Here is a 115,043-nt window from a genome sequence, read left to right as displayed (position 1 = left end):
GCACCGAACTGGTCGGCGCCGACAAGGTGGTGACGCAGGCGCCCAAGGGCCTGAACGGCAGCGAGGACTTCGCCTGGATGCTCAACGAGGTGCCGGGCTGCTACCTGATCCTGGGCAATGGCGAGGGCGAGTTCGGCGGCTGCATGGTGCACAACCCGGGCTACGACTTCAACGATCAGGTGCTGCCGCTGGGCGCGGCCTGCTGGGTGCGTCTGGCGCAGACTTACCTGGTGGCCTGAGATGGCGGAAACGGGCCTCGGTCCGCATCGCCCGCTATCGTCGTCTCAGCGCCCTCTGCGGGCGCAGTCGCTCCGGCCGGCGGCGCGGCGTGCAGCCGGACCTCCGGCGGCACCGGTGCCGGCGAGGGCACGGCCCGAGCATTCGCCACGGCCCCGGCCGTAGCTGTAGCCGTCGGCGCAGCGCTGGCGGCCGGCATCGACGCGCGCCCCAGTTGCGTGCTGATCTCGGCCGCTTCGGCCAGCACACAGGCAAGCCGGCGCAATGGCCGGCTGACCTGCAGTTGCAGGAAGACCGCAAGGGCGCCGCCCGCCACAAAGCTCACGCCGTACAGCGAGAGCAGCGGCACCAGGCTCGCGCCCTTGCGCGGCAGTTCAAGCTGGCCGGCGACCAGCATCAGCGCGAACGGACTGACCGCGATCATCAGGGCGAGCATCTTCGCCATCCCCTCCCACATCCGCAAATGCAGATCCACGCGGCGGGCCCTGGCGCGCAGCGCCGGGGCCGGTATCCGCGCCAGCGTGCGCAGTAGCGCGCTCTCGGCTTCGTCGTGCCGGTCGATGCGCTCGGCCAGCGGCGCCAGCGGGTCGCGCACCCTGCGCGCCAGCGCGGGCAGGTGCGACAGCAGCAGCGCCGCCAGCCCGGCCACGCTGCCGGCCAGCAGGCTATAGACCAGGCGCGGCAGCCATGGCGCCGGCGCATGCCGGTACTGGTACCTGGCGAACAGCACCGCGCCGGTCACCAGCAGCGCTGCCAGCGAACAGGCCCAGAACAGCCCCAGCAGGCCCCGCTGCAGCCGCTTCAGCTTGATGGCGGCCGGATCCGAACCAGCGGTATCGGGTGCGGCGGGCGGCTTCCGCCTGAGCGCATCGAGCAGTTCGCGGGTGGGAGGGAGCCTGGTCAGCATGGCGTTTCGGTCGGCAATGGGTGGTTCCTGCGGCAGCCAGGCATTGGCGTGCCGACTGCATATTGTCGCCATTTGGCGCGCCGGAGGGGGCGCCGCGCGACCGGCAACCTACGATTTGCTGCAAATTCCCACGTATCGTTGCCGTCACACAACGTCGGTCGATGCTGCAGTGCGACAGCAGTGGCCATACCGCTCGCCATGGTCAATTCGATATCGCAGGTATCGAATCAACTGATCTCCCTTCCCTTTATCCCAACCCGCTTGCGGGCATAGCATGGCCTCCAACAGTGATTCGCAGCAATTAGCCATTCATCGCCTTTCACGAAACGTCGCATAACGATTGGAGACAGACATGCCGAAGATGAGAGCAGTCGACGCGGCCATCGCCGTACTGGAAAAAGAAGGTATCACCACCGCGTTCGGCGTGCCCGGCGCCGCCATCAACCCGTTCTACTCGGCCATGCGCCGCGCCGGCACCATCGACCATTTCCTGGCCCGCCACGTGGAAGGCGCCTCGCATATGGCCGAGGGCTACACCCGCGCCGAAGCCGGCAATATCGGCGTGTGCATCGGCACCTCGGGCCCGGCGGGCACCGACATGATCACCGGCCTGTACTCGGCCTGGGCTGACTCCATCCCCATTCTCTGCATCACCGGCCAGGCGCCGCGTGCCCGTCTGTACAAGGAAGACTTCCAGGCCGTCGACATCGAATCGATCGCCAAGCCGGTGACCAAGTGGGCCGTGACCGTGCGCGAGCCGGCGCTGGTGCCTCAGGTGTTCCAGCAGGCTTTCCACCTGATGCGCTCGGGCCGCCCGGGTCCTGTGCTGATCGACCTGCCGTTCGACGTGCAAGTGGCCGAGATCGAATTCGATCCGGAGACCTACCAGCCGTTGCAGCCTTACAAGCCGTCCGCGTCGCGTCCGCAGATCGAGAAGGCCATCGCCATGCTCAACGCTGCCGAGCGCCCGCTGATCGTGTGCGGTGGCGGCGTGATCAATGCCGATGCGGCCGACCTGCTGGTGGAATTCGCCGAGCTGGTCAACGTGCCGGTGGTCCCCACGCTGATGGGCTGGGGCGTGCTGGCCGACGACCACCCGCTGCAGGCGGGCATGGTGGGCCTGCAGACCTCGCACCGCTATGGCAATGCAACGATGCTGGCTTCGGACTTCGTGCTCGGCATCGGCAACCGCTGGGCCAACCGCCACACCGGCAGCGTCGACGTCTACACCAAGGGCCGCAAGTTCGTGCACGTGGACATCGAGCCCACCCAGATCGGCCGCGTGTTCGGCCCGGACCTGGGCATCGTGTCCGACGCCAGGCTCGCGCTGGAGCAGTTCGTGGAAGTCGCGCGCGAGATGAAGATGGCCGGCCGCCTGCCGTGCCGCAAGAGCTGGGTGGCGGACGTGCAGAAGCGCCGCCGCACCATGCAGCGCAAGAGCGATTTCGACAACGTGCCGGTCAAGCCGCAGCGCGTGTACCGCGAGATGAACCAGTACTTCCCGCGCGATGTGCGCTACGTGTCGACCATCGGCTTGTCGCAGATCGCCGCCGCGCAGTTCCTGTCGGTCAACCAGCCGCGCCACTGGGTCAACTGCGGCCAGGCCGGCCCGCTGGGCTGGACCATTCCCGCCGCGATCGGCGTGAAGGTGGCCTCGCCGGAATCGGACGTGGTGGCCATCTCGGGCGACTACGACTTCCAGTTCATGATCGAGGAACTGGCGGTGGCCGCGCAGTTCAAGGTGCCTTACATCCACCTGGTGGTGAACAACTCCTACCTCGGGCTGATCCGCCAGGCGCAGCGCAATTTCGAGATGGACTACTGCGTGCAGCTGGCCTTCGACAACGTCAACTCGCCCGAGCTCAACGGCTACGGCGTGGACCACGTGAAGGTGGTGGAGGGCCTGGGCTGCAAGGCGATCCGCGTGTTCAAGCCGGAAGACATCGCACCCGCCTTTGCCGAAGCGCGTGACCTGATGGCCGAGTTCTCGGTGCCGGTGGTGGTCGAGGTGATCCTGGAACGCGTGACCAATATCGCGATGGGCACCGAGATCGACAACATCAACGAGTTCGAGCCGATCGAGGACATCGAGGAAGCCATCCTCAAGGAAGAAGTGGAAACGGCGTAAGCAATCAGGCGATGCGGGCTGACAAGCGTGGGCTACCAGCCCGTGCGCTTCCCGCATCGCCGACTCGGTAACGCGCCCCCGATCACCGCATCCGCGCGAGCGGAATCACAAGACAAGTCGTCCGGAGACTTCTATGCCAAAACTTGCCGCCAACCTGACCATGCTGTTCAACGAAGTGGCCTTCCTGGACCGCTTCGAAGCCGCCGCCCGCGCGGGCTTCCGCGGCGTGGAGTTCCTCTTTCCCTATGCCTTCCACGCCGACCAGATCGCCGACCGGCTCAACCGCTTCCAGCTGGACCTGGTGCTGCACAACCTGCCGGCCGGCAAGTGGGAAGCGGGCGAGCGCGGCATCGCCTGCCACCCGGACCGCGTGAGCGAGTTCCAGGACGGCGTGGGCGAGGCGATCAAGTACGCCAAGGTGCTGGGCGTGCGCCAGCTCAACTGCCTGGTCGGCATCCAGCCGCAGAACGCCAGGCGTGAACAGGCGCAGGAAACGCTGGTGGAAAACCTGCGCTTCGCGTCGCAGGCGCTGGCCGCCGAGCAGATCGACCTGCTGGTCGAGCCGATCAACACCTTCGATATTCCCGGCTTCTTCCTGTCGCGCACGCAGCAGGCGCTGGACCTGATCACGCAGGTCAACGCACCCAATCTCTACGTGCAGTACGACATCTATCACATGCAGCGCATGGAAGGCGAAATCGCCGCCACGCTCAAGGCGCACCTGCCGAAGATCAAGCACGTGCAGCTGGCCGACAACCCGGGCCGCAACGAGCCGGGCACCGGCGAGCTGAACTACCGCTTCCTGTTCCAGTGGCTCGACCAGATCGGCTACGACGGCTGGGTCGGCTGCGAGTACAAGCCGCGCACGACCACGGTCGAAGGCCTCGGCTGGCGCGCGGCGCACGGCGTGCAGTAAGCCACGCGCGCGTCGCACCGACGCACCGACGCATCAACAAACCAATACTCATCATCCCATCAAGGAGACATCACATGGCAAACCAACGCAACGTCGGCTTTATCGGCCTGGGCATCATGGGCGCACCGATGGCGGGCCACCTGCGCGCGGCCGGCCACACGCTGTTCGTGCATGACGTCAATCCGGCGCCGCAGGCGCTGGTCGATGCCGGCGTCACGGTCTGCACCAGCGCGGAGGAAGTCGCCAAGCGCGCCGACATCATCGTGATCATGGTGCCGGACACGCCGCACGTGGAAGCCGTGCTGTTCGCCGAGAAGGGCGTGGCCGCCGCGCTCAAGGGCGCCGGCAAGGAAGCCGCGCACGGCAAGATCGTGGTCGACATGAGCTCGATCTCGCCGATCGCCACCAAGGACTTCGCCGCGCGCATCAACAAGCTCGGCGCAGCCTACCTGGACGCGCCGGTCTCGGGCGGAGAAGTGGGCGCCAGGGCCGCGTCGCTGACCATCATGGTGGGCGGTCCGCAGGAGTCCTTCGACGAGGTCAAGCCGCTGTTCGAGCTGATGGGCAAGAACGTGACGCTGGTCGGCGGCAATGGCGACGGCCAGACCACCAAGGTGGCCAACCAGATCATCGTGGCGCTGAACATCCAGGCCGTGTCCGAGGCGCTGCTGTTCGCCTCGAAGGCGGGCGCCGATCCGGCGCGTGTGCGCCAGGCGCTGATGGGCGGCTTCGCCGCTTCGCGCATCCTGGAAGTGCACGGCGAGCGCATGGTCAAGCGCACCTTCGACCCGGGCTTCCGCATCGAGCTGCACCAGAAGGACCTGAACCTGGCACTGCAGGGCGCCAAGGCGCTGGGCGTGGCGCTGCCTAATACCGCCACCGCGCAGGAGCTGTTCAACACTTGCGCCGCCAACGGCCTCGGCAAGCAGGATCACTCGGCGCTGTGCCGCGCCATCGAGATCATGTCGAACCACGAGATCGCCAAGAGCGCCAAGTAAGCAACGCGGCCTCCCGGAGGCCGGCAACACTCCCCGGCCGCAAGCGGCCGGGGAAGCAGTTTTCAGGATCCCGTCATGCTCGCCACCGATTCCAACGCCGCCCCGCTGGTGCCCCAGCGCCCTGCCGGGCTTTCCGATCCGCGCGCCCTGCTGCGCGACCTGTTCGACACCGCCGTGGCCGCTGTCAGCGCCAGCCATTGCCTGCCGCCGCAACTGCCGCCGCCGCCCAAGGGCCGCACCGTGGTGATCGGCGCCGGCAAGGCCGCCGCCGCCATGGCGCAGGCGGTCGAGGCGCACTGGCAAGGCGACATCTCCGGGCTGGTGGTGACGCGCTACGGCCATGGCGCGCCGTGCCGCCGCATCGAGGTGGTGGAGGCCGCGCATCCCGTACCCGACGAGGCCGGGCAGCGCGCCGCCGAGCGCATGGTGGAACTGGTCCAGGGCCTGAGCGCCGACGACCTGGTGCTGTGCCTGATTTCGGGCGGCGGCTCCGCGCTGCTGGCCGCACCCGCGCCGGGCATCTCGCTGGCCGACAAGCAGGCGGTCAACAAGGCGCTGCTGCGCAGCGGCGCCAACATCGGCGAGATGAACTGCGTGCGCAAGCACCTGTCGGCGCTCAAGGGCGGACGGCTCGCCCTGCACTGCGCGCCGGCGCGCGTGGAGACCCTGCTGATTTCCGATATTCCCGGCGACGACCCGACGCTGATCGCCAGCGGCCCGACCTTGCCGGACGCCACTACCTGCGCCGACGCGCTGGCGGTGATCGCCAAGTACGGCATCGAGGTGCCAGCCAATGTGCACGCGCACCTGGCGAGCGGCGCGGGCGAAACGCCCAAGCCCGGTGATGCGCGTTTCGATGGCCATCGCAGCGTCACGCTTGCCACCGCCCAGCAATCGCTGGAGGCCGCGGCGGCACGTGCGCGCGAACTGGGCTTTGAAGCCCACATCCTGTCCGACAGCATCGAGGGCGAGTCGCGCGATGTGGCGCTCGTGCATGCCGCCATCGCCCGGCAGATCGCGCGGCTCGGCCAGCCGTTCAGGAAGCCTTGCGTGCTCCTGTCCGGCGGCGAGACCACGGTGACCGTACGCGGCAGCGGCCGCGGCGGACGCAACGCGGAATTCCTGCTCGCGCTGGCCGTGGCGCTCGACGGCCTGCCCGGCGTGCATGCGCTCGCCTGCGACACCGACGGCATCGACGGCTCGGAGGACAACGCCGGCGCCCTGCTGGCGCCCGATACGCTGACCCGTGCCGCGGCACGCGGATTGTCCGCCCGCGCGCACCTGGGCAACAACGACGGCTACGGCTTCTTTGCCGGACTGGACGACCTGATCGTCACCGGCCCGACCCGTACCAATGTCAATGATTTCCGCGCGATCCTGATTGCGTAAGCGATGCGAATCGCGCAAGGCCAATGATTGAACACAGGCGCGTCCGTTGCGGCGCGCCGCCCGAGATTGGAAGAGGAGACAAAATGAGACGCCAGCGCAAAGCCAAGATCGTTGCCACGCTCGGACCGGCCAGCACCGACATCGCGGTGATCCGCCAGTTGTTCGAAGCGGGGGCGGACGTGTTCCGCCTCAACTTCAGCCACGGCTCGCACGAGGACCACAAGCGCCGCTACGACGCGGTACGCCAGGTCGAGGCCGAAACCGGCCGCCCCATCGCCGTGCTGGCCGACCTGCAAGGCCCCAAGCTGCGCATCGGCACCTTTGCCGCGGGCAAGGTCGCGGTCAAGGCCGGCGATGCCTTCGTGCTCGACAGCGATCCCAGCCCGGGCGACGCCAGCCGCGTCCACCTGCCGCATCCGGAGCTGTTCCGTGTGGCGGCCCCGGGGCAGTCGCTGCTGATCGACGACGGCAAGGTGCAGCTGAAGATCGAGGCGGTGGCCAGCGGCAGCATCGCCACGCGCGTGGTGAACCACGGCACGCTGTCCGATCGCAAGGGCGTCAACGTGCCCGATGCGGTGATCCCCATCCCGGCGCTGACCGAGAAGGATCGCAAGGACCTCGACTTCGCGCTGGCGCTCGGCGCCGACTGGATCGCGCTGTCCTTCGTGCAGCGCCCGGCCGATATCGTGGAGGCGCGCGAGATCATCGGCACCCGTGCCGGCGTGCTGTCCAAGATCGAGAAGCCCGCCGCGCTGCAGCAGCTGGAGGAGATCGTGCGCGTGTCCGACGCGGTGATGGTGGCGCGCGGCGACCTTGGCGTGGAGTTGCCGCCGGAGCGCGTGCCGGGTGTGCAGAAGCGCATCCTGCGCATCTGCCGGCAGCATGGCAAACCCATCGTCATCGCCACGCAGATGCTGGAGTCGATGATCGATTCGCCGGTGCCCACGCGTGCCGAGGCATCCGACGTGGCCAGCGCCATCTACGACGGCGCCGATGCGGTGATGCTGTCGGCCGAATCGGCCAACGGCCGCCATCCGGTGCCGGCGGTGGCGATCATGGACCGCATCATCGCCGAGGTAGAGCGCGATCCGCTCTACCGCAACCTGCTGGACGCGCAGCACGAAACGCCGCTGTCCACCCGCCAGGACGCGATCTGCGCCGCGCTGCGCGAGGTCACGCAGATCATCGGCGCGGCCGCCACCGTGACCTACACCTCGTCGGGCTCCACCGCGCTGCGCGCGGCGCGCGAGCGGCCGCATGCGCCCATCGTCAGCATCACGCCGAACCTGGAGATCGCGCGGCGCCTGGCGATTGCCTGGGGCGTGCATTCCACCGTCAGCCCCGATGTGCAGAGCGTGGACGAGATGGTGAATGCGGCCACCCGCGCCGCGCTGGCCGAGGGCTATGCCGCGCCGGGCGACCAGATCACCATTGCGGCGGGGATGCCGTTCGGCCAGGGTGGCACCACCAACCTGCTGCGCGTGGCCGAAATCGGCGGCGCGGAGCCGGGCAAGGCGCTTGCGGCTGGCGCCGCCAGCGCGGTGCCGGCGGTTACCGCCTGATACAAGGGGCGCATCCGCTGGTGGCACCGCCATTGCTATACTGATCGGCACGCCGTCGCCACCCTCTGGCGGCGGCCATCAATCAGCAATGCGGAGCCACCATGCGTCTCGATGACGAAGCCGAAAGCCAGAATGTAGAAGATCGCCGGGGAGACGGTTCCGGCGGTTTCGGGGGCTTTGGCGCGGGACCCAAGACGCTCGGCATCGGCACCATCCTGGTGGCGCTGGCGGCGTCGTATTTCTTCGGCATCGATCCCTCGGTGATCATGCAGGGCGCTTCGGTGCTGCAGGGTTCGCAGCAACACGCGCCGCAGCAGCAGCATGTGCCGAGCCATCCGCCGGCCAACGACCAGATGACGGTATTCGTGCGCAAGGTGCTGGGCAATACCGAGCGTACCTGGTCGCACATCTTCGAGACCGATCTCAACCGCCAGTACGCGCCGCCCAGGCTGGTGCTCTTCACCGGCTCCACGCCCACCGCCTGTGGCACCGGCGAGTCGGCCATGGGGCCCTTCTACTGCCCGGGCGACCAGAAGGTCTATATCGACCTGGCCTTCTACGACGAACTGCGCAAGCGCTTCGGCGCCGGCGGCGACTTTGCCCAGGCCTATGTGATTGCCCACGAAGTCGGCCATCACGTGCAGAACCTGCTCGGCGTCTCGGGCAAGGTCGACGCCGCGCGCCGCCGCATGGGCGAGGCCCAGGCCAACCAGCTCTCGGTGCGCGTGGAACTGCAAGCCGATTGCCTGGCCGGCGTGTGGGCCGCCACCGCCGAGCGCGCCAACCAGCAACTGCTGGAGCCCGGCGATATCGAGCAAGGCCTCAAGGCCGCCGCCGCCATCGGTGACGACCGCCTGCAGAAGCAGGCCCAGGGCTATGTGGTGCCGGAAGCCTTTACCCACGGCACCAGCGAGCAGCGCGTGCGCTGGCTGCGCCAGGGCCTGACCAGCGGCGATATCCGCAAGTGCGACACCTTCGCGGCCCGGCAGCTGTGAGCGCCTGAGGCCACAGGCCTCGCTTCCGCCTTTGCGCGCTCCCCATGCGTCCCGGGCGGCCCGACGGCCGCCCGCGGCCTGCCACCCCTCGTCGGGATGGTATGCGCGCGTGCACGAATCATCACGTAAACATTGTTCACAAAATGATCGGTGTTTATAATCGCGCACATGCCCGCCACCCGAATCCTGCAGCCCGCGCTGCCAGTCGCACCCGCCATCGCCAGCGCCGCCGCGCACGCGGGTGCGGCCCGGCGCGCCGTGGGGCGTGCCGGCGGGGCCGCGTTGCGCCGCGAGAGCGTGCGCCAGGCCTTCTTCGACGCAGCCCGCGCGCTGTTTGCCGAAGCCGGTTTCAGCGGTGTCACGCTACGGCGCGTCGGCGAGCTGTGCGGATATAGCGCGGCCGCCATCTACCGGCATTTCGAGGACAAGACCGCACTGCTGTTCGAGCTGTGCGCGCAGGACTGGGTACGGCTGGCGGCAGCGCTGGCCGAGGCCCGGGATAGCGCCGGCGCGCCGGCGCAGGCGCTGCCCGCCGTGCTCGATGCCTATGTGGCCTGGGCCCTGGCGAACCGTCACAGCTACCACCTGATGATGATGATGGGCCTGCCGGCCGATGCCGAACGCGCGATCGACCAGCGCTGGCGCGAGCGCTTCCCGCAAGACCCGGTGGGCGCCGTGCTGCAGGCCTGCGTGGCCGACTGGCAGGCCGCCGCGCTGATCGACGCCAGCCACGAGCCTGGCGACGTCACCGATGCGCTGTGGACCGCCGTGCACGGGCTGGCCGCGCTCGACATCACGTTCGAGCACCTGCCGCGCGAGCAATGGCAGCCCTTGGCGCATCGCCAGCGGGTGCTGCTGGCGGCGCTGCTGCGCGGCTTCGCGCCGCCGGCGCGTTAGGGTCGCCGGACCCCACAGCCCCCTTTCCCCCTCCTGTTGCTTCTGCTGTTCCGCCTGACGGCGCTTTCTGTCCAGCTAGCGCGCCGTCCCACGTTCCATCGCACCGGAGCCGCGGCCCGCTGCCGCGCCGGCGCCAGAAAACCAACTTGCCATGGCGTCCTTCTTCCTTCGCCGTCCCGCCTTTGCGTGGGTGATTGCCATCCTCACCATGGTGGCGGGCCTGATCGCGCTCACCCGCATTCCCATCGCCCAGTATCCGGCGGTGGCACCACCCACCGTGATCGTCTACACGGACTATCCCGGCGCCTCCGCACGCACCGTGGAGGATGCCGTCACCGCGGTGCTGGAGCAGCAGATGCACGGCATCCCCGGCCTGCTCTACCTCGATGCCAGCAGCGAGGGCGGCAGCGCCACCATCACGCTGGGCTTCCGCCAGGGCACGGATGCGCAGCTGGCCCAGGTCAACGTGCGCAACCGCGTCATGCAAGCCGAGCCGTTGCTGCCGGAGACGGTGCGCCGCGGCGGCATCTACGTCGACCAGGCCAGCAGCAGCCCCTTCATGTACGTCTCGCTGGTCTCGGACACCGGCCAGATGGATGAAACCGCGCTGGGCGATTTCGCCGCCGGCTCGGTGCTGCCGATGCTGCGGCGGCTGCCGGGCATCGGCAAGGCCGAGCCCTACGGCTCCGAATACGCGCTGCGCATCTGGTTCGACCCCGACAAGCTCCATGCCCACGGCTTGACGCCCGAGGATGTCGAGCAGGCCATCAAGGCGCGCAACGGCGACGTCACGCCGGGCCAGCTCGGCGGCGCGCCCGCGGTGCCGGGCCAGCCCTTCCAGGCGCTGGTGCGCCCGCCGCGGCCGCTGTCCGACCCCGACGCCTTTGGGCGCATCGTGGTACGCGCGGGCAAGGACGCCTCGGTGGTCTTGCTGCGCGACGTGGCGCGGGTGGAACTGGGCGCCAGCGATTACCGCTATGCCTCGCGGCTGGGCGGGCGCGAGGCCGCTTCGATCGGCCTCAAGCTGGCCGACGGCGCCAATGTGCTGGCCACCTCGCGCACGGTCCGCGCCGCGCTCGACGAGGCCGCGCGCAGCTTCCCCGCCGGCGTGCGCTACGAGATCTCCACCGACAACGCGCAGTTCGTGCAGCGCTCGATATGGCGCGTGCTGACCACGCTGGCCGAAGCCACGGTGCTGGTGTTCCTGATCCTGTACCTGTTCCTGGGCAACCTGCGGGCCACGCTGATCCCGGTGATCGTGGTGCCGGTCTCGCTGCTCGGCACGGTGGCCTGCCTGTACGCGCTGGGGCTGTCGCTCAATGTGATCACGCTGTTCGGCGTGGTGCTGGCGATCGGCATCCTGGTCGACGATGCCATCGTTGTCGTGGAAAACGTGGAGCGGATCATGCGCGAGGACGGCGTGGGCGCGCTGGAGGCGGCGCAGCGTTCGATGCGCGAAGTCTCGGGTGCCCTGCTGGCGGTGACGCTGGTGCTGTGCGCGGTGTTCGTGCCGATGGCCTTCATGGGCAGCGCGGTGGGCGTGATCTACCGGCACTTTGCCGTGACGCTGGCGATCTCGATTGCCTTCTCGCTGTTCTTCGCGCTGTCGCTGGCACCGGCCATGTGCGCCAGCCTGCTGCGTCATATGCCGCCGCCCGAACGCGGCCCGCTGGCCTGGTTCGAGCGGCGCTTCACTGCCTTTACCGGGCGCTACGCCGGCTGGGTGCAGGCGATGCAGCGCCGTCGCCTGCGCTGGCTCGGCATCTACCTGGCGCTGGCCGTCGCCGGCGGCGTGATGCTGTGGCAGATCCCGGCCGGCTTCCTGCCGGAGGAAGACACCGGCGAGCTGGTGATCGACGTGGAGCTGCCGGCCGGCGCCACCCAGGCGGAAACGCGCGCGATGGTGGCGGACCTGGAGCAATGGCTGCAGGCGGGCGGCTACCCGCTGCGCTCGGTGTTCGCCGTGCTGGGCTGGAGCAACTCGGGCAGCGGCGAGCAACGCGCCAGCCTGTACCTCACGCTCAAGGACTGGGAAGAACGTGGGCGCAAGGACCGCGCCGATGCCGTGCTGGCCAGGCTGTCGGCCGGGCTGGAGGACTGGCCTGGCCGCGGCCGGGCACAGCTGTACGCCTATAACGGTACCGCGCTGCCGGAACTCGGCAGCACCAGCGGGCTCGACATGCGGCTGGTGGCGCAACCGGGCACCGGACGCGATGCCCTGTTTGCCGCGCGCGACCGCCTGCTGGAGGCCGCCGCGCATGAACCTTCGCTGGGCGAGGTGCGCGCCACCACCGCGCAGCCGGCACCGGCGCTCGACCTGCGCATCGACTATGAGCGCGCCCGCAGCTTTGGCGTGGCGCCCGAAGCCATTCACCATGCACTGTCGACCACGCTGGGATCGCGCTATGTCGACGAAGTGGCGCGTGAAGGCCGTATCCGCCGCGTGATCCTGCAAGCCGATGCGCCTTACCGGATGGCGCCCGCACAGCTGGCGCGCGTGCATGTGCGCAACGAGCAGGGCGGCATGGTCTCGCTGGGCGCTTTCGCAGAGCTGGTCTGGGGCCGGGGCGAGGCCACGCTGGAGCGCTTCAACGGCCTCAGTTCGGTTCGCATCAACGCCGATGTGGCGCCGGGCCACAGCACCGGCACCGCGATGGCGCGGCTCTCTGCCATGGTGGGCGAACTGGGCACCGCCTATGACACGCGCTGGACCGGGCGCGCCTTCGAACAGCTGCAAAGCGGCACGCAGGCGCCGTGGCTGTTCGCGCTGTCGATGCTGTTCATCTTCCTGTGCCTGGTGGCGCTCTACGAGAACTGGACCTTGCCGCTGGCCGTGTTGCTGGTGGTGCCGGCGGGCCTGCTCGGGGCGCTGGCGGCCATCTGGCTGCGCGGCATGCCCAACGACGTCTACTTCAAGGTGGGCGTGGTGGTGATCATGGGACTGGCGGCCAAGAATGCGATCCTGGTGGTCGAGTACGCGGAGCAACTGCGCCGCGGCGGCATGGACCTGGCCGAAGCCGCCGGCCAGGCCGCGCGCCAGCGCCTGCGCCCGGTGGTCATGACCTCGCTGGCCTTCATCCTTGGCGTGGTGCCGCTGGCGATCAGCACCGGCCCCGGCGCGGCGGCGCAGCGCGCGGTCGGCACCGGCGTGCTGGGCGGCATGCTCGGCGCCACCGTGATCGGCGCATTGGCCATCCCCTTGCTCTATGCCTTGATCGGGCGCAGGCGTAGCCGGCGCGAGCGGACATGACGACCGAGGCGCAGACAGGGCGTGGCGTAACGGGAGTGCCGGGGGAAAAACGGAAAGGCGGGGGAGAAGCGGGGAAAAATCACCCGCCCGGCGGGAGAGAGAAGGAGGAGGAGGTCAGCCGGGCAGGTGGGAGATAAAGCGGTAGAAACAGTGATACGCGGCGAACACCCGAGTGGCCGCCGGGTAACATCAGGTCTGGATCAGACCCTGTAGCCGTACAGCGAACCGTCGCCCGAGCGCGAGTTGTCCAGCGAGCTGGCAGCGATTTCGCCACGTAAAGCGCGCGCGCCGTCGGTGAACGTATCGAACTTGCCTTGCTTGGCGCCATCGGTGAACGTATCGAACTTGCCTTGCTTGGCGCCGTCGGTGAACGTGTCGAACTTGCCTTGCTTGGCACCATCGGTGTACGGGTCGAACTTGCCGGCGCGCAGCGCGTCGGCATAGACGTCGAACTTGCCGACCTTGCTGTTGGCGGGGGCGGCCAGGGCTGCGGTCGATGAGGCGACGATCAGCATAGCTACCGCGCTGCCAATGATGCGTTTGGCGTTCATTTGGGACTCCTTCAACTGATTATTCGTCTTTTTTCTTTTGAACTGCGGTACAAGCTGCCCCGGCAAATCTATGTTGCGCTGCAGGCACGGACTGAAGATTAGTGCCTGGGCTTGCAAGGAGAAATACCACTGCGACGAATGGTGCGTTGCGAGTCGTGAAACGCTGGAAGTGAGGACGAATGGCGGGGATCGGGGGGCGACAGGCGGGATCCGTGTGGCCGAGGCCTTGCCTGAAATGCCGCCAGCCCAGCCTGGAGGCCACCTGGCCGGTGTGCGGGGACCGGCCGGCGCGGAGCTGGCCGGGGGGCGTAAGCGCCGGGGGCAAGCCGCGGCGACACCGCGGCCCGCCTCCGGGATGCGGGCAATCCGCCTTACAGCGTGTACTGGCCGTTGGCTTCGGGCTGGAAGGACAGTTCCACCACGGTGACGCTTTGCTCGCGTCCGTCGGGCAACCGGTAGCTGACGGTCTGGCCGGCGCGCGCGCCCAGCAGGGCGCGGCCGATCGGCGACAGCACCGACAACCTGCCCTCGTCGAAATCCGCGGTATCGGGGTAGACCAGCGTCCACCGGCGCGGCACGGCCTCGCCTTCCAGCGCGCACAGCAGGCTGGAATTCATGGTCACGACATCCTTCGGGATGGCCTCGGCCGGCACGATGGCGGCGCGCTCGAGGATGCTGTCGAGCATTTCGGCCAGGGGCGCGGCGCGCCCGGCGATGCGCTCGAGGCGGGTCACGTCGAGCTCGGTAAGGTAAAGGGTCGATTGCTGCTTGGACGAAGCCGTCATGGTAGATCCTCGCTAGGTGGCGATGCGGCGACCGGCAAAGGTTGGGGCGATCCCTTGGGGATCGGCCCCGGCGCTGCCAGGTCATCGAATTGGGTGGGCCGTCGGGAACGGCGGGAAAACCGCGAACAGGGTGTGACTCGGCCCGGTTCGGCGCTTGCCTGCGTCTGGGGGAGCGTCAGGCTGGGAACCGGGCGGGATCAAGCGGTGCGCTGATCCGGCGGCAGGCCGTGGCCTGTTTGGCTTGCGTGCGCTGTGCCAGTGCCGCGCGCACGCACGCGCCGGCCTGCCCGGTACGGGCAAGCTCGACAGCGATCGGCGACAGGCGGCAAAGCGTCATTTACGTGCGGCGGTAATGAATGGGAATTCGGGAAAGCGCGCCACGCGGCGGAATCGACGAGAGCGATGGCTTACTCAAGTGTTCTGCCGCAGGGCCTGGCCCGCCGTATCCGCACCAGTTTGGTGTGCGGCGGGTAAAGGAATCGTAGCATAGCCGGCACTTTTAATGCACTGGCATCGCCCCTTAGCCGTGGCCAGCGGCATGCGGATGGCACTCGCAGGCGGCGCCTGCCGCGGCTTGCTGCAGGTTCTGCAGGATGCCGCACTCGCTGGCGGGATGCGGCTGGTTGCAGGTGTGGCGCAAGGCCCGCAACTGCCCTTCCAGTGCCTCGAGCGCCACGCGCTGGGCGTGGATCTGCTCGATCTGGCGGTCCAGCAGCGCGTTGATATCGTCGCAGGCAAGGGTGGGATCGCGCTCGAAGTCGCGCAGCCGGCGCACGTCGGACAGGCTCATGCCCAGGGAGCGGCAGTGGCGCACGAAGTTGAGCTGCAGCAGGTGGCCATCGCCATAACGGCGATAGCCGTTTTCCTCGCGCTGGGGCGCGTCGAGCAGGCCCTCGCGCTCGTAATAGCGGATGGTTTCCACGTCGCAGCCACTTTGGCGGGCCAGTTCACCGATACGCATGACGACTCCAAATCACTTCAATATCAGGCAGGACCCTGAAGTAATTACAGGGTATCAGGCTAGTGTAGACCATGGCGGGGCTGCCACGCCGCCTCCGCCATCATTTATGGCCGCCGCCCGATGACCATCCGCTGGAGCCGGATGAGCCCCCGCTCCAGCCACGCGCGCTGCCATAGCCCGATGAGGAGCCCGAGGACGTGGAGTCGCCCAGGTTGAAGAAGGTCGTGCCGAATAGCACGATGATGCCGTAGACGAGATAAAGCAGGCGCACGCTGTCTCAATCCTTTCCGGCCCAGCGCTGGACCAGCCAGATCGGCGCCCACAACAGCAGGAAGCCGACCACGATGGTGATCCATCCCCGGTCGGTGATCAATGCCACCGGCACGTTGAGGATGGCGAGGAGGATGGCGTAGACCTTGGCGCTCTTGCGGCAAAAGGCGAGATCCGTGCCGCTGGCCGCCGCCTGCGGGGCGCGGGCCGCCTCGGCCAGGCCCGGGCTGCCCTTGAACCATTGCGCCACCTGCGCGCGCGCCACGGTGGTGGACAAGGTCCAGACGATCTCCGTGCCGGAGGTCTCGCGCGTGAGCCGGCGCGCGGGCTTGCCGAACTCGGTCAGCCGGGTGCGGTCTCCCACCCGGACCCGCCAGTTGAAGGTGCCCGCCGCGTACAGTACCTCGCTCCCGTAGTCGTAGCCCTGCTGGAAGGTCTGGCCCTGGTAGCTTGCGGTAGTGCCGGAAACCATGCGCGGCCAGGTATCGAGCACCTCGACCCGGTCCCAGCCGCTATCCTGCTCGACCAGCCACATCAGCCCGCGCTGTTCGTTGAACAGCAGGTACTCGACCCAGGTCGAGGCCTCTTCCTCGTCGTGGTCGGTGCACTGCATCAGGCCCAGCACCGTGTAGGGCTTGCCGTCGATGGTACCGGTGTCGCCCGGCGACAGGCTGGTCTTGAGCGCATCCAGCTCGCGCTGCTTCTCCAGCACCAGCGCGGTGGAGGTGGTGCAATCGATCTGGCTGTGGCAGCTGGGGCAGACCACGAAGCTGGCCACGCCGGCGCGGTAGGCGATCGGGCCGCCGCAGTCCGGGCAGGCCAGCGGCACGGCCTTGCCCCGGTAGCGATCGGCGGTGCCGGCGATCTGTTCGGCTTCGCGCAGCAGCTGGCACTTGAGCTGGCCGAGCGTGACCGCCTGGCCGGTATAGATGGCCGGCGGATCGCCGTCGGCGTAGTCGAGCGTGAGGAAGCGGCCTTCGTCGCGGAAATCCGCCACCTGCGCCGTCCAGCCCGCGCCGACCGCGAACGGCAGCTCGCCCTGGCCGCCGGTGCAGCGCGCGCTGCGCACATCGCTGGCCAGATAGCGGTGCTTGTCGAAGTACAGCGGGGTGCCGGGCGTGAGCTGGCCGAAGCGCGGCAGCGCTTCGCCGTCGAGCTGGGCGGCCGACTGCGCCGGCGTGACACGCCGGGTCAGCATGTACTGGCCGGAGGCATCGGCCAGCCAGCCGTCGCTGCCGTCGTCGAACAACACGTACCACTCGTTCCACAGGCCGGCGTCGTAGCGCAGCTGGATGCGGCCGACCAGGGTGAAGCCCTGGCCGCCCCATTGCCCGGCGGTGTGGATCTGCAGCGGCGTGTAGTCCTCCAGCACGGCGGACATCTTGCCGATGTCCTTGACCGTGTCGGCATCCTTGAGCAGTGTGCTGTGGCAGTACTCGCACACCACCATCACCGCGGCCGACGAGCGGAAGGCCGCCGGCGCGCCGCAGCTTGGGCAGTTGATCTCTTGCATGCGTGAGGGCGCGCTCAGCCGACCAGTTTCTTCAGGATCTCGGCCTTGGCGGTGTCGAAGTCGGCCTGCGAAATCAGGCTTTTGTCGAGCAGTTCCTTGAGCTTCTGCAGGCGCGCGGCGGGATCGTCGGCTGGCGCCGCTGCCGGAGCCGCCGCTGCGGCGGGCGTGGCGGGTTGCGCGCCCGCGGCGGCGGCACCCAGCCCGCCGGCCATCGCCTGCCCCATCACCGCGCCGGCCGCCAGGCTGGCGCCCAGGCCGGCCACGCCGCCCTCGTTCTGCGCGGCGAGCGGGATCGAGGTGGCGACCTGGTACTGCGTGTACTTCGCCATATCCCCCATCATGCCCATCGAGATACGGGTGTCGATGGCCTTCTGCAACTCTTCCGGCAGCGACACATTGGTCACCGCGAAATTGTCCAGCGCCACGCCGTAGCGCTCGAATTCCGGCGCCAGCCGGTCGCGGACGGCCTGCGACATCAGCGCCTGGTTGGCGGCCATGTCGAGGAAGGGCACCGAGGCGCCCCCCAGCGTGGCGGTCATGGTGGCGACCAGCAGGTTGCGCAGCTGCTCTTCCACCTCGTCGCGGGTGTACTCGGCGCGCGTGCCGCTGATCTCGGTATAGAACTTGCCGGCATCGGCGATCTTGTACGAGTACAGGCCAAAGGCGCGCAGCCGCACCATGCCGAAATCGGCGTCGCGGATGGTGATGGGCTGGGCGGTGCCCCACTTGCGGCCGATCTGCAGGCGCGTGCTGAAGAAGTAGACGTCCGACTTGAAGGGCGACTCGAACAGCTTGTCCCAGTTCTTCAGGTAGGTCAGCACCGGCAGCGTCTGCGTGGTGAGCTTGTACATGCCGGGCCCGAACACGTCGGCGATCTTGCCTTCGTTGACGAACACCGCCATCTGCGACTCGCGCACGGTCAGGCTGCCGCCGTACTGGATTTCCATATCCTCCATCGGGTGGCGCCAGGCCAGCACGCCGTCGCTGTCCTCCGTCCACTGGAGGATGTCGATAAACTGCTTCTTGATGAACGATCCGATGCTCATGGCTAACCTCTGGTTCTCAGCAATGTTCCGGCAGGTGGGGAAGGTCCGGCAAATCAGGTCAGGCAGGCGGCGTTGATGGCGCCGACCGTCACCGAGATGGCGCCCATCAGCCCGCCCATGCCGACATTGTTCGACTCGATCGCGGCGTCCATATCGGGCAGCGCGCGCGCCAGGCCCGCGTAAGCCAGCGCCTGCACCAGCATCGCGCCGACCGACCACACCAGGAACATCAGGAAGGTGTCGTTGTGCTGGATGCTGGAGGACAGCGTAAAGCAAAAACCGATCATCGCCCCGGACAGCGACAGCGCCGCCGCGAGGTTGCCCTGGCGGATCAGCGCGAACTCGCGGAAGGGCGTGATCCTGGTGTAGACTCCGACGAACACCGCCAGCAGGGCGAGGCCGGCCAGCAGGTGCAGCACGTAGGCGTAGATGGCTAGCATCGTGGTAATTCTCCGGCTGGTTCTACGACGGTGTTCCGGGCGGCGGCAACGATGGCGGCAGTGGTGACAGCGGCGACGGCAACGATGGTGGCTGCATGTTGTTGGCGATATCGGCATTGTTGGCAGTTGGCGCCCAAGTATATCCGTTGTCCATTTCGGGTCATCACAACTTTCTCAGCGCTTTTTCCTGTTTGCCAGGCGTGCGCGCGTCGCGCGGCGGCCCGCCTGAGCGTTACGCCTGCCCTGCCCCCGGCCTCCTACCCGACCCCTTTCCCCCCGATGCGCGACCGTACCCTTGTTCTCTCGGTGTTGATCGTGGCGTCCTGCGGGCTCGGCTACGAGCTGATCGCCGGCGCCCTGTCCAGCTACCTGCTGGGCGACTCCATCCTCCAGTTCTCCTCCATCATCGGCTGTTACCTGTTCGCCATGGGTGTGGGTTCGTGGCTGTCGCGCTATGTGAAGGATGAAGACGTGCTGGCGCGCTTTATCGATATCGAGATCCTGATCGGCCTGTTGGGCGGCATCTCGGCGGCGCTGCTGTTCGTGGTGTTCGCCTGGCTGTCGGCGCCCTTCCGTACCGCGCTCTATGCCATGGTGTTCGTGCTCGGCGTGCTGGTGGGCATGGAGATCCCGCTGGTGATGCGCGTGCTCAACGCGCGCCGCACCGCCTTCAGCGAACTGGTCAGCCGCGTCCTCACCTTCGACTACCTCGGCGCGCTGGCGGTCTCGCTGGTGTTCCCGCTGGTGCTGGCGCCGCGCCTGGGCCTGTCGCGCACGGGTTTCCTGTTCGGCATGCTCAATGCCGGCGTGGCGCTGGCCACCATCCATATCTTCCGCGCGGACCTGAAGCAGGTCATGGCGCGCATGCTGCGCGCCTCGCTGGTGCTGGTACTGCTGGCGGGCGGCTTCCTGGCCTCCGGCCGGCTCACCCACTGGGCCGAGCGCGGCATGTTCGGCGACGAAATCATCCATAGCGAAAGCACGCCCTACCAGCGCCTGGTGATCACGCGCTGGAAAGACGACCTGCGCCTCTATATCAACGGCAACCTGCAGTTTTCCTCGCGCGACGAGCATCGCTACCATGAGGCGCTGGTGCACCCGGTGCTGCAGGCGCTGCCGTGGGCGCGCCGCGTGCTGGTGATCGGCGGCGGGGACGGCCTGGCCGTGCGCGAGATACTCAAGCACAGGAATATCGAGCACGTCACGCTGGTCGACCTGGACCCCGCCATGACCACGCTGTTCTCGCGCAGCGCGCCGCTGGTGGCACTGAACCAGGGCTCGCTCAAGGATGCGCGCGTGCAGGTGGTCAACGCCGACGCCGCGCAATGGCTGGAGCAGCGCAACGACATGTTCGACGCCATCATCGTCGACCTGCCCGACCCGTCCAACTTCGGCCTGGGCAAGCTGTACTCGGTGCCGATGTACAAGCTGGTGTCGCACCACCTGGCCGAGAAGGGCTATGCGGTGGTGCAATCCACTTCGCCCTATTTCGCCCCGCGCTCGTTCTGGGATATCGACGCCACGCTGCGCGAGGCCGGGCTGCATACCTGGCCTTACCATGCCTATGTGCCGTCCTTTGGCGAGTGGGGTTTCATCCTGGCCGGCAAGCGCGCCGACTACGCGCCGCCGACGCGCTACGACGTGCCGCTCAGGTTTCTCGACGCCGACTCCACCGCGCTGATGTTCCGCTTCCCCGCCGACATGGCGCCGCGCGCGGCGCAGCCGAACCGGCTCAACGAGCAGACGCTGGTGCACGATTTCGAGCAGGACTGGCGTAATGTCATTCGCTGAAACCGAAGGGCACTGGCCACCGTGTCAGCAAGCGCAGCCGCGATGGACCGCCGCCGCTTCCTGATCGCCGGGGCGGGCGCCGCCGGCTTCAGCCTGCTTGCCGGTTGCGACCGGCTGGGCGGCGAGACCAGCCGCTTCCTGGCCGGCGTGGGCCTGCGCGAGCCGGCGCCGCTGGTGCTGCGCCCCGGCATGGCCGAGGGCCACGCGCTGCGCGACGCCGCGCGCTGGCCGGCGCCGCAGGACGAGATCGTGACCGAAGTCGCCATCCTCGGCGGCGGCGTGGCCGGGCTCAGCGCCGCATGGCAGCTGGCGCGCGGCGGGCTGCACGATTTCCTGCTGGTGGACGGGCCGGAGTTCGGCGGCAACGCGGCGGCGGGCAACTTTGGCGGCATCGGCACGGACGACCTGCGCTTCCCGCGCGGCGCACACTATCTGCCGCTGCCGTCTGCCGAATCGACGCATATCCGCGAAATGCTGGCTGACACGGGCGTGATCCTGCGCGATCCGTTCGCCGCGCGGCCGGACTTCGACGAGCGCGCGCTGGTGCATGCGCCGGACGAGCGCCTGTTCTTCGACGGCAAGTGGCGCGATGGCTTGCTGCCCAGCGATGCGGTGCCGGATGCGGAGGCAACCCAGCATGCGCGCTTCCTGGTCCGCGTCGGGCAACTCAAGAGCGCGCGTGGCAGCGACGGCCGCAAGGTCTTCGCCATTCCGCTGGCGCTGGCCTCGCAGGATCCGGCCTGGACCGCGCTGGACCGGCAGAGCATGCGGCAGTGGATGCTGGCCGAAGGCTATACCTCGCCGACCCTGCACGGCTATGTGGACTACTGCTGCCGCGACGACTACGGCGCCGGCCACGACCTGATCTCGGCCTGGGCCGGCCTGCACTACTTTGCCAGCCGTGCCGGCCATGCGGATAACGCCGCCGACGGCGCGGTGCTGACATGGCCGGACGGGTTGCACACGATGGTGACGCGCCTGTGCGCCCGCATCGACGCATACCGCGCGGCGCAAACCGGCGCCCGGCCCTGGCGCCGGCCCGGCATCGCCCTGCAGGTACGGGAACAGGGCCGGGAAGTATCGGTGCTGTGCGCCTGGTGGCCGCAGGGTGCACCCATATCGGCGCCGCGCACCTGCCGCATCCGCGCGCGCCGCGTGATCTGCGCGATGCCGTTGCATGTGGCGGCCCACGTGGCGCCGCTGGGCGAGTTCGGCTTCGACCCGGCGCGCCACCTGCCGCCCACCGCGCCGTGGATGGTGTCGAGCTTCCGGCTGCGCGGTTTCCCGCCGGAGGCGCCGGGCGTGCCGCTGGCCTGGGACAACGTGGTGCACGGCGGGCGCGGGCTGGGCTATGTGGTGAGCACCCACCAGCTGATCCGGCAGGCGAAGCCGGCGGCCACGGTCTTCACCGCCTATTGCCCGCTCGACGCCGCCGCCGCTGCGGGTGGCCCTCCCCGCTCGGTTGCCGACACACGCCGCTGGCTGGCCGAAGCCGCGCCCGCCGAACTGATGGACTACGCCACCACGGATCTCCACACGGCTTACGGGCGCGCGTTCTGGCGCCACGCGGATGCGGTCGAGATCACCGTGCGCGGCCACGCCATGGCCTCACCGCGAACCGGGTTTCTCGCCAACGCCGGCGCCACGGCGCTGCGCGCGGCCGACGGCCGCATCCTGTTCGCTCACGCCGACCTGTCCGGGCTGTCGGTGTTCGAGGAAGCCGCGTGGTGGGGCACGCGCGCGGCAAGGACGATTCTCGATTAGCGCGTCACCGGGTGGCGCTTGCGCGACACCATACCGCGCCAGCGCATCCTGTAGAATTCTTGCCAAGGATTCGTGTCGAATCCCGCAGACCCAGCGATCTCCAAAGCCCCCTTATCTACGTGCGCGCCATCCGCTTCCTGCTGTTGCTAGTGATGCTTGCCGTCCTGCCCTTCCAGAGTTGGGCAGACGCACGCGCGTGCGCGGCCGGCAATGCAACGCTGGCCAGCGGCGCAGCGCCGCAGGAGGCATGCAACCTGGTGATGCAAGCGTCGCGTGACGATGCTTCCGCCGCCGAAGCCGCCGACGAAAGCCACACCCACGCGGCCGTGCCTGGCGATGCCCCGGGCCCGGCCGACGCCGGCGACGCGCAAGACCCCTCCCAGTCTGGCGCCGACCTCGCGGAATCCCTGCTGCCGGCCTCGCCGCTGCGCTTTGCCGCCGGGCTCGCCCGCAGCGGCGCGCCGGCGCACCGGGCAGGCGTACTGCCCGACCCCGACCTCCCCCTGCAGCAGCGCCCGCCCAGCGCCTGAGCGCTGCGCGCGCCCGAAGGCGCGCCCTCTTTTCCTTGCCCATTGCCGCGGGTACTCCGGCGCGCGCTTGCCATGGCGCGCCGCGCGCCCGCGCAGCACGCGCGATTCGCACGATCTGCACGAACCGCGTGCCCGTTTTCCCCACTGTACCGATCGGCTGCCGATCGATTTTTCCTCACACAGAAAATGAAACGCGTCCTCCTGTTCCTGGCGACCAACCTCGCCGTCATGCTTGTCCTCAGCTTCACCGCCAGCCTGCTGGGGGTGAATCGCTTCCTGACTTCCAATGGCCTCAATCTCGGCATGCTGCTGGTCTTTGCCGCGCTGATGGGCTTCGGCGGTTCCTTCATCTCGCTGCTGATGTCCAAGACCATCGCCAAGTGGTCCACCGGCGCGCAGGTCATCACCCAGCCCGGCAACGGCACCGAGGTCTGGCTGGTGCAGACCGTGCAGAAGCTGGCCGACCGCGCCGGCCTGCCGATGCCCGAGGTTGCCATCTATGAAGGCGAGGCCAACGCCTTCGCCACCGGCGCCACCAGGAAGAGCTCGCTGGTGGCGGTGTCCACCGGCCTGCTGCAAACCATGTCGCACGACGAGGTGGAAGCCGTGCTGGCGCACGAGGTGGCCCACATCGCCAACGGCGACATGGTCACGCTCACGCTGATCCAGGGCGTGGTCAACACCTTCGTGATCTTCCTGGCGCGGGTGGTGGGCTATTTCGTGGACTCGATGCTGCGCAAGAACGATGAAGAATCGAGTGGCCCCGGCATCGGCTACATGATCACCGTGGTGGTATGCGAGATCGTGTTCGGCGTCCTGGCCAGCATCATCGTGGCGACCTTCTCGCGCCATCGCGAATACCGCGCGGATGCCGGCGCGGCCAGGCTGATGGGCACTCCCACCCCGATGGTGGCGGCGTTGCGCCGCCTGGGCGGCCTGGAGCCGGACGGCCTGCCGCAGAATATGCAGGCGATGGGCATCGCCGGCGGCAAGTCGTGGCTGTCGCTGTTCTCGAGCCATCCGCCGATCGAGCAGCGCATTGCGGCGCTGCAGGCCCGGGGCTGAGCAGGGGCTCAGGGCGGGCGCTTCGCGGGCTGCCGTGCCGGATCGGCCGATGCCTCTTCTCCCCTCGCCTCCGGCTTCGCCCTGAACGCCGCCCTGTACCGCTCCGGCGTGGTCTGCATATGGCGCTGGAACGCCTGCCGCATCACGTCGGCGTTGGCAAAGCCGGTGGCGTGCGCGATGCCCTCCAGGCGCCGCCCGTTCTCCTCCAGCATGCGCCGCACCGCCTCTACCCGCAGCCGCTCCAAGTAGCGCGCGGGCGTTTCGCCCACCTGCCGCGCGAATACCCGGGCGAAGTTGCGCGGGCTCATCGCCACCCGTTCCGCCAGCACCGGTACCGACAGGTCGCGTGCCAGGTGCTCCGCCATCCATCCCTGCAACTCGCGCAGTTCCGGGTTTTGCGCGCTCTGTGCCTGCAGCAGCGTGGAGAACTGTGCCTGGTTGCCGGGACGGCGCAGGAACAGCACCAGCTCGCGCGCCACCGCGAGCGAGGCGGCGTGGCCGAGATCGTCTTCCACCAGCGCCAGCGCCAGGTCCATGCCGGCGGTGACGCCGGCCGAGGTGTACAGCTGCCCGGCGCGAATCCAGATCGGGTCGGGATCGACCTGCACCTGTGGATGGCGCTCGGCCAGGCGCGCGGCGTGACGCCAGTGGGTGGTGGCCCGGTGGCTGTCGAGCAGGCCGGTGCGCGCCAGCACAAAGGCGCCGGTGCAGACCGCGCCGAGGCGGCGCACGCGCGGCGCCTGCTCGCGGATCCAGGCTACCAGGCGTGCATCGTCGGCCGCTGCCGCATGGCCCGAGCCGCCGACGATCAGCAAGGTGTCGATGGGCCCGGGCAGCATCTCGCCGAGGCGGTGATAGGGCGCGTCCGCCAGCATCCTGAGGCCGCTCTCGGTACACACCAGGCCATCGTCGCGCACGCTGGCGACGCGGATGTCGTAAGCCTTGCCGGCGTCTCCGCCAAGCCGGTTGGCGTTACCGAATACCGCGGAGGGGCCGGTCAGGTCAAGCTCCTGCGCGGGATCCGGCGCGACCAGCACCACGATGCGCGGCGGATCGGTTGGCAGGGGAAAGCTGGAAGGCATGGACAGTGACCCGGGGCGCAAGAGTGAGCGCGCAGGCCGCCGGTCCCGGCGGCTGCGCGTGACGTGTCGCCGATCATACTGGCACACACCTTCATCCCGCCAGTATCGCGGCGCGCGGCGCGCGGCGCGCGGCGCTGCCAGCCCAGCGTGACCAGCAGCGCCACCGCCAGCGCGGGCAGCACGGCCAGGTTGACCGCTTGCCAGCCATAGCGGTACAGCACCTGCCCGGCCGCGAGCGTGGCCAGCGCGGTGAGCGCCGCGGCGGAGAATTCGGCCAGCGCCTGAGTGCGCGCGCGCTCGGCGGGCCGGTAGCTTTCCGCCAGCAGCGTGGTGCCGCCGACGAACATGAAATTCCAGCCCACCCCCAGGCACAGCAAGGCGGCGTAGAAGGCCGGCAGCGCGGTCGACGCCAGCGCCACCAGCGAACCCGCCGCGGCGAGGCCGATGCCGCACATCAGCATCGGCCCGCGGCCAAAGCGCTGCAGCAGCCAGCCCGAGAAGAACGACGGCGCGTACATGCCGACCAAGTGCCACTCGATGATCTGCGCGCCCTGGGTGATGGTGTGGCTGCACGCCACCGCGGCAATCGGCGTGGCGGTCATCACGAACATCATCACCGCGTTGCCGATGCCGTTGTTGGCAAAGGCGGCCAGGAATACCGGCTGCCGCGCGATCTCGGCCAGCGGGCGCGCCGGCAGCGTGGCGGCGCGCCGGCCGGCTGCCGCGGCGGCCGCCTGCACAGGCCGCTCGCGATAGCCGAAGGCCAGCAGCAATACCGTGGCCAGCCCGAACACGGAGACCACCGCATAGGACCCGGCGAAGGGCTGCGCCACCATCAGGTCGCTGCTCCACGCGGCGATGGCGGGGCCGCACACGGCTGCCACCACGCCGCCCGTGAGTACCGTCGAGATAGCGCGCGGCTTGTCGGCGGGCGCGGCGGCATCGGCGGCGGCCAGGCGGTAGAAGCGGGCGAAGGCCTGGAACACGCCGACCAGCGCGGTACCCACGCAGAAGACGGCGAAGTCGTGGTGCGCGATCGCCCACACCGACACCAGCCCGCCGGCGCAACAGGCCAGCCCGCCGAGGCAGAAGGCGATACGGCGGCCAAGGCGCTCGATCAGGAAGGCGGCCGCGATGGCGGTGAGCGCCGAGGCCACGGTGATCAGCGCGAACGGCAGCGTGGCCAGCGCCTTGTCCGGCGCCAGCGTGTAGCCGACCAGGCCGGTCAGCGTCAGGTCGACCGACAGGGCCGAGGTGAAGAGGGCCTGGCAGATTGCCAGGACCCGGGCCTGGGACATCGCGGGTGGTGCCATCGGGCGCTCCGTCGGAGGGCGTTGGGATGACACCGAGCGTAAGGAAAACGGCAGCGGGCCGACAGACAATGATCCGCAGATTCCTGCCAGGCATAGCGGTGGGCGTGCAATTCGCCTCCGCCGCGCCGGCGGATCCTGCCGGCGCCAGCGCCTAGTTGAACACGTCCTGCCGGTAGCGCCCCTGCGCCACCATCCCGGCCAGCCAGTCGGATGCGGCGGCCTCGTCCATGCCGCCTTGCCGCGCCGCGATCTCGATCAGCGTGCGGCGCACGGCGGGCGCCATCTGCCGCCCGTCGCCGCACACGTAGAAGGTGGCGCCGGCCTGCAGCATCGTCCATACCGCGTCCCGGTCCCGCCATAGCAGATGCTGCACATAGCGCTCGTCCTGCGCGCCGGTGGTGGAGTACGCCGCATGCGCCTGCACCACCCCTTCGGCCTGCCAGCGCGCCACGTCGTCACGATAGAGCCAGTCGTGCTCGGGATGGCGGCAGCCGTAGTAGAGGTGGCTGGCCGCCACCGTTTCCCCTGCCGCCTTCTGCGCCGCGCGTTCTTCCAGGAACCCGCGGAACGGGGCGATGCCGGTGCCCGGCCCGACCAGGATCATCGGCCGCGCGGGATCGGCGTCGGGCGCGAATGCCGGATTTGGCGTGCGGATCGCCGCTGCCACCACGGCGCCGGGCGCGAGCCCCCGCAGCCAGGTGGACGCCACGCCACGGAACATGCCGCGCCCGGACAGCGCGGGGGACCATACCGTGCCGACCGTGATGGTCGCCACGTCCGGCGACACCGCCGGCGACGAAGCGATGGAGTAGAAGCGCGGGCGCATCGCCACGGTGCAGGCCAGCAGGCCCGCCAGCGTCAGTTCGATGGCGGGGTGACGCGCCAGCACATCCACCAGCCCCAGCCGCTGCGACGCCACCTGCGCGGCGTAGCCCTGTTCCGCGTGGTCCGAGCCTAGCCGCTCCAGCGCGGCGCGCGTGACCGGGCAACGGGTGTATTGCAGCAGTGTGCGCAGCGTCTGCCGCGACACCACGTCCTGCAGTTCGACAAAGTGCGTCAGCAGTTCGCGCAAGGGCAGCGCTTCGTCCAGCGGCAGGCCGCGCGCGGCGGATGCAGGCGCGGCGCAGAGCGTGACCATGGCATCGGGATCGAGATCGAGCCGCTCGCACAACTCGCTCACCGTGGCGGGATGGTTCTGCGGATAGACGGCAAGATGATCGCCGGTGGCATAACGCGCTCCCTCCGGCAGCCGCAGCCGGATATCCCGCGTGGCGGTGCGCGGCGCTTCCTGCGCGAAGTCCCACAGGCCGGCGGGGTCGTTCACCAGCTCGGTGTTGGCCAGCACCGTGAACGCCTGCGTCGACGGCGGCAGCGTGCCCGCGCGGATGGTGGCGATATCGCGCAGCCGCACTTCGATACCGGCGGTGCCGGCCAGGTCCGGTGCCGCGCCCTGCTCCGCGCGCAGCACCTGCAGCGATTGCCATAGCGCGGCGAGCCACAGTTCCGCGGCCTGGTCGAAGTCGCCATTGCCGTCGGCCTCGCCGCGTGGCAGCAACGGCGTGGCGCCGGCGGCGGCGAAGAAGGCGTCCAGCCGCTTGGGGAAGGCCTGGTAGGTGGCCCACTGCGAGTTGCCGCAGCCGAGCACGGCATAACGCAGGTTTCCGGCACGATAGCTGCCGTGCTCCCCGCTGTCGAGCATGGCTTCGAAGCGCCGCGCCGAGTCGGGCGCGCGTCCGTTGTAGGTGGCCGCGACAATCACCGCGAGGCCCTCGCCGGGTAGCGCGCCCAGCGCCTGGTCGAGGTCGCGCAGCGTGGCATCGAAGCCTGCCGCCAGCGCGCCGGCGTGGACCTGCTCGGCCAGTTCGCGCGCGGTGCCCAGGCTGGAGCCGCACAACACGGCCAGCGGCTGCCCGTTGCCGCTCACCCTGGGACGCTCGGCCTGCACGCCGGGCGCGCTCGCCGCCGCCGCCGCGGCGATGCGCTCATGCGGGCGGCGCCGGCGCGCGCGCAAGGTGAACGCATCGGGCTTGAGCGTCAGTGTCTCCTTGATGCGGAACTGGTAGTCGTGCGGATCGCTGAAGTCGAAGTTGCGCAACATCAGGGCCAGCGCCAGCTTGGCCTCGGTCAGCGCGAACTGCCGCCCGATGCAGGCGCGCTCGCCGTTGCCGAAGGGCTTGTAGGCATGCGGATGCAGCGTGGCTTCGTTCTCGGGCAGGAAGCGGTCGATATCGAAGCGCTCGGGATCGGTCCACACCTTGGGGTCGCGATGCAGCGCGGTGAGCACCACCGAGATGCGGCGATCCTTGCGGATCCGGTAGCGCCCGCCGAGCAGGGTGTCTTCATACGGCGCCACGGCGAAGCCCGGCGCGGTGGGCCACAGCCGCAGGGTTTCCTTGAGCACGCGGTCGATCACCTGCAGGCGCGCCAGGTCGGCGTAGACCGGCGGCGCGTCGCCGGGCAGCACCGTATCCACTTCCGCATAGGCCTGCGCCAGCACGCCCGGATTGCGCAACAGTTCATACAGGGCGAAGGTCAGCATGCCGCTGGTGGTCTCGTGCCCGGCGATCAGGAAGGTAATGACCTGGTTGCGGATGTTCACGTCGTCCAGGCGCTCGCCGGTCTCGGGATCGCGTGCTTCCAGCATCAGGTTGAGCAGGTCGCTTGCCGGGGCCTGGCCGTTGCCCGCGGTGGCGCGCCGCTGCCTGACCACCTCGTCCACCAGATCGCGCATGAACTGCGTATCGGCGGCGAACTTTCGGTGCGCCGCGTGCATGAACCTGTCCTGCAGTCCGAAGCGGGTGAGCTTGCCCATGGCTTCTTCCAGCGCGCCCACCATGGCATCGATGAACGGATGGAGACGCGCGCTGGAGAAAGAATCGAAGTCATAGCCGAAGCCCGACAGCGCGATGGTATCCAGCGTCAGCCGTGTCATGTCGTCGGCCACCGCGATGTCGGTGTCGGCGCCCTGCCGGTTCCATTTGTCGACCAGGCGGTTGGCCACGCGCAGCATCACGTCGAAGTAGCCCTTCATGGCGCGCTGGCTGAACGCGGGCATCAGGATACGGTGCGCGCGGCCCCAGTTGGCTTCCTCGTTGTCCGCGGTGAACAGGCCGTCGCCAACCACGTCGCGCAGGTAGGACAGCGGCGGCCCGATGATCTTGCGGAAGCGCGCGCCGTCCGCGAGTTCCGCCACCAGTGCCGCAGCACTGACGAAGGGCACGCGCCGCCCGGCGAAATTCATCTCGAAGATGCCGTCGAAATGGCGGCTGCGTTCCAGCAGGTGCTGCGCGAACGCGCCGGACGGGATCTGCAGCAGGTTGCCCACCACCGGCCAGCCGGGATCCTGCGGAATGGGTTCGGCCGCATGCGCGGATGGCGCGGACAGGGTGGCGACGGGAGCGGGAGTGGATACGCGCTGCATGTTCATGGCACCAGGTAGTGGTCGGCGGCGGAACGCCGGGGTTGCACCAAGGGGCCCGCGGGCCGCCTCGTGTCTCGTGTTCGTTGTCGTCTCCGGTCCGTCCTCGCCCGGCATGGTGCGTGTTCATGCAGGCCGGCGTAGACAACCGTCTACTTTTGCAGCAAAGTAGACGAATGTAGACCGAGTGTCAATTCCAAACCGGATGCCGGCACGCAGGCGTATCCTGCACTCAACATTGACTGGCCTGACACCATGGACGACGTAGCCGGCGGTAAACGCAAACTGATCGACGCGGCACTGCGCCTGGCCGCCGCCCGGCGCAGCTTCGCCGGCCTCGGCCTGCGCGAACTCGCACGCGAGGCGGGACTCAACCCGAATACCTTCTATCGGCACTTCCGCGACATGGAAGACCTGGCGCTCACCGCGGTGGCGGAGGTCAGCAACGAATTGCGCCCCATGCTGCGCGCGGCGCGCTGGGCCATCGCGCGCGACTACCCCGGCGAGGTCGCCACACGGGCCTGCGAGGCGTTTTTCGCCTATGCGGAAGCGCATCCGGATGCCTTCTTCGTCGGCGTGTGCGGCAGCACCGGGCCGCAGCCGGCGCTGCGCGACGCGGTGCGCCAGTTGCTGGCGGACATCGCCGCGGAGATGGCGGAGGACATCGAGCGGCTGGAACTCTGCCCGGGGCTGCCGCGCCCGGTCATCGACGACCTGTCCGGCTACGTGGTGTCCTACCTGTTCCACCTGTCGACCGACTATCTCGAGGACGACGCCCGGGGCCGGCGCCAGCGCATCGAGCAATCCAGGCAATTGATCTGCTGGCTGCTGCGCGGCGCCGCGGAGCAGCAGCGGGCACAGGAATTGGCGCACGCGCAGCCTGCGGCGACGCGCAAGCGCAAGGCGCCGGACCGCCGGCCGCACTGAGCGCGGCAATCACGAGCACCGCGCACCGACACCGAGTCCCGATCACGGAGCAAGGAAGCCCGATGAGCCTGCAGAACCTGTTGCTGTCCTATGGATTGCGCAAGCGCCTGAAACGCGGCGCGCCGCCCGAGCAGATCGACGTGGCCGGCACCCGCCGCGCGATGGCGCGGTTCGGCCACGACGCGCGCGTGCCGGCGGGCTGGCGCATCGAGCGCTCCGGGGAAGCCGCGCTGCCGGGAGAATGGACCCGCCGCGAGGCGGCGCAGGCGCGGGCCGGAGCGAATGCGGACGTCCCCACGCTGTTCTACCTGCACGGCGGCGGCTACTATTTCTGCACGCCCCAGACGCACCGTCCGCTGACGCTGGCGCTGGCGCGCATGGCCGGCATGCAGGTGTTCTCGCTGGACTACCGGCTGGCGCCCGAGCATCCCTTCCCCGCCGCGCTCGACGACGCGGTGGATGCCTACGCGGCCTTGCTGGCACGCGGCATTTCCCCGGGACACCTCGTCATCGCGGGCGACTCCGCCGGTGGCGGGCTGGCGCTGGCGACCTTGCTGGCGCTGCGCGCACGCGGCATGCCCCTGCCCGGCGGCGCGCTGCTGTTCTCGCCGTGGACGGACCTGGCCGCCACCGGCGCGACCCTGCGCAGCAACGATCGTCACGATGTGATGTTTCACGGCGAGTCGATCGGCCGCGCCGCCCGCCTGTACCTTGGCAACGCCGCGGCCACCGATCCGCTGGCGTCGCCGCTGTACGCCGACCCGGCCGCGCTGGCGGCGCTGCCGCCGCTCTATGTGCAGGCCAGCGACAAGGAAGTGCTGCTCGACGACTCTCGCCGGCTGGTCGAACGCGCCAGGGCGGCCGGCGGCAATGCCGAGCTGCATATCTGGCGCGGCGTGCCGCACGTGTGGCAGCTCTACCATCCCTTCCTGCCGGAAGCCCGGCGTGCGCTGGCCGATGCGGCTGCGTTCGCCAGGCGGATATCGAACGCCTGAATCCCCGCCTTGCCCCATTCCTCAGTGTTTCCCCTGAGCCCGCCACGCAACAGCGGGAAAGCTGGGTGAAGGCTTGCCATGACTACGATGCACAGGCTTGCTCACAGGCCGGACGCGCGTCCGATCCGCGGGCAGCCTCGAAACATCGACAAGACTAGCAAGCCCCGAGGAGATCATCTTGAAAACGAAACACACAGCCCTCGCGCTGGCGATCGGCGCGGCCTGTGCCGGCCACGCCAATGCACAATCGAACGTGACGCTCTATGGTCTCATCGACACCACCATCAGCACCATCAGCAACGCCGATGCAAGCGGCCACCGCCTGACCGGCTACCACCAGCCGGCATGGTTCAGCGGCAACCGCTGGGGCCTGACCGGCGCGGAGGACATCGGCTTCGGCACCAAGGTGATCTTCAAGCTGGAGAGCGAGTTCCAGAGCTACAACGGTGCGATGGATACGCCCGGCGTGCTGTTCAACCGCGACGCCTGGGTCGGCATCAACAGCGATGTCTTCGGCAAGCTGACCTTCGGCCGCCAGAACGCGCTCGGACGCGACCCGATGGCTTCGGGCCTCTATGGCGACCCCTACGGCCCGGCCGCGATCACGACCGAGGAAGGCGGCTACACCAACAACAACAACTTCAAGCAACTGGTGTTCTACGCCGGCAGCGCCACCGGCACCCGCATGGACAACGGCGTGGTGTGGAAGAAACTGTTCGACAACGGCCTGACCGCCGGCGCGGGCTATCAGTTCGGCGAAGTACCGGGCGCGCCGTCGCGCAACACCACGGAAACCGTCACCCTCGGCTACAACGGCGGCAATTTCCACGTCTCCAGCTTCTTCACCCAGGCCAACGTCAATGGCCAGCGCAACCGTACCTATTCCGCCGGCGGCAATTATGTGTGGGGCATCGTGCGCGCCAGCGCCGGTTATTTCCACTACACCGCCGAACAGGGCGCCCTGGGCCAGCGCAAGGACGACGCCTACACGGTGTCGCTCAAGGTCGATCCTGCCGGTCCCTTCGACTACGAGATCGGCTACCAGATGATGAAGGCCGGCAATGCCGCGCTCAATGCCGACGGCTTCACCATCAACGCGTACGGCAACACCGCTGGTTCGACCGCGACCGACAGCGGCCGCAAGAACACCATCTACGGCTCGATCTTCTACCACTTCTCCAAACGCACCGAGGTCTACCTGGCTGCCGACTACATGTTCCTGCAGCATGGCTATCACGCCGCGCAGTCCAACGGCTTCGCGCACCAGAGCGAGTTCGCGGTGGGCATGCGCACGCGCTTCTGATCCAGCTGCATCGGCGCGTGCCTCGCGGCGCGCGCCGGGTTCCAGACTTTCCTTGTCCCGGCCACAAGCCGGGTTTTTTTCGTCCTGGTGCGGGAGGGTGGACACTGCGCCGCGCCGCCGTGCCGGACCAGACCGTAGGCTTCGCTTGCAGTGGCCCCTGGCCAAACCGCCCCTCTCTCCATAAAGGAAGGGGGCGGGCGCTCGCGGCAGTCGGGCAAACCAAAGCAAAAAGCCCACGCCGACGGGGAGCCGGCGTGGGCAAGGGAGATAGCGTCCCCGCGCGTGCGTAGCGATATGGCGGTGCGCCGCCGCGACGCAGAGCTCAGGCCAGGTTGCCAGGCCTCCATTTGAGCAGGTGATTCTCCAGCGTGGTCAGCAGGAAGTCGGCGGCAAGCGCCACCACCGCCAGCACGATCATGGCGGCAAACACGCCGCTGGCATTGAAGGCGCCCTGCGCGGTGGCGATCAGCAGGCCGATGCCTTGCTTGGAGCCCAGGAACTCGCCGACCACGGCGCCGACCAGCGCGAAGCCGAAGCTGACGTGCAGGCTGGCCAGGATCCAGCTCAGCGCCGACGGCACCACCACGGCGAAGGTCAGTTGCCGTTTGGACGCACCGAGGATCTGCGCATTGGCGATCAGGTAGCGGTCGGCTTCGCGCACGCCCTGGAAGGCATTGCCGAACACCACGAAGAACACCATCACCACCGCCAGCGCGACCTTGGAGGCCATGCCCAGACCCAGCGCGATCACGAAGATCGAGCCGAGCACCACGCGCGGGATGGAATTGGCAATCTGGATGTAGATGCTGAACACATCGGCCAGCAGCTTGTTGCGCCCGAGCACGATGCCGCAGATCACGCCGGCGACCGAGCCGATCAGGAAGCCCAGCCCGGTCTCCTCCAGCGTGACCGCCACCTGGGCCAGCAGCGGTCCCTGCGAAGTACCGTTGACGAACCAGTCGTAGATCTGATCGGCGATCAGCGAAGGCATGGAGAAGAAGAAGGGGTCGATCCAGTGCAGCCGTCCCGCCAGTTCCCAGCCGCCCAGCACCACCACCAGCAGGGCGATGCGCAGGGTGATGATCAGCTGGCGGCGCCGGCGCATGGCCTGCCTGGCATCCCGTTCGAAGGCGTCGAGTTCGTCGGCAAGGGCCGTGTTTGCTTCCATGTTCATTTGCATTTGCATTTGCATTGGCGTTGGCTACGGTTGGCGGCGCTGTATCCGCTGAATCAGTCGATGTGGACTTCTTCGCGCAGATCGGCCCAGATCTCGCGCGAGAGTTCGACAAAGCGCTTGTCGTAGCGGATCTCCGACGTCACGCGCGGGCGCGGCAGGTCGATTTCGTAAACCCGCTTGAGGGTGGCCGGACGCGCGGTGAGCACGAAGACCCGGTCGGCCATGGCGATGGCTTCTTCCAGGTCGTGCGTGACGAACACCACCGAGCCGGCGTTCTGCGACCAGAGCTGCAGCAATTCGTCCTGCATCAGCGTGCGGGTCTGCATATCCAGCGCGCTGAACGGTTCGTCCATCAGCAGGATCTGCGGGTTGTTGATGAAGGTCTGGGCCAGCGCCACGCGCTTGCGCATGCCGCCCGACAACTGGTGCGGGTAGTGATTGGCGAACTTGGCCAGCCCGACCTTGCGCACCCATTCTTCGGCAAGGCCATAGGCCTGGTCGCGGCCGGCGCCGCGGAACAGTGGCCCCGCCGCGACGTTGTGCAACACCGAGCGCCACGGGAAGACCGCATCGGCCTGGAACACGAAGCCGATGCGCGGGTCGATGCCGGCCACGCGCTTGCCCATCAGCCGCACCTCGCCGGTGCTCGGCTTGAGCAGGCCGGTGATCAGGCTGAGCGTGGTCGATTTGCCGCATCCCGTCGGTCCGACGATGGCGACGAACTCGCCCTTGCCCACGCGCATGGAGAAATCGCGCAGGGCCACGGTAGCCGAGCCGTCGGGCGCGATAAAGCGGCAGGAGACCCGCTCGAATTCGATCGCCGGGGCGTCTTGCGGCACGGTATTGGTCATGATGGTTCCTTGCAGTCCGCGCGCGCCAGCGGCGCGGACCGGTTGTTCGCCTGGCGCCTTACTTGGCGTGGTCGACGAACTCGTTGGTAAACGTGCGGCCCAGTTCGATGTGCTTGCCCTTGACGGTCGGATCGAACGAGGCGAGCACCTTGAGCACCGTTTCCGGGCCGCCGGCGGGCATCCTGCCGTCGTCCGTGAACATGGCCAGCGAGGCGCCCAGGGCCTTGACGTAGAGCTCGCGGTTATTGCCGTAGTAGTCCTTGGGCATCTTCTGCGCGATCTCCTCGGCGCTGTGGGTCTTGATGAAGTGCATGGTCTTGACGAAGGCGCGCGCCAGCTTCTGCACCTGGTCCTTGTGCCCCTCCACCCAGCTGCGCTGCATATAGAGGCTGGAAGCGGGGTAGAGGCCACCCAGCGCCTGGGTGGTGCCCTCGGCGGTGCGCATGTCGACCAGCACCTGCGCCTCGCCGGTCTTGAGCAGTTGCGAGATGGTGGGCTCGGTGGTCATGCCGGCATCGATGCGGCTCTGGCGTATCGCGGCCATGAAGCTGTTGTCGGCACCGACCGGCAGCACCGTGTACTGGCTGGGCGCAACGCCGGCCTTGAAGGCCAGGTACTGCGTCAGGAAGTTGGTCGACGAGCCCAGGCCCGTCACACCGAGCGTCTTGCCTTTCACATCGGCCATGCTCTTGATCTGGCCCGCCGCGCGCGTGGCCACCATCTCCACCTCGCCCGGCACCTTGCCGAATACCACCACGGCCTCCACATCCTTGCCCTTGCTTTGCAGATCGATGGTGTGATCATAGAAGCCCACCACGCCGTGCACCGCGCCGGCCAGCAGTTCGTTTTCGGCGTCGACCCCGGCCGGTTGCGAAAGGATCTCGACGTCCAGTCCCTCTTCCTTGAAGTAGCCCAGCTGCTCGGTCAGCCTGGCTGGCAGGTAGATGATCTTGGTCGCGCCGCCCACCATGATCGACAGCTTTGCGTCGGCAGCCTGGGCCGCGCCGGCGACCGCAAGTGCGGCAAAGATCAGCGCGAGTGCGCCCTTCCTGTATGGATTCATGTCTGTCTCTCTTGTTTTGCGGCGCCAGGTCTTGGCAGCCGGGCCGTTGGCGGGCTCTGTTCGTTAGGCCCCCGCGCGCTCGCCGCAGCCGCAGCGTTGGGGTCGATACATTCTAGGTAGCGAAAACCTTCACGCAGCTTTCCCCGCCGCTAAGGGAATATCCCGATGCGGCCCGATGTCCCCTGGGGGGCGGGCGGTGGTAAAAGAAGACCCCGGCAACAGCAGATTCCCACCAGGGGCGGTTCATGAAGGTTTTGTTGATCGAAGATAACGCTTCGCTCATCCACTGGCTCGCCAGGTTGCTGAAGGAAGAGCGGTTCATGGTCGATACCACCCAGGATGGCGAGTTCGCCGACCAGTTGCTGATGACGCAGAACTACGACGTCGTGCTGCTCGATCTGCAGATCCCGAGGCTGGCGGGCAAGAACGTGCTGCGCCGGCTGCGCGCGCGCCGCAACAATGTGCCGGTGCTGGTGGTTACCGCCAGTGCCTCGGTCGACGAGAAAGTGGAGTGCCTGGGCCTGGGCGCCGACGACTACCTCGTCAAGCCCTTTGAAGTGCGCGAACTGGTAGCGCGCATCAAGGCCCTGTCGCGCCGTCAGACCGGGGAGAAGCAGGCCGAGCTGGCGTGCGGCGATCTCACCTACAACACCGACACGCGGCAGTTCTATGTCGCGGGCCAATTGCTGACGCTGCGGCTCAAAGAGCATACCGCCCTGGAAATCCTGATGATGCGCCTCGGCAAGACCGTGTCGAAAGCGACCCTGATGGAGGGCGTCTACGCGCTCGAGGAAGAGGCCAGCGAAGACGCCATCGAAATCTATATCCACCGGATCCGCAAGAAGCTCGAGGGCTGCCAGGCAACCATCATGACGCTGCGCGGCCTGGGCTACCTGCTGCAGCAGAAGCAATGATCCACAGCCTGCGAGTACGGCTGCTGATGTGGCTGCTGGTGCCGCTGGCGGTATTTGTCGGCCTCAGCGGCTACGCGTCCTACCTCGGCGCCGTGGATACCGCCAACCGCGTGCAGGACCGCGCGCTGCAGGCTTCGGCCGACGTCATAGCGGGCCATATCGGCTGGGCGGACGGCCGGCTCACGGTGAAGGTGCCGCCGTCGGCGCTGTCCCTGTTCGATTCGCCCTACGCCGACCACGTCTTCTACAACGTGGTCGACGACCGCGGCCAGATCCTGGCCGGCAATCCCGTGTTCGAGCAGCCGCCGATGGCCGGCGCCTCCAGCCCCGTGTTCTATGTTTCGCGTTTCCAGTCGCAGCCGGTGCGCGTGGTGCAAACGTCACGCACCATGTTCGATTCGGGGCAGGCACGCAAGGTCACTGTCACCGTGGGACAGACGATGATCGGCAACCACGAACTGGTACGCGCCTTGCGCATGCCGGCGCTGCTGCGCGAAATGGTGATGCTGGCGCTGGCGGCGGCGCTGGTGATGCTTGGGCTCACGGTCGAACTGCGTCCGCTGCTGCGCGTGAAGGACGAGGTGGCGGGACGCGAGCCGATGGACCTCGTGCCGATCGGAGCCGCCGACCTGCCGCAGGAATTGCGGCCCATCGTCGAAGCCATCAACCAGTGCATCCGGCGCCTGAACGACTATGTGTGCCAGCAAAAGCGCTTTATCGCCGATGCCGCGCACCAGATCCGCACGCCGCTCGCAGTGCTGGGCGCGCAGCTGCAGTTCGCCGCGCGCGTGGACGACGTCACCAGGCTGAGCGAGACCCTCGCCTCGATGGAGTGCAGCACGCAGGCCATGACCAACCTCGCCAACAAGTTGCTGCTGCTATCGCAGGCCGAGGCTGCAAGCAGCGCGGGCACGGCGCAGCCGGGCGCGGACCTGGTGCCGGTGGTGACCGGCGTGCTGGAAGACATGGTGGTGCTCGCCCAGCGCAAAGGCATCGACCTGGGCGCCGAACTGGCGGTCGACAGCGCGCGGGTAGGCGTCAACGAATGGATGATGGCCGCGGTGGTGTCCAACCTGGTCGACAACGCGATCCGCTACACGCCGGTGCATGGCCAGGTCACCGTGGCCCTGGCGCTCGAGGCGGGACGCGCCGTCCTCGCGGTGAGCGACAACGGTCCCGGCATTCCCGCCGAAGCGCGGTCCAGGGTGTTCGAGCGTTTCTATCGCAACGCGCTGCCTGACCAGGAAGGCAGCGGCCTGGGGCTTGCCATCGTCAAGGAGATCGTGCTGGCGGCGCAGGGCCAGGTGGGCCTGAGCGCGGGCATTGGGGGGCGTGGCGTCACATTGACCGTGCGCCTGCCGCTGGCGGCCTGAACGCGGTCCGCTCGAGCCAGCCCTCGCATGGCCGGCGGCCACCGCCGTCGGCGGGGGATGCGCGCGCAGGGACGGGTACGCGCTCAGTCCAGCACTTTGCCGCGCTGCGCCTTGACCTGGCTGCGCTGGCTCTTGCCTTCGAGGCGCCGCATCCTCGACCCGAAGGTCGGCCGCGTGGGACGGCGCGTGCGCGGCGGCACGGCCACGCTGCGCACCAGTTCGTGCAGGCGCCGCACGGCTTCCTCGCGGTTCATCTCCAGGCTGCGATGCTGTTGCGCCTTGATCACCACCACGCCATCGCGCGTGATGCGATGGTCGTGGAGCTGCAGCAGGCGCGCCTTGTGCCCTTCCTCGAGCGACGAAGCGCCGATATCGAAACGCAGGTGGACCGCGTTGGACACCTTGTTGATGTTCTGCCCGCCAGCGCCTTGCGCGCGGATTGCAGTGATTTCATATTCCGTGTGGGGGATGGCGAGGTCGGGCAGCATGGGACCGATGATAGCAAGAGCACCGCGCCTCAGCCTGGCCGGCGTGTCAATACCAGGCTCGCGACGGCCACCAGCACGCAGCCGATCCCGGCCACCTGGGCCAGGCGTACCTGCTCGCCCAGCAGGACCATGGCCAGGATGACCGCCGACACGGGTGCAAGCGCGGTGAAGAGCGCGGCCTCGGTACCGCTCGTGCGCGCCGATCCCGCATACCAGAACAGAAAGCCGCCGACGGTAGGCACGAGCGCGTAATAGACGACCGCGGCTACGGCCTGCGCCGGGAAGCCGGCTGCCCAGGGCGCCTCGAAGACCGCGAACAGCGTCGAAGCAGCCAGGCCGATGCCGGTCATGATGGCCGACAGCGCCAGCGGCGGGATGGCTTGATCGAGGCGCCGGTTCAGCAGGATGAACAGGCCTTCGCAAGCGACCGCGCCAAGGATCAGGGCATTGCCGAGAAAGGAGCGGGCGCTGCCGGACCCGGACGGAAAGGCCACCGCGACAACGCCCGCGGTGGCCAGCCCGATGGCCAGCAGCAGGAAGCGATGGGGCCGCTCGCGCAGCAGCACGATGGCGATCATTGCCGAGACGACGGGCAGCGTGCCGATGATGACGCCGGCATCCGTGGCCGAGGTCAGGCGCAGGCCGGAGATCAGCAGGGTCGTATAGCCGACGCTGCCCGCCGCGGCCTGCACGGCCAGCATGATCCGGTCGCGTCCACCGGGCCTTGGCCATGACGCACCGGTCAGCCGCATCGCCACCAGGAAACATGGCAGCGCGATCGCGAACCTGAGCGCGGTCGCCGTGAACGGCGGCAGGCCGCCGGCAATGATCTTGCTTGCGACCACGGTGCTGCCGACCAGCACCATGGCCAGCGTCAGAAAAATATACCCCTCCAGCTTCCTCGGCATGCGCTGCTCCCGGCTATGGAAAGGCTGCAGCCTAATCAGGCGGCCGCGCCGGGTCTTGAACGAAATTGCAGGCGCGCGCCCGGGGGATGGCGTCAGGCCACTGCCTGGGCATACGCGCGCGGCGACACCCCGTACTTGCGGACGAAAATCCGGGTCATGTGGCTCTGATCGGCGAAGCCGCAGGCCGCCGCCGCTTCGGCCAGCGGCCGGCCTTGCGCGATCAGCCCGCGCGCAACATGGATACGGCGCTGCACGAGATAGGCATGCGGCGTCAGCCCCGTCGCCCTGGTGAAGGCGCGCAGCACCTGGAACCGGCTCAGGCCGGTCACCCCCGCCAGATCGGCGAGGGAAACGGGGGTGGCCGGATCATCGTCGATCAGGCTGCGCGCCCGCTCGACCGCCGCCGGCGCTGCGTCCTCGCTACGCACGGGGCCGGGCTCCGCCACCCGTGCCAGCAATGTGAGCAACAACGCTTCGCGCTGCAGGTCCATGCCGGCCCCGCGGCCCGTCGTGAGAAGGTGGAAGAGCGCCTGGAAGCCGGCGGCTACGGCGGCATCGCTGGCGACAGGCCGGCTGAACTCGCACAGCCTTGTCTTGCCCTCGCTCAGGTCGTGGCTGGCGCGCGCAATCCATGCCGGATCGAAATAGAGCATCCGCCACGAGCGCCCGGCATCGCCGATCGGCGCGCCATCGTGCACCTCCCCCGGATTGACCATGATGGTGTCGCCCGGACCGGCCTCGACCATGCCGCGTCCGCTGCGCGATCTGTGCGCGCCCTGCCAGATGACGCCGATCCCGAACTGCTCGTGGGTGTGGCGGGCAAAGACGTGGCTCGTGCTGGCCTCGACGGCTTGCACGCCGGGCATGTCGCAGCGAAGTATTCGGAACTGTGTTGAACGCATTTTCTCTCCACCCCGGCTCCGGGCTTGCGGGACACATCATGCCATCACCCGCCATATCGCAGGCAGGTTACCGGTCGCGGGCAGCGAAGCCGGCCGGGCGGGGCGGGAGAGCTAGCGGCCCGGCGACAGTTCGCCCCAGGCCACCAGGATGCGCTGGATGCTGCGCGCGTAGGCGTCGCGCTGGGCGGGGGATTCGGAGTGGTACGCGCCGATTGCCCGCCACGTGTTGCCGTGCCTCACCATCTTCTGCTTGAGCAGCCAGGCGGCGACGTAGATGTTGACGCAGGCATCGGTCAGCGCGCGGCTAGGCACGCCCTGGCGGGCCAGGTCGCCGAAGTGAATGGAGTTGATCTGCAACTGCCCGACGTCGATCGACCCGTTCGCGTTGCGGTTCACCGCGGCGGGGTCGCCCTTCGATTCGAACCAGGCGATGGCGCGCAGGACCGAGGGATTGACGCCCTGGTAGACGCCCGCCTGCTCGAAGCAATCGTGCGCCCTGGCGGCCCCATGGCACAGCGACAGGGACAAGGCCAGCGCGGTGCCGGCCAGCTTGCCGGCGTGCCCGCGGCGCGGGCGCGGGGCGTTAGCGGGCACGATTGATGCCTTCGCCTGCCAGATGCGGACGGCGGTCGTTCAATGGTCCCGGCGCGGACGACTGTTGCAGGGCCTGGTCGAGCTGACGTCCGACCGTATCCAGGTACGCACGCGAGGTATCCGAGACGACCAGGCGCACCACCGGCGCGAAGCTCTTGTGTTCCTGCACCGGCAGCGCCGCCTTTAGCCTGGCCCTGCCCGCATGGCCCGTGCGCGGCACGGCGGGCTCCTCATTGCCGCTCGCGGGCGGCAGCATCGCCAGGGAAGGCAGCGGCGGATAGACCTTGTCCGCAGCCGGCGCCGCCGTGGCCCCGGCGCCCGGCTCGATGGCAAAGGCCGGCGTGACCAGCATCAGGCTGACTGCAAGCAGAGTGAGGCGGTGCATCGGCTGTGACTCCTTATTGCGCCGGCTTGATGGTGACGCTGTACGGCTGGTTCGTGCCGGCCGTCAGGTTCTCGAGGTGAACCGCGACCGTCCGCTGCGCCGGCACGCCTTTCCAGATCGCCTGGTTGAGGTACGGCAGATCCTGGGCAAGCGCCGTGATGACGACAATGGCCGGCTGTTTCTGCCGGGCCGCCAGCGTGCCCGCCTTGGCAAGCACGGCCGCGAGTTGGGCATCGCGTGCGCCAAGCGCGTCCGGCGGGATCGTGAAGCTGGCAATCGCACCCGCCGGCGCCGGCGTGCCCAAAGTCGCCGGGGATTCGGATAATTGCGCGCAACCGGCCAAAGCGAGCAGCACGGCCGCGCCCGCCAGCGGCTTCGTCAGGCGCAGGCTGCCAGCGATGCGCAAGGCGCGCTTCGCCATGTGCGGATGAAGCGGCGCCCGACGCCCGGCCGGAGCCCATGCGCGGGGCGGCTCTTCTACGATATTGCACATGGAATGGCTTCCCGAAACGATTGGATGGATTCGGGCTGCAATTTACCCGCTGGGTCCAGGGGTCAAAAGGCGCAATTCCGGGGAAATAAAGCGTCTATTTTGCGGTTGACAGGCCCTCGGCCAGGCAACCGCAAAGCCCGTCCGCGACGCCATGCGACGGGCATGGCACTTTCGCACCGGGCACGTGCTCGACATGCCGCCTGCCGCCAGCCCGGGATGCGCCTTGCGTCATAGCGGGCGCGCGCCGCCGGGACGACCCGCGGCGGTCCACGCCAGCCGAAGGCCGGTCCCGGCATCGGGGACTGTCGCAGTGACACAACGCGCGGGCTGTAATGTGATGACCTGGGCTGACGCGGGGAACGGAAATGGCGTTTGGTATCTATTATTGGCGAGCGCCTTTTATCCGATGGGCAGGCATTAATCGCCACCATGACGTGGGGATTTAATCATCCCGGCGACGCATTTGCCGATTACGCGACTCGCAAAGTGCAAAACCAAGGTCAAACAAGGCTGCGCGGGCTCAATCCGGGCCACGCCAGGTGAAATTTAGCTACAGTGCGGGCCTGCCGACAGGCCAGCTTCGCGCGAAGACTTGAGCGCGCGGTTCGATTCCCGCTGGCTCCACCATGACATCGCATCACCAACGACAACGAACGTAAGCAACCGGCGAACCCGCATTGACAACCAGACAATGGAGGTGGCCGATGTCCAGCGCTGCGGCAGGAGATCGGCGATGTCACCGATCTTCTGGGTAGGCAGGTGCGTGGGCACATCCGTTGCCCCCTCCAACGAAGCATTTGCCGCGCGGCATTCGCTAACCTGAAAACTGCCCCGAGCTGGTTCGCGCTGTGCCGAATGTTGCCTCGCCCGGGTCGCCCGGCACCAGGCATCACTTCTTCTTCCTGGGATCGTCGGCCGGGTTGACATAGGTGATGCCCCAGGGCCCCGCCACGTTGATCTGGATGACGGTTTCCTCCTTGGTCCAGCCAAAGTGGTGCATCTTGGGTGGCATGACGATCAGGCTGCCGGGGCCGAGCGGCGAGGTCTTTTCCGGGTCGAGCTTGTCGCCCATGCCATAGTTGAACGTCCCGGAAAGCACGGTCACCCGCTCCACGCCAGGGTGCCAGTGCGCTGCCACCTTGCTGTCCGCGGGAAGCTTGATCCGGGCCGTGATCGGCCCTTTCTTGTCCATCTGCCCCTCGAGGACGGCGACTTTGGCACCCGGTATGAGCGGCAGGTCCGCCCATTTGATCTCGTCGGGGGTGACCATGGTCACGTGGCTCGCGGGGGCGGCCCATGCCGCGGACATGGTCAGGCAGGCGCCGAAGACCAGGGTGGCAATCGGGGGAAGCTTGTTTTTCATGGCGCGTTCCTTCCTGAGGTGGCAGCCAGACCGGTCGGAGCGGTGCGAGGACGGCACCGACTTCTTCATGCCGTCTCTCACCCGATTCCGCCGCCAGCCGCGCTGGTGACATCCACTGCATGGCAGGTTCAGGCATGCAGGCTCGGGTTTCATCATCGCCCAAAGCAACAATTTGATGCATATCGCGGGCCACCCGCGGTGGGAGGCCGATGGGCGGGCGACTGGCGTTCGCGCGACGTGCCTGTTGCACGGTAAATCGGCGAATGCGTTTCATTTGTGTGACGCCGGCCGGCCAGGTTCAGAACCAGGGATCCGCTGGCGAACGCCAGCCCCCGCAGGGAAGCGGGGGACCCAGAACGCGCGAGAAGCCCACCGAGCGGGGGGCACGATAGGATTGCCGCCACCGCGCGTGTCGGGCGGCGCGGCGCGGCGGCTGGCGAGTCATTGACCTCCAACAGCCGATCCTGCCGTGGCCTCACCTCATTGCGTGCGAACGCCGCCGCCCCCGCCTTCGCCGCGTCGCCGAAGCCGCCAGTGTTGTGGGGGATGATCCCCATTAATTGCGGCGGCACGCGATGTGCCTGGCGCAGTGGGTGGCGCCGCTCACCGCAGCGCCTGCGCTGAAGTCAGGTGCAATTTAGGTGCAGTCTGAACTGCTCGCATGCCGAGCCACCACGCCCACGCAGGTGCCAAAAATCAGTTCGCCGGCACAAGGATTTTCAAAACGTGCCGCTGATTCGACCCGCACCAGATAAGGCTCCGCGAGTCATCAGGAAGCGCAAAGCGGCCTTCGCCGCCGACGACGGGCGCTGCTTTTGCCCCGGTGGCGCGACTTGAAGGCGCTGATTGACTAAGTTCCGCGCCATACGCGCGCGGGGCGGCCGGACTCAAAGGCCCACCGGCCTTTGGTCAGGACCGGGGGATGTTCCACATCCCTTGGCTATGAATTTACAAATTATCCAGATATAGATAATATGTACAGATAGATCGCACCTCTGGGTGCCTGCAGGCAGCAAGAGCTGCTCGAGCAGGAACAAGAAAGCGGCCCGCGGTTTGATTGAGACTTTCGCACCAGTTGCAATCTGACCGGCATGGCACCGCAGGCCATTACGATGGCACGCCTACCCAGCGGCGTGCTATCGATGCTCAGGGGCCCCAGAATCCATCGGCCCTGACAGCGCCTTCAATCTAACAAGACTTAACGATGATGCTGAATCTTCCAACCTTCGAGGACGTGTTAGCGGCCGCGCGCCGGCTTGAAGGCTTTGCCCACCGGACTCCCGTGATGTGCTCCCAGACCGCCGACAAGGAACTGGGCGCCGCTTTTTTCTTCAAGTGCGAGAACCTGCAGCGCACTGGTGCCTTCAAGTTTCGTGGCGCATTCAATGCACTGGCGCGCTTCGATGCCGCCCAGCGCCGCCGGGGCGCTCTCGCCTTCTCCGGCGGCAACCACGCGCAGGGCATCGCACTGTCGGCGGCATTGCTGGGGATACCGTCGACGATCCTCATGCCGCACGACGCGCCGGCTGCCAAGGTGGCGGCGACCAAGGGTTACGGGGGCAAGGTGGTGCTCTATGATCGGTACACCGACGACCGCGAGGCAATTGGCCACAAGCTTGCGGAGGAACAGGGTCTGACGCTGATCGGGTCCTATGACCAGCCGGACGTGATTGCCGGCCAGGGAACCGCCGCCAAGGAATTGTTCGAGGAAACGGGCGAGCTCGATGCCCTGTTCGTCTGCCTGGGCGGCGGCGGCCTGCTCTCCGGCTCCGCGCTGTCCGCGCGCGCACTGGCGCCGCGGTGCAAGATCTACGGCGTAGAGCCAGCCACCGGCAACGATGGCCAACAATCGTTCCGCTCCGGAGCGATCGTGCATATCGATACGCCGCAGACCATCGCCGACGGCGCGCAGGCGCAGCACCTAGGTCGTCACACGTTCGAGATCATTCGCCGTGATGTCGACGATATCCTTACCGCCACTGACGAGGAGCTGGTCGATGGCATGCGTTTCTTTGCGTCACGCATGAAGCTGGTCGTGGAGCCAACCGGCTGCCTAGGCCTCGCCGCCGCACGCGGCATGAAGGCCGAACTGATGGGCAAGCGCGTGGGTATCATCGTTAGCGGCGGGAACGTGGACATTGACCGTTTCGCGGCGTTTCTTGCAGGCTGAGTTGCGTGATTCGCGCGTGTGCAACCTGGTTCCAGCAAGCGTGTTCCCTCTCCTTTGGCAGCATTGTGCACTGCCGTGGGGTGGTGAAACACCACCCCATCCTCGACAGTCTCCGCTATCCGTTGCGCCGTCGACGTGCTTCCCGCTTGCTGTAGCCAGGCACGACACCAGGCGCCAGCGGGACTTTGCTGTCCAGGCCGGGATCTGCGCCACACCTGGGCGAGCCGGCATGTGCAGCGGGGGACGCCCCTGCAGGTGATCAAGGAGCTGGGGGGCTGGGAGACGATGAAAATTGTGCAACGTTACGCCCACCTGTCGGCCGACCACCTGGCGCAGTGGGTGGCGCCGGCACTGAAGTTAGGTGCAATTTAGGTGCAGTGGGCAGGAAGCGGGCGAATCGCCGCAAACCGTTGTAGGACTTGGTGCGCCCGGCTGGGATCGAACCAGCAACCCCTGCCTTCGGAGGGCAGTACTCTATCCATTGAGCTACGGGCGCACAGGGTATGACGGGTACTTCGCTGGCAGCGCGCGAGTGCCGCTGCTGGAAAGTCGCATAGGATACCGTGTTTAGCGCCGGACGTCCATGTTGACCTTGATCAGGGTCGTGTATCGACGTCTCTTTCAAGCCGCTTTTGCCTCCATGCTGTAGGGCTTTGGGGCTATAATCGCGAGTTATTTGTGCAAAAACGGGGCTGCGCAGCGTCCACATGAGGCGGGTGGATGGTAGTGGCGCACCCTGCGCAGCTGGCCCTGTTGGGGATGGTTGGGGACGGTTGGCACCGAATAACAGTCCGATGCACGCAACTGGCCGGGGGGATTGGCCACTGGGCATGCGGCCACACAAGCAGCCGAGCGCGAGCGGCCACAGGTTTCCTGCAAAATTGAGAGTTGAGTATGAGCGACGTCCATAACGCACAAGACGAACACGAGTCTCCCATCAAGACCCCCAAGCAGCTGATCGCTGTGGTGATTGCCGCCTTCCTGGTGCCGATCATCGTGATCATCCTGCTGGTCAACTTTGTCGGACACGGCTCCAAGGAAGGCGCCGGCGCCACGGCCACCGTGGAAGCCGTCAACGACCGCATCAAGCCGGTTGCCTCGCTCGAACTGAAGGACCCCAACGCACCGCGTGTCTTCAAGACGGGCGAACAGGTTTACAAGGAAGTCTGCGCTGCCTGCCACGCCACCGGCGCCGCCGGCGCGCCCAAGTACAGCAATGCCGGTGACTGGGCTGCGCGTATCGGCCAGGGCTTCGACGGCCTGCTGAACTCCGTGCTGCACGGCAAGGGCGCCATGCAGGCCCGCGCCGGCACCACCGCCGACGACTACACCGACTACGAACTCGGCCGCGCCGTGGTCTTCATGGCCGATGCGGGCGGTGCCAAGTTCCCCGAACCCGCCGCGCCGGCTGCTGCCGCTACGGGTGCCGCCGCCTCGGCCGCAGGCGCTCCCGCCGCCGCTGAAGCAACCGCCGCCCCGGCGGCCGCAGCCGCGGCCGCGCCGGCTTCCGCCGAAGTGGGCAAGAAGGTCTACGAACAGGTCTGTGCCGCCTGCCACGCCGCCGGCGTTGCCGGTGCGCCGAAGTTCGGCGACAAGACTGCCTGGGCTCCGCGCCTGAAGGAAGGCATGGACGCAGTGCACGCCTTCGCGCTGAAGGGCAAGGGCGTGATGCCGCCGAAGGGTGGCTACGCCGGCCCGGACGCCGACGTGATGGCCGCAGTCGACTACATGGCCAACGCTTCGAAGTAATCAGCCGGTCATTCCTGGCCACCGTGGCGCAAGCCGCGGCAAGGCCCGAAAAAAAGCCCGCGGCATACCGCGGGCTTTTTCTTGTGGGCGCCGCTATCGGGCGCCGGGAAGCGTATCCGGTATGGCGGGACGCCCGGGCGTTGCTTTCAGGCCCTCACACCACGCGCGAGTAGCGTAGCGGTACCGCCTCGGGCGTACCCGTGTCAGCGCCCTGGCCACCCCGGCCCGTTCCGGCAGCCACGGCATGACCGCCGGCTGCGGCCCGCCGGGCATCTTCGCGCAAGTAGCTGTCGAACACCATGGCCAGGCGGCGTACCAGCAATCTCCCGAGCGGCGTCACCGCGATGCGGCCGGGCTCGCAGCGCACCAGGCCCTCCCCGGCCAGCCGCGACAGTTCGACGAGTTCGTCAGCGAAGTGCGCTGCGAAATCGATGCCGTGGCGGGCTTCGACCGCTGCCACGTCGAGTACGCCGTTGCACATCAGCGCACCGATGACCTCGCGGCGCAAGTGATCCTCGCCTCGCATGGCGAAGCCACGCATCACCGGCAGCGTACCCTGGTCGAGGGCGCCGTAATAGTCGTCGAGCGTGCGGGCATTCTGCACGTAGCGGCCTGCCACGGCGCCGATCGATGAGACGCCGAAGCCGAGCTGGTCGTAGCCGGCATGGGTGGAATAGCCCTGGAAATTGCGCTGCAGCCGGCCCTCGCGCTGGGCCACGGCGAGCGCATCGTCCGGCCGTGCGAAATGGTCCATGCCGATATAGACGTAGCCTGCTGCGGTGAGTTGTCCGATGGTGCCGACCAGGATGTCGAGCTTTTCGGCCGGCGCGGGCAGCGCGCTTTCGTCGATGCGGCGCTGCGGCTTGAACACGTGCGGCAGGTGTGCGTAGCTGTACACCGAAAGCCGGTCGGGACGCATTGCCAGCACCTGTTCCACGGTGGCGGCAAAGCGCGCCGTGGTCTGGTGCGGCAGGCCGTAGATCAGATCCATGCTGACCGAGTGGAAACCCAGCCTGCGGGCGGCGTCGACCACGGCCTGCGTTTCCGCCAGCGACTGTACGCGGTGGATCGCGCGCTGCACTTCGGCGTCGAAGTCCTGCACACCCAGGCTGATACGGTTGAAGCCCAGTTCGGCCAGCAACGCCATCTGCGCGTCGCCGATCCGGCGAGGGTCGATCTCGATGGAGTGCTCGCCGTCGGGCAGCAGGTCGAAATGCCGGTGCAGCGCGTCCATCACGCTGCGCATCTCGGCGGGATCGAGAAAGGTCGGCGTACCGCCGCCCCAGTGCGACTGCATCACCTCGCGGCGCGTGCCGAGCTGCCGCGCCACCAGCGCCATTTCGCGCGCGAGGTAATCCACGTAGCGCGCGCTGCGGCGGTGATCCTTGGTGATGATCTTGTTGCAGCCGCAGTAGTAGCAGATGTTCTCGCAGAAGGGCACGTGCACATAGAGCGACAACGGGGCCAGCCGGCCGGAATCCGGGACGGGCGCAGCAGCGCAATCGGCCAGCGCCTGGAGGTAGTCCGCCTCGCCAAAACCGGCGTGGAAGCGGTCCGCCGTCGGGTAGGAGGTGTAGCGCGGGCCGTTGATGTCCATGCGGCCGGCCAGTGCCCGGAAATCCGACAAGGCATGCTGGTCAGGCGGCAGCGCGCCGGTGGAGCCTGCCTGCCTGCGAGTGCAGGTTTCGCCGCAATTGCCGGAGCAGCTGCGTGGCTGGCCGGCAACGGGGTCGGGGACATTGGCAAGCGTGGTGGGCGTAGCGCAAGCGGTGGCGGGGGCAGTCGCAGCCATGGGGCGGCCTTCGTGGTGGATTCGATGATCCATCGTAGAGGTCCCCGTCCCCGCACGCGTTGACCGGGGTCAAGCTGTGGCCGGACACATCCCGGCAGATTGCATGCGCGGCGCCCGGCCATTCAGCCGCGCGGCAGCACCAGCCGTACCCGCAGGCCGCCCTCCGGCCGGTTTGCCAGCGTGAGTTCGCCCCCATGGCGCGCAACGATATCGGCGGCAATCGCCAGGCCCATGCCGACCCCGCCGGTGCTGCGGTTGCGCGAGGATTCGAGCCGGTAGAACGGTTCCAGCACACGCGACATTTCTTCCTCCGGGATGCCTGGACCGCTGTCGCAGACATCGATCACGACGCGCTCGGGGCTGTCGGTCAGCTCGATGCGGGCGCTGCCGCCGTAGCGATGCGCGTTCTCGACCAGGTTGACCACGGCGCGGCGCAGCTCGGCCGGATAGGCCAGCAAGGGCTCGGCGTGACCGGACAGGCGAACGTCCTGGCCGATCTCGGTGGCATCGTCCACCACCGCCTGCAGCAGCGCCTCCACATCCACCCGCTGGCGCGGCACGGCGGCGCCATCGCGCTCGCGCAGGTAATACAGGGTCGCGTCGATCAAGCCGTTCATCTCCGCCAGGTCCTGGCGCAGGCGATAGCGCACCTGACTGTCGTCGATACCTTCGATGCGCAGGCTCATGCGCGTGAGCGGCGTGCGCAGGTCGTGCGATACCGCGGCCAGGAAGCGCGACTGCTGCGCCAGCTGCGTGCGGATGCGCTGCTGCATGCGATTGAAGGCCTCGGCCGCGGCGCGCGCCTCGGCCGGGCCGCCCTCCTCGTCCAGCGGCGGCGCATGCACATCCTGGGCCAGCCGGCCCGCGCTGCTGGCAAGGCGCTGGACTGGCCTGGCCAGCAGGCGCGCCCCCACCCAGGAGGCGGCGATGATGGCGGCGAGCTGGAACAGCAGGCCAAGGCGCGGTGGGCCGAATACGCGCGAGCGGTGCGGCGGCCGTGGCATGGCGGCGTTCCCGTTACCCGGGTACGCCCCGCCCTGCGGCAGGGGGCCTCCCGGCGCGCCGGGCCGGACGGACTCGCCTGGCGGCGGTGGTGGTGGCGGTTCGTTGCCAGGCACGAAATGGAACCCGCCCGATCCCGGACGGGGGAACAGGCTCTCGATCACCGTGACGCCGAGCACATGCACGGCCAGCATGATGGCCGCCATCACCAGGAACAGGCGCACGAACATCGAGTCATGGCGGGCCAGCCAGCCCGCGCGCTCAGCCTTCGACGGTGCCGGTGAAGACATAGCCTTCGCCTCGGACGGTGCGGATCAGCGTCGGGTCGCGCGGGTCGTCGCGCAGCTTCTGGCGCAGGCGCGAGACCAGCAGGTCGATGCTGCGGTCGAACACGTCGAGATCGCGGCCGCGCGCCTGGTTGATCAGGAGTTCGCGGTCGAGCACGCGGTTGGGATGCTCGATAAAGGCCAGCAGCAAGCGAAACTCGGCATTGGACAAGGGCACCACGGTCTCTTCGCCGTCCACTAGCTGGCGCAGCGTGGTGTTCAGCCGCCAGTTGCCGAAGCGCAACTCGTGGCCGCCGACCGCGGGGGGGCGCCTGGCGCCGCCATTGCCGCCATTGGCACCGGCGGCCCGGCTGCGGCGCAGCACGGTATGGATGCGCGCCACCAGTTCGCGCATCTCGAAGGGCTTGGTGACGTAGTCGTCCGCGCCGACCTCCAGCCCGACCACGCGGTCGGCCAGTTCGGTGCGCGCGGTCAGCATGATGACTGGCAGGTCACCGCGCTCGCGGATTTCCCGGCACAGCGCCAGGCCGTTTTCGCCGGGCAGCGAGAGATCGAGCACCACCAGGTCGTAGTCGCGCACGGCCATGGCGGCGCGCATGGCGGCGCCGCCCTCCGCGCCGTCGGCCTCGATGCCGAAGGTGGCGAGGTATTCGGCCAGCATGGAGCGGATCTGCGGGTCGTCGTCGACGATCAGCAGGTGCAGGGGCGAAGCGGGAGATAGGTCCATCGGGATTCGGGAGGCTTTACAACGGTTTGCGGCGGCAGGTTGGCCAGGTTGGCAGGTCTTGCGGCTGGCTGCCGCCAGGATTCACTCTACCAGCCTTGCACGCCTGGCTGATGGGCCCGGTGTGGCGTCTTTGTATCCATCCTGATACGAAGCGCCGGCGCCCGCCAACCGCTTTGTACGGCATTGCTTCGGCTCGCTGACCAAGCGCTCAAGCATGCCGGGGCGCGCTTTTCTAAGATGGCATGTCGCTAACCCGCTGCTTTGGCGCGCTTGCGCCGGATACCGGCGATCCGGTCGCCGCTTTGCCTTGCCATTGCCCACTATGCTTCATGGGCCGGCATGGCGCCAGCAAGCCCGGGGAACGCTCCCGCATGACGTCCATGGAGACTCCTATGACCCAGCCACAAGCCTTGCTGCCCCGCCTGCGCACCCTCGTTTCTCTCGGCGTACTCTGCGCCGCCGGCGCCATGGCGCTGCCCGCGCACGCGCTGCAGACCGGCGCGCCGGCACTGGCCGGGCCGGCCCAGCCGCCGGTGCCAGTGTCGCTGCGCGACACGCTGGCACTGACGCCGGCCCAGACCGCCCTGTGGCAAGCCGCCCGCGCCGCCGCGCGCGAAGCGCATGCCCATGCGCTGGAACTGCGTGCACGCCTGATCCGCGAGGGCGGCGACCCGGATGCGGCAGATGCGCCGGCGTCGTCGCTGCGCGCCCGCGCGGAGCGCGAAGACCGCCTGCACGATGCCCTCGACAAGGATCGCCGCGCCGTGCGCGACCGCTGGATTGCCTTTGACGAAAGTCTGGATCCCGGCCAGCGCAAACACCTGCGCGCCATGCCGGAAGGCGCCCGCTGGCTGGGATTGGCGCCCGCGGGCCCGTTCGGGCCGATGCCCCCCGGCCTCTTTCACGGTGCAATGGCAGACGGGCCCGGGCCCATGACCGGCAGGAGGCCCGGACCGGGGCCAATGCCTTGCGCCTTTGCCGCGCCTGGCCCTGACGACGTACCCGGCGCTGCGGCCCCGCGCTGGCAAGGAAAACGCGATGCGCAGTAAAGACCACGTTCACCCCGGCGACGAGGCCGCCAGCGCCGGGCGCCGCCGCTTTCTCGGTGGCGTGCTCGGCGCCGGTGTGGCGGGATGGGCCGGCAATCCCGCGGCCCAGCCACTGCCTGCCGCGCAGCCCGCGCCGGCGGCCTGCCTGCTGACTCCTGCCCTGACCGAGGGGCCCTTCTATATCGACCAGGCGCTGGTGCGCAGCGATATCCGGGATGGCCGCCCGGGCCAGTTGCTACGGCTGCGGCTGATCGTGCTGGATACCGGCCGCGGCTGCGCGCCGGTAGAAGGCGCGCAGGCAAGCATCTGGCATTGCGATGCCGGCGGCAGCTATAGCGGCTATGACCTGGCCAGCATGCCGCCGCCGCCCGGCGGCGCCCACGGCGAAGGCGGCATGCATGCCGCGCCCACCAGCGCCGCGCGCTTCCTGCGGGGCGTGCAGCCCACCGGGGCCGATGGCAGCGCCCGATTCGTGACGATCTATCCCGGCTGGTACGCGCCACGCGCGGTGCATATCCATCTCAAGATCCATCTGGGCCAGAGGGAGGTGCTGACCAGCCAGCTGTTCTTCGACGAGACGCTGAACCGCGAAGTGCATCTCGGCCATCCCGCCTACCGCGCGCGCGGCGCCTCGCCGTTCGTGAACAGCCAGGACCCGATTGCGGGCACGCACCCGGGCCTGGTGCGGGTACGGCGGATGCAGGATGCCTTGGGCACGCTGGAAGGCGAGTTCACGGTGGGAATCGTGCGCGCCTGACCTGGATCCGGCTTTGGCATCCGCCGCCGCTTTCCCGGTCACGCGGCCCGGCGGCAGCGCCAAAAAAACGCCCCCGGACACTGAAGTGCGGAGGCGCTGAACAGGGAAGAAGTCGGGCATGCTGCCCGGCCACGCCGAGACGAAGGGACGAATCGGCGCGGCGCCCGCTCAAGAAACGAGCCGGGCATCGGTGATGTTATGCGTGCCGCATGCCGGGGTCTTGTCTTCCTTGTATGACGATGTATCGACTTTGTACGCCGTGCCGGCGCGGGGCATGGCCGGCTTACGAAGCCGCGGGCTTGCCGAGCAGCGCCTTGAGCCCGGCGAGCCGGTCCTTCGGGCTCATGGCCGGGGTTTCGTCCACCGGCGCGGGGGCTTCCTCCAGCTTCATCTCGCCGATAAAGCGTGAGGGCTCGCAGGAATAGGTATCGCGGGCGCGCTTGCGCTTCTTGCACCAGCTGATGTGCAGGCTGCGCTGGGCGCGGGTGATGCCCACGTACATCAGCCGGCGCTCTTCCTCGATCTTTTCGTCGGTCATGTCCTCGTCTTCGCGGCAATGGGGCAGGATGCCCTCCTCCACGCCGACCAGGAACACGTGCGGATATTCCAGCCCCTTGGAGGCATGCAGCGTCGACAGGCGCACCGCGTCCGGGTCTTCCTCGCGGCCTTCGAGCATGCTCATCAGCGCAACCGTCTGGGTCAGCTCGAGCAGGTTCTTGCCTTCGTCGCCAAAGCCATCGGCGGTGTCGAAGCCGGTGGCCTCCTCGCCTTCGCCGGTGGCTTCCGGCTTGGTGCCCTTGCGCTTGAGCCAGTCGAGGAATTCCAGCGTGTTGGTCCAGCGCGACTGGGCCTGGCGCTCGTCAAAGGTGTCGTAGAGGTAGGCCTCGTAGTGGATGCCTTCCATCAGGTCGTCGAGCACTTCGGTGGCGGGATCGCTGGCCGCGCGGCCGGCCAGGCGCACCATGGCCTCGCAAAACACCCGCAGCGGCTCCAGTTGGCGCGGCTGCAGCTTGCCCTCGATGCCGCCCATCATGGCCGCCTCGAACAGCGACACCTTGGCCTGGCCGGCGAAGGTGCCCAGCACTTCCAGCGTGGCGTTGCCCACGCCACGTTTCGGCGTGGTGATGGCGCGGATAAAGGCAGGATCGTCGTCCGGGTTGGCGATCAGGCGCAGGTAGGCGCAGATGTCCTTGATCTCGGCCTTGTCGAAGAAACTCTGCCCGCCCGACAGCACATAGGGAATGCGCTCGCGGCGCAGGATCTGCTCGAACAGCCGCGCCTGGTGGTTGCCGCGATACAGGATGGCGTAGTCGCGGAACTGCGCGCGCCGCTCGAACTTGTGGGCGGAAAGCCGGAACACCACGGATTCCGCCTCGTGCTCCTCATCGTTCATCGGGTTGATGGCGATGGCATCTCCCATGCCGTGCTCGCTCCACAGCTTCTTGTCGAACAGCTTGGGATTGTTGGAGATGACCGCGTTGGCCGCCTCCAGGATGCGCACGGTGGAGCGGTAGTTCTGCTCCAGCTTGACCACCTTCAGGTCGGGGAAATCGGTCTGCAGCAGACGCAGGTTGTCCAGCGTGGCGCCACGCCAGCCGTAGATGGCCTGGTCGTCGTCGCCCACCGCGGTGAAGGCCGGCGCGCGCAGGTGCGAGCCGCCGGCGAGTTGCTTGAGCAACTGGTACTGGCAGGCGTTGGTGTCCTGGTACTCGTCCACGAGGAAGTAGCGCAGCCGGTTCTGCCAGCGCAGGCGCACCTCCTCGTTGCGAGCGAACAGCTCGGCCGGCAGGCGGATCAGGTCGTCGAAATCCACCGCCTGGTAGGCATGCAGCGTGGCCACGTAGTTGCGGTAGATCAGCGCCGCCTGGTGATCGTCGGCGTTGGCGGCCTCGGCGATGGCGGTCTCCGGATCGACCATGCCGTTCTTCCACAGGGAGATGGTGCTCTGCACATTGCGGATCAGCTTCTTGTCGGTGGTGGCGAGCTGCTCCTGCACCAGACCGAAGCAATCGTCCGAATCCATGATGGAAAAGCGCGGCTTCAGGCCCACGTGCTCTGCCTCGGCCCGCAGGATCTGCACGCCCAGCGAGTGGAAGGTGCTGACGGTGATCTGCTTGATGGGGATGCGCTTGCCCTCGCGCGTGGTCTTGCCCTCCATCAGCTTGGCGATGCGCTCCTGCATCTCCTTGGCGGCCTTGTTGGTAAAGGTCACCGCGGCGATGTGCCTGGGCTGGAAGCCTTTGTCCTCGATCAGGTGGGCGATTTTCTGCGTGATCACCCGCGTCTTGCCCGAACCGGCGCCGGCCAGCACCAGGCAGGGGCCGTCGAGATAGCGAACGGCTTCGGATTGGGCAGGATTGAGTCCGTGGGTCATACGTGGCGGGAAGTGACGGATGTGCAACGCGGAGGCGCGCGCTGGCTGGGCGGAGGGTGGATGCTAACACGCGGCCGAGGCGCCTCCGCGGCAATGAAAGTGGCCCGGCAGGGAGGAAGTAACACTTCGTAAGGTCCGGAGCCATGGGCATGCCGGCACCGTCTAATTTTCATGTCCGCACGTGTGCGCTGCGTGCCGGATGCATGTCACGATACATTGGAGCGAATCATGAAGACCCTGCAATCCCTGGGCAAGGTGGCCTTGATCGGTATCGCGGTAGCGAGCATGGCCGGCTGTGCCGACATGAGTCCCAAGCAACGTAACACCGCGATCGGTGCCGGCGTGGGCGCGGTCGGCGGTGCGGTGCTGACCGGCGGTGACGCGCTGGGCACGCTCGGCGGCGCCGCGGTTGGCGGCGTGATCGGTAACGTCACGACCGACAACCCTCGCAGGAGGTAGGCGAGCCGCCCTGCCCTTGCGCCGTTCCCATGGCGCCGGGGTCGGCGCGGACCGCGTTGACAAAGCCGGGGCGCTCCCGTAAATTGCGCGCATCCGACCGGGAGAGCGCGCGAATCCTGCGCCGCCGAAGGGGTATCACCCGAAAACTCTCAGGCACCATGGACTGGTTGGATCGGCTTGCAACAGGCACACGATGCACGCCGTACTCTGGAGAGCGGCACCCGCCATTTTTCGACATGGTCGAATAGATGGTGAGCGTGCCCACCGAAGGGGCGCGCAAGGCCCGGGCCCAACCGGACCCGCCTTGTAATCTCTCAGGTATCGAGGACAGAGGGGTCATCCGCCGCAGCGGATTTGGCAGCGCCATGCGCGTCGAATCCTGTGGCGGATGGCCCTTTTTTCGTTTTCGAACCGAGATTTGCCTTCCCCCGAGGATTCCATGACGCTCCAGGCCACGCCCCTCAATGCTATCCACCGCGCCCTCGGCGCCCGCATGGTCGATTTCGGCGGCTGGGACATGCCGGTCAACTACGGCTCCCAGATCGAGGAACACAAGGCCGTGCGCGGCGATGCCGGCATGTTCGATGTCTCCCACATGTGCGTGGTCGATCTCGATGGCGTGCACGTGCGTGCCTTCCTGCGCGGCCTGCTGGCCAACAATGTGGACAAGCTGCAAACGCCGGGCAAGGCGTTGTACTCCTGCATGCTCGACGAAAAGGGCGGCGCCATCGACGACCTGATCGTCTACTTCTTCGCCGAAGACCGGTTCCGCCTGGTGGTCAACGCCGGCACCGCGAACAACGATATCGAATGGATCGCGGCCCGCAACGCCGCCACCAACAGCGGCGTGAAAATCACCCCGCGCCGCGGCGACAACGCCCCCGACGGCGTCGCGCCGCTGGCCATCGTCGCCGTGCAGGGCCCCAACGCCCGCGCCAAGGTCTGGAGCGCCTTTCCCTCCACGCAGCCCAGCGAAGCCCTGAAGCCGTTCAACGCCGTGGTGGTGCAGGACCCCGCCCTGGGCGAAGTCATGGTCGCGCGCACCGGTTACACCGGCGAAGACGGCTTCGAACTGGTGGTGCCCGCCGCGAACGTCGCTGGCCTGTGGGAAAAGCTGATCGCCGCCGGCGTGGCGCCGGCCGGCCTGGGCGCGCGCGACACGCTGCGCCTGGAAGCCGGCATGAACCTGTACGGGCAGGACATGGACATCCACACTTCGCCGCTCAACGCCGGCCTGGCCTGGACCGTGGACCTGCAAAGCGAACGCGATTTCACCGGCAAGGCGGCGCTGGTCGCCGCGGGCCAGACCCAGCAGTTCGTCGGCCTGATCCTGCGCGATAAAGGCGGCGTGCTGCGCGCCCATCAGAAGGTCATCACCCCCGCCGGCGACGGCGAGATCACCAGCGGCACCTTCAGCCCGTCGCTGTCCCAATCCATCGCTTTTGCCCGCCTGCCGCGCGATGTGGCCATCGGCGCCGAGGTGCAGGTCGAGATCCGCGACCGCAAACTCGCCGCGACTGTGGTTAAACTGCCGTTTGTGCGCAATGGCAAGGCACTCGTGAGCTGAACGCTCGCACCCGGTCACAGCGCGCCTGCCGGCGGTTTCCCCGTCGACCATCGACACCCTCCGGCAGGCGCTGAATAACAAATTGAATCTGGAGAATCCCATGAATTTCCCCGCCGACCTGAAATACACCGAGTCCCATGAGTGGGTGCGCGTCGAAGCCGACGGCACCCTGACCATCGGCATCACCGACCACGCGCAGGACGCGCTGGGCGACATCGTCTTCCTGGAACTGCCGGAAGTGGGCAAGTCGGTCGGTGCCGGCGACGCGCTGGCCGTGGTGGAATCGGTCAAGGCCGCGTCCGACATCTACGCCCCGGTGGCTGGCGAAGTGATCGCCATCAACGATGCCGCCGCCGCAGCCCCCGAAAGCGTCAATGCCGATGCCTTCGACGCCTGGCTGTTCAAGCTCAAGCCGGCCAACAGCGACGACGTGAACGGCCTGATGTCGGCCGACGCCTACAAGGCCAACGTCGGCGCCTGATGCCAGATCGTCATTCCCGCGCCACGGGAGTGACGGATAAAGATTGCCGCGACGCGGCCGGGCCGACCACCCGCCGCACCGCTCCCACGAGATCCTTGCCATGAACGCCCCTCTGCCCATGACCGCCGCCCAAGCTGCCCGGCCCACGCTGGCCGAACTGGAGGCGCGCGACGCCTTCGCCTCCCGACATATCGGCCCCGACGACGCCGAACAGCAGCACATGCTGAAGGTGCTTGGCTATGACAACCGCGCCGCGCTGATCGACGCCGTCATCCCCGCCGCCATCCGCCGCCGCGACGGCATGCCGCTGGGCCAGTTCACCGAGCCGCTCAGCGAGGAGGCCGCGCTGGCCAAGCTGCGCGGCCTGGCGAGCAAGAACCGCGTGTTCAAGAGCTTTATCGGCCAGGGCTACTACAACACCCTGACCCCGGGCGTGGTGCTGCGCAACATCTTCGAGAACCCGGCCTGGTACACCGCCTACACGCCCTACCAGCCAGAGATCTCCCAGGGCCGCCTGGAAGCCATGCTGAACTTCCAGCAGATGGTGACCGACCTGACCGGCCTGGACATCGCCAACGCCTCGATGCTGGACGAAGGCACCGCCGCTGCCGAAGCCATGACGCTGCTGCAGCGCGTCAACAAGCACGCTTCCAGCACCTTCTACGTGGCCGACGACGTACTGCCGCAAACGCTGGAAGTGATACGCACCCGCGCCCTGCCGCTAGGCATCGAGGTCAAGGTCGGCCCCGCTTCGGAAGCCGCCGGCGCCCATGCCTTCGGCGTGCTGCTGCAATACCCCGGCGTCAACGGTGACGTCGCCGACTACCGCGCCATCGCCGACGCCGTGCACGCCGCCGGCGGCCTGGTGGTGGCTGCCGCCGACCTGCTGGCGCTGACCCTGATCGCCGCGCCCGGCGAATGGGGCGCCGACGTGGCGGTGGGCAACTCGCAGCGCTTCGGCGTGCCGCTCGGCTTCGGCGGCCCGCACGCCGGCTATATGGCGGTCAAGGATGCGTTCAAGCGCTCCATGCCCGGCCGGCTGGTGGGCGTGACCATCGACGCGCAAGGCAACAAGGCGTACCGGCTGGCCCTGCAGACGCGCGAGCAGCATATCCGCCGCGAGAAGGCCACCTCCAATATCTGTACCGCACAGGTACTGCTGGCGGTGATGGCGTCCATGTACGCCGTGTACCACGGCCCGCAAGGCATCAAGCGCATCGCGCAACGCGTGCACCGCCTGACGGCCACGCTGGCCGGCGGCCTGGAACAGCTCGGCTATGCGCGCACCAACGCCACCTTCTTCGACACGCTGACGCTGGAAACCGGCTTCAACACCGAGGCCCTGCACGCGGCGGCCACGGCCCGCGGCATCAACCTGCGCCACGCCGGCGCCACCCGCATCGGCATCTCGCTGGACGAAACCGCCGCGCGCGAAGACGTGGCCGCCCTGCTGGAGATCTTCGCCCACGGCAAGCCGGTGCCCGATTTCGACGCACTGGAGGCCGCCGCGCAGGACGCCTACCCGGCCGGCCTGGCCCGCCAGAGCGCCTACCTGACCCACCCGGTGTTCAACACGCACCACGCCGAGCACGAAATGCTGCGCTACCTGCGCATGCTGGCCGACAAGGACCTGGCGCTGGACCGCACCATGATCCCGCTGGGCTCGTGCACCATGAAACTCAACGCCACCAGCGAGATGATCCCGGTGACGTGGCCCGAATTCAGCAAGGTCCACCCGTTCGCGCCGCTCGACCAGACGGTCGGCTACCGCGAGATGATCGACCAGCTCGAAGCCATGCTGTGCGCCGCCACCGGCTACGCCGCGGTGAGCCTGCAGCCCAACGCCGGCTCGCAGGGCGAGTACGCCGGCCTGCTGATCATCCATGCCTACCATGCCAGCCGCGGCGAAAGCCATCGCGACATCTGCCTGATCCCCTCCTCGGCGCACGGCACCAATCCCGCCTCGGCGCAGATGGCCGGCATGAAGGTGGTGGTGGTGGCCTGTGACGAGAACGGCAACGTCGACCTGGAAGACCTGGCGAAGAAGGCCGATCAGCACAGCAGGAACCTCGCCGCGATCATGATCACCTACCCGTCCACGCATGGCGTGTTCGAGCAGGGCGTGCAGCAGATCTGCGACATCGTGCACCGGCACGGCGGCCAGGTCTATGTGGACGGCGCCAATATGAACGCCATGGTCGGCACCGCCGCGCCGGGCCAGTTCGGCGGCGACGTGTCCCACCTGAACCTGCACAAGACCTTCTGCATCCCCCACGGCGGCGGCGGCCCGGGCGTCGGCCCGGTGGCGGTCGGCGCGCACCTGGCCGACTTCCTGCCCAACCAGGACAGCGTGGGTTATCGCCGCGACGACCGCGGCATCGGCGGCGTGTCCGCCGCGCCGTTCGGCTCGGCCAGCATCCTGCCGATCTCGTGGATGTATATCGCCATGATGGGTTCGGCCGGCCTGACCGCCGCCACCGAGAACGCCATCCTGGCCGCCAACTATGTGGCGCGCCGCCTGTCGCCCTACTTCCCCGTGCTCTACACCGGCCAGCACGGCCTGGTGGCGCACGAGTGCATCCTGGACCTGCGCCCGCTGCAGAAGACCACCGGCATCTCCAACGAGGACGTGGCCAAGCGCCTGATGGACTACGGCTTCCACGCCCCCACCATGAGCTTCCCGGTGCCGGGCACGCTGATGATCGAGCCGACCGAGAGCGAGGCCCTGCACGAGCTGGACCGCTTTATCGACGCCATGATCGCCATTCGCGCCGAGATCGGCCGCGTGGAGGACGGCAGCTTCGACCGCGAGGACAACCCGCTGAAGAACGCGCCGCACACCGCCGCGGTGATCACCGCCGACGCCTGGGAGCACAAGTACACGCGCCAGGAAGCCGCCTACCCGGTGGCCTCCCTGCGCACGCAGAAGTACTGGCCGCCGGTCGGCCGCGCGGACAACGTGTACGGAGACCGCAACCTGTTCTGCGCCTGCGTGCCGATGAGCGAGTACGCCGACCAGGCCTGAGCCCGTCGGCAGGCCGTGGCCGGCAGCCGCGATCCCGCCAACGCGCTATGCTCGAAGCGGTAGCGCGGCCACCCGGCCGCGCCTCGCGAACGGAGCATCCATGTGGAATCTCAGCGCCCCCTGGTGGGAATTCGTCCTGCGCGGACTGATCGTCTACGGCAGCCTGCTGGTGTTGCTGCGCCTCTCCGGCAAGCGCCAGATCGGGCAGCTCACATCGCTCGACCTGGTGCTGCTGCTGGTGCTGTCCAACGCGGTGCAGAATTCCATGAACGCGGGGGACAACTCCGTCACCGCCGGGCTGATCCTGGCAGTGACGCTGGTCGGCGCCAACCTCGTGCTGGCCTGGCTGAGCTGGCGCAGCCGGCGCTTCGAGAACGTGGTCGAGGGGCGCCCGCAGGTGCTGGTGCACGAAGGACACGTTTATCCCGACGTGATGAAGAACGCCTATATCACCCGGGACGACCTGCATAAGGCGCTGCGCCATGCCGGCTGCCAGCGGGTGGCGGATGTGCATTTCGCCATCCTCGAGAACGACGGCACCATCAGCGTGATGGTGAAGAAGGAAGTCCCCCAAACTCCGCGCGACGCTGCCAGCTCCCTGTGGCGCGCCCCGGATAACGACAGCAACGACACGCCGGTCTGAAGCCGGCGTCAGGTAGTCCCCAACCAGGAGTTTCCCGTGGCAGTCAGCGTCTTCGACCTGTTCAAGGTGGGCATCGGCCCTTCCAGTTCGCATACCGTGGGGCCGATGCGCGCTGCGCTGATGTTCGCCCAGGGCCTGGCGCGCGACGGCCTGCTGCCGCTGGTCGCCAGCGTGCGCGTCGAGCTGTATGGCTCGCTCGGCGCCACCGGCCGCGGCCACGGCACCGACAAGGGCGTCATGCTCGGCTTGCTGGGCGAAGCGCCCGACACCATCGACCCCGACACCATCGAGCAGCGCCTGGCCGCGCTGCGCGCCAGCCGCACGCTGTCGCTGCTCGGCACCCATCCCGTGCCCTTCGTGGAGAAGGAGCACATCGTCTTCTATCGCCGCGAGGCCATGGCCGAGCATCCCAACGGCATGAAGTTCCATGCCTTCAATGCCGGCGGCGAGCCCATTCGCGAGGGGCGCTACCTGTCGGTGGGCGGCGGCTTCGTGATCACCGCGGGCGCGGCCAATACGCAGATCCTGGAAGCCGACCATCAATTGCCGCATCCGTTTCGCAGCGGGCGCGCCATGCTGGAGATGGCGGCCGCGAGCAAGAAAAGCATCGCGCGGCTGATGATGGAAAACGAATGCGTGTGGCGCAGCGAGGCCGAGGTCAACGCCGGCCTGCTGCAGATCTGGGCCGTGATGCAGGCCTGCGTGGCGCGCGGCTGCCGCACCGACGGCGAGCTGCCGGGCCCGTTCAAGGTCAAGCGCCGCGCGCCCGAGCTGTTCCGCAACCTCACCGAGCACGCCGAGCGCGCGCTGGCCGATCCGCTCTCGGTGATGGACTGGGTCAACCTCTATGCGATCGCCGTCAATGAAGAAAACGCCGCCGGCGGCCGCGTGGTCACCGCGCCCACCAACGGCGCCGCGGGCATCATTCCCGCCGTGCTGCACTACTACGACCGCTTCGTGCCGAACGCCAGCCCGCAGGGCGTGATCGACTTCCTGCTGACCGCCGGCGCGATCGGCATGCTGTACAAGCTCAACGCGTCGATCTCCGGCGCCGAAGTCGGCTGCCAGGGCGAGGTCGGCGTCGCCTGCTCAATGGCCGCCGGCGCCCTCGCCGCCGTGATGGGCGGCACGCCGGAGCAGGTCGAGAACGCTGCCGAGATCGGCATGGAGCACAACCTCGGCCTGACCTGCGACCCGGTCGGCGGGCTGGTGCAGATTCCCTGCATCGAGCGCAATGCCATGGCATCGGTCAAGGCGGTCAACGCCGCGCGCATGGCGCTGCGCGGCGACGGCATGCACTATGTCTCGCTGGACTCGGTGATCAAGACCATGCGCGAGACCGGCGCCGACATGAAGACCAAGTACAAGGAAACGGCGCGCGGGGGGCTGGCGGTGAACATCGTGGAGTGCTGAGACCGTCTCCGCGCTTCCACGGCACTTTCTGCTACGCTTGCCGGGCATCCACCCCCACCCACCTGGAGTCCGGCATGATCAAGATCAGCTTTCTCTACCCGCACAGCAAGGGCGGCAAGTTCGACATGGAGTACTACCTGCAGCGGCACATGCCGCGCGCCATCGAGCTGTTCGGCGCGCATCCCGGCTACCGCGGCGTGGCGGTGGAACGCGGGCTGGGCGGCGGCGCGCCGGGCTCGGATCCGGCTTATACGGTGATGTGCCACTTCCTGTTCGAGTCGGTACAGGACTTCGCGGCTGCGGCCAAGGCAGCCGGCAACGAATTGCAGCGCGATATTCCCAACTACACCGATGCGGTGCCGGTGGTGCAGCTTAGCGACGTGGTGACCATCGCTTGACCCAGCCGCGTCCGCAACTTATCCACAACCGTTTCGTCCATCCCCGGCCCGGCCTGCCCGGCAGATTGCTGGGCGGGCTGGTGTCCTCGCCCCGGCTGCTGGCGGCCCGCCGCGCGCTGCTCTCGCGCCTGCCTTTCATGGTGCTGCAAAGCGAGGTCGAGCGGGTGGTCTACCTGAACTGGCTGGTGGACGCCAAGGCCGCCGCCAGGTACGTGCCGCCCGGCGTGCGCCTGTGGCAGCGTGACGGCAAGACCCTGTTCACCGCGCTCACGTACGCGCACCGGCACTTCGGGCCGGCCGCCGCGGGGCCGCTGCGGCGGCTGTATCCGTCGCCGCTGCAGAGCAACTGGCGCTTCTATGTCGACGAACTGCCCGGCGGCATGCGCGCCGACCGTATCGTGCTGTTCGCCAAGAACACGCTGGACAGCGCCATCTACGCGCTCGGCAGCCGCCTGTTCAGCGACGCCCTGCCATCGCACCTGGCGGCGCGCTTCGTGCACCGGCAACAGGACGACGGCGCGATCCGCACCGAGATCGTTCCCGGCGCCGGCAGCGCGCCTGCGCTGCGCAGCGCGGTGCGGCCCGCCGCCGTGCGCGGGTTGCCCGCCGGTTTTGCCGACTGCTTCGATTCCTGGGAAGCCGCGGTGGCCTTCCTGTGCCTGCAGGACAGCGCCATCTCGCAGGTGGAGGATGCCGGGCGCATCGCGCACGCCGGCATCGACCTGCCGATCGACCTGGCCGCCGTGCAGCCGCTGGAAGCGGCAAGCGACGAGTGCGATCTGCCGATGCTGCGCGAACTCGGCGCGCAGCACGCGCAGCCGTTCTGTTTCCTGGTGCCGGCGGTGCCCTTCCGCGTGCTGTGGGAACGGCTATTGTGAATAGTGAAGCAAAGCGGTGAAGCTAAGCAGTGAAGCGAACGCCGCGACACCATGTCGCGGCGCTATCATGTCCGATCCCACTCCGGCGGTACTGTCATGCAGACCTTCCATCAGCTGTTCGACGAAACCTCGTCCACGTACACCTACCTGCTGATCGACGCCGCCACGCGCGAGGCGTTGCTGATCGACCCGGTCGATCACCAGCTAGAGCGCGACCTCGCGCTGCTGCAGGCCAGCGGCGCCAGGCTGGCATGGGTGGTGGAAACCCATGCGCATGCCGACCACATCACCTCCGCGGGCCATGTTGCACTGCAAACCGGCGCGCACACGGCGGCGCCGTCGGGCTGCGATATCCGCCCAGCGCAAAAGCAGCTGATCGACGGCGATACGCTGCAGTTCGGCACGCAGACGCTGCGCGCCATCCACACGCCGGGACACACCGCCGGCAGCATGAGCTACCTGTGGGAAGAAGCCGCGCCGGCGGGCCCGGTGCGCCGCGTCTTCACCGGCGACACGCTGCTGATCGACGGCTGCGGCCGCACCGATTTCCAGTCAGGCGACGCGGGTACGCTGTACGACAGCCTCACGCAGAAACTCTTCAGGCTGCCCGACGACACCGTGGTCTATCCCGCCCACGATTACAAGGGCCGCACCCAGTCCACCATCGGCCAGGAACGCGCGCACAACAGCCGCGTGGCCGGCCGCACGCGTACCCAGTTCATCGAGATGATGGGGCAGCTCAACCTGCCAAAGCCCAAGCTGATCGACGTGGCGGTGCCGGCCAACCAGCGGCTTGGCTTGCGGGACGGGGAACGGGTGCCGCATGGGGCGTGATGAACCCGCACCGTTCCGGTAGCCCGCCGGCCCGGAACAAGCGACAAGCACTTCAACGGAGAGCAGAGCATGGCCGAATACACCGCAGAAATCCTCTGGCAGCGTGGCGAGCAGGACTTCCTCGGCAACCGCTACAGCCGGAAGCACCGGCTGCGCTTCGATGGCGGCATCGAGGTACCCGGATCGTCATCGCCCCATGTCGTGCCGCTGCCCATGTCGGATGCCGCGGCCGTCGATCCGGAAGAGGCGTTCGTCGCCTCGCTCTCCAGCTGCCACATGCTGTGGTTCCTTTCCATTGCGGCCAAGCACAGGTTCTGCGTGGACCGCTATTTCGATGCGGCGGTCGGGACCATGGCAAAGAACGCCGAGGGCAGGATGGCGATGACGGTGGTCACGCTCAGGCCCGAGGTCACCTTCTCCGGGGAATGCCAGCCTACCCGCGAGGAGATCGCGCACCTGCATCACACGGCGCACGAGGCCTGTTTTATCGCCAACTCGGTCAAGTCGGAGGTGCGCTGCGAGCCGGTGTACGCCGACGCGCAGAGCTAGGCAGTGTCCTGGTGTCACCCTGCTGGCGGGCTGGCGGCCTCGGCCGGCGCAACCGCAGCCGCAGCCGTCGGCCGCCTGCCGCCACCAGCAGGCGCCCTCAGCTCGCCCAGCTGTCGCAGGTCTGCCTGACCGTCTCGCGCAGGCTGCGCGTGTCGGCATCGATCTGGCGCACGCGTTCGGCGTCGCCGTTGCGGCTTTGCGCCAGCGTGCGGATATTGGCCAGCGCATCGAGCGAGCCGAGCGCTTCCGCGTGCGGCACCAGCGCGTCGCAGATCGACATGATGTGATCGGCGATGGGCATGCGCGTCAGTTCGTTGGGATGCACGTATTCGCCTTCCAGGCCGAAGCGGCAGGCCTGGAAGCGGTTGAAGGTGTAGACCAGGTAATCGTCGTCGTGCGGCATGAAGGGGCGCGACAGCAGCAGGTAGCGGGCCAGCGCCTGGATATAGGCGGCGATATCGCAGGCGCGGCCCACCGTCAGCGGCGTGTCCATCACGCGGACCTCGATGGTGCCGAACTCGGGCTTGGGGCGGATATCCCAGTAGAAGTCCTTCATGCTTTCGATCACGCCGGTATTGCGCATCTTCTCGAAGTAAGCGGTGAAGGCATCCCAGGTAAGCAGGAACGGCGCGCGCCCGCTCATCGGAAAGGCCGCGACCGAGTTCAGCCGCGCCGAGGCGAAGCCGGTATCCACGCCCTGCACAAAGGGCGACGAGGCGGCCAGCGCGATGAAATGCGGCACGTAGCGGCCGATCGCATGCAGCAGGAACAGCGATTCGTCGGCGCTCGGGCAGCCGATATGCACGTGCTGGCCGAACACGGTGAACTGCTTGGCCAGGTAGCCGTAGAGTTCGGAGATGTACTGGTAGCGGGGCGAATCGGAAATGGTGCGGTCAGCCCATTGCTGGAAGGGATGGGTGCCGCCGCCGCAGATGCCGAGATTGAGCGAATGCGAGGCTTCCACCATCAGGTCGCGCATGGTGCCGAGCTCATCCAGCGCCTGTGCATAACTATGGCAGATGCCGGTGCTGATCTCGATCATCGACGGGCTGATCTCCGGCTTGATGTCGCCGGCATGCTGTGCGCCTTTCAGCGCACGCAGCAGGTCCGGCGCGAACGGCGCCAGGTCGTAGTCGTGCCGGTTGACCAGCTGCAGCTCCAGCTCCACGCCAAAGGTCAGCGCCTCGGAGTGCTTGAACGGTTCCAGTGACATCAGCGCCCTCCTCCATTGCCTCTGACCTCGCCGGCATAGCGAAGTGCCCAGGCGGCCAGGGCAGGCCCCAGCAATTGCTCGATCGCCAGCGCGCACAGGATGATGGCGGCCAGCGGCTCGCCGGTGCCGGGGTACAGCCGCGCGACATCGCTCATCAAAAGGTAGGCCAGGCCCGACATGGGCGCCAGCGCAAGTCCGAGGGCCACGCATTGCTTCAGGCTCAGGCCCGAGAAGGAGCCCAGCGAGGCCACGCCCACCAGTTTGGCGATGTGGCGCAGCAGCACCAGCACCACCGCGGCGCTGCCGCCGATGGCCCAGTCGTGCACGGTCAGCGGCAGGCCGAGCGAGACCACCATCACGATGATCAGCAAACTGCCGGCGCTGCCGAAATGGGCCGGCCAGACGCGGGGCTGGCTGTCCTGGTGCTTGAACACCACGCCGGCCAGCATCAGCGTGAGCGGCATGGAGAGCTTGAGCACGCGCGTCAGCGCCAGCGTGAACAGCACCAGGCCCACCAGCACCAGGAAGCTGTAGTGATCGTCCGACGCCATGCGCGCGTAGATGGCGTGCCCCAGCTTGCCGATGCCCCAGGCCAGCAGGCAGGACCCCGCCAGCAGGTATAACGGATGGAGCAGCGCGGCGCCCAGGTTGCCATACTCGGAATGCAGCCAGCCGGTGGCCACCTGCACGATGGCGGCGGCGTAGATGCTGTTGAGGGCCGCCATGGCGAGCAGGCGCTCGGTGACCTGGCCGTCGGCGCGCAGCTCGTTCTTCAGCTGCAGCACGATGGTGGGGGATGTGCTGACGGCGATGCCGCCGGCCAGGATGGCCACCGCCGGGCTCACGCCCATCCATTGGAGCACCGCGGCCACCAGGCCCCAGGTCAGCAGGCTTTCAAACGCACTGGTGAAGAGCAGCCAGCGGTTGGCCCGCAGCCAGGTGATCGACAGGCGGTGGCCCAGCTCGAACAAGGCCAGCGCCAGCGCCATGTCGATCAGGATGCGGCTCTGCGCGATCATGTTCTCGTCGACGATGCCGCGGCCCAGCATGCCGGCCAAGAGGCCCGTGGCCGCGTAGCCGACGATGCGGGGCAGCCGCAGGTACATGCGGCATATCTCGCCCGCCAGGCCCGCGCCCACCAGCGCCAGCCCGACCCAGAAAAGCCCGCCCGGTGCCAGGGGCAGGCTTGGAAACAATTGGCTCAGTCCATTCATAGATGACATGGTAGCGGAGGCACATGACATTCCATGTCAGAGTTTGTCCGACACCGCACGGAAGTTGCTGGCAACGTGATGCGTTCAGACGTAAAAAAACGCCATCTTACGGGGATGGCGTTTCTATTGCCGCTGAAGCGGCGGGTACGGGCGCTGCCGGGGACTAGACGCCCCAGAACTTCCATGCCGGGCGGGTTGCGCGCAGACTGGCTTCCACGCGCGTGAAGAGCGTGCGCGTCTTGCCTTGCGCGGCGCCCTGCGCGCGCGCCTTGTCGAAGTAGGCCAGCGCGGTTTCGCGCTGTTCCAGCCCCAGCGCGGCCTCGACCGCGCCAAGGTAGGCGTCGCCATCCCAGCGGTCGCGCGCGGCAAAGGCGGTCTGGAAATCGGTCAGGGCTTCGGCATATTGCTTCTCGCCGTTGCGGATCAGGGCGCGCTGCACGCGCGGAAAGGCCTGGTCCCAGGGATCGCCGGCGGTCAGCGCGATGGCTTGCTCGAACAGCGGCAGCGCCCGCTCCGGCGCGCCCAGGTCGCGCCAGATCAGGCCGAATTCGTTGCACAGCCACGCGTCCTCGATCAGCAGGGCACGGCGCTGCAGCACCTCGATCTCGGCCAGCGCATCGGTGCGGTCGTGCTGATCCATGCCGCCAGCGGCGTTGCGCAGCAGCCCGGCGAAGTGCGCGCGGGCGTGCGCCAGCGCATGCGCGGTCTGGCTACGCTCCTCGACCGGCAAGGCATCGGCGCGCGCATCGACGTGCGCCAGCGCGTCGCGCGCCGCCGACATCACTTCCGCTCCCCCGATCGCCTTCCAGGTGCTCATCAGCCGGCTGAACACCCAGCCCACATTGGACGGATCGCGTTCCAGCGGATAGCGGTTGAGCACATCGCCCGCCACTTCCACCGCCTTCGGGTGCTGGCCAGCCGCCTCGAGGCATGCGAGCAGGTCGATCCAGTGCTCGATGAATTCGCTGGCCGCAATGCCTTTCTCGCGCAGGGCGATGCGCTCGGTGCGCAGGTCCGCGCCCTCCAGCCGCTGCGCCAGGTTGTGGCACAGCAGCGAGTAGAGATGGGGATCGGCATCGTCATAGCCGCCTTCGCCGGTGGCGAAGTACTTCTCGAAGCGCGCCAGGCCCAGCCGGTAGCCCTTGATCAGCTGCGGCGCGAGCGCGGCCTCGGCGGCCGGCACGGCGGCCATGAATTCGGCCAGTGCCACGCCGGCGTGGTAGTAGCCGGTGGCATCGGTGGCGCCCTCGGCGAAAGCGAAGCGCAGCCACGGCTCTGCCTCGCCGGCCTGGTGGCGCCATTCCAGCTCGCGCACCTGCGCCTTCGGGTCCGGCACCTGGCGCTGATAGGTGGCCAGGTCGTCCCAGGCGCCGTCGAGGTCGCCGGCACGATAGCGCAGCGGGGCCCGGATGCGGCGCGCCTGGGGGTGATCCGGCTGGCTGGCCAGCACGATGCCGGCCTGTTCGGCGGCAAAGGCGTCGCCAGCGGCTTCGTCGAGCTCGAGCAGTTCCGGGTTGTCCAGGCCAATCCGCGCCAGGCACAGCCGCAGCATCGGCTCGGCCTGCTCGCCGGCGGCATGCACATACGCCAGCGCCTGGCCGAGGATATCCGCCGCGCCAAGGTCCGGCGCCCGGTACAGCAGGTCATACCAGTAGGCGCCGGCGGCAGCGTAGTCGCCCAGCCGGTAGCGCACCAGCCCCGCATGCAGGCGGGCGCTCCACTCGCCCGAGGACAAGCCATTACGCAGCGCAGCTTCCTCCAGCCACGGCAGCGCTTCCTGGAGGCGCTCCATCCCCATCAGCAGCATGCCGTAGCGGTGCGCGATCACCCCGCGCGAGGACCAGCGGTGCGCCGGGTGCAGCGCCAGCCCGGGCAGCTTTGCCAGCGCCGCGTCGAGCACGGCAAAGGCGGCTTGCGCGTCGCCCCGGTCGTAATGCAGGCGGGCCCGCAGGCAATCGAAATCCACCACTTGCGGCTGCGCCAGCGAAAGCTGGTCGAGAATGACCAGCGCTTCATCGTAGCGCTCGGCGTTGGCTAGCTCGATGGCGTGGTCGTAGCTGACTTCCTGCACGGACACGGACTGCTCCTTCTGGGTGGATGTGCGAGTGCGGGATTATGCGCCATCGGCGCTCTGCACTGCTTGTGAAAACAAGGGGCGATTCTGCCGTTCCGTCAACGCCGGGCACCTGCCCGTTTCGCGCGCGGGCCAAAAGCGGCAACGCCACCCCACGGGGTGGCGTTGCCGCAACTACCAGCCGCAGCGTGCCTTACTTGCCGCCAACCGTTTCCAGCACGGTCCACTTGCCGCCGACTACCTTGTAGACGGTGATACCACCGTCCTTCAGGTCGCCGCGCGCGTCATAGGCCAGGGTTTTGGAAGTCACGGCCGGCATATTGGTGGCCGCCAGCACCGGCAGGTAGCGGGCCGGATCGGCCGAGCCTGCCTTGATCATGGCGGTCATCATGGCCGTGGCGCCGTCGTAGGCATAAGGCGAGTAGGTCTGGACCTTGCTGCCAAAGCGCTTTTCGTACTTCTTCTCATAGGCGAGGCCGCCGGGCATCTGCTCCAGCGGCAGGCCGGCCAGCGACACCACGGTGCCGTCGGCGGCAGGGCCGGCCAGCTTGAGGAAGTTGTCGGTCTTCGACATTTCGCCCGACACCACCGGGGACTTCATGCCGAGTTCCTTGACCTGCTTGGCCATCGGCGCGGACTGGGTCTCGGCGCCGCCGAAGAAGATCACGTCCGGGTTGCTGCGCTTGATATTGGTCAGCACGGCCTTGAAGTCCACCGCCTTGTCGTTGGTGTACTCGCGGCGCACGATCTTGCCGCCGGCAGCCTTGGCCGCCTTTTCGAACTCGTCGGCCAGGCCCTGCCCGTAGGCGGTGCGGTCGTCGACGATGGCGATATTCTTGGCGCCCAGCTTCTTCACCACGAACGCACCGATCACCGAACCCTGCTGGGTGTCGGAGGTCATCATGCGGAAGGTGGTCTTGAAGCCCTGGCGGGTGTACTCGGGCGCGGTGGCCATGGCGATCTGCGGAATGCCGGCACGGTTGTACACCATCGACGCCGGGATGCTGGTGCCGGAGTTGAAGTGGCCCAGCATGCCCTGGATGCCGCCGTCGACCAGCTTTTGCGCGACCACCGAGCCGGTCTTGGGGTCGGCCGCGTCGTCTTCGGAGAGCAGTACGAACTTGACGTCCTTGCCGCCGATCTTGGGCTTGGTCGCGTTCATTTCCTCGATGGCGAGGACGATGCCGTTCTGCATGTCCTTGCCATACTGTGCCTGGCCGCCGGTCATCGGCGCGGCGAAGCCCAGCTTGATCTCCTGAGCCTGTGCGAAAGCTGCCGAAGCGGCGCAGAGGCCGGCGACGGACAGGGCAACGGTCAGGGCCGTCTTGTGGAAAGTCGAGTTCATCAGTTCTCCTTGGTGGCTTTTGAATAGCCTTGCTGCGCTTTTGGACGCGTCCGGGTGTGGCGCGAAACGCTCCCCGATTTCAATGACGCGGGACTTGCGGGATCGCCGCTCGCCTCGCGTCCCTCCGATTGACGGCCGGCAGGTCAGCCGATCGTCATCAAACTGGCATTGCCGCCCGCAGCCGCCGTATTGACGGACAGCGAACGCTCGATCAACAAACGTTCGATCGCAATATTCGGTTCACCGTGCGCCAGCCCTTGCACCGAAATGATCGGGCCGGAACGCGTGGCCAGCTGTTCGCAGACGGCGCGCAACTGGTCGGAATCGCCGTGGTGCAGCACCGCGTCGAAGCTCGCGTCACCCGCGGCCCAGTCCGTTACCAGACGGACGCGCGATTGTACTGCCTTCGGCAAGCGTGCAAACAGCGTGTGCGCCATGGGGCTTTCAGGCCACACAGCCTGGCTTCCGGCTGCCAGCACCGCTGCCAGCTGGGTGGCCAGGTCGGCCTCCTGCTGGGCCAGACACAGCACCGCGGCGCGCGGCAGCAGAGTGTAGGTGTTGCGCTCGCCGGTGGGGCCGGGCAGCGTCACCGACAGGCCTGCGGGCGACGCCGCGGCAAAGCGCTCGCACACTGCCGCCAGTTCCGGCAGCGCCGCACCTTCGCCTTGCGCCCATGCCTTCAGCGTGCCCAGGGCATCGGCCACCATGCTGCGCACCGGGCCGGCATCGTCGGCGCCGCCAGGCACATCCGAGGCGCGCACGGCGCGGGCCACGGCGTCCTGCGGGCAGACCGAGAGCAGGCGGTGCAGGTAGAGCGGGCCGCCCGCCTTGGGGCCGGTGCCGGACAGGCCTTCGCCGCCGAAGGGCTGCACGCCCACCACCGCGCCCACGATATTGCGGTTGACATAGAGATTGCCGACCTCGGCCCGTTCGACGATATGCGCGATGGTCTCGTCGATGCGGGTATGGATGCCCATGGTCAGGCCGTAGCCGGTACCGTTGATCTGCTCGAGCAGCGGGTCCAGGCCGGCGCGCTCGAAGCGCACCACATGCAGCACGGGGCCGAATACCTCGCGCTGCAGTTCTTCGATGCTGTCGAGTTCGATCAGCGTGGGCGAGACGAAGGTGCCGTGGCGGCAGGCGGCACTGGCGGCGCCGTCCGGGCGGGCCTGGTGGACGCGGCGGCCCTTGGCGCGCATGGCGTCGATATGGCGCAGGATGTTGTCGCGCGCTTCTTCGTCGATCACCGGGCCGACGTCGGTCGACAGGCGGTCCGGGTTGCCCATGGCCAGTTCGTCCATGGCGCCCTTGAGCATCGCCAGCACGCGGTCGGCCACGTCTTCCTGCAGGCACAGCACGCGCAGCGCGGAGCAGCGCTGGCCGGCCGAGTCGAAGGCGGAGTTCACCACATCGCCCACCACCTGCTCGGCCAGCGCGGACGAGTCGACGATCATGGCGTTCTGGCCACCGGTCTCGGCGATCAGCGGGACCGGGCGTCCGGCGGCGTCCAGGCGGCCTGCCACGCTGCGTTGCAGCAGGCGCGCCACCTCGGTGGAGCCGGTGAACATCACGCCCTTGACGCGGGCGTCGCCCACCAGCGCGGCGCCCACGGTCTCGCCGCGGCCCGGCAGCAGTTGCACCGCGCCGGCCGGCACGCCGGCCTCGCGCAGCAGGCGCACGGCGCGTGCGGCAATCAGCGGGGTCTGCTCGGCGGGCTTGGCCAGCACGGTGTTGCCGGCGGCCAGCGCGGCCGCGACCTGGCCGGTAAAGATGGCCAGCGGGAAATTCCACGGGCTGATGCAGACCACGGGGCCGAGCGGGCGGTGGGTATCGCTGGAGAAGGTTTCCCTGACCTGGGCGGCGTAGTAGCGCAGAAAGTCCACCGCCTCGCGCACTTCGGCGATGGCGTTGGAGAAGGTCTTGCCGGCCTCGCGCACGATGGTGCCCATCAGGGACTGCATCTGCGCTTCCATCAGCTCGGCGGCGCGCTCCAGCGCGGCGGCACGGACCTCGGCCGGGGTCGCCTGCCAGATCGGCGCGGCGTTGACGGCGGCCTGCAGGGCGGCTTCCACCTCGGCCATGCTGGCTTCGGTAACGTGGCCGACCACGTCGCGCAGGTCGGACGGGTTGCGCACCGGCGCGGGCTGGACGGCATCCTCGCCGGCCGCGGCTTCCACACCCAGCAGCGGCACGGCGCGCAGCGTCTCGCTGGTGCCGGCCAGCAGCGCCGACGACAGCGAAGCGAGGCGATGCTCGTTGGAGAGGTCGATGCCGGCGGAATTGGCGCGCGACTCGCCATACAGGGTGCGCGGCTGCGGGATGCGCGGGTGCGGCAGGCCGAGGGTGCCTTCCTCGGCATGCATGCGCTCGACCACCGTCACCGGGTCGGCCACCAGTTCGTCCAGCGAGATGGTCTCGTCGGCGATGCGGTTGACGAAGGAGGTGTTGGCGCCGTTTTCCAGCAGGCGGCGCACCAGGTAGGCCAGCAGCGTCTCGTGCGTGCCCACTGGAGCGTAGATCCGGCACGGGCGGTTGAACTTGCCGTCGGCCAGCGGGCCAACCACCTGGTCATACAGCGGCTCGCCCATGCCGTGCAGGCACTGGAACTCGTACTGGCCGGGATAGTAATTGTGGCCGGCGATCTGGTAGATGGCCGCCAGCGTGTGGGCGTTGTGGGTGGCGAACTGCGGGTAGATGGCGTCCGGCACCGACAGCAGCTTGCGCGCGCAGGCCACGTAGGACACGTCGGTATAGACCTTGCGCGTGTAGACCGGATAACCCTCCAGCCCGTCCACCTGGGCGCGCTTGATCTCGCTGTCCCAGTACGCGCCCTTGACCAGGCGGATCATCAGGCGATGGCGGCTGCGGCGGGCCAGGTCGATCAGGTAGTCGATCACGAAGGGGCAGCGTTTCTGGTAGCCCTGCACCACGAAGCCGATGCCGTTCCAGCCGGCCAGCTCGGGCTCGAAGCACAGGCGCTCCAGCAGGTCGAGCGAGATTTCCAGGCGGTCGGCTTCCTCGGCGTCGATATTGATGCCGATGTCGTACTGGCGAGCCAGCAGCGTCAGCGACTTCAGGCGGCCGTACAGCTCGCTCACCACGCGCTCGTGCTGCGCGCGGCTGTAGCGCGGATGCAAGGCCGAGAGCTTGATCGAGATGCCCGGGCCTTCATAGATGCCGCGCCCGCGCGAGGCCTGGCCGATGGCGTTGATGGCCTGCTCGTAGGAGGCCAGGTAGCGCCGCGCGTCGGCCTCCGTCATGGCCGCCTCGCCCAGCATGTCGTAGGAGTAGCGGAAGCCCTCGGCCTCGTACTTGCGCGCGTTGGCGAGCGCCTCGGAAATGGTTTCCCCGGTGACGAACTGCTCGCCCATCAGGCGCATCGCCATATCCACGCCCTTGCGGATCAGCGGCTCGCCGCCCTTGCCGATGATGCGGGTGAGCGCCTTGGAAAGGCCCGCCTCGTTATGGGTGGCCACCAGCTTGCCGGTCAGCAGCAGGCCCCAGGTGGCGGCGTTGACGAACAGCGACGGGCTCTGGCCCAGGTGCGACTGCCAGTTGGCGCCGCTGATCTTGTCGCGGATCAGCGCGTCGCGGGTGGCCTTGTCGGGGATGCGCAGCAGCGCTTCGGCCAGGCACATCAGCGCCACGCCTTCCTGCGAGGACAGCGAGAACTCCTGGATCAGGCCCTGTACCAGCCCTTCGCGCCCCGTGCCCACCTTGCGCTCGCGCAGCCGCGTGGCCAGGGTCCTGGCCATGGCGAGCGCTGCCTCGGCCTGCTGCCGGGGCAGGCGGGCCTGTTCCAGCAACACCGGCACGCACTCGGTTTCCGGGCGCCGGTAGCCGGCGGTGATGGCCGCACGCAGCACCGACTGCGGCTGCACGCTCTGGGCGAATTCCAGGAAGGGCTGCGGTGCGCCTTCACCAGCCGCGCCGTCGAATCCATCGGCGCCTTCGGCGATACCCTCGCTCCCCGCACCTGCGGCGCCGGCCTCATGAGGCAGATGGCCCCGCTCGACTTGTTCCAGATAGGTGAAGATGGCTTGCTTGATCAGCCAGTGCGGCGTGCGGTCAATCGACTGGGCAACGCGCTTCAGGCGTTCGCGGGAAGCGTCGTCCAGCTTGACGCCGAGGGTGGTGGTGGCCATGCGCTTGATTCTCCGTAAGACGCGGACGCTGGCCCCCCGGTGCATTCGGGAAACCTGCAGATTGGCGCGATCATACTCCGGCAAAAACCAACGGTGCAACTAGGTACAACCACCATGCTCGGCAGCCAATGACGGTTGCACCACATCTTGTGCCACGCTGCCTCCAGCCCATCTTCAACGGCCTCGGAAGGGCCGCTCAAATCCGCAAGGGATCGATCTCAAGCTGCCAGCGCACGCCCTTGGCATCGGCCATCGCGTCGCTGAAAGTTTGCACCCACTCGCTGATAAAGCGTTGAAGAGCAAGGCGGGATGTGCTCTCCACCAGCATCTGCGCGCGCTCCCGGTTGGCCACACGCACCATCGACATCGGCACGGGATCATGGAGTTGCACCTCCGGCGCCATCCGGCACGCATCCGCGCGGTTGCGCGCGCCCTGGAGGAAGGCCAGCGCCCGCTCCAGCTGGCCGTGCTCGGCCGTGACCAGCACCTGGTAAGCGAACGGGGGCAACCCGGCCTGGCGCCGCTCGCGCAACTGCGTTGCCGCGAATCCATCATAGTCATGGCGCACCAGTGCCTGCAATGCCGATGCATCGGGATAGCGGGTCTGGATCAGGACTTCGCCGGCCAGGCCTGCCCGGCCGGCGCGGCCGGCCACCTGCATCAGGGAGGCGAACAGATGCTCGGCGGCGCGGAAATCGTGGCTGAACATGGCGGCGTCGGGATGGACGATGCCGACCAGCGTCACACGCTGGAAGTCGTGCCCCTTGGCCACCATCTGGGTGCCGACCAGGATGTCGACCTCGCCTGCGTGCACTTCGTCGAACATGGCCTGGGCACTGCCCTTGCGGCGCGTGGAATCGGCGTCGATGCGGGCGATGCGGGCCTGCGGGAAGCGCGCCGCCAGCGCTTCCTCGATGCGCTGGGTGCCGCGCCCGAGCGGCGCCACGTCGACATTGCCGCAGTCCGGACAATGGTGCGGCACCGGTGACTCCAGCCCGCAGTGGTGGCAGCGCAGCCGGCGTTCCGGCCGGTGCAGCACCAGGTAGGCGGAGCAGCGCGGGCAGCCTGACAGCCAGCCGCAGCTGTCGCAAGCGAGCACCGGCGCATAGCCGCGCCGGTTAAGGAAAAGCAGGCTCTGCTCGCCGCGGGCCAGGCGCGCCTCGATGGCGTTCAGCAGCGGCACCGACAAGCCCTCGTAGAGGGCGCGCTGGCGCTGGCGCTCCTGGTTAAGGTCGACCAGCTTTACGGCGGGCAGCGTGGCATCGGTCTGGGCGCGCTCGCGCAGCACCAGCTTGCGATAGGTGCCCTGCTCCGCGCGCCACCAGGACTCCATCGACGGCGTGGCCGAACCCAGCACCACCGCGATGCCGAGTTGCTTGGCGCGCCATACCGCCAGGTCGCGCGCCGAGTAGCGCAGGCCTTCCTGCTGTTTGTAGGAGGTATCGTGCTCTTCGTCGACCACGATCATGGCCAGGTGCGGCAGCGAGGCCATGACCGCCAGCCGCGTGCCCAGCACGATGCGCGCCTCGCCGCGGTGCGCGGCCAGCCATTGCAGGGTGCGCTCCTGGTCGGCCAGGCCACTGTGCAGTACCGCCAGAGGCAGATGCGGGAAGCGCGCGGCGATACGGCCCTGCAATTGCGGTGTGAGGTTGATTTCCGGCACCAGCATCAACGCTTGCGCCCGTGGATCCCGCGCCAGCACTTCGGCCATGGCGTGCAGGTAGACCTCGGTCTTGCCACTGCCGGTCACGCCGTGAAGCAGGAAGGGCGAGAATCCGCTGGCCTGGCCGATCGCCTCCACCGCCACGCGCTGTTCTTCGTGCAGCGGCGGCGCGACGGACGGCTCGGCCGCCGAAGGCGCCCCCAGCAGGGGCTGGTCCGCGCGCACCGAACTCGCCCAGCCCGCCTCGACCCACTCGGCCAGACGCGACGGCGCGGCGCTGCAGAGCGCGCGCGCCTCGCCGGCGGATACGGCCCGCCCGTCTTCGCTGGCGGCCACCAGGGCTTGCGCCAGCGCCAGCACGGTACGGGCGCGTGGCGGCACCGCAGCCAGCAGCGCGGCGCCCTGCCCCGGCACCACGCGGTAATGCTCGCTGCGGGCACGCAGTGCCAGGCGTGCCCAGCCCTCGGCCTCGCGCAGCGCCGGCGGCAGCGCCGGCAGCATGACCTCGCCCAGGCAGCGGTGATAGTAGCGGGCGGCAAACTCGGCCAGCGCGATCCAATGGGCGCCGAGCGGGGGCAACCAGTCCAGGCGCTGCGCGACCGGACGCAGCCGCTCGGCCGGCACGTCCGAGTGGGTGGAACGCGACACCGCCACGCCCACCAGCATGCGGCGGCCAAACGGCACCGCCACCAGTTCCCCCGGCTGCACTTCCGGGGGAGCAAGATAGTCGAAAAAGTCGTCTGCAGGTGTATCGAGCGCCACCTGCGCCACGGCAGGCCCGGCGGCGGCCGCACCTGGCAAGGCCGGGGAAAGTGCCATCGGCCCGGCGTCTCCGGGGATCGCCGGCAACGTCACGGCGCGGCTCCGGCGGCGCGGGCGGAACGCTGCATCGGGTACGGTCCAGTATGGGGCGGCGACGCCCATTGCGTGTGCAGACGAACGCTGTGCAGCTTCCCGGACAGATCAAGTGTGCGGCGCAACATCAACTTAAAGTAACGCTTCAAATGTGCCCCTAAGTCGATGATAGATGGCGGGTTTTCCCGGCCCCGGGCACCGCCTGTGGATAACTTTGTTGAAAACTCGTCCGGAGTTTCTGCGAAGGCCCGTAAAACAAGGCTTTCACTGGCATTCCGGCACACTCCCGAGCCCGTGCAATCCCTTGTAAATCAAGGACTTGCCGCCCTCCCTCAGATGAGTTAAGCACTAACCCGCTCTTGCACTGCGGAAAACCCATTGATGTGCATAAGTCAAGCCTTGACAAGCGCGTAGCGGCACCGAAAAGGCGAAATATTGCAAAATAGTTTACTTGACAGCGCTTTGGGCAAGCCTCCCCCGCCACCCGTTGCGCACGGCGCCGTGCGCGAACGCGCCTCGCTGCGGCGCACAGGCGGTATCCCCCGGTGGGAGGGAAAGCATGCACTGCCTGTCACTTGGCCGTGGCACGAAGCTTCCGGCTGTAGCCATGCACCTCGTCCACCAGCACGGTCACATGCTCGGGCGGCGTGAACTGGGAAATGCCATGGCCGAGGTTGAAAACGTGTCCGTCGCTGCCGCCGCCGGCGGCATAGCTATCGAGCACACCACGCACTTGCTCGCGGATGGCCGCTTCCGGCGCAAACAGCACATTGGGATCGATATTGCCTTGCAGGGCGACGCGGCCACCGATACGGCGGCGCGCCTGGGCCAGGTTGACGGTCCAGTCCAGGCCCAGCGCGTCGGCACCGATATCGGTGAGCTCTTCGAGCCACAGGCCGCCGCCCTTGGTGAACACGATGGCCGGCACTTGCTGGCCGTCATGCTCGCGCTTCAGCCCTGCCAGCACGCGGCGCATATAGGCCAGCGAGAAGGCCTGGTACATGCCGTCGGCCAGCGTGCCGCCCCAGGTGTCGAACAGCATGACGGCCTGCGCACCCGCCTCGATCTGCGCATTCAGGTAGGCCGCTACCGCCTGGGCATTGATCTCCAGGATGCGGTGCATCAGGTCGGGGCGGCTGTACATCATCGCCTTGACCGTGCGGAAATCCGACGAGCCGGCGCCTTCGACCATGTAGCAGGCCAGCGTCCAGGGGCTGCCCGAGAAGCCGATCAGCGGCACGCGCTGGCGGCCATCCTGCACCAGCGCCCGGCGGATCTCGCTGACCGCGTCGAACACGTAGCGCAGCGATGCCATGTCCGGCACCGCCAGCTTCCTGACGTCGCCCTCGGTGCGCAGGGGGTGGGCGAAGCGCGGGCCCTCGCCCTGCGCGAACGACAGCCCCAGGCCCATGGCGTCGGGCACGGTCAGGATGTCGGAGAAAAGGATGGCCGCGTCGAGCGGATAGCGCGCGAGCGGTTGCAGGGTCACCTCGGTGGCGTAGGCAGGGTTCTTGGCCAGGCCGAGGAAGCTGCCTGCGCGGGCGCGCGTGGCATTGTATTCGGGCAGGTAGCGCCCCGCCTGACGCATCAGCCACAGCGGGGTGTACTCGGTGGGTTGCCGGCGCAGCGCGCGCAGGAAGGTATCGTTCTGCAATGCGGTCATGGTCATCCTCGTAAGACCGCCATTTTACGGGATGGCCGGTCGCTGCCGATGCTCTTGTGGCAGACCCGGCGGCGCGGGGGCGATACGCCGGCCGGGCCATCTAGATATCCGCCGCCAGTTCCTTGAAGGCCAGCGCTGCGCGGCGCATCCATTCGCGCGCGCGCGGGACATCCGGCTGCAGGCGGGCAAAGCCGTGGGTCATGCCGCTCGCTTCGAGCGTGATGACCGGCGCGCCATAGCGCACAAGGTAGTCGGCGTAGGCCAGGCCGTCGTCGCGCAGCACGTCGTGGGCGGCCACTATCACCACGCTGGCGGGAGGCAGGTGCCGCGGCGCGGTGCCCATCAGGTGAATGCGGGTGTCTTCGATGGCTGCGCCCTCGGCAAGGCGCTCGGCACCGATGAACTGGGTCCAGAACCAGGCCATTTCGTCGCGTGTCAGGCCAGGGCCGTCCGCAAAGGCGCGGTAGCTCTCCGTAGCAAGCACCGGGGCCGCCACCGGATAGATCAGCAACTGGGCGCTGACCAGGCCAGGACGGCCTTGCGCGTTGGCCCAGCGCGCCGCTTGCGCCGCCAGGTGCCCGCCGGCGCTGTCGCCGGCCACGGCCAGGAAACCCGGGTCCAGGCGCAGCCGCACACGCTGCTCGGCGAACCACAGCACTGACCCGAGTGCATCGTCGCAAGGTGCGGGAAAGGGATGTTCCGGAGCCATGCGGTAATCGACGCTGGCTACCGCGCAGCCCGTGTCCGCGGCCATCAGCGCCGCCACGCCGTGATGCGTGTCATGCGAGCCGACCACCCAGCCACCACCGTGGAAATAGACGATCAGGCGCGGCGCGGCCACCCCCACCGGACGGAACAGGCGCGCCGCCAGGGTACGGCCCGGCAGCGGGATTTCCAGGTCGGTGGCCGTGATGCCTTCCGGGTCCGGCGCGGCCGAAATGGCCGCGATCTCGGCGAAGCGCGCGCGGCGGGCGGCGGCATCGGCAGGGGCGGCCTGGCCGGCATAGCGCTCGGCGAGCCGGCGATAGTAGTCGAGAAGCTGGGGATCGATGGCCATGGCGGCTTGGGCTGGGTTGCGCAGTCTGGGACTTGCTGGTGCTGGATTCTGCCGCGCCGGTGGCGCGGCTCTGCGGGTTGGCCGGCCTGGCATGGCGCGCTGCTGGCGCGTGCCGTGCCGGGCCGACCCTGCAGTGTAGCGGGATCAGGCCGCCTGGCGCATCAGCTCGATCTTGCTGCAGCGGTCCTGCACCGCCAGCATGCCGGCGGCACTGGCGCGGGCGACGGCCTCGTCACTGACGATGCCCAGCTGCAGCCAGACGCCGCGCGCGCCGATCGCGATGGCGTCCTCGACCACGGGCGGCACGTCGGCGGCACGGCGGAAAACGTCGACCCATTCGATGCCCTGGCCCGTCCCGGCCAGTTCCGCGGCCGCGTCGGCCAGGCTGGCATGGCAGGTTTCGCCCAGAATACGCTCGCCGGCGTGGCGCGGATTGACCGGGACGATGCGATAGCCGCGGCGCTGCAGGAACGCAGCCACCTCGTGGCTGGCCCGGTCCGGGCGGTCGGACAGGCCAACCACCGCCACCGTCTTCATGGCCAGCATGCCGCGTATGGCCGCCTGCATCCGGGTCCCGTCGCAAACGTCGCTCGCATTGCTCATATCTTTCCTTCTCCTCGGGTTAGGGGGATTTATCCTGGCCGGCACCATTCGGGCGGGCACAATTGCCCAGCCGCGCGAACGGCACCGCCACCTGGTAAGAGCCCTGCGCGAACGGGCCCACGGCATAGGGGGCGTAGTGCAAGACCACGCCTCCGCGATACAGGGTAAACGGCAGGAGCGGGTCGTGTACGGCCTGCTCACCAAGCGCACCGTGCGCGGGTGCGGCGGCGCCCTGCCGCTTCAGCGCCGCCTGCAGTTCCTCGTTGAGCCGGGCCAGGCACGTCTCGCCCGGCTGTAGCAGGTCGCCCAGCAGGATACGCGTATAGACGGCCTGGGGAGATGCCGGGAAGGCCGCCGACGCAGGCTCGGCCGCAGCGCGCCGCCAACTGCCTCCGGCGTAGTCGAGGCTGCCATGCGCCCCGCCGCTATAGCGCCAGGTGGTACGCAACAGGCTGACGGTACCGGCATCCAGCCGCATCAGTTCGATCGCGCTGCGGCATTCCCGCTCGCCATCGCCGCAGCCGCTGGTACGCAAGGACGCAATCAGGGCGTCGAGGCCGGGGCGGCCGGTTTCGGGAAAACGCTCTGTCAGGCGCACGCCGCCGGCGTCCACGCTGCGCTCGCGGTAAACCGCTTTGCGGGTCAGCGAGAGCGGCAGCCGGCGCGTGCCGTCTGCGCTGGTCCATTGTCCGCTCAGTGTCCTGCCATCGGCGGCGACGGTGCCCTCGAAGCGAGCGCCGTTGCGCGGGAGCGTGCCGGCCGGCGCCTCGCCGCCGGCATCCCGCTCGCGCCAGCTTAAACTGCCGTCCGATGTCAATTGGCCATCCAGTTGACGGGGGGTGGCCGCGAGCCTTGAATCGTAACGGGCAGTCCCATCGATCCTGTCGGTGCCGGCCTGCGGAAATAGGGTTATCGATACCTGCACGCGGCCCTCTAGCTCACCTTGCCACAAGGCACCGCCGGAGGCTTGCGGCTCGGCCGCGCGCACCGGCGTGCCGGCCAGCAAAGCGGCCGCAGATAGCGCCGCCAGGCCAAGCTGGACAAGGCCTCCACGGATACCGGCAGGGACCTGCGCAAAGGGGGGAAAGGAGGAAGTCGGCGGCATGGCAATCGGTGGCCAGACCGCTGGGCGGGTGGCGCGAATAGCGAAAGCTATGGGACTGGCACCGTCTGGTGATGTTCCCGCCGCCTGGCAGCAAGGCGGGTGGTATGAGAAAAAATATGCCTATTCAGACGCAAATCCCGTTACCGCGCTTTCAACTTCTTGCAAACCGATACATTTTGTTACTGCCATCCCCAAAAGTTTCCCCCACAATGCCTTAACACAATCAGATTTTGTGAAAGGCGCACTTTCCCCCGAAACAGAAAGGGAAAGCGCCGTTGAAGAAAGCCAAAGGAATCATTTCCCACCCAGATTTACCGGATCGCAGGCCTTGCCTGCGGTTGGTGTACCAGGTTGAGATGTTGGCGCATGCCGGTTTCCGCTGGTCGGATCGTCTGAATGCGATCTGTACCGCCTGACCGGAGAGTGGACCACTGTGTAGTGGCCGGCGCCTGTTGGTTGACCTGGACCGTACCCGTTCCTTCGAATTGACCCCTCGAAGGGATTTTCCCGTCCGCGCGGAGCCTCCCCGGCCCGCGCGCTTTTTTTTGTCCTGAGCCGTCAGAATAGTCGTAGAGGTGCAAAAAAGGCAGCCTCCCGGCTGCCTTTTTTTACGCCACTGCCAAAAAAACAACAGCGATGGCGGACCTGCTTTTTCTTACCGTTTGCGACGCAGGCGCGCGATGGCGGCCAGTTGCGCAGCAGCAACGGCGAGCTCGCCCTGGGCACGTGCCAGGTCGAGATCGCTGCTCTGGTTCTGCATCAGTTCCTCGGCCGCGCGCTTGGCTTCCTGCGCCTTGGCTTCGTCGAGATCGCTGCCGCGGATGGCGGTGTCCGCCAGCACGGTGACGTGCTTGGGCTGGACTTCAAGAATGCCGCCGGCCACGAACACGAACTCTTCGCTACCGTCTTCCTTCTCGATGCGCACCGCGCCCGGCTGGATACGCGTAATCAGCGGCGTATGGCCCGGCAGGATACCCAGCTCGCCCGACTCGCCCGGCAGCGCCACGAACTTCGCCTGACCGGAGAAGATCGACGCTTCGGCGCTGACGACGTCTACAAGAATGGTTGCCATGTGAATTCCTTTGTCCCTGAAAGCTTCGGCTTCCCGTTGCCAGGAAGCAGGTATTCCACTTTCAGGCCAAGCGCGGCCGCCGCCGACATTGCTGTCCACGGCAACCGCCACTACGGCGCTGAAAGCGAAAGACTCCGCTTACTGGAGCTTCTTGGCCTTCTCGAAGGCTTCGTCGATCGAACCGACCATGTAGAACGCCTGCTCGGGCAGGTGATCGCACTCGCCGTCCACCAGCATCTTGAAGCCGCGGATGGTTTCCTTCAGCGGCACGTACTTGCCCGGCGAACCCGTGAACACTTCCGCGACGTGGAAGGGCTGCGACAGGAAGCGCTGGATCTTACGAGCGCGCGACACCGACTGCTTGTCTTCCGGCGACAGTTCGTCCATGCCCAGAATCGCGATGATGTCGCGCAGTTCCTTGTAGCGCTGCAGCGTTTGCTGCACGCGACGGGCCACGTCGTAGTGCTCCTGACCCACCACTTGCGGGTCGAGCTGACGCGAGGTCGAGTCGAGCGGATCGACGGCGGGGTAGATACCCAGCGCGGCGATGTCACGCGACAGCACCACGGTCGAGTCCAGGTGCAGGAAGGTGGTGGCAGGCGACGGGTCGGTCAAGTCATCCGCAGGCACGTACACGGCCTGGATCGACGTGATCGAGCCGGTCTTGGTCGAGGTGATGCGCTCTTGCAGCTTACCCATTTCCTCGGCCAGCGTCGGCTGGTAACCCACTGCGGAAGGCATACGGCCCAGCAGTGCCGACACTTCCGTACCGGCCAGCGTGTAGCGGTAGATGTTGTCGACGAAGAACAGGATGTCACGGCCTTCGTCGCGGAACTTCTCGGCCATGGTCAGGCCGGACAGTGCCACGCGCAGACGGTTGCCCGGCGGCTCGTTCATCTGGCCGAACACCATGGCCACCTTGTCGAGAACGTTCGAGTCCTTCATTTCGTGGTAGAAGTCGTTCCCTTCACGGGTACGCTCGCCCACGCCGGCGAACACCGACAAACCGCTGTGCTGCTTGGCGATGTTGTTGATGAGCTCCATCATGTTCACGGTCTTGCCGACGCCGGCGCCACCGAACAGACCCACCTTGCCGCCCTTGGCGAACGGGCAGACCAGGTCGATCACCTTGATGCCGGTTTCCAGCAGGTCGACCGAAGGCGACAGTTCGTCGAACTTCGGGGCCTTCTGGTGGATCGCGCGCAGCTCGTCCGAAGCGATCGGGCCGGCTTCGTCGATGGGACGACCCAGCACGTCCATGATGCGGCCCAGGGTGCCGTGACCAACCGGCACCGAAATCGGCGCGCCGGTGCTCTTCACGTTCATGCCGCGGCGCAGGCCGTCGGACGAACCGAGGGCAATGGTACGCACCACGCCGTCGCCCAGCTGCTGCTGCACTTCAAAGGTCAGGCCCTTCTCGGCGAACGAGGCTTCGTTGCTGTCTTCCAGCACGAGCGCTTCGTACACCTTCGGCAGCGCGTCGCGGGGGAACTCGATGTCCACCACGGCGCCAATACACTGCACAATATTTCCGATACTCATTTCGTATCTCCGATAGCTTGAATACTTGACGCCTTAGACGGCTGCGGCACCGCTGACGATTTCCGACAGTTCCTTGGTGATCGCTGCCTGACGGGTCTTGTTGTAGACCAGTTGCAGTTCGCCGATCACGTTCTTGGCATTGTCGGATGCCGCCTTCATGGCCACCATGCGCGCCGATTGCTCGGACGCCATGTTTTCGGCCACGGCCTGGTACACCAGCGCTTCGACGTAGCGGACCAACAGTTCTTCCACTACGGTCTGGGCGTCGGGCTCGTAGATGTAATCCCACGAGTAGGCGCGCTTTTCATCTTCGGTCTGGGCAAACTTGTCGGCGGGGAGCGGCAACAGCTGCTCCACCATCGGCTCCTGCTTCATCGTATTGATGAACTTGGTGTAAGCCAGGTACACAGCATCCACCTCACCATTGGTGAAGGCATCGAGCTGGACCTTGATCGCGCCGATCAGTTTTTCCAGATGCGGGGTGTCACCGAGGTGCACCACGTGCGAGAGCACCTTGCCGCCGATGCGGCTCAGGAACTGCAGGCCCTTGGAACCGATGGCGGTGCTTTGCACCGTCACGCCACGGTTCTGCAGGTCGCGCAGTTCGTTGGTCACCGCACGCAGCACGTTCGTGTTCATACCGCCGCACAGGCCCTTGTCGGTCGTCACCACGATCATGCCGGCGCGCTTGACTTCGCGCGCGACCATGAAGGGGTGCTTGAACTCGGGGTTGGCTGCAGCCAGGTGCGCCGCGATGTTGCGCACCTTCTCGGCGTAGGGGCGGGCATTACGCATCCGTTCCTGCGCCTTGCGCATCTTGGACGCGGCGACCATCTCCATCGCCTTGGTGATCTTGCGCGTGTTTTGCACGCTCTTGATCTTGGTTCGAATTTCTTTCGTTCCGGCCATATCTTCCTCTCCATTCGTGCTGCACCGGCACCGTCATGGCAACGGCCGGCCGGCGCAGTTTCGTGGAATCACGCGGTTAGAACGCGGCGGACTTCCTGAAATCCTCGATCGCGGCACGCAGCGTGGCTTCATCTTCCTTCGAGAGATCTTTCGTCTCTTCGATGCGGTTGACGAGGTCGGCGTACTTGGTCTTCAGATGGTCGTGCAGGCCCTTCTCGAATGCGAGAATGTCTTTCACGTCCACGTTGTCGAGGAAGCCATTGTTGGCAGCGTACAGCGACGCGGCCAGCTGCCACACCTGCAGCGGCAGGTATTGAGCCTGCTTGAGCAGTTCCGTCACGCGGCGGCCGCGCTCCAGCTGCTTGCGGGTGGCTTCGTCCAGGTCGGAAGCGAACTGCGCGAACGCAGCCAGTTCACGGTACTGGGCCAGGTCGGTACGGATACCGCCGGAGAGCTTCTTGACGACCTTGGTCTGGGCGGCACCACCAACGCGCGACACCGAGATACCGGCGTTGATTGCGGGGCGGATACCAGCGTTGAACAGGTCGGTTTCCAGGAAGATCTGACCGTCGGTAATCGAGATCACGTTGGTCGGCACGAAGGCGGACACGTCGCCAGCCTGCGTTTCGATCACGGGCAGCGCGGTCAGCGAACCCGTCTTGCCGGTCACGGCACCCTTGGTGAACTTCTCGACGTACTCGGCGTTCACGCGAGCAGCACGCTCGAGCAGACGCGAGTGCAGGTAGAACACGTCGCCAGGGTAGGCTTCGCGGCCCGGCGGACGGCGCAGCAGCAGCGACACCTGGCGGTAGGCCCAGGCTTGCTTGGTCAGGTCGTCATAGACGATCAGCGCGTCTTCACCGCGGTCGCGGAAGTACTCGCCCATGGTGCAGCCGGCGTAGGCAGCCAGGTACTGCATGGCGGCGGAGTCCGAAGCCGAAGCGGCGACCACGATGGTGTATTCCATCGCGCCCAGTTCTTCGAGCTTGCGCACCACGTTGCTGATGGTCGAAGCCTTCTGACCGATCGCCACGTAGACGCAGAAAACGCCCTTGCCCTTCTGGTTGATGATGGCGTCGACAGCCACGGCGGTCTTGCCGGTCTGGCGGTCGCCAATGATCAGCTCGCGCTGGCCACGGCCGATCGGCACCATCGCGTCGATCGACTTCAGGCCGGTCTGCACCGGCTGGCTGACCGACTGACGTGCGATCACGCCAGGGGCAACCTTTTCGATCACGTCGGTTTCCTTGGCGTTGATCGGGCCCTTGCCGTCGATCGGCTGACCCAGCGTGTTGACCACGCGGCCCAGCAGTTCCTTGCCAACCGGCACTTCCAGAATGCGGCCGGTGCACTTGACCGGGTCGCCTTCCGAAATGTGTTCGTAGTCGCCCAGCACCACGGCACCGACGGAGTCGCGCTCGAGGTTCAGCGCGAGGCCGAAGGTGTTGCCGGGGAATTCCAGCATCTCGCCCTGCATCACGCCGGACAGGCCGTGCACGCGGCAGATACCATCGGTCACGGAAATCACCGTGCCGGTGTTGCGCACTTCAGCGTCGGCGCCAAGACCCGAGATGCGGGACTTGATCAGCTCGCTGATTTCTGAGGGGTTCAGTTGCATCACAATGCTCCTAATTCTTCAATCCGTCGGCCGGTGTGCGCTTCTCGCGCATCATGCGGTCAGCGCCACTTGCATTGCTGCCAGGCGCGCACGCACGGAGGTGTCGAGCACTTCGTCGCCGACCTTGACGCGCACGCCGCCGATCAGCGACGGGTCTACCGCAACCGAGGGCTGCAGCTTGCGGCCGAACTTGCGTTCGAGCGCGGCGACGAGGTCGGTCAGGGGCGCGCCTTCGATAGGGAAAGCACTCGTGATCTCGACATCGGCCGACCCTTCGCGGTCGTTCTTGAGCGCATGGAACTGCTCGGCGATTTCCGGCAATACCGACAGGCGGTGGTTATCCACCAGCAGGCTGACGAAGCGTTTGGCCTCGTCGTTGACCGGAGACTTCAGGGCCGACAGGAACAGTGCAGCCAGCTTGTCGCCGTGCACGTTCGGATCGCCAGCCACCGCCTTCATGTCGGGATTGGCGGCAACGTGCCCCATTTCCGACACCAGCTCGGACCATGCATCCAGATTGCCGCTCGATTCGGTCGCGACGCGGAACAGCGCCTCCGCGTAGGGGCGGGCAATGGTTGCGGTTTCAGCCATGATTAGAGCTCAGCCTTGAGTTGATTGAGCAGGTCAGCGTGGACCTGCGCGTTCACTTCGCGCTTGAGGATCTGCTCGGCACCCTTGACGGCCAGCACGGCGACCTGGTCACGCAATTGCTCGCGCGCACGGGTGACTTGCTGTTCGGCTTCGGCCTTGGCCTGGGCGATGATGCGTGCGGCTTCCGCCTGGGCGTTGTGCTTGATCTCGTCGGCCGTCAGCTGAGCGCGCTTCTCGGCGTCGGCGACGCGTTGAGCACCCTCGGTGCGGGCTTCGGCCAGGGCCTGGTCCACACGCTTGTTGGCAAGTTCGAGCTCAGCCTTGCCTTTTTCGGCGGCGGCGAGGCCATCGGCGATCTTCTTTGCGCGTTCGTCGAGCGCCTTCACCAGCGGCGGCCAAATAAATTTGGCAACTACCCACCACAGGATGAAGAACACGACCATCTGCGCAAAAAACGTTGCGTTCAGATTCATGGTGTGTTCCTTTCGGTAATCAAACTACAGATAAATGCGCAAGGGCGGCCAGGCTAAGTGGCCCGCGCCGCCCGTCAGCATCATGCAGACCGAAAAGAATTACTTGATGACAGCCAGCAGCGGGTTGGCGAATGCGAACAGCATTGCAACGCCCACGCCGATCAGGAATGCTGCGTCGATCAGGCCAGCCAGCAGGAACATCTTGGTTTGCAGCGGGTTCATCAGCTCGGGCTGACGTGCGCACGCTTCGATGTACTTGCCGCCCATCAGGGCGATACCCAGGCAGGCGCCGATTGCGCCCAGACCGATGATGATGCCGATACCGATAGCGGTCAGACCCTGGATGTTGGCGAGATATGCTTGCATGACGACTCCTTTAATTGAGAAGAGACTTAGAACCAAAAAACCGAAAAACCGAAAATCTAAAAATCAGTGGTGATCGTGTGCCTGGCCGATGTACACCAGCGTCAGCATCATGAAAATGAAAGCCTGCAGCAGAACGATCAGGATGTGGAAGATCGCCCATACCGTACCGGCCAGCACATGACCGACGAAGCCCAGCGCGGACAGGTCCGCACTGAACGTCCAGATGGAACCCAGCAGCGCGATCAGCAGGAACACCAGTTCGCCGGCGTACATATTGCCGAACAACCGCATGCCCAGCGAAACCGCCTTGGCCAGGAATTCGATCAGGTTCAGGATCAGGTTGAACGGGGCCAGGTACCACTTGGCGCCGAACGGGGCCGACAGCAGTTCGTGCACGAAGCCGCCCGCGCCCTTGATCTTGAAGCTGTAATAGATCATCAGCACCAGAACCGAGCAAGACATGCCCAGCGTGCCGTTCAGGTCGGCCGTGGCAACGGCGCGATGGTGCGGCAGGTGGATGTGGAAGATGCCCAGCAGGCTGTTCAGGCCGGTGACCCAGTCGACCGGGATCAAGTCGATGGCGTTCATCATGGTGATCCAGCAGAACACCATCAGCGCCAGCGGGGCAATGAAGGTACGGTCGCCATGGATGATGCCCTTGGCCTGGTCGTCGACCATTTCGACGATCATCTCGACGAAGGCCTGGAAGCGGCCCGGCACGCCGGTCGTGACGCGGCGCGCGGCGGCGTACAGGAACAGCACGGCGATGGCGCCGCACAGCACCGACCAGAACACGGTGTCGTAGTTGAGGACGCTGAAGTCAACGACGGAGGCTTGCTTGCCGCCAACGGAGTTGAGGTTCTGCAAGTGTTCGGCGATATAGCCGGAGGGGGTGAGCGCCTGTTCGGCGCCTTGAGCAGCTGACATGTCGAAACGAACCGTAATATTGCGAAACCAGTTGCCGGCGTCCTGCCGGTACGCTTCTTGCACCGCCTTCAGCATGATTTGCTGGTCACCGCGGGCAAGCTCGTCTGAACCTTATCTGCGCCGCGCTTCACCCTTGTGACGCGCCACGCCAAAAAACTCTTGATATTCCGTTTTCGTGCCCCACTTCGAACCAAACAGGCAGCAGCACTTTCATTCGAACCGCCGCGCCGGCCGCTTTGCTCCGGGCTTGGCCCTAGCGAATCGCCAGCGCCACCCAGTAGGTCTTGAGCGCAAGCAGGAATGTGACCAGCATCGGCACCCAGCGCAACTCGCGGTACAGCACGACCACCAGCACAAACAGTGCGACGGTGGCAAACACCTTGATCGCCTCGCCGACCACGAGGCCGCTGATCGAGGTACGCTCGCGCGACAGCCAGAGGCGCAAGGCAAAGAACCCGCTCGGCACGAAGCACACAGCGCCGCCAAACAGTGCGGACCAGCCGGCCGCGCCGGCATTTCCGCCGGCAAACAGCCGCCAGGCAATCGCGGACAAAACCGTAACCGCCACCTGCGCCAGCACGACCCTGCCGGGCGTCATGCGCGAAGGGCGCAGCGCTCGCTTGCCGAACAGCGTTTCCGCCTCAGCACGCGACAGCGGATCGACCGCCTCTTCCTCGCGCTCCGCCTCGTCTTCATCCCAGGCATTACGCGTGCGCCAGTCCTTTTTCTGACTGGCATCATGACGATCTGAAACCACCTGCTATGCCTCTGCTGGTTGTTTAATCCAGCCCGGAACTTTTCTGGACCGGCCGGAATTCAAACCGCACGATTTTACGAGGAATGCACCATGCGAGTCAATCTGCTTACAGACGCCTTGCAACGGTCCGCATTTCGCTTGCAAGTATCCGTGAATCAAGATTGCACGCTCGGCGGAGTCCGGCCAATAACGCGCCAGGTAATTGAATCGTTCAATGCTGGTGGCGCATCATCGTGGTTCAATGGCCTTGCACAGACCTTACACACGCCCGACTGCCGCCCTGCCCGTGGTAATCGCACCACGCGGCAACAGCCGTTAATCGCGCACTATTTTTGGGAAACCCGCTCAGGCGGAGGACTGGCTCTCGCCGGGCTCGCGCAGCCGCGTCAATACACCGTCGAGCGCATCGTTGCTGGTGAAGTGAATGGTCAGTTGGCCTTTGCCCCGCGCGCCCAGTTTGATCTGCACCGGCAGGCCGAGCACGTCGGACAGTTCTTCCTCGAGGCGGGCCACGTCGCGCACCGGCGTGCCGTTGTGCGGCTTTTCCGTCCTGAGATCAAAGGGCTTGAGGCTGGAGGCTACCAGCTTTTCAGTCTCGCGCACCGATAGACGCTTATTAATGATCTGATTGGCGAGCGTGATCTGGTTGGCACCGTCCACGGGGAGCAACGCGCGTGCGTGTCCCATGTCGAGATCGCCTGCCATCAGCATGGTTTGCACCGGTTGAGCCAGGTTCAGCAGACGCAGCAGGTTGGACACCGCGCTGCGCGAGCGGCCCACCGATTCCGCCGCCTGCTCATGCGTGAAATTGAATTCACGCACCAAACGCATGATGCCCTGCGCCTCTTCCAGCGGGTTGAGGTCTTCGCGCTGGATATTCTCGATGAGCGCCATCGCGGCCGCGGCTTCGTCGGCGACGTCCTTGACCAGCACCGGGACTTCTTCCAGCCCGGCGATCTTCGATGCGCGGAAGCGCCGCTCCCCGGCGATGATTTCGTAGCGGTCAGGCTCGGCAACGCGGCGCACCAGGATGGGCTGCATCAACCCCTGGGCACGAATGCTCGCGGCCAGCTCCTGCAACGCCCCTTCGTCCATGCGGGTGCGGGGCTGGTACTTGCCGGGCTGGAGCTGGTCCAGGCGCAGCACGGAGGGCGCGCCCTCCTGCTTGACGGCATCGACGATCTCGGCCGGACCACCCAGCAGGGCCTCCAGTCCGCGGCCCAGGCCCTTCTTCTTCGCGGTACTCATCTCGGTATCCTCGGTATCCTGTATGCGGTGGATCTCAACACGGCACTCAGCCGAGCAGCTTGACGCGCGCGATCATCTCGGCACCGAAGTCGAGGTAGGCCTTGGCCCCCTTGGATGACGGATCGAAGGCAACGCCGGGCACGCCATAGGACGGCGCTTCCGCCAGGCGCACATTGCGGGGGATCACGGTCTTGAACACCTTGTCGCCAAAATGCGACTCAAGCTGGGCCGAGACCTGTTGCTGCAATGTCACACGTGGATCGAACATCACACGCAACAAGCCTATCACTTTCAGGTCACGATTGAGATTGGCATGCACCTGCTTGATGGTATTGACGAGATCGGACAACCCTTCCAGTGCGAAGTACTCGCATTGCATCGGCACGATCACGCCGTTGGCCGCGCACAGGCCATTGAGGGTCAGCAGCGACAGCGACGGCGGGCAGTCGATCAGCACGAAGTCGTATTCGGCATCGACCTCGGCAATCGCGTTCTTGAGGCGGCGTTCGCGCTGGTCCAGTTCCACCAGCTCCACTTCGGCACCGGCCAGCTCGCGGTTGGCGGGCAGCACATCGTATTTGCCGGATTCGGAATGCTGGCGCGCCTGGGCAATCGAGGACAAGCCGACCAGCACCTGGTAGACACTGTGTTCAAGCGCCTGCTTGTCGATACCGGAGCCCATCGAGGCATTGCCCTGCGGATCGAGGTCGATCAGCAACACGCGCTGATCCTGGGCCGCAAGTCCGGCGGCAAGATTCACCGTGGTGGTGGTCTTGCCGACGCCGCCCTTCTGGTTTGCGATCACGAATACCTTGGCCATAAGCTCCTGCTGCTCCTGCTTGATTTCAACCTGCCGGGGGTGGGCGCCGGCGACAACCACCGGCCGGGTCAGCGGCGCGACAGCACCACCAGGTGACGCTCGGCGTCCAGTTCCGGCACGCTCAGGCGCGGAACCGACTCGACCTGCCATTCGGCCATCAACCCTGCCGCTTCCATGCGGTCGAGTTCGGGCTGTGGATAAACACCCTTCATCGCGATCAGCTTGCCTTGCGGCGCCAGCAGGTGGCCGGCGAGCGAAACAAAATCGCTCAGCTCGGCAAACGCACGCGAGGTGATAACGGCGTAACCCTTTTCATCCTGCAGCTTTTCGACCGGCCCCCAGTGGGCGGCGGCATTGGTCAGTCCGAGCTGAGCCCGGCACTGCGTCAGGAAAGCTGTTTTCTTTTGAACGATGTCGACCATCAGCACCGACAGGTCAGGACAGGCGATCGCCAACGGCAACCCGGGCATGCCGCCCCCCGAACCCACGTCGAGCACCCTGCCGCGCGCGCCCTCTTCCACGCCGGCGCTACGTGCGGCCTCGGCCAGTGCGGGCACGGCGGCCAACGAATCCAGCATGTGGTGGGTCAGCATCTCGTCGGGATGACGGATGGCGGTCAGGTTATAGATCGCGTTCCATTTGCGCAGCAGTGCCAGATAGGCAAAAAGCTGGTCGATCCGGGCCGCCGGCAGCGCCAGCCCGATGGTGGACAAGCCGGCCTCCAGGCGGCGGCGCTGATCGGCATCGTCCACGGCGACGTATCGTTGATTCCTCACTCAGGCCGCCTCTTGACTGGAGTCGGACTTGGTACGCCCCATCCCCTTCTTTTTCAAATGAACCAGCAACAACGAAATCGCTGCCGGCGTCACGCCCGAGATACGCGATGCCTGCCCCAGGGTTTCGGGCCGGTGCTGGTTAAGCTTCTGGCTGACCTCGAAGCCCAGGCCACGGACCTCGGTGTAGTCGAAGCCATCCGGCAGGCGGGTGGACTCGTTGGCTTCCAGCTTGTCCACCTCGGCTGCCTGGCGTGCGATGTAGCCGTGGTACTTGATGCCGATCTCGATCTGTTCCCGGATCTGCTCAACCAGCAGCGGATCTGTATCGAGCGGCTGGGCCGGGGCGAACTTGCCACCCTGCAGCGCCATCAACGCTTCGTACTCGACCGCCGGGCGACGGAGCAGATCGGCGAGGTTGTACTCACGCTCGATCGCCTTGCCCAAGAGAGGCACTGCGTCCGCCTCCGGCAGGATGGCCGGATTGACCCAGGTACTCTTCAGGCGTTCTGTTTCACGTGAAACAGCATCGCGTTTCCGGTTGAATGCATCCCAGCGCACATCATCGACCACACCGAGCTCCCGACCGGCCTCGGTAAGTCGCATATCGGCATTATCTTCGCGCAGGCTCAAACGGAACTCTGCGCGGCTGGTGAACATTCGGTACGGTTCCGAGACCCCGCGGGTGATCAGATCATCGACCAGAACCCCAAGATAGGCCTGGTCTCGCCGGGGAGTCCAGGCGGCACGCTCCCGTACGAAGCACCCGGCATTGATGCCCGCCAGCAGGCCCTGGGCCGCGGCTTCCTCATAGCCAGTGGTGCCGTTGATCTGGCCGGCGAAGAACAGGCCCCGGATCGCCTTGGATTCAAGCGAGGCCTTGAGTGCGCGGGGATCGAAGTAGTCGTACTCGATCGCGTAGCCCGGGCGCAGGATATGCGCGTTCTCCATGCCGCGGATCGAGTGCACCAGCGCCAGCTGCACGTCGAACGGCAGGCTGGTGGAGATGCCATTGGGGTAGAACTCGTTGGTGGTCAGGCCTTCGGGTTCCAGGAAGATCTGATGGCTGTCCTTGCTGGCGAAGCGATGGATCTTGTCTTCGATGCTGGGGCAGTAGCGCGGCCCCACGCCTTCGATCACGCCGGTGTACATCGGCGAACGATCGAGGCCGCCACGAATGATGTCGTGGGTGCGGCTATTGGTGTGGGTGATCCAGCACGGCAGCTGCTGCGGATGCTGCTCGGCACGGCCAAGGAAGGAGAACACCGGCACCGGGTCGAGATCGCCTGGTTGCTCCTCCATCACCGAGAAGTCGATGGTGCGGCCATCGATGCGCGGCGGCGTGCCTGTCTTCAACCTGCCCTGGGGCAGCTTCAGTTCCTTCAGGCGGGCCGACAGCGATACCGAAGCCGGATCGCCAGCACGGCCGCCGGTGTAGTTATCCAGCCCCACGTGGATCTTGCCATCCAGGAAGGTGCCGGCGGTCAGCACGACGGCGCGGGCACGGAAGGCGATGCCAACCTGGGTGATGGCGCCGACCACACGATCGCCCTCCACCATCAGGTCATCCACGGCCTGCTGGAACAGCATCAGGTTGGGCTGGTTCTCCAGCCGCGCGCGAATCGCTTTGCGATACAGTACGCGGTCAGCCTGGGCACGGGTGGCACGGACGGCCGGACCCTTGCTGGAATTCAGGATGCGAAACTGGATGCCCGACTCATCCGTGGCAGCCGCCATGGCGCCGCCCATGGCGTCCACTTCCTTGACGAGATGACCCTTGCCAATACCGCCTATCGACGGATTGCAGCTCATCTGGCCGAGGGTCTCGATGTTGTGGCTCAGCAGCAGCGTCTGGCAGCCCATACGCGCCGCGGCGAGCGCGGCTTCCGTGCCGGCGTGGCCACCACCGACAACGATGACATCGAATTCTTTTGGGTAAAGCATGGAGGCACCTCCTCCGGGAGGCTGACGGGAATGAATCGGGATGCCGAATTATAACGGCATTCCTCTGGCCTTCCCTGCGCCGCAGTACGTTTCACGTGAAACGTGGCGCATGAAGGACACGGCTGTGTTCCACGTGAAACAAAAAAGCCGGACCCAAGGGTCCGGCCTTCCTGTGCGTCACGCAAAACCGCAGGAGCGCTACGGTCGCCGTTGCTCGCGCAGATAGGCGGCGATGCGTTCAACCAGTCGGCCAAGATCGCCTCGAAGCTGGTCGAAGCCGGCATTGCGCTCACGCGTCACTTCATCCATATAGAGCGGCCGCCGGATCTCGATCTGCAGGCTGTTGCGCCGCTCAGCCGGACGGCCAATCTGTGCGATCAGCTGCACGCCCTTGTACGGATCGTTCCGCGCTACCGTATATCCCAGCGCGCGCAGCTCCGACGCCACCAGTCCGACAAAGCCCGCCTCGCAAGTCGAGCCATCCCGATCCCCCAGCACAAAGTCCGCCAGCGGGTGCGGGCTCTGGATCTTGAGCCGCTCGTATGCGTTGTTCGGCATGGAATGCAGGTTCAGATGCCAGACCGCGCCGAAGCGTCGATAGGTGTCCTCCACCGCTTCCGACAGCGCCCGATGATAGGGCCGGTAGTAGCGATCGATCCGGCTCCGTACCTCTTGCAGCGAGAGCTTGCGGTCGTAGATCGGGGTCGCCGCATCCATGTTGCGCCAGATCAGCCCATAGCCAAGCCGCGTCTTCTCGCCCGGTGCCAGCGGCTCGGGCCAGGCGCCGTCCAGCAGATCGGGATCGAGATCGTCGAGCGTCCGGTTGGGATCGATGTAGACGCGGGGGAAATTCGCCGCAATCAGTGTGCCTCCGACGCGCGGCACCGCATCCCAGAGCGCGTCGATATGGGTATCCTCGCCCGCCCGCAAACGCTGGGTGGGGATGGCCGCCCGGAAATCCTGCGGGTAATGCGTGCCGCTATGCGGCGAATCACAAACCAGCGGCAAGGACTGCGCCTGCGGCGCGATGTGGACGAAAGGTTCGAAGCTATCGCTCATGCTATCGGTCCGCTCAATCCAGCTTGATATTGGCAGCCTTGGCCACCCGCGCGTAGCGCGCCATGGCCTGCTGGATCTGCACCTTGAAGCCATCCGGCGTGGTCGGCACCAGCGTGCCGCCCGACTCCTCCACCTTGCGCTTGAACTCCGGGTTCAGCATGGCCTTGTGGATGGCGCTGTTGAGTCTGGCGACGATGGCCGGCGGCGTGCCAGCCGGCGCGACGATACCAAACCAGCCGCCCTCGCCCATCTCCTTGTAGCCGAGTTCCGCATAGGTCGGCACATTGGGCAACAGGGGCGAGCGCGTGGCGCCAAGCACGGCGAGGGCGCGCAGCCGGCCCGATTTCACGTGGGGCAGCGTGGACGACAGGTTGTCGGTGATGGCATTGACCTGCCCCGCCACCGCATCGTTGAGCGCCAGGCCCGCCCCCTTGTACGGCACATGCAGCAGATCGAGCTTGGCCAGCATCATGAAATTCTCGATGTTCACGTGGCCAAGGGAGCCCGCTCCGGGGGAAGCAAAGCTGTACTTGCCGGGATTGGCACGGACCAGTGCGATGAACTCCTGCATGGTCTTGGCTGGCACACTGGGATGCACCGCGAAGACGCTTGGGATCGCCACCACGTTGGTGATCGGTGCAAAGTCCTTGATCGGATCGTAGTTCAGCTTGGGGTACACGGCCGGGTTGGAGCCGTGCGTACTGACGGTCGCCATGCCGATGGTGTAGCCATCGGGCGCTGCCCGCGCAACCTGTTCCATACCGAGCGAGCCGCCGGCGCCGCCCTTGTTTTCCACCACGATGGACTGGCCCAGTTCGCGGCCGGCGAACTCCGCCACCAGGCGTGCCGACAGGTCGGTCGAGCCGCCCGCGGCAAAGGGCACGACCAGGCGAATCGGCTTGTTCGGATAGTTGGCCTGCGCGAGCGCACTGCCGGCGGTGAGGCTGGCGCACGCCGCCAGGCAGGACAGGACGAAAAGCCGGCGCGGCTGACGGGCTCGGATCATGAGGTTTTCTCCTTGGCGTTATATCGACGAATGGCCAAGTGTCGGCAGTTTACCGGGTCCGCACAAACGACTATATTGCACGGTTGCATTACCAAAGCTCATTCTCGGTCCGCCCAGCACCCATGCGGCTACGCTCCCCTTCGATGTCCGAGCTCCATGCCTTTGCCGCCGCCGCGCGGCTGGGCAGCTTTACGCGCGCGGCCGAAGATCTGTGCGTGACCCAGGGTGCGATCAGTCGCGCCATTGCCCGGCTGGAATCGCATTTCGGCCTGCCCCTGCTCCAGCGCAATGCGCACCGCCTGACGCTTACCGACGCCGGCCGACAGCTGCTGGAGTCCGTGGCGGGGCCGCTGACGGCCATCGAAAATGCCAGTGCCGCCCTGCTCTCCCGCGACCGCCAGCACCGCCTGACGCTCTCTGCCGTGCCCACGCTGGCCAGTGTCTGGCTGATTCCGCGGCTGCCGGATTTCCACCGCCGCCACCCCGAGATCCGCCTGGATTTCGTACCCTACCGGCGCGATGAAGACTTCTCCGGCCCCGCCCCGGATGCCGCCATCCTGGCTGGCACCGCAGACCGCTGGCCAGGCCTGCAATGCGATTACGTGATTGGCAGCGAGATGGTGCCAATCTGCCACCCCGATCGCGCCCGGGCACGCCAGCAAGCCGGACGGTGGTCACAGCCCGCCGAACTGCTGGACGAACCCCTGCTCTACCACACCACCGCGCCTGCCAACTGGCAGCACTGGCTATGGGCCGCAGGCGTACCCAGTGCTGCGCCCGCGCTCGCCAGCGGCTTCGATCAGGTCTCGATCCTGGTCCAGGCGGTCAAGGCGGACATGGGCGTGGCGGTGCTGCAGCGCTGCCTGGTACGCGAAGAGATCGCCGCCGGGCGCGTGGCGGCACCGTTCGATCTGCCAATCCGGCTGACCCGGGGTTACTTCCTGTGCGCGCCACGAGAGCGGCGGGACCATCCGGCGTTTGCCCGGTTTCAGGCATGGCTGCTGGAAACGGCGGCCCAGGATCCGGATGTGCTGGACGTCAACCCAGACAATTCACAGAATGAATAATCAAAAACAAAATTGGACGATTTACGTTTATTTAACGCATAATTTTTTGGCGCTACGGCACATATATTCTCAGAAAGAATATATTTACAAAATAGATGCACACATAAATTCTTGCCGAGAATTTTTAGCGTACCTATCGCTGCGCTGGCAATGGGCTTAAAAAGCCAATCGCCTGATGCCTCCCGAAGAATAGGCACCAGAAATAATAATGGCAGGCCAAAGCCTGCCATTATTTATCCAGTGAATTTCACGCCAGGCGAGCCTCAAGCCGCCTTCTTCGCCAGCCCCAGGTATGTCTCGATCACCTTGGGGTTCGCCGCCAGCTCGGCCGCTGGCCCTTCCATCGCCATATCCCCGGTCTCGATCACGTAGCCGTAGTCCGCCACCTGCAGCGCCGCCCGCGCGTTCTGCTCGATCAGCAGGGTCGCCACGCCTGTCTTGCGCAGGTCGTTGATGATGTGGAAGATCTCCTTCACGATCAGCGGCGCCAGCCCGAGGCTGGGTTCGTCCAGCATCAGCAATTGCGGCTTGGCCATCAGCGCGCGGCCCACCGCCAGCATCTGGCGCTCACCGCCGGAGAGCGTGCCGGCGTCCTGCTTCGCCCGCTCCTTCAGGCGCGGAAACAATCCATAGACCACCTCCAGCTGGTCGAGGAAATGCTTCTCGCCAGCGCGCTTGCGGCGGTAGGCGCCAAGCACAAGGTTGTCGGCCACGCTCATCGAACCGAACAGCTCGCGTTTTTCCGGCACCAGGCACATGCCGCGCGCCACACGCCCTTCCACCGGCAGCCCCGCCATATCGTGGCCAAGATAGCTGACCGCGCCCGAGGACGAACCGCTCACCGGCAGCGCGCCCATGATCGCGTTGAGCATGGTCGACTTGCCCGCGCCGTTGGGACCGATCACTGTCACGATCTTGCCGGCCTCCACTTTCAGGCCAGCGCCGTGCACTGCCTCCACCTTGCCATAGCGCACATGGAGATCTTTCACTTCCAGGATCAGGCTCATTGTCTTTTCCTTACTCCACGCCACCGAGATACGCTTCGAGCACCGCCGGATCCTTCTGCACGTCTTCCGGCACGCCTTCGGCGATGCGCGTACCAAATTCCATCACCACCAGCCGATCGGTCAGGTTCATCACGAAGTCCATGTCGTGCTCGACCAGCAGCACGCTCATGCCTTCGCCCTTGAGCTTGTTCAGCAGTTCGGCCAGCGCCTGCTTCTCCTTGTAGCGCAGCCCGGCGGCGGGTTCGTCAAGCAACAGCAGCGCGGGGTCGCAGCACAGCGCGCGTGCGATTTCCAGGATGCGTTGCTGGCCCAGCGCCAGGCTGCCGGCTTCCATATACATGCAGTCGGCCAGGCCCACACGCTCGAGCTGGCGCGCGGCCTCGTGCAGCAACTTCTCCTCCTCCGCCTTGTTCATGCGCAGGATCGCGGCGGTCACCCCGCCCTGCGCCGCGAAATCACCGCGCAGGTGCGCGCCGATCGCCACGTTCTCCAGCACCGTCATGGTGGGCAGCAGATGCACGTGCTGGAAGGTGCGGCCGATGCCGCGCTTGACGATCTCGCGCGACGGCAGGCTGGAGATCACCTCGCCGCGGTAACGCACCTCGCCGCGCGTGACCGGCAGCACACCGGTCACGAGATTGAAGGTGGTGGACTTGCCCGCGCCATTGGGACCGATCAGGCCGATGATCTCGCCTGCCCGTACCTGGAAGCTGACATCGTTCACCGCCACCAGCCCGCCAAACTCCTTGCGCGCGGCCTGCACATCGAGAATCAGCTCGCCCGCCTGCGGCTTGGCGCGCAGCGGCAGCAACTCGGCCTGCGCCGGCGCCATCACGGGCGGGCCGCTCGGGAACAGCTTGCGGATGAACGGCCAGATGCCATCGCGCGCGTATTGCAGCAGCAGCACCATCAGCACGCCGAACACGATGGTTTCGAAGTTGCCGTTGGCGCCCAGCAGCTTGGGCAGCACGCCTTGCAGCACATCCTTCAGGATGGTGAGAATGCCCGCGCCGAGCACCGCGCCCCACACGTGGCCCACGCCACCGACCACCGCCATGAACAGGTACTCGATGCCGTAGTTCAGGCCGAACGGCGTCGGGTTCACCGCGCGCTGCAGGTGCGCGTAAAGAAAGCCGGAAATGCAGGCCAGCATTGCCGCCACCACGAAGATCACCACCTTCATCCACGCCGTGTTGACGCCCATCGCCTCCGCCATGGTGCCGCCGCCCTTGAGCGCGCGGATGGCGCGACCCGGGCGCGAGTTGAGCAGGTTCTGCATGGCGATCACCGCCACCAGCACCACCGCCCAGATCAGGTAGAACATCGAGCGGCCCGAGTGCAGTTCCACGCCGGCCAGCGATAGCACCGGGATGCCGTTCAGGCCATCGTACTTGCCGAGGAATTCCAGGTTGCCGAACAGGAAGAACAGCGACAGCCCCCATGCGATGGTAGCCAGCGGCAGGTAGTGGCCGGACATGCGCATGGTCATCAGGCCGATCACGTAGGCCGAGGCCATGGTGATGACCAGCCCCACCAGCAGTCCGAGCCACGGCGACAGGCCAAACTGCGTGGAGAGATACGCCGTGCTGTAGGCGCCCAGCCCCACGAATGCCGCCTGGCCGAACGACGTCATGCCGCCCACGCCGGTGAGCAGCACCAGGCCGATGGCGACGATGCTGTACAGGCCGATATAGTTGCCGAGCGTGATCCAGAACTCCGGCGTCGGAAGTACGGGCAGCAAGGCCAGCACCACGGCAAACGCCAGCATGAAAATCCGGTTCTTGTGATTGTTGTTCATGGCGTGCCCCTTATTCCTCTTCTTCCACATGCTTGCTGGTGAGCGAGCGCCACAGCAGCACAGGCAGGATCAGGGTGAATACGATCACCTCCTTGAAGGCACTGGCCCAGAAGGATGAATAGGATTCGAGCAGCCCCACCAGGATGGCGCCCGCGGCTGCCACCGGGTAACTCACCAGGCCGCCCACGATGGCGCCAACGAAACCCTTGAGGCCGATCAGGAAGCCCGACTCGTAGTAGACCGTGGTCAGCGGCGCGATCAGGATGCCGCATAGCGCGCCCATCGCCGCTGCAAGCGTGAACGACAAGCGCCCGGCTTGCGTCGTACCGATACCCACCAGGCGCGCGCCAAGGCGATTCACCGCGGTGGCGCGCAGCGCCTTGCCGACAATGGTGCGCTCGAAGTAAAAGTACAGCGCCGCGATCAGCAGCGCCGACACGCCGACCACCCACAGGCTCTGTCCCGAAATGGTCAGGCTGCCCACTTCGAAGCGCGCCTCGGAGAACGCCGTGGTGCGTGACCCCTCAGCACCGAACATCACCAGGCCCAGCCCCACCAGCGCGAAGTGCACGCCGACCGAGACGATCAGCAGCACCAGCGTGCTGGCCTCGGCCAGCGGCTGGTACGCCAGGCGATACAGCATGGGCCCGAGCGGCACCACGATCAGCAGGGTCAGTGCGATCTGCGCCAGCATCGGCATGGGCTGTGCGCCGAAGGTTTGCGCCAGCAGATGCACGGCCAGTGGGAAGATCAGGTATTTCCCCGCCAGGATCGTCATTCGTCTGGCGGCGGTACGGCGCAGCTCTGCGCTGCGCAGGATGGTGACCGTCTCGTAGATGAAGGTCAGCACGCCCATGGCCAGCAGCAGCCAGCTGCTCTGCGGGGCGTGGCCAGACTGGATCGCCGCCAGGGTCAGCGCGCCATAGGCGACGAACTCTCCTTGCGGTATGAAGATGACGCGGGTCACCGAGAACACCAGCACCAGGGCCAGCGCGAGCAACGCATAGATGGCGCCCGAGGTGATCCCGTCCTGCGCCAGGATGGCGGCAATCGAGAGGTCCATTGTCTCCCCGTATTGTTAGTGAGTCCCGCCGGCGAGGGAGGCCGGCTGGCATGTGAATTTACGGATTACGAAATAGTAAACAACTTACGCATAGCGCAAATCCTGACGAACCCTTAGGTTCCGCAGTGCCACATCCGCAACCTGAGGAACGGCGCAGGTGCTGCTCCGCATGGCTTGTGCAGCAATCCGCGGCGCAGCAAGACTGCCTTGCGCATCGCCTTGCCTCCTTGCGCGCGTCTCGCCGCCGGGCAAGGCTGAGCTAGCCGAAATTAATTAACACGTTAAAGATCGTGCATGACGCGAATGGTGTCAAGTGCGGGATTGCCAGTAGACCTGTAGCGCCCCGGGGACGGCGACGCCCGGCTGGCGGATCGCCGGCGCGCACCGCGCAAACAAAAGGGCGCATGGCTGACCATGCGCCCCGGGTATGGCGATATCCCGCCGTCTTGTCTTGCTCGTCGTGCTTGCCTGGCTTCGCTTACTTGGCCTGCAGCTTCCACTTGCCGTCGACGACCTGCACCATCACGCGCGCGCGCTGGTCCAGCCCGAGGTGATCGGTTGGCGTCATGTTCATGATGCCGTGGGAAATCGGCAGCTCCTTGGTCTGCTCCATCGCGTCGCGCAGCCCCTTGCGGAACTCCTTGGTGCCGGGTTGCCCCTTTTTCAGCGCTTCGGGGATCGCGCGCTGCAGCAGCAGGCCGGCATCCCAGGCGTGGCCGCCGAAGGTCGAGACCTGTCCGCCGAACGTCTTTTCATAAGCCGTCTTGTACGCCATGGCCGGCTTCTTGACCGGATTGTTGTCGGGCAGCTGCTCGGCCACCAGCAACGGGCCGGCGGGCAGGAAGGTCCCTTCGCAATCCTTGCCGCAGACGCGCAGGAAATCGGCATTGGCAACGCCGTGGGTCTGGTAGATCCTGCCCTTCCAGCCGCGCTCCTTGAGCGCCTTGGCCGGCAGTGCGGCGGGCGTGCCTGAACCGGCGATCAGCACCGCGTCGGGGTTGGTGCCCATCATCTTGAGCACCTGCCCGGTCACCGAGGTATCGGTGCGCGCGAAGCGCTCGTTGGCCACCACCTTGATCTTGCGCATCTCCGCCACCTTGGCGAACTCCTGCGCCCAGCTATCGCCATAGGCATCCGCGAAGCCGATGAAGGCCACCGTCTTCACGTTGTTGTTGGTCATATGCTCGGCAATGGCGGTGGCCATGTGCGAGTCGTTCTGCGGCGTCTTGAAGACCCAGGCGCGCTTGGCGTCCATCGGCTCGATGATGCGGGCCGAGGCGGCCAGCGTGATCATCGGCGTCTCGTTCTCGGCCACCACATCGACCATGGCCAGCGAGTTCGGCGTGACGGTGGAGCCGATCACCACGTCGACCTTGTCTTCGCTGATCAGCTTGCGCGTGTTCTTGACCGCGGTGGTGGTGTCCGACGCGTCGTCCAGCACGATGTACTCGACCTTCTTGCCGGCGATTTCCTTCGGCAGCAGCGAGATGGTGTTCTTCTCCGGGATGCCCAGCGAGGCCGCCGGTCCCGTGGCCGAAACCGTTACCCCGACCTTGACCTGTGCGCTGGCGGTGCCGGCGCACAGGGTAGCGGCAGCAAGAGCCAGCAGGCTGGCGCGCTTGAATGTCATCGTGTCTCCTTCCATTGCGGCAAACGGAAAAGGCATCCGTCCCGGCTTCCGGCCGGTCGGATGCCTCTCATGGTCTTCCTTCTTGTCTTTGTCGTGACCGGAACCCTCGCGGGCCCGTGCCCCGGACGCAACGCTGGCGCCCGCCTGCTACCCGGACGCCTGGCGGATAGGTATCCGCGGCGCCCTCTCTCCCATCCTGCGCGTGTTCCCCGGCGGCACGCCGCACGGTTCGGCATGGAATCCATGCCGCGCCGTCCGCGCCGCTCATTCACCGACCGCGCGGTCGGGAATGCGTAGCGAGTCTAACAACAGCACTATCGCGCGGGTAGCCGGATTAACCCGCATCGCAGCATGCGCATCGCTGCGACATGCCTCAACGGCTGAAGGCATCCCACGCGGTCTTGGCGATCAGCGCGGTCACCACCACGATAAAGACGCGCCGCACGAAGCCGCTGCCGTGCTTGAGCGCTAGCCGGCTGCCCACTTGGCTGCCCGCCACGTTGGCCAGCGCCATCACCAGCCCGAGCTGCCACCAGACATGTCCCTTGGCCGCCAGCAGCAGCAAGGCCGCGAGGTTGGTGGCCAGATTGACGACCTTGGTCGATGCCGAGGCGTGCAGGAAATCGTAGCCGAACACACGCACGAACACGATCATCAGGAAACTGCCGGTGCCGGGACCGAACACACCGTCGTAGAAACCGATCGCCGCCCCCGCCAGCAAGGCTGCCGCGCGCTCCCTGCCGCCGGACAGCGACGGCGCATGCTCGGCGCCGAGGTTCTTCTTTGCCACCGTGTACACCAGCAGGATCACCAGGATGAAGGGCAGCGACTTGCGCAGCGGTCCGGCCGGGATCAGCGTCAGTGCGTAGGCGCCAGCCATCGAGAAAGCAAAGGCCGACACCATCGCCGGCAAGGTCGCGTCCCAGTAGATGCGCACCCGGCGCCCATAGCGCAGCGCGGCATTGGCGGTGCCCGCCAGCGATGCGACCTTGCCGGTGCCCACCAGCGTCGCCGGCGACAGGCCGGGATAGGCCGAGAACATTGCCGGGAGCTGCACCAGCCCGCCGCCGCCGGCGACAGCATCGATCAGGCCGGCAAGAAAGGCGGCAACAGCAAGAAACGCGAATTCCATGGAGCGCGGGGCAACAGAGGCAGGAGGAGGAAAGAGGAAAGAGCGCGGATCGGGGCCGGCGGGCCATGCGCGCGGCAGATCCGCGCGAGGGGCGTCAGCCGAGCGTCTTGGGCGCCGGCGACAGGTTGCGATGCCACAGGCCGCCGGCCTGCGGAAGGAAGCCCGCCGCCGCTGCCTGCGATGCCGCCAGCAAGCCGGGCGCCAGCAGCAGATGGCGCACACCGTGCGCGCGGCACCAGTCGGCCAGCAGATCGCAGCAGGCCAGCAGCACGGCGGCATCCTGCGAGGGCATTCCGTCATCCCACCATTCGGTGGCGAGCGCCGCCAGGCCGGCCAGGCCGAGTTGAGGCACGAGCGCGACGGGCAGGCAGCCCACCAGCCCGGCCGCCGCTTCCGCCAGCACGCACGCCCCCCGCTCCGGCCGGGCCAGCAGACCCTCCACCAACGCCTGCCGGGCGCGCGTGGCAGCCACAGGCAGCGGCTGGCGCGACTGCAGCCAGGCGCACAGCGTCTCGCTATCGGCCGTGCCGGCGAGGCGGATCAGGGCTTGGGGGCTGGCCGGAGAAACCGTGGAAACGGGGGTGTCAGGCGGGGAAGGAAACGGGGAAAAGGAATCTGAAGGCATGGCAGGCCCGGTGGCAAGGCGGCATTGTCGCACGCACCCCGCGCCTGCCCAATGCGGACTTCCTGGCGAAGTGCTAGCAATGCACCACAAACGGGCATGAAAAAAGGCGTTGCCGAGGATCACCCAGCAACGCCTTCATCTTATATTGACACTGCAGCCTAGTGACTGCGCGCCTGTCGTCTCCTCGCTTCCGCCTCCATTTAACCTGCGAAAACCGTATATGGAATGTAACGAAGCGGTGCGTTCCAGGCAAGCTAGAAGAAACCCTAGCCCCAAAAGCGGGCATGTCGCCCTGTCATCACTCCCGGGGCTTCCCGAACCGCGCCAGAAGCTCGCCCATGATGCCGCGGCGGAATGTCAACACGCAGATCACGAAGATCACGCCGGTGACCATGGTGACGGATTCGCCCAGCGAGCCGAACCATTCAATCCCCGTCGCCGAGGCCAGGAAATTGCCGATGTCGCCAAGCTTGTTTTCCAGCGCCACCACCACGAAAGCCCCGGCCAGCGGGCCCGAGAGCGTGCCCAGGCCACCCACCAGCGTCATCAGGATCACCGAGCCCGACATAGACCAGTGCACGTCGGTCAGCGTCGCAAAGCCCAGCACCAGTGCCTTGATCGAGCCGGCCAGGCCGGAAAGCGCCGCGGAAAGCACAAACACCATCAGCTTGAAGCGGTCGGTATCGTAGCCCAGCGAGATCGTGCGCGGCTCGTTCTCCTTGATCGCCTTGAGGATCTGCCCGAAGGGCGAGTGCACGGTGCGCACGATCAACGCGAAGGCCGCCACGATGATCGCCAGCGCCACATAGTAGAGCGTCAGGTCGTTGTCCAATGGCAACAGGCCGAACAGCTTGCCGCGCGGAATGCCCTGCAGGCCGTCCTCGCCGCCGGTGTAGGGCACCTGCAGGCAGAAGAAGAACAGCATCTGCGCCAGTGCCAGCGTGATCATGGAGAAGTAGATGCCCTGGCGGCGAATCGCGATCGATCCGACCACATAGCCGATCAGGGCGCCGGTCAGCGTGCCCAGCACCAGCCCCACCTCGGGCGTGACGCCCCACACCTTCATGGCGTGGCCGGCCGCGTAGGCCGCGCCGCCGAAGAAGGCGGCATGGCCGAACGACAGCAGGCCGGTATAGCCGATCAGCAGGTTGAAGGCGCAGGCAAACAGCGCGAAGCACAGCACCTTGAGTACGAACACCGGATATGCGCCGGCCATCGGCGCCACGATCAGCGCCAGCAGCAACAATCCGTACAACAGTTTCTTCTGCACGCCCTGCCCCTGTCTTGTCTGCCCCGCGGCCACCGCCGCGCCGGATGGTTGGCTCGATGGTTGGCTCATCACTTCTCCCTCCCGAACAGCCCGGCCGGGCGCAGCATCAGCACGATCACCATGATGAAGAACACCACCGTGGACGACGCCTCCGGATAGAACACCTTGGTCAGCCCCTCGATCACGCCCAGGCCGAGGCCGGTGAGGATGGAGCCCATGATCGAGCCCATGCCGCCGATCACCACCACGGCGAACACGATGATGATCAGGTTCTGTCCCATCAGCGGCGAGATCTGGATCACCGGCGCCGCCAGCACGCCGGCAAAGGCAGCCAGCGCCACGCCGAAGCCGTAGGTCAGCGTCACCATCAACGGTACGTTGACGCCGAACGCCTCGACCATCTTGGGATTCTCGGTGCCGGCCCGCAGGTAGGCGCCCAGCTTGGTCTTCTCGATCAGGAACCAGGTGGAAAAACACACCGCCAGCGAGGCCACCACCACCCAGGCCCGGTAGTTCGGCAGGATCATGAAGCCGAGATCGGTGGCGCCGCTGAGGGCTTCCGGCGGCGAATACGGCAGCCCGGACACGCCGTAGATCGAGCGGAAGATGCCCTCGATCACCAGCGTGATGCCCAGTGTCAGCAGCAGCCCGTAGATATGGTCGAGCTTGTAGATCCAACGCAGCATGGTGCGCTCGATCACCACGCCGATCAGCGCCACCGCCAGCGGCGACAGCACCAGCATCAGCCAGTAGTTGATCCCGGCGTACTCCATGCCCATCCAGGCCAGTACCGCGCCGAGCATGAACAACGCCCCGTGGGCGAAATTGATGACGTTGAGCAGCCCGAAGATGACCGCGAGGCCCAGGCTCAACATCGCATAGAAAGCACCGTTGACCAGCCCCAGCAGCAACTGGGACAGCATGGCGGGCAGAGGAATACCGAAGATGTCCATCGCAGGCGTTACCGTTGGCGCACCAGCCGGGGTCCGTCAATCCCCCGCCAGGCAAGCGCGATCAAAATGAAGCGAAGCGGTTCTGGCTACGCGTGTGGCCGCCGGCGGCACAGCCGGCATGCCAACGCCGCGCAGCGGCGCCCCAATCGTCTGACCGGTGCCTCCCGGCGCAAAGGAAGGCACCAGCCCCCGCCCGGTTCCCTTGCGGGGCGGGCGGGACCACACAACTTCAGCTCAAGCCCTTACTTCTTCAGCAGCGAGCACTTCGACTCCGCCACCGTGGTGAAAGCCTGCTCGCCCGGGATGGTGGCGACCACCTTCAGGTAATCCCATGGCTTCTTCGATTCGGCCGGCGTCTTCACCTGCATCAGGTACATGTCGTGGATGCCGCGACCATCCTGGCGGATGTAGCCCTTGGTGTAGAAGTCGTTGATCTTGAGCTTCTTCAGTTCGGCCATGACCTTGTCCGGGTCGTCCGTCTTGGCTGCCTCGACCGCCTTCAGGTAAGTGCGCGCCGCGGAGTAGTCGGCGGCCTGCAGGCTGCTCGGCATCTTCTTCATCTTGCCGAAGAAGCGGTTGGCGAACTTGCGCGTGTCGTCGTTCATGTCCCAGTACCAGCTGTCGGTCATCAGCAGGCCTTCGGTGTTCTTCAATCCCAGGCTGTGGATATCGTTGATGAACATCAGCAGGCCGGCGATCTTCATGGTCTTGGTAATGCCGAATTCCTTGGCCGCCTTGATCGCATTGATGGTGTCGCCGCCGGCATTGGCCAGGCCCAGGATCTGCGCCTTGGACGACTGCGCCTGCAGCAGGAAGGAGGAGAAGTCGGAGGCGTTCAGCGGATGGCGGACCGCGCCCACCACGGTGCCGCCGTTGGCCTTCACCACCGCAGAGGTATCGTTCTCCAGCGAGTGGCCGAAGGCGTAATCCGCGGTCAGGAAGAACCACGACTTGCCGCCCTGCTTGACCACCGCGCTGCCGGTGCCCTTGGCCAGCGCCACCGTGTCGTAGGCATAGTGCACGGTGTACGGCGAGCATTCCTCGTTGGTCAGGCGTGCCGAGCCGGCGCCGATATTGAAGTAGACCTTCTTCTTCTCCATGGCCACCTTGTTCATGGCCAGGCCGGTGGCGGAGTTGGTGCCGCCGATCAGCGCGTCCAGGCCCTGCTGGTCCATCCACTCGCGCGCCTTCGACGCCGCGATGTCGGCCTTGTTCTGGTGATCGGCCGAGACCAGCTCGATGGGCTTGCCCAGCACCTTGCCGCCGGCATCCTCGATCGCCATCTTGATCGCTTCAAGGCCGCCCGGACCGTCGATGTCCGCATACAGGCCCGACATGTCGGTGATATAGCCGATCTTGACGGTATCGCCCGAGACCTGCGCCGAGGCCGGGGCCATTGCCACTCCCGTTGCGATGGCCGCCAGAGCGACCGCCAGCCGAGTCATCTTCATTGCTTGTCTCCTTAGTTTCGGCGGCATCCGACGCCACCCGTTCCTGCCCTAAAACAATGCCTGCGATGCATGCCCGCGTATCATGCGTGCGACCCACCCGGGTCGCGCGGGCATGGATCAGACCCCAAGCAACTCGTTCAGCACCGGCATCTTGGCCTGCAGCTCCGAAGCCGCGAAGCGCTCGACGATGGTGCCGTGTTCCATCACATAAAAACGGTCGGCCAGCGGCGCGGCGAAACGGAAGTTCTGTTCCACCATCACCACCGTGTAGCCCTTCTTCTTGAGCATCAGGATCATGCGCGCCAGGGCCTGCACGATCACCGGCGCCAGGCCCTCGGAGATCTCGTCGAGCAGCAGCAGGTTGGCACCCGTGCGCAGGATGCGGCCAACGGCCAGCATCTGCTGCTCGCCGCCCGACAGGCGCGTGCCCTGGCTCTGGCGGCGCTCCTTCAGGTTGGGGAACATCTCGTAGATCTCGGCCTCGCTCATGCCTTTCTGCGCCGCGCCGCCCTTCATCCTCAGCAGCGGCGGCAGCAGCAGGTTCTCCTCGCACGACAGGCTGGCGAAGATGCCCCGCTCCTCCGGGCAATAGCCGATGCCGCAATGCGCGATCTTGTGCGTGGGCATGCCGACGGTCTCGGTGCCGTTGACGCGGATCGAACCCTTGCGCTGGCCGGTCAGGCCCATGATGGCGCGCAGCGTGGTGGTGCGCCCCGCGCCGTTGCGGCCAAGCAGGGTCACCACCTCGCCCGGGTTCACGGTCAGGTCGACGCCATGCAGGATGTGCGATTCGCCGTACCAGGCGTGCAGGTCCTTGATCTCAAGTGCGGGCGTTGTGCTCATCCTGGCTCCTTAGTGCGCGCCCTGCAGTTCGGCTTCGACGGTGCCCATGTAGGCCTCCATCACACGCGGGTCCTTCGATACCTCGGCGTACGGCCCTTCGGCCAGGATCGCGCCGCGCTGCAATACCGTGATCTTGTCGGCGATCGACGAGACCACACTCATATTGTGTTCGACCATCAGGATGGTGCGCCCCACCGCGACCTTGCGGATCAGCTCCGTGACGCGCGCCACGTCTTCGTGGCCCATGCCCTGGGTGGGCTCGTCCAGCAGCATCAGCTCCGGCTCCATCGCCAGCGTGGTGGCGATCTCCAGCGCGCGCTTGCGCCCGTACGGCAGGTTGACGGTCACGGTCTGCGCCACATCGGTCAGGCCGACCTGGTCGAGCAACTCCATGCCGCGCGCATTGAGCGCGTCGAGCGTGCGCTCGCTGCGCCAGAAATGATAGGAGGTGCCAAGCTGCCGCTGCAGGCCGATGCGCACGTTCTCCAGCACCGTCAGGTGCGGAAACACCGCCGAGATCTGGAACGAACGGATCACGCCGCGCCGGGCGATCTGCGCCGGCTGCTCGCGCGTGATGTCGATGCCGTTGAACAGGATGGTGCCGGTGGTCGGCACCAGGAACTTGGTCAGCAGGTTGAAGCACGTGGTCTTCCCCGCGCCGTTGGGGCCGATCAAGGCATGGATGGATCCGCGCCGCACCCGCAGGTTGACGTCGCTCACCGCGGTAAACCCCTTGAACTCCTTGGTGAGGTTCCGCGTTTCCAGGATCGTGTCTTGCTGATTCATGGTCTCCTGCCCGCCCTCTTGCTGCGGCGCCGGCTTCTGGCCGGCTCCGCCAAATGGTCAGAACTGTGGTGCTCGCCGCACCACCACCCGCACGCCCCGCGCTGATCGTGCTCATCGTGCCAATGGCGCGGATCGTGCCGTTCGTGGCTGTCGCGGCTCAAGCACCGCTTGTCTTGTTTTGCTTGTCTTGCTGTTCCGGACTACATCCGGCCGCGCGGCGCCCTTTCCGGAACGCGCGACGCGCCCTGGTAAGGGCGCGCCAATGTGAGCGCTACTGCACGGCATCTCGGCGTCTATTGTGTGCGTCTGCTGCGTCGCAAAACATCCGGGTTTGCACTGATTATGAAACATGAACCAGATGTCAGGTCCATGTCAGGTTCGCAATCACGGCTGCGTTCCGGCGATTCCCATCGCCGCTGCGGCCATCCGGTCAGGCCTGCGCGGCAGCGCCCGTTCTGGCGGCAACCGCACCGGCAGCCGGGGGAGCGGTCCCTTGCGCACCGGAAACACGCCGGCGCCGGTCCTCGCGGATCATGTCGCTGGCACGCTCCGCGATCATGATGGTGGGCGAGTTGGTGTTGCCCGAAGTGATCAACGGCATCACCGAGGCATCCACCACGCGCAGGCCGTCGACGCCGAGCACCCGCAGGCGCTGGTCCACCACGGCGAGGGGATCGTCGGGGCGTCCCATGCGGCAGGTGCCGACCGGGTGGAAGATGGTGGTGCCGATATCGCCCGCCGCCTGGGCCAGCTGTTCGTCGGTTTCCACGGCTGGCCCGGGCAGCCACTCCTGTGGCTTGTAGGGCGCCAGCGCGGGCGACGCGACGATGCGCCGCGTCAGCTTCAGCGAATTGGCCGCCACCTTGCGGTCAGCCTCGGTGGAAAGGTAATTGGGCGCGATCACCGGCGCCTGGCGGAAGTCCGCGCTGGCGATATGCACGCTGCCGCGCGAGGTCGGGCGCAGGTTGCACACGCTGGCGGTGAAGGCATTGAAGCGATGCAGGGGGTCGCCGAACTTGTCGAGAGAAAGCGGCTGTACGTGGTATTCGACGTTAGGGCGCGCCTGCGACGGGTCCGAGCGCGCGAACGCACCCAGCTGCGACGGCGCCATGCTCATCGGCCCGCTCTGGTTGACCGCATACTGCAGGCCGATGCCGAGCTTGCCCCACCAGCTTGCCGCGCGCGTATTGAGCGTACGCACGCCCTCCACCTTGACCACGCTGCGCAGCTGCAGGTGATCCTGCAGGTTCTCGCCGACGCCGGGCAAGGCATGGCGCACCGCGATGCCGAGCGCCTGCAGCCGCTCTGGCTGGCCGATGCCCGACAACTCCAGCAGCTGCGGCGTGTTGACCGCGCCCGCCGCCAGGATCACTTCCTCGCGCGCCCCTGCCGTGAAGGGCTGGGCGCCGCCAAGATAAGCCACCCCGCTGCAACGGCGGCCGTCGAAGGTCAGCGCGCTGACCTGGGCGCCGGTGACGATGGTCAGGTTGGGCCGGTCGGCCGCGCGGCGCAGGAAGGCCTTGGCGGTATTCCAGCGGATACCGCGGCGCTGGTTGACCTCGAAGTAACCCACGCCGAAGTTGTCGCCGCGATTGAAATCGTCGGTGCGCGGGATGCCGGCCTGCTCGGCAGCATCGATGAACCGCTCCAGGATATCCCAGCGCAGCCGCTGCCCTTCCACCCGCCACTCGCCGCCGGCGCCGTGGAATTCGTCGCCGCCGCGATGATGGTCCTCGCTGCGCTTGAACAGCGGCAGCACCCGGTCCCAGCACCAGCCGTCGTCGCCCGTCAGGCGTGCCCAGTCGTCATAGTCCTCGCGTTGCCCGCGCATATAGATCATGCCGTTGATCGACGACGACCCGCCCAGCACGCGTCCGCGCGGATAGCCCAGCGAGCGGCCGTTCAGGCCGGCTTCAGGCGCGGTGCGGTACATCCAGTCGGTGCGCGGGTTGCCGATGCAATACAGGTAGCCCACCGGGATGTGGATCCAGTGGTAGTCGTCGCGGCCGCCGGCTTCGAGCAGCAGCACGCTCACCTCGGGGTCCTGGGTCAGGCGGTTGGCCAGCACGCAGCCGGCCGAACCGGCGCCGACGATGATGTAGTCGTAGCTCTCCATGATCCTCGATCATTCCTGTTGAATTCAGCGCAAGGCAGGCACGGCGCCGCTCACGGCATTCTACGGCCGGGTCCCTACTTCGCCACCGGCATGGTGAACTCCGCGCCCTTGCCGATGCTGTCCGGCCAGCGCTGCATGATGCTCTTGTAGCGCGTGTAGAAGCGGATGCCCTCCTCGCCGTAGGCGTGGTGATCGCCGAACAGCGAGCGCTTCCAGCCGCCGAACGAATGCCACGCCATCGGCACCGGGATCGGCACGTTGATGCCGACCATCCCCACCTGGATCTGCCGCGAGAACGCGCGCGCCACGCCGCCGTCGCTGGTGTAGCACGATACGCCGTTGCCGTACTCGTGCGCGTTGATCAGGTCCACCGCCTCGGCAACATCGTGCACGCGCACCACCGACAGCACCGGGCCGAAGATCTCTTCCTTGTAGATCGTCATGTCCGGCGTGACGTGGTCGAACAGCGTGCCGCCGACGTAGAAGCCGCCTTCATGCCCATCCACCTTGTGGCCCCGGCCATCCGTCACCAGCTGCGCGCCCTCTTCCACCCCCTTGGCGATATAGCCTTCCACCTTGGCCTTGTGCGCGGCGGTCACCAGCGGGCCCATCTCGGCATCGGCCTCCATGCCGTTGCGGATCTTCAGCGCCTGCGCCCGTGCGGCCAGGCGCGGCACCAGCCGGTCGGCCACCTCGCCCACCGCCACCGCCACCGAGATCGCCATGCAGCGCTCGCCCGCCGAGCCGTAGGCCGCGCCGATCAGCGCGTCCACCGCCTGGTCGAGATCCGCGTCGGGCATCACCACCAGGTGGTTCTTGGCGCCGCCCAGCGCCTGCACGCGCTTGCCGTGCCGGGTGCCCTCGGCATAGATGTACTCGGCGATCGGCGTGGAGCCGACGAAGGACAGCGCCTGCACGTCCCGGTGCGCCAGCAGCGCGTCCACGGCTTCCTTGCCGCCCTGCACCACGTTGAACACGCCGTCGGGCAGGCCGGCCTGCTTGAGCAGGTCGGCGATCAGCAGCGAGGGCGAAGGATCGCGCTCGGACGGCTTGAGCACGAAGGTGTTGCCGCAGGCCAGCGCCACCGGGAACATCCACATCGGCACCATCACCGGAAAGTTGAACGGCGTGATGCCGGCCACCACGCCCAGCGGCTGGCGCAGGTTCCAGTTGTCGATGCCGCCGCCGATGTTGTCGGTGAAATCGGTCTTGAGCAGGTTGGGAATGCCGCAGGCGAATTCCGCCACCTCGATGCCGCGCGTGACCTCACCCTTGGCGTCCGAGAACACCTTGCCGTGCTCGCGCGTGATCAGCGCGGCGAGGTCGTCGTGGTGGCGGTCGAGCAGTTCCTTGAACTTGAACAGGATGCGCGCGCGCTTGAGCGGCGCGGTCTCGGACCAGGCCGGGAAGGCCGCGTGCGCGGCGGCCACCGCGGCGTCCACGTCCTGCGCCGAGCCCAGCGCCACACGCCCGGCCACGGCGCCGGTGGCCGGGTTGAAGACGTCGGCAAAGCGGTCCGACGAAGCGGCGCGCACGGTGCCGCCGATGTAGTGCGCGATTTC

The 115,043-nt window shown here is 67.0% G+C and carries 97 protein-coding genes, 1 tRNA gene, 1 pseudogene and 2 riboswitches (1 of these 101 running past the window's edge); of the genes and pseudogenes, 35 read left to right on the top strand and 64 right to left on the bottom strand.

Translation table 11 applies throughout. The features are described from left to right. Positions 1-239, top strand: partial view of a M20 aminoacylase family protein gene (locus AC3FOF_RS13230; RefSeq protein ID WP_488726848.1) — the final stretch only. Its footprint begins 973 nt before the window's first position; only the last 239 of its 1,212 coding nucleotides appear in the window; its start codon lies beyond the left edge, outside the window; the stop codon is at positions 237-239. Here the strand turns inward: AC3FOF_RS13230 and AC3FOF_RS13225 are convergent. Beyond that, the gene (locus AC3FOF_RS13225) at positions 224-1,144 is read right to left on the bottom strand and encodes a hypothetical protein (protein ID WP_488726847.1); all 921 of its coding nucleotides are present in this window, start codon (positions 1,142-1,144) and stop codon (positions 224-226) included. The genes AC3FOF_RS13230 and AC3FOF_RS13225 overlap by 16 nt on opposite strands. Before the next feature lie 352 nt (positions 1,145-1,496). On the opposite strand from AC3FOF_RS13225, the gene gcl reads away from it, so the two are divergent. From gcl to AC3FOF_RS13185, 8 genes are all read left to right on the top strand, one after another. Further along, positions 1,497-3,272: a glyoxylate carboligase gene (gene gcl, locus AC3FOF_RS13220; protein WP_017226330.1), complete on the top strand. Its 1,776-nt coding sequence runs from the start codon at positions 1,497-1,499 to the stop codon at positions 3,270-3,272. A 133-nt stretch (positions 3,273-3,405) separates the two neighbouring features. After that, entirely contained in the window at positions 3,406-4,188 is a 783-nt protein-coding gene (hyi, locus tag AC3FOF_RS13215) for a hydroxypyruvate isomerase (protein ID WP_017226331.1), read from the top strand. 74 nt (positions 4,189-4,262) lie between these two features. Beyond that, the gene (glxR, locus tag AC3FOF_RS13210) at positions 4,263-5,186 is read left to right on the top strand and encodes a 2-hydroxy-3-oxopropionate reductase (protein WP_017226332.1); all 924 of its coding nucleotides are present in this window, start codon (positions 4,263-4,265) and stop codon (positions 5,184-5,186) included. 75 nt (positions 5,187-5,261) lie between these two features. Beyond that, on the top strand, positions 5,262-6,575 hold the full coding sequence (locus AC3FOF_RS13205) for a glycerate kinase type-2 family protein (RefSeq protein ID WP_488726846.1): 1,314 nt from the start codon (positions 5,262-5,264) through the stop codon (positions 6,573-6,575). An 83-nt stretch (positions 6,576-6,658) separates the two neighbouring features. After that, positions 6,659-8,137, top strand: coding sequence for a pyruvate kinase (pyk, locus tag AC3FOF_RS13200; protein ID WP_276266909.1), 1,479 nt, complete (start codon positions 6,659-6,661; stop codon positions 8,135-8,137). 101 nt (positions 8,138-8,238) lie between these two features. Beyond that, positions 8,239-9,132: a KPN_02809 family neutral zinc metallopeptidase gene (gene ypfJ, locus AC3FOF_RS13195; RefSeq protein ID WP_017223829.1), complete on the top strand. Its 894-nt coding sequence runs from the start codon at positions 8,239-8,241 to the stop codon at positions 9,130-9,132. Between the two features lie 168 nt (positions 9,133-9,300). Next, positions 9,301-10,029 (top strand): TetR/AcrR family transcriptional regulator, encoded by a 729-nt coding sequence (locus tag AC3FOF_RS13190; RefSeq protein ID WP_276266910.1) that lies wholly within the window; start codon positions 9,301-9,303, stop codon positions 10,027-10,029. Between the two features lie 151 nt (positions 10,030-10,180). Then, entirely contained in the window at positions 10,181-13,279 is a 3,099-nt protein-coding gene (locus AC3FOF_RS13185; protein ID WP_488726845.1) for a multidrug efflux RND transporter permease subunit, read from the top strand. Between the two features lie 200 nt (positions 13,280-13,479). Here the strand turns inward: AC3FOF_RS13185 and AC3FOF_RS13180 are convergent, their stop codons facing one another. From AC3FOF_RS13180 to AC3FOF_RS13150, 7 genes are all read right to left on the bottom strand, one after another. After that, entirely contained in the window at positions 13,480-13,830 is a 351-nt protein-coding gene (locus AC3FOF_RS13180) for a hypothetical protein (protein WP_488726844.1), read from the bottom strand. A gap of 371 nt (positions 13,831-14,201) precedes the next feature. Next, on the bottom strand, positions 14,202-14,615 hold the full coding sequence (gene rnk, locus AC3FOF_RS13175; protein ID WP_017225121.1) for a nucleoside diphosphate kinase regulator: 414 nt from the start codon (positions 14,613-14,615) through the stop codon (positions 14,202-14,204). Between the two features lie 520 nt (positions 14,616-15,135). Then, complete coding sequence (locus tag AC3FOF_RS13170; RefSeq protein ID WP_017225122.1) at positions 15,136-15,576, bottom strand: Cd(II)/Pb(II)-responsive transcriptional regulator; 441 nt, start codon at positions 15,574-15,576, stop codon at positions 15,136-15,138. A 100-nt stretch (positions 15,577-15,676) separates the two neighbouring features. Beyond that, positions 15,677-15,847 (bottom strand): hypothetical protein, encoded by a 171-nt coding sequence (locus AC3FOF_RS13165; RefSeq protein ID WP_017225123.1) that lies wholly within the window; start codon positions 15,845-15,847, stop codon positions 15,677-15,679. A gap of 6 nt (positions 15,848-15,853) precedes the next feature. Beyond that, positions 15,854-17,359 carry a DUF4178 domain-containing protein gene (locus AC3FOF_RS13160; RefSeq protein WP_276268385.1) on the bottom strand — a complete coding sequence of 502 codons (1,506 nt, stop codon included), beginning with the start codon at positions 17,357-17,359 and terminating at the stop codon, positions 15,854-15,856. Positions 17,360-17,373: 14 nt separating this feature from the next. Next, the gene (locus AC3FOF_RS13155; RefSeq protein WP_488726843.1) at positions 17,374-18,405 is read right to left on the bottom strand and encodes an SPFH domain-containing protein; all 1,032 of its coding nucleotides are present in this window, start codon (positions 18,403-18,405) and stop codon (positions 17,374-17,376) included. Positions 18,406-18,458: 53 nt separating this feature from the next. Continuing rightward, entirely contained in the window at positions 18,459-18,845 is a 387-nt protein-coding gene (locus tag AC3FOF_RS13150; protein ID WP_017225340.1) for a DUF350 domain-containing protein, read from the bottom strand. Positions 18,846-19,088: 243 nt separating this feature from the next. Between AC3FOF_RS13150 and AC3FOF_RS13145 the strand changes: the two genes are divergently transcribed. The 4 genes from AC3FOF_RS13145 to htpX all read left to right on the top strand — a co-directional run bounded on the left by AC3FOF_RS13145 (position 19,089) and on the right by htpX (position 23,995). Then, entirely contained in the window at positions 19,089-20,636 is a 1,548-nt protein-coding gene (locus tag AC3FOF_RS13145) for a polyamine aminopropyltransferase (RefSeq protein ID WP_488726886.1), read from the top strand. Between the two features lie 42 nt (positions 20,637-20,678). Next, positions 20,679-22,400, top strand: a complete 1,722-nt coding sequence (locus AC3FOF_RS13140) for an FAD-dependent oxidoreductase (RefSeq protein ID WP_488726885.1) — start codon at positions 20,679-20,681, stop codon at positions 22,398-22,400. Between the two features lie 59 nt (positions 22,401-22,459). Further along, positions 22,460-22,930 carry a hypothetical protein gene (locus AC3FOF_RS13135; RefSeq protein WP_488726842.1) on the top strand — a complete coding sequence of 157 codons (471 nt, stop codon included), beginning with the start codon at positions 22,460-22,462 and terminating at the stop codon, positions 22,928-22,930. 186 nt (positions 22,931-23,116) lie between these two features. Further along, positions 23,117-23,995 (top strand): protease HtpX, encoded by an 879-nt coding sequence (gene htpX, locus AC3FOF_RS13130; protein WP_017226010.1) that lies wholly within the window; start codon positions 23,117-23,119, stop codon positions 23,993-23,995. A gap of 8 nt (positions 23,996-24,003) precedes the next feature. Here the strand turns inward: htpX and AC3FOF_RS13125 are convergent, their stop codons facing one another. The 3 genes from AC3FOF_RS13125 to AC3FOF_RS13115 form a co-directional block, all read right to left on the bottom strand. After that, positions 24,004-25,077 carry a GlxA family transcriptional regulator gene (locus AC3FOF_RS13125; protein WP_488726841.1) on the bottom strand — a complete coding sequence of 358 codons (1,074 nt, stop codon included), beginning with the start codon at positions 25,075-25,077 and terminating at the stop codon, positions 24,004-24,006. Further along, positions 24,993-26,390, bottom strand: coding sequence for an MFS transporter (locus AC3FOF_RS13120; RefSeq protein WP_488726840.1), 1,398 nt, complete (start codon positions 26,388-26,390; stop codon positions 24,993-24,995). Before AC3FOF_RS13120 ends, AC3FOF_RS13125 begins: the two co-directional genes overlap by 85 nt. Before the next feature lie 151 nt (positions 26,391-26,541). Further along, the gene (locus tag AC3FOF_RS13115; RefSeq protein WP_488726839.1) at positions 26,542-29,811 is read right to left on the bottom strand and encodes a bifunctional cytochrome P450/NADPH--P450 reductase; all 3,270 of its coding nucleotides are present in this window, start codon (positions 29,809-29,811) and stop codon (positions 26,542-26,544) included. 252 nt (positions 29,812-30,063) lie between these two features. Between AC3FOF_RS13115 and AC3FOF_RS13110 the strand changes: the two genes are divergently transcribed. From AC3FOF_RS13110 to AC3FOF_RS13100, 3 genes are all read left to right on the top strand, one after another. Then, on the top strand, positions 30,064-30,735 hold the full coding sequence (locus tag AC3FOF_RS13110; protein ID WP_276266267.1) for a TetR family transcriptional regulator: 672 nt from the start codon (positions 30,064-30,066) through the stop codon (positions 30,733-30,735). A gap of 62 nt (positions 30,736-30,797) precedes the next feature. After that, a complete protein-coding gene (locus tag AC3FOF_RS13105) occupies positions 30,798-31,730 on the top strand; it encodes an alpha/beta hydrolase (RefSeq protein ID WP_488726838.1) in 933 nt (310 codons plus the stop codon). Positions 31,731-31,908: 178 nt separating this feature from the next. Beyond that, positions 31,909-33,033, top strand: coding sequence for a porin (locus tag AC3FOF_RS13100; protein WP_017224879.1), 1,125 nt, complete (start codon positions 31,909-31,911; stop codon positions 33,031-33,033). A gap of 322 nt (positions 33,034-33,355) precedes the next feature. On the opposite strand, the gene AC3FOF_RS13095 is transcribed toward AC3FOF_RS13100, so the two are convergent. Genes AC3FOF_RS13095 through AC3FOF_RS13085 form a run of 3 tightly spaced genes read right to left on the bottom strand, consistent with a single transcriptional unit; the run spans position 33,356 to position 36,124 of the window. Then, positions 33,356-34,219, bottom strand: coding sequence for an ABC transporter permease (locus AC3FOF_RS13095; RefSeq protein WP_035807170.1), 864 nt, complete (start codon positions 34,217-34,219; stop codon positions 33,356-33,358). 44 nt (positions 34,220-34,263) lie between these two features. Further along, positions 34,264-35,061 (bottom strand): ABC transporter ATP-binding protein, encoded by a 798-nt coding sequence (locus AC3FOF_RS13090; RefSeq protein WP_017224881.1) that lies wholly within the window; start codon positions 35,059-35,061, stop codon positions 34,264-34,266. Between the two features lie 58 nt (positions 35,062-35,119). Next, positions 35,120-36,124 (bottom strand): ABC transporter substrate-binding protein, encoded by a 1,005-nt coding sequence (locus tag AC3FOF_RS13085; protein WP_017224882.1) that lies wholly within the window; start codon positions 36,122-36,124, stop codon positions 35,120-35,122. Positions 36,125-36,369: 245 nt separating this feature from the next. On the opposite strand from AC3FOF_RS13085, the gene AC3FOF_RS13080 reads away from it, so the two are divergent. Next, a complete protein-coding gene (locus tag AC3FOF_RS13080) occupies positions 36,370-37,038 on the top strand; it encodes a response regulator (protein WP_017224883.1) in 669 nt (222 codons plus the stop codon). Next, the gene (locus AC3FOF_RS13075; RefSeq protein WP_488726837.1) at positions 37,035-38,411 is read left to right on the top strand and encodes a sensor histidine kinase N-terminal domain-containing protein; all 1,377 of its coding nucleotides are present in this window, start codon (positions 37,035-37,037) and stop codon (positions 38,409-38,411) included. Before AC3FOF_RS13080 ends, AC3FOF_RS13075 begins: the two co-directional genes overlap by 4 nt. A gap of 83 nt (positions 38,412-38,494) precedes the next feature. Here AC3FOF_RS13075 and arfB read toward each other — a convergent pair whose 3' ends face one another. The 7 genes from arfB to AC3FOF_RS13040 form a co-directional block, all read right to left on the bottom strand. Continuing rightward, positions 38,495-38,899 carry an alternative ribosome rescue aminoacyl-tRNA hydrolase ArfB gene (gene arfB, locus AC3FOF_RS13070; RefSeq protein ID WP_488726836.1) on the bottom strand — a complete coding sequence of 135 codons (405 nt, stop codon included), beginning with the start codon at positions 38,897-38,899 and terminating at the stop codon, positions 38,495-38,497. A gap of 29 nt (positions 38,900-38,928) precedes the next feature. Next, entirely contained in the window at positions 38,929-39,807 is an 879-nt protein-coding gene (locus tag AC3FOF_RS13065; protein ID WP_488726835.1) for a DMT family transporter, read from the bottom strand. Between the two features lie 92 nt (positions 39,808-39,899). After that, on the bottom strand, positions 39,900-40,709 hold the full coding sequence (locus tag AC3FOF_RS13060; protein WP_488726834.1) for an AraC family ligand binding domain-containing protein: 810 nt from the start codon (positions 40,707-40,709) through the stop codon (positions 39,900-39,902). 111 nt (positions 40,710-40,820) lie between these two features. After that, positions 40,821-41,303: a lytic transglycosylase domain-containing protein gene (locus AC3FOF_RS13055; protein ID WP_488726833.1), complete on the bottom strand. Its 483-nt coding sequence runs from the start codon at positions 41,301-41,303 to the stop codon at positions 40,821-40,823. Next, the gene (locus AC3FOF_RS13050) at positions 41,293-41,688 is read right to left on the bottom strand and encodes a hypothetical protein (protein WP_488726832.1); all 396 of its coding nucleotides are present in this window, start codon (positions 41,686-41,688) and stop codon (positions 41,293-41,295) included. Before AC3FOF_RS13050 ends, AC3FOF_RS13055 begins: the two co-directional genes overlap by 11 nt. Positions 41,689-41,701: 13 nt before the next feature. Then, on the bottom strand, positions 41,702-42,109 hold the full coding sequence (locus tag AC3FOF_RS13045) for a hypothetical protein (protein ID WP_276266259.1): 408 nt from the start codon (positions 42,107-42,109) through the stop codon (positions 41,702-41,704). 961 nt (positions 42,110-43,070) lie between these two features. Continuing rightward, the gene (locus tag AC3FOF_RS13040; protein ID WP_017227349.1) at positions 43,071-43,544 is read right to left on the bottom strand and encodes a cupin domain-containing protein; all 474 of its coding nucleotides are present in this window, start codon (positions 43,542-43,544) and stop codon (positions 43,071-43,073) included. A gap of 1,204 nt (positions 43,545-44,748) precedes the next feature. Between AC3FOF_RS13040 and AC3FOF_RS13035 the strand changes: the two genes are divergently transcribed. Both AC3FOF_RS13035 and AC3FOF_RS13030 read left to right on the top strand, forming a co-directional pair. After that, positions 44,749-45,714, top strand: coding sequence for a threo-3-hydroxy-L-aspartate ammonia-lyase (locus tag AC3FOF_RS13035; protein WP_430869585.1), 966 nt, complete (start codon positions 44,749-44,751; stop codon positions 45,712-45,714). Positions 45,715-45,915: 201 nt separating this feature from the next. After that, positions 45,916-46,086, top strand: a pseudogene (locus tag AC3FOF_RS13030) (tyrosine-type recombinase/integrase); the annotation flags it as partial. Between the two features lie 48 nt (positions 46,087-46,134). Here the strand turns inward: AC3FOF_RS13030 and AC3FOF_RS13025 are convergent. Then, a tRNA-Arg gene (locus AC3FOF_RS13025) sits at positions 46,135-46,210 on the bottom strand. Positions 46,211-46,608: 398 nt separating this feature from the next. Between AC3FOF_RS13025 and AC3FOF_RS13020 the strand changes: the two genes are divergently transcribed. Continuing rightward, on the top strand, positions 46,609-47,463 hold the full coding sequence (locus tag AC3FOF_RS13020) for a c-type cytochrome (RefSeq protein WP_276266257.1): 855 nt from the start codon (positions 46,609-46,611) through the stop codon (positions 47,461-47,463). A 154-nt stretch (positions 47,464-47,617) separates the two neighbouring features. Here the strand turns inward: AC3FOF_RS13020 and hemN are convergent, their stop codons facing one another. The 3 genes from hemN to AC3FOF_RS13005 form a co-directional block, all read right to left on the bottom strand. Next, complete coding sequence (gene hemN, locus AC3FOF_RS13015) at positions 47,618-49,060, bottom strand: oxygen-independent coproporphyrinogen III oxidase (RefSeq protein ID WP_276266271.1); 1,443 nt, start codon at positions 49,058-49,060, stop codon at positions 47,618-47,620. A 317-nt stretch (positions 49,061-49,377) separates the two neighbouring features. Then, a complete protein-coding gene (locus AC3FOF_RS13010; protein ID WP_488726831.1) occupies positions 49,378-50,547 on the bottom strand; it encodes an ATP-binding protein in 1,170 nt (389 codons plus the stop codon). Beyond that, entirely contained in the window at positions 50,519-51,271 is a 753-nt protein-coding gene (locus tag AC3FOF_RS13005; protein ID WP_276266255.1) for a response regulator, read from the bottom strand. The genes AC3FOF_RS13010 and AC3FOF_RS13005 overlap by 29 nt, the downstream gene beginning before the upstream one ends. Before the next feature lie 392 nt (positions 51,272-51,663). Here AC3FOF_RS13005 and AC3FOF_RS13000 point away from each other — a divergent pair, with 392 nt between their 5' ends. Then, entirely contained in the window at positions 51,664-52,320 is a 657-nt protein-coding gene (locus tag AC3FOF_RS13000) for a hypothetical protein (RefSeq protein WP_488726830.1), read from the top strand. Continuing rightward, positions 52,310-53,077 (top strand): peptidase associated/transthyretin-like domain-containing protein, encoded by a 768-nt coding sequence (locus AC3FOF_RS12995; RefSeq protein ID WP_488726829.1) that lies wholly within the window; start codon positions 52,310-52,312, stop codon positions 53,075-53,077. The genes AC3FOF_RS13000 and AC3FOF_RS12995 overlap by 11 nt, the downstream gene beginning before the upstream one ends. Positions 53,078-53,360: 283 nt before the next feature. Here AC3FOF_RS12995 and AC3FOF_RS12990 read toward each other — a convergent pair whose 3' ends face one another. Further along, a complete protein-coding gene (locus AC3FOF_RS12990; protein WP_017229873.1) occupies positions 53,361-55,451 on the bottom strand; it encodes a UvrD-helicase domain-containing protein in 2,091 nt (696 codons plus the stop codon). Between the two features lie 228 nt (positions 55,452-55,679). Here AC3FOF_RS12990 and AC3FOF_RS12985 point away from each other — a divergent pair, with 228 nt between their 5' ends. The 10 genes from AC3FOF_RS12985 (at position 55,680) to AC3FOF_RS12940 (ending at position 65,698) form a co-directional block, all read left to right on the top strand. After that, complete coding sequence (locus AC3FOF_RS12985; RefSeq protein WP_017229872.1) at positions 55,680-55,910, top strand: YMGG-like glycine zipper-containing protein; 231 nt, start codon at positions 55,680-55,682, stop codon at positions 55,908-55,910. Positions 55,911-55,998: 88 nt separating this feature from the next. Continuing rightward, positions 55,999-56,086, top strand: a riboswitch (glycine riboswitch). 21 nt (positions 56,087-56,107) lie between these two features. Continuing rightward, positions 56,108-56,251: riboswitch (glycine riboswitch) on the top strand. Between the two features lie 98 nt (positions 56,252-56,349). Further along, positions 56,350-57,477 (top strand): glycine cleavage system aminomethyltransferase GcvT, encoded by a 1,128-nt coding sequence (gene gcvT / locus AC3FOF_RS12980; protein ID WP_488726828.1) that lies wholly within the window; start codon positions 56,350-56,352, stop codon positions 57,475-57,477. 100 nt (positions 57,478-57,577) lie between these two features. After that, complete coding sequence (gene gcvH, locus AC3FOF_RS12975) at positions 57,578-57,958, top strand: glycine cleavage system protein GcvH (protein WP_006157271.1); 381 nt, start codon at positions 57,578-57,580, stop codon at positions 57,956-57,958. A gap of 100 nt (positions 57,959-58,058) precedes the next feature. Further along, the gene (gene gcvP, locus AC3FOF_RS12970) at positions 58,059-60,983 is read left to right on the top strand and encodes an aminomethyl-transferring glycine dehydrogenase (protein WP_488726827.1); all 2,925 of its coding nucleotides are present in this window, start codon (positions 58,059-58,061) and stop codon (positions 60,981-60,983) included. 100 nt (positions 60,984-61,083) lie between these two features. Beyond that, positions 61,084-61,626, top strand: a complete 543-nt coding sequence (locus tag AC3FOF_RS12965) for a DUF421 domain-containing protein (RefSeq protein ID WP_276266251.1) — start codon at positions 61,084-61,086, stop codon at positions 61,624-61,626. A gap of 36 nt (positions 61,627-61,662) precedes the next feature. After that, complete coding sequence (locus tag AC3FOF_RS12960; RefSeq protein WP_017229868.1) at positions 61,663-63,039, top strand: L-serine ammonia-lyase; 1,377 nt, start codon at positions 61,663-61,665, stop codon at positions 63,037-63,039. Positions 63,040-63,113: 74 nt separating this feature from the next. After that, the gene (locus AC3FOF_RS12955) at positions 63,114-63,437 is read left to right on the top strand and encodes an EthD family reductase (RefSeq protein ID WP_017229867.1); all 324 of its coding nucleotides are present in this window, start codon (positions 63,114-63,116) and stop codon (positions 63,435-63,437) included. Continuing rightward, a complete protein-coding gene (locus AC3FOF_RS12950) occupies positions 63,434-64,315 on the top strand; it encodes a DUF2071 domain-containing protein (protein WP_488726826.1) in 882 nt (293 codons plus the stop codon). The genes AC3FOF_RS12955 and AC3FOF_RS12950 overlap by 4 nt, the downstream gene beginning before the upstream one ends. A 96-nt stretch (positions 64,316-64,411) precedes the next feature. Next, positions 64,412-65,149, top strand: coding sequence for an MBL fold metallo-hydrolase (locus AC3FOF_RS12945; protein ID WP_017230607.1), 738 nt, complete (start codon positions 64,412-64,414; stop codon positions 65,147-65,149). A 69-nt stretch (positions 65,150-65,218) separates the two neighbouring features. Further along, entirely contained in the window at positions 65,219-65,698 is a 480-nt protein-coding gene (locus AC3FOF_RS12940; RefSeq protein ID WP_488726825.1) for an OsmC family protein, read from the top strand. Between the two features lie 97 nt (positions 65,699-65,795). Here AC3FOF_RS12940 and AC3FOF_RS12935 read toward each other — a convergent pair whose 3' ends face one another. From AC3FOF_RS12935 to AC3FOF_RS12890, 10 genes are all read right to left on the bottom strand, one after another. Continuing rightward, positions 65,796-66,911 (bottom strand): YbdK family carboxylate-amine ligase, encoded by a 1,116-nt coding sequence (locus tag AC3FOF_RS12935; RefSeq protein WP_017230609.1) that lies wholly within the window; start codon positions 66,909-66,911, stop codon positions 65,796-65,798. Next, positions 66,911-68,134, bottom strand: a complete 1,224-nt coding sequence (locus AC3FOF_RS12930; RefSeq protein ID WP_035817331.1) for a cation:proton antiporter — start codon at positions 68,132-68,134, stop codon at positions 66,911-66,913. The genes AC3FOF_RS12935 and AC3FOF_RS12930 overlap by 1 nt, the downstream gene beginning before the upstream one ends. 154 nt (positions 68,135-68,288) lie before the next feature. Beyond that, positions 68,289-70,202 carry a tetratricopeptide repeat protein gene (locus AC3FOF_RS12925; protein WP_488726824.1) on the bottom strand — a complete coding sequence of 638 codons (1,914 nt, stop codon included), beginning with the start codon at positions 70,200-70,202 and terminating at the stop codon, positions 68,289-68,291. 190 nt (positions 70,203-70,392) lie between these two features. Then, entirely contained in the window at positions 70,393-71,544 is a 1,152-nt protein-coding gene (locus AC3FOF_RS12920) for a branched-chain amino acid ABC transporter substrate-binding protein (protein WP_017230611.1), read from the bottom strand. A 143-nt stretch (positions 71,545-71,687) separates the two neighbouring features. After that, positions 71,688-75,689, bottom strand: coding sequence for a trifunctional transcriptional regulator/proline dehydrogenase/L-glutamate gamma-semialdehyde dehydrogenase (gene putA, locus AC3FOF_RS12915; RefSeq protein WP_488726823.1), 4,002 nt, complete (start codon positions 75,687-75,689; stop codon positions 71,688-71,690). Positions 75,690-75,885: 196 nt separating this feature from the next. Beyond that, the gene (locus AC3FOF_RS12910; protein WP_276263773.1) at positions 75,886-78,171 is read right to left on the bottom strand and encodes a primosomal protein N'; all 2,286 of its coding nucleotides are present in this window, start codon (positions 78,169-78,171) and stop codon (positions 75,886-75,888) included. Between the two features lie 607 nt (positions 78,172-78,778). After that, positions 78,779-79,876, bottom strand: a complete 1,098-nt coding sequence (hemE, locus tag AC3FOF_RS12905; protein WP_488726822.1) for a uroporphyrinogen decarboxylase — start codon at positions 79,874-79,876, stop codon at positions 78,779-78,781. Positions 79,877-79,970: 94 nt separating this feature from the next. After that, positions 79,971-80,927, bottom strand: coding sequence for an alpha/beta hydrolase (locus tag AC3FOF_RS12900; protein ID WP_488726821.1), 957 nt, complete (start codon positions 80,925-80,927; stop codon positions 79,971-79,973). Positions 80,928-81,071: 144 nt separating this feature from the next. Next, positions 81,072-81,530, bottom strand: a complete 459-nt coding sequence (locus AC3FOF_RS12895; protein ID WP_488726820.1) for a CoA-binding protein — start codon at positions 81,528-81,530, stop codon at positions 81,072-81,074. Positions 81,531-81,549: 19 nt separating this feature from the next. Further along, complete coding sequence (locus AC3FOF_RS12890) at positions 81,550-82,635, bottom strand: RsiV family protein (RefSeq protein ID WP_488726819.1); 1,086 nt, start codon at positions 82,633-82,635, stop codon at positions 81,550-81,552. On the opposite strand from AC3FOF_RS12890, the gene AC3FOF_RS12885 reads away from it, so the two are divergent. Beyond that, positions 82,634-82,990 (top strand): hypothetical protein, encoded by a 357-nt coding sequence (locus AC3FOF_RS12885; protein WP_488726818.1) that lies wholly within the window; start codon positions 82,634-82,636, stop codon positions 82,988-82,990. The genes AC3FOF_RS12890 and AC3FOF_RS12885 overlap by 2 nt on opposite strands. Before the next feature lie 300 nt (positions 82,991-83,290). Here AC3FOF_RS12885 and AC3FOF_RS12880 read toward each other — a convergent pair whose 3' ends face one another. The 15 genes from AC3FOF_RS12880 to AC3FOF_RS12810 form a co-directional block, all read right to left on the bottom strand. Then, positions 83,291-83,707, bottom strand: coding sequence for a F0F1 ATP synthase subunit epsilon (locus AC3FOF_RS12880; protein ID WP_017224625.1), 417 nt, complete (start codon positions 83,705-83,707; stop codon positions 83,291-83,293). Between the two features lie 138 nt (positions 83,708-83,845). Beyond that, positions 83,846-85,249 carry a F0F1 ATP synthase subunit beta gene (gene atpD / locus AC3FOF_RS12875; protein WP_017224624.1) on the bottom strand — a complete coding sequence of 468 codons (1,404 nt, stop codon included), beginning with the start codon at positions 85,247-85,249 and terminating at the stop codon, positions 83,846-83,848. 33 nt (positions 85,250-85,282) lie between these two features. After that, positions 85,283-86,158 carry a F0F1 ATP synthase subunit gamma gene (gene atpG / locus AC3FOF_RS12870; RefSeq protein ID WP_017224623.1) on the bottom strand — a complete coding sequence of 292 codons (876 nt, stop codon included), beginning with the start codon at positions 86,156-86,158 and terminating at the stop codon, positions 85,283-85,285. Between the two features lie 76 nt (positions 86,159-86,234). Continuing rightward, complete coding sequence (gene atpA, locus AC3FOF_RS12865; RefSeq protein WP_017224622.1) at positions 86,235-87,776, bottom strand: F0F1 ATP synthase subunit alpha; 1,542 nt, start codon at positions 87,774-87,776, stop codon at positions 86,235-86,237. Between the two features lie 51 nt (positions 87,777-87,827). Further along, a complete protein-coding gene (locus AC3FOF_RS12860; protein WP_017224621.1) occupies positions 87,828-88,367 on the bottom strand; it encodes a F0F1 ATP synthase subunit delta in 540 nt (179 codons plus the stop codon). 2 nt (positions 88,368-88,369) lie between these two features. Next, complete coding sequence (locus AC3FOF_RS12855; protein ID WP_017224620.1) at positions 88,370-88,840, bottom strand: F0F1 ATP synthase subunit B; 471 nt, start codon at positions 88,838-88,840, stop codon at positions 88,370-88,372. A gap of 99 nt (positions 88,841-88,939) precedes the next feature. After that, positions 88,940-89,206 (bottom strand): F0F1 ATP synthase subunit C, encoded by a 267-nt coding sequence (gene atpE / locus AC3FOF_RS12850; RefSeq protein WP_006157246.1) that lies wholly within the window; start codon positions 89,204-89,206, stop codon positions 88,940-88,942. 63 nt (positions 89,207-89,269) lie between these two features. Further along, positions 89,270-90,133 (bottom strand): F0F1 ATP synthase subunit A, encoded by an 864-nt coding sequence (gene atpB, locus AC3FOF_RS12845; RefSeq protein ID WP_035806615.1) that lies wholly within the window; start codon positions 90,131-90,133, stop codon positions 89,270-89,272. A 253-nt stretch (positions 90,134-90,386) separates the two neighbouring features. Beyond that, the gene (locus AC3FOF_RS12840) at positions 90,387-90,890 is read right to left on the bottom strand and encodes an ATP synthase subunit I (RefSeq protein ID WP_017224618.1); all 504 of its coding nucleotides are present in this window, start codon (positions 90,888-90,890) and stop codon (positions 90,387-90,389) included. 345 nt (positions 90,891-91,235) lie between these two features. Further along, the gene (locus AC3FOF_RS12835) at positions 91,236-92,138 is read right to left on the bottom strand and encodes a ParB/RepB/Spo0J family partition protein (RefSeq protein WP_017224617.1); all 903 of its coding nucleotides are present in this window, start codon (positions 92,136-92,138) and stop codon (positions 91,236-91,238) included. Between the two features lie 46 nt (positions 92,139-92,184). Then, positions 92,185-92,958: a ParA family protein gene (locus AC3FOF_RS12830; RefSeq protein ID WP_017224616.1), complete on the bottom strand. Its 774-nt coding sequence runs from the start codon at positions 92,956-92,958 to the stop codon at positions 92,185-92,187. Positions 92,959-93,026: 68 nt separating this feature from the next. After that, positions 93,027-93,734, bottom strand: a complete 708-nt coding sequence (gene rsmG / locus AC3FOF_RS12825; RefSeq protein ID WP_035806607.1) for a 16S rRNA (guanine(527)-N(7))-methyltransferase RsmG — start codon at positions 93,732-93,734, stop codon at positions 93,027-93,029. Further along, entirely contained in the window at positions 93,735-95,675 is a 1,941-nt protein-coding gene (gene mnmG, locus AC3FOF_RS12820) for a tRNA uridine-5-carboxymethylaminomethyl(34) synthesis enzyme MnmG (protein WP_017224614.1), read from the bottom strand. Between the two features lie 198 nt (positions 95,676-95,873). Continuing rightward, a complete protein-coding gene (locus tag AC3FOF_RS12815; RefSeq protein ID WP_017224613.1) occupies positions 95,874-96,734 on the bottom strand; it encodes an N-formylglutamate amidohydrolase in 861 nt (286 codons plus the stop codon). A gap of 13 nt (positions 96,735-96,747) precedes the next feature. Next, complete coding sequence (locus tag AC3FOF_RS12810) at positions 96,748-97,740, bottom strand: tripartite tricarboxylate transporter substrate binding protein BugE (protein WP_017224612.1); 993 nt, start codon at positions 97,738-97,740, stop codon at positions 96,748-96,750. 122 nt (positions 97,741-97,862) lie between these two features. On the opposite strand from AC3FOF_RS12810, the gene AC3FOF_RS12805 reads away from it, so the two are divergent. Next, positions 97,863-98,807, top strand: a complete 945-nt coding sequence (locus AC3FOF_RS12805; RefSeq protein WP_488726817.1) for a LysR substrate-binding domain-containing protein — start codon at positions 97,863-97,865, stop codon at positions 98,805-98,807. Positions 98,808-99,070: 263 nt separating this feature from the next. Here the strand turns inward: AC3FOF_RS12805 and AC3FOF_RS12800 are convergent, their stop codons facing one another. The 13 genes from AC3FOF_RS12800 to AC3FOF_RS12740 form a co-directional block, all read right to left on the bottom strand. Beyond that, positions 99,071-99,814 (bottom strand): ABC transporter ATP-binding protein, encoded by a 744-nt coding sequence (locus tag AC3FOF_RS12800; RefSeq protein WP_017224610.1) that lies wholly within the window; start codon positions 99,812-99,814, stop codon positions 99,071-99,073. Positions 99,815-99,824: 10 nt separating this feature from the next. Then, positions 99,825-101,612, bottom strand: a complete 1,788-nt coding sequence (locus AC3FOF_RS12795) for a branched-chain amino acid ABC transporter ATP-binding protein/permease (protein WP_017224609.1) — start codon at positions 101,610-101,612, stop codon at positions 99,825-99,827. A 10-nt stretch (positions 101,613-101,622) separates the two neighbouring features. Further along, positions 101,623-102,675, bottom strand: a complete 1,053-nt coding sequence (locus AC3FOF_RS12790) for a branched-chain amino acid ABC transporter permease (protein WP_276265529.1) — start codon at positions 102,673-102,675, stop codon at positions 101,623-101,625. 478 nt (positions 102,676-103,153) lie between these two features. Next, the gene (locus AC3FOF_RS12785; RefSeq protein WP_017224607.1) at positions 103,154-104,305 is read right to left on the bottom strand and encodes an ABC transporter substrate-binding protein; all 1,152 of its coding nucleotides are present in this window, start codon (positions 104,303-104,305) and stop codon (positions 103,154-103,156) included. A 373-nt stretch (positions 104,306-104,678) separates the two neighbouring features. Further along, positions 104,679-105,437 (bottom strand): sulfite exporter TauE/SafE family protein, encoded by a 759-nt coding sequence (locus AC3FOF_RS12780; RefSeq protein WP_488726816.1) that lies wholly within the window; start codon positions 105,435-105,437, stop codon positions 104,679-104,681. A gap of 94 nt (positions 105,438-105,531) precedes the next feature. Next, positions 105,532-106,062 (bottom strand): hypothetical protein, encoded by a 531-nt coding sequence (locus AC3FOF_RS12775; protein ID WP_488726815.1) that lies wholly within the window; start codon positions 106,060-106,062, stop codon positions 105,532-105,534. A 298-nt stretch (positions 106,063-106,360) separates the two neighbouring features. Continuing rightward, positions 106,361-107,401: a branched-chain amino acid ABC transporter permease gene (locus AC3FOF_RS12770; protein ID WP_035805502.1), complete on the bottom strand. Its 1,041-nt coding sequence runs from the start codon at positions 107,399-107,401 to the stop codon at positions 106,361-106,363. After that, complete coding sequence (locus AC3FOF_RS12765) at positions 107,401-108,285, bottom strand: branched-chain amino acid ABC transporter permease (protein WP_017224158.1); 885 nt, start codon at positions 108,283-108,285, stop codon at positions 107,401-107,403. The genes AC3FOF_RS12770 and AC3FOF_RS12765 overlap by 1 nt, the downstream gene beginning before the upstream one ends. A gap of 242 nt (positions 108,286-108,527) precedes the next feature. Further along, a complete protein-coding gene (locus AC3FOF_RS12760) occupies positions 108,528-109,736 on the bottom strand; it encodes an ABC transporter substrate-binding protein (protein ID WP_017224159.1) in 1,209 nt (402 codons plus the stop codon). A gap of 117 nt (positions 109,737-109,853) precedes the next feature. Beyond that, the gene (locus AC3FOF_RS12755) at positions 109,854-110,579 is read right to left on the bottom strand and encodes an ABC transporter ATP-binding protein (RefSeq protein ID WP_017224160.1); all 726 of its coding nucleotides are present in this window, start codon (positions 110,577-110,579) and stop codon (positions 109,854-109,856) included. A gap of 9 nt (positions 110,580-110,588) precedes the next feature. After that, positions 110,589-111,365, bottom strand: coding sequence for an ABC transporter ATP-binding protein (locus AC3FOF_RS12750; protein WP_017224161.1), 777 nt, complete (start codon positions 111,363-111,365; stop codon positions 110,589-110,591). Between the two features lie 430 nt (positions 111,366-111,795). Then, the gene (locus AC3FOF_RS12745; RefSeq protein ID WP_488726814.1) at positions 111,796-113,481 is read right to left on the bottom strand and encodes a GMC family oxidoreductase; all 1,686 of its coding nucleotides are present in this window, start codon (positions 113,479-113,481) and stop codon (positions 111,796-111,798) included. Between the two features lie 74 nt (positions 113,482-113,555). After that, positions 113,556-115,040 (bottom strand): CoA-acylating methylmalonate-semialdehyde dehydrogenase, encoded by a 1,485-nt coding sequence (locus AC3FOF_RS12740; protein WP_488726884.1) that lies wholly within the window; start codon positions 115,038-115,040, stop codon positions 113,556-113,558. Positions 115,041-115,043 lie beyond the last annotated feature (3 nt).

The sequence above is a fragment of the Cupriavidus sp. 96C5-1 genome (assembly GCF_057798855.1).
This window is presented reverse-complemented; position numbering and strand designations above follow the sequence as displayed.

Excerpts from the sequence above, each read along its gene's own strand:
- AC3FOF_RS13225 (WP_488726847.1), bottom strand. The coding sequence starts at position 1,144 with ATGCTGACCAGGCTCCCTCCCACCCGCGAACTGCTCGATGCGCTCAGG.
- gcl (WP_017226330.1), top strand. The coding sequence starts at position 1,497 with ATGCCGAAGATGAGAGCAGTCGACGCGGCCATCGCCGTACTGGAAAAA.
- hyi (WP_017226331.1), top strand. The coding sequence starts at position 3,406 with ATGCCAAAACTTGCCGCCAACCTGACCATGCTGTTCAACGAAGTGGCC.
- glxR (WP_017226332.1), top strand. The coding sequence starts at position 4,263 with ATGGCAAACCAACGCAACGTCGGCTTTATCGGCCTGGGCATCATGGGC.
- AC3FOF_RS13205 (WP_488726846.1), top strand. The coding sequence starts at position 5,262 with ATGCTCGCCACCGATTCCAACGCCGCCCCGCTGGTGCCCCAGCGCCCT.
- pyk (WP_276266909.1), top strand. The coding sequence starts at position 6,659 with ATGAGACGCCAGCGCAAAGCCAAGATCGTTGCCACGCTCGGACCGGCC.
- ypfJ (WP_017223829.1), top strand. The coding sequence starts at position 8,239 with ATGCGTCTCGATGACGAAGCCGAAAGCCAGAATGTAGAAGATCGCCGG.
- AC3FOF_RS13190 (WP_276266910.1), top strand. The coding sequence starts at position 9,301 with ATGCCCGCCACCCGAATCCTGCAGCCCGCGCTGCCAGTCGCACCCGCC.
- AC3FOF_RS13185 (WP_488726845.1), top strand. The coding sequence starts at position 10,181 with ATGGCGTCCTTCTTCCTTCGCCGTCCCGCCTTTGCGTGGGTGATTGCC.
- AC3FOF_RS13180 (WP_488726844.1), bottom strand. The coding sequence starts at position 13,830 with ATGAACGCCAAACGCATCATTGGCAGCGCGGTAGCTATGCTGATCGTC.
- rnk (WP_017225121.1), bottom strand. The coding sequence starts at position 14,615 with ATGACGGCTTCGTCCAAGCAGCAATCGACCCTTTACCTTACCGAGCTC.
- AC3FOF_RS13170 (WP_017225122.1), bottom strand. The coding sequence starts at position 15,576 with ATGCGTATCGGTGAACTGGCCCGCCAAAGTGGCTGCGACGTGGAAACC.
- AC3FOF_RS13160 (WP_276268385.1), bottom strand. The coding sequence starts at position 17,359 with ATGCAAGAGATCAACTGCCCAAGCTGCGGCGCGCCGGCGGCCTTCCGC.
- AC3FOF_RS13155 (WP_488726843.1), bottom strand. The coding sequence starts at position 18,405 with ATGAGCATCGGATCGTTCATCAAGAAGCAGTTTATCGACATCCTCCAG.
- AC3FOF_RS13150 (WP_017225340.1), bottom strand. The coding sequence starts at position 18,845 with ATGCTAGCCATCTACGCCTACGTGCTGCACCTGCTGGCCGGCCTCGCC.
- AC3FOF_RS13140 (WP_488726885.1), top strand. The coding sequence starts at position 20,679 with ATGGACCGCCGCCGCTTCCTGATCGCCGGGGCGGGCGCCGCCGGCTTC.
- htpX (WP_017226010.1), top strand. The coding sequence starts at position 23,117 with ATGAAACGCGTCCTCCTGTTCCTGGCGACCAACCTCGCCGTCATGCTT.
- AC3FOF_RS13125 (WP_488726841.1), bottom strand. The coding sequence starts at position 25,077 with ATGCCTTCCAGCTTTCCCCTGCCAACCGATCCGCCGCGCATCGTGGTG.
- AC3FOF_RS13120 (WP_488726840.1), bottom strand. The coding sequence starts at position 26,390 with ATGGCACCACCCGCGATGTCCCAGGCCCGGGTCCTGGCAATCTGCCAG.
- AC3FOF_RS13115 (WP_488726839.1), bottom strand. The coding sequence starts at position 29,811 with ATGCAGCGCGTATCCACTCCCGCTCCCGTCGCCACCCTGTCCGCGCCA.
- AC3FOF_RS13110 (WP_276266267.1), top strand. The coding sequence starts at position 30,064 with ATGGACGACGTAGCCGGCGGTAAACGCAAACTGATCGACGCGGCACTG.
- AC3FOF_RS13105 (WP_488726838.1), top strand. The coding sequence starts at position 30,798 with ATGAGCCTGCAGAACCTGTTGCTGTCCTATGGATTGCGCAAGCGCCTG.
- AC3FOF_RS13095 (WP_035807170.1), bottom strand. The coding sequence starts at position 34,219 with ATGCAAATGCAAATGAACATGGAAGCAAACACGGCCCTTGCCGACGAA.
- AC3FOF_RS13090 (WP_017224881.1), bottom strand. The coding sequence starts at position 35,061 with ATGACCAATACCGTGCCGCAAGACGCCCCGGCGATCGAATTCGAGCGG.
- AC3FOF_RS13085 (WP_017224882.1), bottom strand. The coding sequence starts at position 36,124 with ATGAATCCATACAGGAAGGGCGCACTCGCGCTGATCTTTGCCGCACTT.
- AC3FOF_RS13080 (WP_017224883.1), top strand. The coding sequence starts at position 36,370 with ATGAAGGTTTTGTTGATCGAAGATAACGCTTCGCTCATCCACTGGCTC.
- AC3FOF_RS13075 (WP_488726837.1), top strand. The coding sequence starts at position 37,035 with ATGATCCACAGCCTGCGAGTACGGCTGCTGATGTGGCTGCTGGTGCCG.
- arfB (WP_488726836.1), bottom strand. The coding sequence starts at position 38,899 with ATGCTGCCCGACCTCGCCATCCCCCACACGGAATATGAAATCACTGCA.
- AC3FOF_RS13065 (WP_488726835.1), bottom strand. The coding sequence starts at position 39,807 with ATGCCGAGGAAGCTGGAGGGGTATATTTTTCTGACGCTGGCCATGGTG.
- AC3FOF_RS13060 (WP_488726834.1), bottom strand. The coding sequence starts at position 40,709 with ATGCGTTCAACACAGTTCCGAATACTTCGCTGCGACATGCCCGGCGTG.
- AC3FOF_RS13050 (WP_488726832.1), bottom strand. The coding sequence starts at position 41,688 with ATGCACCGCCTCACTCTGCTTGCAGTCAGCCTGATGCTGGTCACGCCG.
- AC3FOF_RS13045 (WP_276266259.1), bottom strand. The coding sequence starts at position 42,109 with ATGGCGAAGCGCGCCTTGCGCATCGCTGGCAGCCTGCGCCTGACGAAG.
- AC3FOF_RS13040 (WP_017227349.1), bottom strand. The coding sequence starts at position 43,544 with ATGAAAAACAAGCTTCCCCCGATTGCCACCCTGGTCTTCGGCGCCTGC.
- AC3FOF_RS13035 (WP_430869585.1), top strand. The coding sequence starts at position 44,749 with ATGATGCTGAATCTTCCAACCTTCGAGGACGTGTTAGCGGCCGCGCGC.
- AC3FOF_RS13020 (WP_276266257.1), top strand. The coding sequence starts at position 46,609 with ATGAGCGACGTCCATAACGCACAAGACGAACACGAGTCTCCCATCAAG.
- hemN (WP_276266271.1), bottom strand. The coding sequence starts at position 49,060 with ATGGACATCAACGGCCCGCGCTACACCTCCTACCCGACGGCGGACCGC.
- AC3FOF_RS13010 (WP_488726831.1), bottom strand. The coding sequence starts at position 50,547 with ATGTCTTCACCGGCACCGTCGAAGGCTGAGCGCGCGGGCTGGCTGGCC.
- AC3FOF_RS13005 (WP_276266255.1), bottom strand. The coding sequence starts at position 51,271 with ATGGACCTATCTCCCGCTTCGCCCCTGCACCTGCTGATCGTCGACGAC.
- AC3FOF_RS13000 (WP_488726830.1), top strand. The coding sequence starts at position 51,664 with ATGACCCAGCCACAAGCCTTGCTGCCCCGCCTGCGCACCCTCGTTTCT.
- AC3FOF_RS12995 (WP_488726829.1), top strand. The coding sequence starts at position 52,310 with ATGCGCAGTAAAGACCACGTTCACCCCGGCGACGAGGCCGCCAGCGCC.
- AC3FOF_RS12990 (WP_017229873.1), bottom strand. The coding sequence starts at position 55,451 with ATGACCCACGGACTCAATCCTGCCCAATCCGAAGCCGTTCGCTATCTC.
- AC3FOF_RS12985 (WP_017229872.1), top strand. The coding sequence starts at position 55,680 with ATGAAGACCCTGCAATCCCTGGGCAAGGTGGCCTTGATCGGTATCGCG.
- gcvT (WP_488726828.1), top strand. The coding sequence starts at position 56,350 with ATGACGCTCCAGGCCACGCCCCTCAATGCTATCCACCGCGCCCTCGGC.
- gcvH (WP_006157271.1), top strand. The coding sequence starts at position 57,578 with ATGAATTTCCCCGCCGACCTGAAATACACCGAGTCCCATGAGTGGGTG.
- gcvP (WP_488726827.1), top strand. The coding sequence starts at position 58,059 with ATGAACGCCCCTCTGCCCATGACCGCCGCCCAAGCTGCCCGGCCCACG.
- AC3FOF_RS12965 (WP_276266251.1), top strand. The coding sequence starts at position 61,084 with ATGTGGAATCTCAGCGCCCCCTGGTGGGAATTCGTCCTGCGCGGACTG.
- AC3FOF_RS12955 (WP_017229867.1), top strand. The coding sequence starts at position 63,114 with ATGATCAAGATCAGCTTTCTCTACCCGCACAGCAAGGGCGGCAAGTTC.
- AC3FOF_RS12945 (WP_017230607.1), top strand. The coding sequence starts at position 64,412 with ATGCAGACCTTCCATCAGCTGTTCGACGAAACCTCGTCCACGTACACC.
- AC3FOF_RS12940 (WP_488726825.1), top strand. The coding sequence starts at position 65,219 with ATGGCCGAATACACCGCAGAAATCCTCTGGCAGCGTGGCGAGCAGGAC.
- AC3FOF_RS12935 (WP_017230609.1), bottom strand. The coding sequence starts at position 66,911 with ATGTCACTGGAACCGTTCAAGCACTCCGAGGCGCTGACCTTTGGCGTG.
- AC3FOF_RS12930 (WP_035817331.1), bottom strand. The coding sequence starts at position 68,134 with ATGTCATCTATGAATGGACTGAGCCAATTGTTTCCAAGCCTGCCCCTG.
- AC3FOF_RS12920 (WP_017230611.1), bottom strand. The coding sequence starts at position 71,544 with ATGAACTCGACTTTCCACAAGACGGCCCTGACCGTTGCCCTGTCCGTC.
- putA (WP_488726823.1), bottom strand. The coding sequence starts at position 75,689 with ATGGCCACCACCACCCTCGGCGTCAAGCTGGACGACGCTTCCCGCGAA.
- AC3FOF_RS12910 (WP_276263773.1), bottom strand. The coding sequence starts at position 78,171 with ATGGCACTTTCCCCGGCCTTGCCAGGTGCGGCCGCCGCCGGGCCTGCC.
- hemE (WP_488726822.1), bottom strand. The coding sequence starts at position 79,876 with ATGACCATGACCGCATTGCAGAACGATACCTTCCTGCGCGCGCTGCGC.
- AC3FOF_RS12900 (WP_488726821.1), bottom strand. The coding sequence starts at position 80,927 with ATGGCCATCGATCCCCAGCTTCTCGACTACTATCGCCGGCTCGCCGAG.
- AC3FOF_RS12895 (WP_488726820.1), bottom strand. The coding sequence starts at position 81,530 with ATGAGCAATGCGAGCGACGTTTGCGACGGGACCCGGATGCAGGCGGCC.
- AC3FOF_RS12885 (WP_488726818.1), top strand. The coding sequence starts at position 82,634 with ATGGCAATCGGTGGCCAGACCGCTGGGCGGGTGGCGCGAATAGCGAAA.
- AC3FOF_RS12890 (WP_488726819.1), bottom strand. The coding sequence starts at position 82,635 with ATGCCGCCGACTTCCTCCTTTCCCCCCTTTGCGCAGGTCCCTGCCGGT.
- AC3FOF_RS12880 (WP_017224625.1), bottom strand. The coding sequence starts at position 83,707 with ATGGCAACCATTCTTGTAGACGTCGTCAGCGCCGAAGCGTCGATCTTC.
- atpD (WP_017224624.1), bottom strand. The coding sequence starts at position 85,249 with ATGAGTATCGGAAATATTGTGCAGTGTATTGGCGCCGTGGTGGACATC.
- atpG (WP_017224623.1), bottom strand. The coding sequence starts at position 86,158 with ATGGCCGGAACGAAAGAAATTCGAACCAAGATCAAGAGCGTGCAAAAC.
- atpA (WP_017224622.1), bottom strand. The coding sequence starts at position 87,776 with ATGCAACTGAACCCCTCAGAAATCAGCGAGCTGATCAAGTCCCGCATC.
- AC3FOF_RS12860 (WP_017224621.1), bottom strand. The coding sequence starts at position 88,367 with ATGGCTGAAACCGCAACCATTGCCCGCCCCTACGCGGAGGCGCTGTTC.
- AC3FOF_RS12855 (WP_017224620.1), bottom strand. The coding sequence starts at position 88,840 with ATGAATCTGAACGCAACGTTTTTTGCGCAGATGGTCGTGTTCTTCATC.
- atpE (WP_006157246.1), bottom strand. The coding sequence starts at position 89,206 with ATGCAAGCATATCTCGCCAACATCCAGGGTCTGACCGCTATCGGTATC.
- atpB (WP_035806615.1), bottom strand. The coding sequence starts at position 90,133 with ATGTCAGCTGCTCAAGGCGCCGAACAGGCGCTCACCCCCTCCGGCTAT.
- AC3FOF_RS12835 (WP_017224617.1), bottom strand. The coding sequence starts at position 92,138 with ATGAGTACCGCGAAGAAGAAGGGCCTGGGCCGCGGACTGGAGGCCCTG.
- AC3FOF_RS12830 (WP_017224616.1), bottom strand. The coding sequence starts at position 92,958 with ATGGCCAAGGTATTCGTGATCGCAAACCAGAAGGGCGGCGTCGGCAAG.
- mnmG (WP_017224614.1), bottom strand. The coding sequence starts at position 95,675 with ATGCTTTACCCAAAAGAATTCGATGTCATCGTTGTCGGTGGTGGCCAC.
- AC3FOF_RS12815 (WP_017224613.1), bottom strand. The coding sequence starts at position 96,734 with ATGAGCGATAGCTTCGAACCTTTCGTCCACATCGCGCCGCAGGCGCAG.
- AC3FOF_RS12810 (WP_017224612.1), bottom strand. The coding sequence starts at position 97,740 with ATGATCCGAGCCCGTCAGCCGCGCCGGCTTTTCGTCCTGTCCTGCCTG.
- AC3FOF_RS12805 (WP_488726817.1), top strand. The coding sequence starts at position 97,863 with ATGCGGCTACGCTCCCCTTCGATGTCCGAGCTCCATGCCTTTGCCGCC.
- AC3FOF_RS12800 (WP_017224610.1), bottom strand. The coding sequence starts at position 99,814 with ATGAGCCTGATCCTGGAAGTGAAAGATCTCCATGTGCGCTATGGCAAG.
- AC3FOF_RS12795 (WP_017224609.1), bottom strand. The coding sequence starts at position 101,612 with ATGAACAACAATCACAAGAACCGGATTTTCATGCTGGCGTTTGCCGTG.
- AC3FOF_RS12790 (WP_276265529.1), bottom strand. The coding sequence starts at position 102,675 with ATGGACCTCTCGATTGCCGCCATCCTGGCGCAGGACGGGATCACCTCG.
- AC3FOF_RS12785 (WP_017224607.1), bottom strand. The coding sequence starts at position 104,305 with ATGACATTCAAGCGCGCCAGCCTGCTGGCTCTTGCTGCCGCTACCCTG.
- AC3FOF_RS12780 (WP_488726816.1), bottom strand. The coding sequence starts at position 105,437 with ATGGAATTCGCGTTTCTTGCTGTTGCCGCCTTTCTTGCCGGCCTGATC.
- AC3FOF_RS12775 (WP_488726815.1), bottom strand. The coding sequence starts at position 106,062 with ATGCCTTCAGATTCCTTTTCCCCGTTTCCTTCCCCGCCTGACACCCCC.
- AC3FOF_RS12770 (WP_035805502.1), bottom strand. The coding sequence starts at position 107,401 with ATGAGCCAACCATCGAGCCAACCATCCGGCGCGGCGGTGGCCGCGGGG.
- AC3FOF_RS12765 (WP_017224158.1), bottom strand. The coding sequence starts at position 108,285 with ATGGACATCTTCGGTATTCCTCTGCCCGCCATGCTGTCCCAGTTGCTG.
- AC3FOF_RS12760 (WP_017224159.1), bottom strand. The coding sequence starts at position 109,736 with ATGAAGATGACTCGGCTGGCGGTCGCTCTGGCGGCCATCGCAACGGGA.
- AC3FOF_RS12755 (WP_017224160.1), bottom strand. The coding sequence starts at position 110,579 with ATGAGCACAACGCCCGCACTTGAGATCAAGGACCTGCACGCCTGGTAC.
- AC3FOF_RS12750 (WP_017224161.1), bottom strand. The coding sequence starts at position 111,365 with ATGAATCAGCAAGACACGATCCTGGAAACGCGGAACCTCACCAAGGAG.
- AC3FOF_RS12745 (WP_488726814.1), bottom strand. The coding sequence starts at position 113,481 with ATGGAGAGCTACGACTACATCATCGTCGGCGCCGGTTCGGCCGGCTGC.